This is a genomic window from Herbidospora daliensis (genome assembly GCF_001570585.1).
In the GTDB taxonomy this organism is placed as follows: Bacteria; Actinomycetota; Actinomycetes; order Streptosporangiales; family Streptosporangiaceae; genus Herbidospora; species Herbidospora daliensis.
Window position 1 is genome coordinate 1 of record NZ_BBXF01000001.1, and the last position, 115,343, is coordinate 115,343.

The window sequence follows — 115,343 nt, forward strand, 5'->3', positions numbered from 1 at the left end:
TCTGGGCCGTGTCTCAGTCCCAGTGTGGCCGGTCGCCCTCTCAGGCCGGCTACCCGTCGTCGCCTTGGTAGGCCACTACCCCACCAACAAGCTGATAGGCCGCGAGTCCATCCCTGACCGAAAAAACTTTCCACGTCCATCCGATGCCGGAAGACGTCACATCCGGTATTAGACCCAGTTTCCCAGGCTTATCCCAGAGTCAGGGGCAGGTTACTCACGTGTTACTCACCCGTTCGCCGCTCGAGTACCCCGAAGGGCCTTTCCGCTCGACTTGCATGTGTTAAGCACGCCGCCAGCGTTCGTCCTGAGCCAGGATCAAACTCTCCAAAAGATGTCTTCAGAGAATTTTCCCGGCTGACATAATGTCAACCAAAGGAATCCGTCTAATAGACGGGGTTGTGCATCATGCACTGGCTTTTAGCACACTGTTGAGTTCTCAAGAAACGCACACGTCTGCCCACAGATACTTGCTGGGCGGTGATCCAACTTTACCGCAGTTCCCGATCAGATCTGACCGGAGCGGACCGCGCCGTTTCTGGCGCAACCCTTCAAGCTTACTTCATCATCTCGCCCGTGTCCAATCGCCGTTTCCGGCGGGATGTTCTCGGTGGGATGTCCCTGGGTTCCGGCGCTGCCGTGTTCCCGGGGCGAAGAGAACATTAGGCAACCCGGAACCTCGCGTCAAATCAGCGTCCACACGGCGTTTCCCCAGGTCAGGGCGGTGATTTAAGGCTCCTATGACCGTGGGGTGCCAGGACTGTTACCCGCGTCACATTTCAGGCGGCCCGGAGTTCCGCGGCTTTGGCCAGGTCGGCGGAGGCGTCCCCCATGGCGTCGGCCGCCTGGTACGCCTCGGCGCGGACCTCGTACACCTCCGGAGAGCAAGGCGAGAGGTCGGCGGCGAGGAAGCAGTCGGTGAGGGCGGCGACCGGGTCGCCGAGCGCCAGGTGGGCGCGGGCGCGCAGCAGGTGCACGCGGTGCGGCTCGCCCTGGGGTGGCAGCCCGCCGAGCTCGTGGAAGGCGCCGGGGCCGGTGGCGATGATCTCGTCGCACGCGGCCGCCGCGCGGGCCGGCTCGCCCAGGATGAGCAGGCATTCGGCCCGGTCGACGCGGGCGTCGCCGTCGTAGGACTCGGCGACGGTGGACATGTCGAAGTCGGCCAGCGCGTCGGCCGGTCGGCCCATGGCGAGGAAGACCCGGCCGCGCACGGCGTGGGCGCTGACGTGGGTCGCGTCGAGCAGCAGCGCGCGTTCGGCGTCGGCCCACGCGCCTTCGAGGTCGCCGAGGAGGCAGCGGGGCATCGCGCGGGCCGTGTAACCGGCCGCGGTGAGGCGGGTCGCCAGGGATTCGGTGGCGGCGGCCTCGGCCTGGGCGTACTCGCCGAGGCGGCAGAGGAGGATCGCGCGGCGGCGGTGGGCGGTGGCCAGGTCGTCCTCGGAGAGGTCGCCCGCCACGCCCCACCGTCCGCCTTCGACGAGCCCGGTCGTGTCACGGTCGAACATGCGCTCACCTATCGTCGCTGGTGGGAGGGTGCGGCAACGATAGGACGGAGCACGGAGAAGTTCTGTGTACGAATTCACACAGAACTAGGCGATCTCGACGCCTCCCAGCGTCTTCTTGCCGCGCCGCAGCACCAGGAAGCGGCCGTGCAGGAGGTCGCCGGAGGTCGGGACGTACTCCTCGTCGGTGACCTTGACGTTGTTGAGGTAGGCCCCGCCCTCCTTGATGGCGCGCCGGGCCTCCGACTTCGACTTGGCCAGGCCGCTTTCGGCCAGCAGGTCGACGTAGGTCGTACCGAGAGAGGCGGTGGCCTTGGGGACCTCGGCCAGTGCGGCGGCGAGCGTCGCGGCGTCGAGGTCCTGGATCGAGCCCTGACCGAACAGGGCCTTGGACGCGTCGATGGCGCGGGTGACCTCGTCGGCTCCGTGGACCATCGTCGTCAGCTCCTCGGCCAGGGCGCGCTGCGCCTCGCGGGCGAACGGGCGCTCGGCGACGGCCGTCTCCAGCTCCTCGATGCGCTCGCGCTCCAGGAAGGTGAAGACCTTGAGGAAGCGGATCACGTCGCGGTCGTCGCTGTTCAGCCAGAACTGGTAGAACGCGTAGGGCGAGGTCAGCTCGGGGTCGAGCCAGATGGAGCCGCCCGCGGTCTTGCCGAACTTGGTGCCGTCGGCCTTGGTGATCAGCTTGCCGGTGTAGGCGTGGGTGTGCGCGCCCTCGACCCGGCGGATCAGGTCGACGCCGGCGGTGATGTTGCCCCACTGGTCGCTGCCGCCGACCTGGAGGGTGCAGCCGTGGCGGCGGTAGAGCTCGAGGTAGTCGTTGGCCTGCAGGATCTGGTAGCTGAACTCGGTGTAGCTGAGGCCCTCACCGGCGAGGCGCGCGGAGACCGACTCGCGGGCGAGCATGCGGTTCACCGGGAAGTGCTTGCCGATGTCGCGCAGGAACCCGATCGCCGACATCTCGGAGGTCCAGTCGAGGTTGGAGACCAGTTGGGCGGCGTGCGGCCCGTCGAACGACAGGAACTTCTCGACCTGGACGCGGATGCGCGACACCCAGTCGGCGACGATGTCCTCGCTGTTCAGTGACCGTTCGGTGCTGCGCCCGCTGGGGTCGCCGATGAGGCCGGTGGCGCCGCCGACGAGACCGATCGGCTTGTTCCCCGCCCGCTGGAACCGCGTGAGGATCAGCAGGGTGGCCAGGTTGCCCATGTGCAGCGACGGGGCGGTCGGGTCGAAACCCGCATAGACGGTGACCGGACCATCGGCGAACGCCTTGCGCAGCGCGTCGGCGTCGGTGGTCTGCGCGGTCACACCGCGCCATTCGAGCTCATCGAGGATGTCGGTCACAGTTCCTGGCTTTCGGTGAATATCCGATACGGAGTGCCGAGAAAGCCTATCGGCCGGGGCGGGGCGGCGTCGCCACGAAAACCCGCGTGCAGCCCGTCGATGCAGGTCAGCGACGCGGCATGTGGGCCCGGTAGGGCGAGACCGTGGGATCGCCGTCGATCCAGAACCGCCACGGCACGTCCTTGCCGCTGGACACGCCGGTGCGCGGGCCCTCCATCACCTTTTCCGGCGAGACCCGAGAGCCCTCGTGTACGCGGATCTCTCCGGAGACGACGTCTTCGCCGTTGTGGTCGCGGCCGAACGCCATGGCCACCGCCAGCCGGGCCGGGCCGCGGGCCAGGTCACGCGCTTTCACGGCGGGCCCGCGCCGTTCGGCCGCCACGTCGGCGCCGCCGACGATCTCGCCCGCCCGCAGCAGCACCCCCGAGCCCGTTCCCGGCGGCAGGCAGGTGACGTTGGCGCAGTAGTGCATCCCGTACGTGAAATAGACGTAGAGATGCCCCGGCGGACCGAACATGACCGCGTTGCGCGGGGTCATGCCCCGGTAGGTGTGCGAGGCGGGATCCTGACCGGGCAGGCCGTAGGCCTCCACCTCGGTGAGGCGGACCGCCACCGGCCCATGGACGACGACCTTCCCGAGCAGGGAGGGCGCCACCTCATGGGCCGGCCGGTCGAAGAACGACCGGTCGAGCGTCAGGCCCCAGTCGCCCATGCGGCCTGGGCGTCGACGAGTTCGCGGAGCGCCGCGAGCTGGTCGCGGACCCGGTCGGGCGCGGTGCCGCCGTGGGCCTTGCGGGCCGCCAGCGCGCCCGGGACGCTGAGCACGTCGCGGACGTCGGGCGTGAAGTGCGGCGAGACCTTCAGCAGCTCCTCGTCGGTCAGGTCGCCGAGGTCCTTGTCGTTGACCTGGCACCAGACGACGAGGTGGCCGACCGCCTCGTGGGCGTCGCGGAAGGCGACCCCCTTGCGGACCAGCAGCTCGGCCAGGTCGGTCGCCAGGGCGAAGCCGTCGGGCGCGCTCGATTCGAGCCGCGAGGTGTTGACCCGCATCGTGGAGACCAGGCCCGCCATCGCGGGCAGCACCAGGTTGAGGGTGTCGACCGCGTCGAACACGGGCTCCTTGTCCTCCTGGAGGTCCCGGTTGTAGGTGAGCGGCAGGCCCTTGAGCGTGGTCAGCATCGTCATCAGCGCGCCGATGAGGCGGCCGGACTTGCCGCGCGCCAGCTCGGCGACGTCGGGGTTCTTCTTCTGGGGCATGATCGACGAGCCGGTCGAGTAGGCGTCGTCCATCTCGATCCAGCGGAACTCCTGCGAGGCCCACAGGACGATCTCCTCGCCCAGCCGCGACAGGTGGATGCCGATCATCGCCGCGTCGAAGAGGAACTCGGCGGCGAAGTCGCGGTCGGCAACGGCGTCCATCGAGTTGGGGGCGGCGGAGTCGAAGCCGAGCTCGGCCGCGACCGCGACCGGGTCGAGCGGCAGCGACGAGCCGGCCAGCGCACCGGAACCCAGCGGCGAGACGGCGGCGCGCTTGTCCCAGTCGCGCAGCCGGTCGATGTCGCGGGTCAGCGGGTGGACGTGGGCCAGCAGCTGGTGGCCGAACGAGACCGGCTGGGCGTGCTGGAGGTGGGTCATGCCGGGGGCGGCCGTGTCGGCGTGCTCCTCGGCCTGGCTCATCAGCGCGGTCTCCAGCTCGACCACCCGCGACACGATGGTGCGCACGTGGTCGCGCAGGTAGAGGCGCAGGTCGGTGGCGATCTGGTCGTTGCGCGACCGGCCGGCCCGCAACTTGCCGCCGAGGGTGCCGAGGCGTTCGAGCAGACCGCGTTCGAGGGCCGTGTGGACGTCTTCGTCGGCGACCGTCGGCCGGAACTCGCCTGCCTTGCAGGCGGCCTCCAGGTCGTCGATCGCGGCCAGCATCCGGCCGAGTTCGTCGTTGGTGAGCAGACCGGCCCGGTTCAGCACGCGGGCGTGGGCGCGGGACGCCATCAGGTCATAGGGCACCAAGCGCCAGTCGAAGTGAACGCTCACCGACAGGCGGGTCAGCGCGTCGGCCGGCCCCCCTTCGAAACGGCCACCCCACAGCCGCATCGGCTTCCGTTCCGAGCTCACCGCAAACGCCCACCCTTCGAATACGTTCGTGTCCAATCGGCGACCTTAGCCGATGGGGAGTGTCACTGGTCTTTGTTGCGGGCGGTCAGGCGCAAGAACGCCGCCGCCAGGGCGTCGCCGCCCAGGGGATCCCGGCTGATCACCAGGATCGTGTCGTCTCCGGCGACCGTGCCGAGGATGGAGTGCCATCCGGCGTGGTCGATCGCGGAGGCGAGGAACTGCGCCGCGCCGGGCGGCGTGCGCAGGATGACCAGGTTGGCCGACGCCTCGGCCGACACCAGGAGTTCCTCGGCGTGGCGGCGCAGCCGGACCTCCGGCTGTTCGGCGGGGGTGGCGGTCCGGTAGATCGGGACCCGCTCCCCGCCTTCGCCGGGCACCGCGTAGACGAGCGTGCCGTCGTCGGTGCGGAGTTTAAGCGCGCCCATCTCGTCGAGGTCGCGCGAGAGGGTCGCCTGGGTCACCTCGACCCCGCTCTCGGCCAGCAGGCGAGCCAGTTCGGGCTGCGACCTGACCTTGTTGCGGGTCAGCAGCTCGACGATCTTGGCATGCCTGGCGGCCTTGGTGAGCGGGATCGTCATCGGTTCACCAGCCAGTGGAGCAGGGCCTTCTGGGCGTGCAGGCGGTTCTCGGCCTCGTCCCAGACGGCGCTTCGGGGGCCGTCGAGCACGTCGGCCGTGATCTCCAGGCCACGATACGCGGGCAGGCAGTGCAGCACGATCGCCTCGGGCGCGGCCAGCGCGAGCAGGCCGGCGTCGAGCCGGTAGGGCGACAGGGCGGCGACGCGGGCGTCCTTGCCGTCCTGGCCCATGCTGATCCAGGTGTCGGTGGCCAGCACGTCGGCTCCGGCGGCGGCCGCCCGGGGGTCGGACAGCACCTCGACCGAGCCGCCGGTCTGCGCCGCTATCTGCCGCGCCTCGGCGACCACCGCGTCCAGGGGGGTGTACGCCTCCGGCGTCGCGATCCGCACGTGCATCCCGGCCGTGGCCCCGCCCAGCAGGTAGGAGTGGGCCATGTTGTTGGCGCCGTCGCCGAAGTAGGCGAGGGTGACGCCGCGCAGGCCGCCCCGGCGCTCGCGCACGGTCAGCAGGTCGGCGAGCACCTGGCACGGGTGGAACTCGTCGGTCAGCGCGTTCACGACCGGGACCCGGCTGGCCGAGGCCATCGCCTCGACGCGCTCCTGGCCGGCGGTGCGCCACACGATGGCCGAGCACTGCCGGTCGAGCACCCGGGCGGTGTCCTCGATCGGTTCGCCCCGGCCCATCTGGGAGGTGCCCAGGTCCATGATGAGCGGGTTGCCGCCGAGTTCGGCGACGCCGACCGCGAAGGAGATGCGGGTGCGGGTCGACGGCTTGTCGAACAGGACCGCGACGGTCTGGGGCCCCTCGAAGGGGCGGTAGCCGTAGCGGTCCTTCTTCATCGCCTCGGCGAGGTCGAGGACCTCGGCCTGCTCGGCGGGCGACAGGTCGTCGTCGCGCAGGAAGTGTCTAGCCATCGGCGGCCTCATCAAGGATCGGCGGGAACGCGGTCAGGAAGCTCCGCACCTGCGCCGGGGTGATCACCAGCGGCGGTGCGAGGCGGATCGCGTCGGGCTGTACGGCGTTGACCAGGAAGCCGGCGCGCTGGGCGGCGGCCTGGACCTGGGCGGCGCGGTCTTCGGTGAGCACGGCGGCGAGCCAGAGGCCGCGGCCCCGCACCCCTTTCAGCAGGGGGTGGGAGATCGCCTCGAGGCCGTCGCGCAGTTCGGCGGCGACGGTCTGGACGTGGGCGAGGTCGACGTTGCCGAGCACGGCCAGCGCGGCCGCGCAGGACACCGGGTTGCCGCCGAAGGTGGAGCCGTGGTCGCCCTTCTCGAAGATGGTGGCGGCCGGGCCGAAGCCGACGCAGGCGCCGATCGGCAGGCCGCCGCCCAGGCCCTTGGCCAGGGTGAGGATGTCGGGCAGGTAGCCGTCGGCCTGGTGGGCGAACCAGTGGCCGGTCCGGCCGATGGCCGACTGGATCTCGTCGGCGACCAGCAGCGCGCCGGCGGCCGCGGTGATCTCGCGGGCGCGGGCCATGTATCCGTCGGGGGGCGGGACCACTCCGGCCTCGCCCTGGGTGGGCTCCAGGAAGACGGCCGCGCAGTCGCCGTCGACGGCGGCGGCCAGGGCGTCGGCGTCGCCGTACGGGACGAAGCGGACGTCGAGCGGGAAGGGCCCGAACTGGTCGCGGATCGACGGCTTGCCGGTCAGCGAGAGCGCGCCGAGGGTGCGGCCGTGGAAACCCATCTCGGCGGCCACGAAGTAGCTGCGGCCGGTCTGCCTGCCGTATTTGATGGCGAGCTTCAGCGCGGCCTCGTTGGCCTCGGTGCCCGAGTTGGCCAGGAAGACCTTCCCGGGGGCGCCCAGCAGTGACAGCAGCTTCTCGGCGAGTTCGACCTCGCGTTCGTGCAGGAGCAGGTTGGAGGTGTGGGCCAGGGTCGCGACCTGCGTCGACACGGCCTCGACGAGCGCGGGGTGGGCGTGGCCGAGCGAGCTGACCGCGATGCCGCCGAACATGTCGAGGTATTCGGCGCCGTCGACGCCCCAGACCACCGAGCCCTCGCCGCGCGCCAGGGCGACCGGCGGCACGCCGTAGTTCGGCATGAACGCCGCCTCGAAGCGGTCGAACAGGCTGGTCATGGAGTGGCTCCTTCGTCGGGCAGGACCATGGTGCCGATGCCCTCGTCGGTGAAGATCTCGCTCAGCAGGACGTGGGGCTGCCGGCCGTCGACCACGTGGGCCTGCGGCACCCCCCCTTGCACGGCGTGCAGGCAGGCCTCCATCTTCGGGACCATGCCGCTCGACAGCGTGGGCAGCATCGCCGCCAGGTCGGCCGCGGTGATGCGGCGGATGACCTTGTCGCTGGCGGGCCAGTCGGCGTACAGGCCCTCGACGTCGGTGAGGACCACGAGCTTGGCCGCGCCGAGAGCGGTCGCGAGCGCGGCGGCCGCGGTGTCGGCGTTGACGTTGTAGATCTGGCCGTCGTGGCCGCGGGCGATCGACGAGACGACCGGCACCCGCCCGTCGGCCAGCAGGGCGCGCACCGCGCCCGGGTTGACCTCGACGATCTCGCCGACCTGGCCGATGTCGACCGGGACGCCGTCGACGACCGCGTGCTTGCGGGCGGCGGTGAACAGGTGGGCGTCCTCGCCCGACAGGCCGACCGCGAACGGGCCGTGCCGGTTGACCAGCCCGACGACGTCGCGGTTGACCTGGCCGACCAGCACCATCCGGACCACCTTCATGGCCTCGGGCGTGGTGACGCGGAGCCCGGCGGTGAAGTGGGAGGCGATGCCGTGCAGGTCGAGGGCGGCGTTGATCTGCGGGCCGCCGCCGTGCACGATCACCGGTCGCAGCCCGGCGTAGCGCAGGAACACCACGTCGTCGGCGAACTTCTCCCGCAGGTGCTCCTCGGTCATCGCGTTGCCGCCGTACTTGATCACGACGACCGCGCCCTGGAAGCGGGCCAGCCACGGCAGCGCCTCGATCAGCGCCTCGGACTTCTCCAGCGGGGTCACGAGCTGTACGCCGAGTTCTCGTGCACGTACTCGGCCGTCAGGTCGGTCGTGTGGATGGTGGCCGAGTGGGGCCCGGCCGACAGGTCGGCGGTGACGTGGATGTCGCGCGGGCGCAGGTCGACCTTGGAGCGGTCGTCGCCGGCCGCGCCGCCCCGGCAGATCCAGATGCCGTTGATCGCGACGTTGAGCCGGTCGGGCTCGAACTCGGCCTGGGTGGTGCCGATGGCCGACAGGACGCGGCCCCAGTTGGGGTCTTCGCCGTGCATGGCGCACTTGAACAGGTTGCTGCGGGAGATCGCCCGGCCGACCTCGACCGCGTCGGCGACGGAGGCGGCCCCGACGACCTCGATCGCGATGGCCTTGGAGGCGCCCTCGGCGTCGACGAGGAGCTGGCGGGCCAGGTCGGCGCAGACCTCGGTGAGGCGTTTGGTGAACTCGGCCAGGTCGGGCTTGACGCCGGAGGCGCCGCTGGCCAGCAGCAGCACGGTGTCGTTGGTCGACATGCAGCCGTCGGCGTCGAGGCGGTCGAAGGTGACCTCGGTGGCGGCGCGCAGCGCGGTGTCGCACTCCTCGGAGGTCAGGTCGGCGTCGGTGGTCAGCACCGAGAGCATCGTGGCGAGGGCGGGGGCGAGCATTCCGGCGCCCTTGGCCATGCCGCCGACCATGTAGCCCTCGCCCCGGCGGAAGGAGATCTTGCTGACCGTGTCGGTGGTGCGGATCGCGTCGGCCGCGGCCACGCCGCCGTCGCGTGACAGCTGCTTGGCGGCGTCGGCGACGCCGTTCAGGAGTTCGTCCATGGGCAGGCGCTCGCCGATGAGGCCGGTCGAGCAGACCACGATCTCGCCCGCCGAGTCGCCGATGACCTCGGCGACCTTCTCGGCGGTGGCGTGGGTGTCCTGGAACCCGGCGGGGCCGGTGCAGGCGTTGGCGCCGCCGGAGTTGAGCACCACGGCCTTGACCCGGCCGCCGCTGACGACCTGCTGCGACCAGATCACCGGGGCGGCCTTCACGCGGTTGCGGGTGAAGACGGCGGCCGCCGCGCGCGAGGGGCCGTCGTTGACGACGAGGGCGAGGTCACGGTGCTCGCCGGGCTTGATCCCGGCGTTGATCCCGGTGGCCCGGAAGCCCAGGGGGGCGGTCACGCTCATGGCGAGGTCTCCTCATCTCCAGAACCGGACATCACGGGCTCACCCCGGCGACGGGGAGGCCGAGCTCTTCGGGCAGGCCGAGCGCGAGGTTGGCGCTCTGGATCGCGCCGCCCGCGGTGCCCTTCGTGAGGTTGTCGATCGCCGCCAGCGCCACGATCTTCCCGGCCCTCCGGTCGAGGGTGACCTGGAGGGCGGCGGTGTTGGCGCCCAGGGTCATCGCGGTGGAGGGCCAGACGCCCTCGGGCAGCAGCGTCAGGAACGGCTCGTCCTTCACCGCTTCCTCGTACGCCGCGCGCAGCGACTCGGGCGTGGTGCCGGGCGCGGCCGGGACGACGGAGGTCGCCAGGATGCCGCGCGGCATGGGCGCGAGGGTGGGCGTGAAGGAGACGGTCACCGGCTGCCCCGAGACGGCCGAGAGGTTCTGCTCGATCTCCGGGGTGTGCCGGTGGACGCCGCCGACGCCGTAGGCGCTGACCGCGCCCATGACCTCGCTGCCGAGCAGGTGGGACTTGGGCGACTTGCCGGCGCCGGAGGTGCCGCTGGCGGCGACCACGACGACGTCGGAGCCGGCGAGCCCGGCCGCGAAGGCGGGGAACAGGGCCAGCGTGGCGGTCGTCGGGTAGCAGCCGGGCACGGCGACCCGCTTGGTCTTGGCCAGCAGGTCGCGCTGCCCCGGCAGCTCGGGCAGGCCGTAGGGCCAGGTGCCCGCGTGGGCGCCGCCGTAGAATTCGGTCCAGGCCGCCGGGTCGGTGAGCCGGAAGTCGGCGCCGCAGTCGACGATCAGGGTGTCGTCGCCGAGCTGGGCCGCCAACGCGGCCGACTCGCCGTGGGGCAGGGCCAGGAAGACGACGTCGTGACCGGCCAGGGTCTCGCGGGTGGTCTGCTCGATGACGCGGTGGGCCAGCGGCATGAGGTGGGGCTGGTGGGCCCCCAGCCGGGTGCCCGCGCTCGACGCCGCGGTGACCGCGCCGATCTCGATCTCCGGATGCCCGAGCAGCAGCCGGAGCAGCTCGCCCCCGGCGTATCCGCTGGCACCGGCGATGGCCGCCTTCATCCCGCCCCCCGATGGTTTTGCATGTTCATGCAGTGGTTCACATTTTCTTGCTTCCTGAAGATTATGCATCGGCCGACATGATCATGCAAGCCGGGGTTCATTGTGCGAGATGACACCGAAGGGGTCCCAACGTTGTGAGGTGGTCGCTTGGATCCGTACCTACCGGTCGGTATCGTGACGTCTCGTGACGATCTCGCATGACCAGGCGCAGGCGGCGCTCACCGCCCCGGGGCAGCTGTTCGAGATGGCGGAGACGCCCGGCGGCGTGCGGATCTGGAAACACGCGCCGGCCACGTTCCGGGCCATGCTGGAGACCACGGCCTTCCACGGCGACAAGGTTTTCGTCGTGTACGAGGACGAGCGCCTCACCTACGCCGAGTTCTTCCGCGCCACCGCGACGCTCGCCCACGCCCTGCGCGACTCGGGGATCGAGAAGGGCGACCGGGTGGCGATCGCGATGCGCAACTACCCCGAGTGGATCGTCGCCTTCGCCGCCACGCTGGCCATCGGGGCCGTCGCGGTGCCGCTCAACGCGTGGTGGACCGCCGCCGAACTGGAGTACGCCCTCGCCGACTCCGGCGCCCGGCTCGCGATCACCGACGGCGAGCGCGCCGGGCGGATGGCCGGGGTCCCGCTGATCGTCACGCGGCGGGGCTCCTTCGAGGGCGGCCGCGACTGGGCCGACGTCCTGGCCGGCGAGAAGACCACCCTGCCCCCGGTCGAGCTCTCCCCCGACGACCCGGCGACCATCTTCTACACCTCCGGCACCACGGGCCGGTCGAAGGGCGCCCTCGGCAGCCACCGCAACCTCGGGCAGGCGCCGATGACGGTGGCGTACGCGATGATGCGCGGCGTCGCCATGGCCGGCAAGGACCCGGCCGAGAGCGCCGGCCAGCGCCGCAACACCCTGCTCACCGTGCCGCTGTTCCACGCGACCGGCTGCTTCGCGGTGCTGATGACCACGATGTTCACCGGCGGCGGGCTGGTGCTCATGTACAAGTGGGACCCCGGACGCGCCCTGGAACTCATCGAGCGCGAGCGCGCGACGGTGATGAGCGGGGTGCCGACCAACGCCTGGCAGCTCCTGTCGCACCCCGACCTGAACAAGCACGACATCTCGTCGCTGACGGCGATCTCCTACGGCGGCGCGCCCGCTCCCCCGAAGCTGCTGGAGCGCATCACCGCGCTGCTGCCCGACCGCACCCCGTCCAACGGCTACGGCCTGACCGAGACCACCGCCCTGGCGATCTACAACAGCGGCCGCGAGTACGCCGCCCACCCCGACAGCATCGGCCGCCCGCTGGCGGTCATGGACGTGCGGATCTGCGACCCCGGCGGCCGGGAACTGCCCCGGGGCGAGGTCGGCGAGTTGTGCATGCGCGGCCCCGTGGTGATCATGGGCTACTGGAACCGGCCCGACGCGACCGCCGAGACGATCGTCGACGGCTGGCTGCACACCGGCGACCTGGCGCGCGTCGACGAGGAGGGCTTCGTCTACATCGTCGACCGGGCCAAGGACATGGTCATCAGAGGCGGCGAGAACGTCTACTGCGCCGAGGTCGAGGCCGCCCTGTTCGAGCACCCGGCGATCGACGACGCGGCCGTGATCGGCATCCCCGACGAGGTGCTCGGCGAGCAGGTCGGCGCGGTGGTGCGCGTCACCAGCCCGGTGACGGCCGGGGACCTCCAGGCGTTCCTGCGCACCCGGCTGGCCGAGTTCAAGATCCCGGTACGGTTCTGGTTCCACGAGGAGGAACTGCCGCGCAACCCCGGCGGGAAGATCCTCAAGACGGTGCTGCGGCGGCAGGTCCTGACCGACTGAAAATCGAGTTGCGGATCACCCGCCGAATCGGCCAACCTGGCCGTTCGTGGTCAAAAGTTCTCTCGCTCTGCTGCGCCGTTTGAAGATGGACGTCAGCCCGCTCCGCGCGTCCCGCGACTTCCGGCTGCTGCTGGGGTCGGCCGCGATCACCATGTTCGGGTCGTTCATCACCCTGGTCGCGGTGCCCTACCAGATGAAGGAGCTCACCGGTTCCTACGTCGCGGTGGGCCTGGTGAGCGTGGCCGAGTTCGTCCCGATGGTGGTCTGCGGCCTGTGGGGCGGCGCCATCGCCGACTCGATGGACCGCCGCAAGATCATCATCACCACGGAGATCGGCCTGTGCCTGGCCGCCCTCATGCTGATGGTCAACGCCCTCCTCCCGAACCCCCAGATCTGGGTCCTGTACGTCGTGGGCGCCCTCACCGCCGGTCTCTACAGCGTGCGGGGCCCGAGCGAGCAGGCCGTGATCAACCAGGTGCTCAGGCTCGACCAGATGGGCGCCGCGTTCGCCATCCAGGGCCTGGTCAGAAGCGCCGGCGGGGTGGCCGGACCGGCGCTGGGCGGCCTGATCGTCGTCTCGTTCGGCGTCGCGCCCTCCTACGGCATCAACGTGCTGACGTTCCTGATCTCGCTGGTGCTGCTGTTCCGGGTGGCCCCGATGGCCCGCCGCGCGGCCGTCACCCAGCCGGCCTCGCTGGCCTCGCTGGTCGAGGGGGTCCGGTACGCCGTCCGCCGCCCCGACCTGATGGGCACCTACGTGGTCGACATCGCGGCCATGTTCTTCGCGATGTCGAACGCGCTCTACCCGTTCATGGCCGAGCAGTTCGGCGGCGAACACGAGCAGATCGCGCTCGGCCTGCTCTACGCGTCGGCGGGCATCGGCTCGGTCCTGGCCTCGGTGACCTCGGGGTGGACGGCCCACGTCCACCGGCACGGCCTGGCGGTCATCGTCGCGGCCCTGCTGTGGGGGGCGGCCGTCGCGGTGGCGTCGGTGATGCCGAACATCTGGCTGATGATCGTCTTCCTGACCCTGGCGGGCGGCGCCGACATGATCAGCGGCATCTTCCGCGGCACGATCTGGAACCAGACCATCCCCGACGAGTACCGGGGCCGCCTGGCCGGCATCGAGCTGCTGTCGTACTCGACCGGCCCGATGCTGGGCAACGCCCGCGCCAGCGCCATGGCCGAACTCGGCGGCACCCGCTTCTCGCTGGGCGCGGGCGGGCTCTTGTGCATGGGCGGCGTGCTGGCGATGGCGGCGATCCTGCCGAAGTTCCGCCGCTACGACGCCCGCACCGACGAACACGCCGAGGCGCAACGGGTCGCGCGGGCGACCGCGTGAGTTCTTCGCCAGGATGGACGGATGCCGGACTTCCTGAGCGAGCCGACCGTCGACGGCCTGGCCCGCGCCGTCCATGACCACTACGTGCGCGCCCGCCGCGCCGCCGGAGACGACGCGGCCGTCAACACGTCGCTGGTGACCTGGGACCGGCTGCCCCGGCTGCTGCGCCACGACAGCCGCGCCCACGCGCGCGACGTCCCGCGCAAACTCGCCGCCGTCGGCTGCCGCCTGAGCGGGCCGGGCGAGCGGCCCTCGGCCGTCCTGACGGGCGTCGAGGTCGAGCGGCTGGCCCGGATGGAGCACGTGCGCTGGATGTTGCCGAGGGTGGCGGCCGGGTGGCGGCCCGGCCCGGTCCACGACCCCCGGGCGCGGCGGCACCCCGACCTCGTGCCGTGGGCCGACCTCACCGAGGACGCCCGCGACAAGGACCGCTCGACGCTGCGCGCCCTCCCGGCGGTGCTGGCGACGGCGGGCCTGCGCATCGTGCGCGGCTGACCCTCACCGGGCCGACAGGCCGGCGGCCACTTCCGCCCGGAGCCCGTCGGCCAGCGGGTCGCCCGGCCAGCGGCGCAGCTCCTGCCCGAAGAGGCGCAACTCCGCGAGGGTGGACGCCGAGCCGCTGCGCCGAGCCATGGCCAGGCTGGCCCGCACGGCCGCCTCCGCCTCCTCCAGCTCGCCCAGGTCGAGATGGGCGCGGGCCAATCGTGCCCCCAGCAGACCGCGAGCGCGGTGGCCGTCGGGCGGCGAGCCGTCGATCGCGGCCCCGAGCCGGACCACCGCGTCGGCGGTGCGGCCCAGGTCGAACATGGTCCAGCCGCCCGCGGCGGCGGCCTCGTCGGCGAGCGTCGACGGCCCCACCGGGAACGGGCCGGGATCGCCGCCCGCCCGCGCCAGCAGGACGGCCCCCGCGTCGAGCGCGGCCTCCGCCGCACGCGCCGGGCCGATCAGCGCCAGCGCCTTCGCCTCGGTCAGCGCGGCCAGACCGCGCACGCGCAAGGCGATGCCCCGGTGCGCGCGGATCCCGGCGGCCAGTTCGGCCGACCGGCGCGGGTCGGTCAGCAGCAGTTCGGCCCGCCGCACCAGCGCGTACGCCTGGAGGTCGCGGGCGGCGCCCCGGCGGGCCAGCGCGGCGGTCGCCTTGATCAGGGTGACGGCCTCGGCCAGGTCGCCCGCCTCCTGGGCCATCCAGCTGGCGTACTCGGTGAGGTGGGCCGCCACGCGGTCGTCGTCGAGGTCGGCGACCATGCCGCGCACCATGTTCAGCACCATCCGGGCCGGATGGCGGCGGCCGAGCTCCCGCAACCGGAGCAGCGCGTCGCCGTAGGCGGCCTCGTCCACCCCCCGCCGGGCGACGACCCTGCGCTCGCGGTCGTCCAGGGCCGCGGCCTTCAGCGCGCCGCCCGCGTTCAGCAAGGCGTCGAGGTGGCGGGCGACCTCGGGACTGGGCCGCCGCTCCCCCGATTCCAGGCGGCTCAAATAGGACTTGGAGCAGCTCGACTCCCTCGCCAGGACGTTCAGCGATTTCCCCGCGCCGTTGCGGTAGCCGCGCAGTTTCTCGCCGAAGGTCATCGCGCCCCCTTGGAGGGTTGCCATTCTCCGGCAGTCAACCTGGCAACCCGGCCGCTTTCCTGACTGGCCCGGCAAACTCGGTTCAAGCCTGACAGAAAACGCCGAGGAGAGACCAGATGAATTTCCCGCCCGAGGTCGCCGTGGGCCGCGAAGGGGAGATCTTCACCGGGGACGCCCCCTTCGACCAGCCGATCTCCCGAGTCCAGGGGGATTTCCGGACGGCCGACGACGCCGGATACGCGGCCTCCCACATGCCGCGCAACACCGTCTTCGTCGAACGGGACCGGGCCAGGGGATGGATGTATTCATTTCAGACCGGCCGGGGGCGGGCGTACACGCTGTTCGCCTATTTCGACGGCCGCGATTATCAGGTGAACGTCATCGCACCGGAACTCACCGGAATTCACATCCTCCCCGGCGGCCGCATTCGCCTCGGCGATTCCGGCCCGGCGTCCCTGGAAGAGGCGTACGCGAAATCGGTGCTCTGGGCGGCCGGAATGGACGCGGCGCTGGCCGGCCGTTCCGCGCCTTTTGAAGCGCCTTTCTGAAGGATCAGGACAGGCGTTCGCGGACCTCGTCCATCGACGCCGCGAAGCCCTCCTCGAACGCTTGCTCGTACCCCTCGTCGCCCAGCACCACCCGGGCCCGTTCGGCCGTCGCGACCCGGGGGGCGGCGAGTTCGTCCGAGCCCATGGCCGTCAGGCCGAAGGTCAGCCACAACCGTTCCGCCGCGCCGTGCATCCAGGCCGCCGCGCGGGCGTCGCCCTTGGCCATCGAGACCGTCGCCAGGTGGTCGGCGCCCATCGCGATGCCGAGGACGTCGTTCAGGCGCCACTTCACCGCCAGTGACGCGCGGCCGGCCGCGTCGGCGTCGTGGACCTCCTCGCGGGCGAGCATGAGCTGGGAGCGGAACAGGTCGCCGAAGGCGCGCATCCAGATCTCGCCCCGCTGGCGCGACTTGGTGTGCATGTCCTGGAGGAGGGTCCAGGCGCGGTTGAGGTCGCCCAGGAAGATGTAGGCCATGGCCTGGCCGCCGTCCATCACCAGGTCGTCGATCGTGTCGGCGGCGCCCGCGGCGGCGAGGTGGGTGCGGGCCTCGTGCATGAGCTCCTCGACCTTCTGCGGGGCGCCGCTGAACAGGCGCACTCCGCCGAGGCGGACCAGCGCGTGGCCCATCGCCTCCACGTCGCCGATGCGGCGGGCCTCGGCGAGGGACTGCTGGGAGCTGCGTTCGGCCAGGCCCATGTCGCCCTGGAACAGGGTGATCCAGCCCAGCACCCACAACGCCCGCGCGTAGGAGGAGCCCTCGCGGGGGCCGACGGCCAGGGCGCGTTCGACGAAGTAGCGGCCCTCGCGCATCTGGCCGAGCGCGCCCCAGATGATCCAGCACGACGAGACGAGGTCGAGGCAGGCGGTGCCGCCGTGGCTGATGCCGTAGTCGAGCGCGAGCCGGATCTCGGCCAGGTCGGCTTCCGCCCAGTCGGCCCATTCGAGCTGGTCGGGGCCGTACCACTCGCGGTCGAGGCGGGCGGCCATCATGCGGTAGTGGGCCAGGTGGGCCGAGCGCATCATGCGCTCCTCGCCGAGTTCGCGCAGCCACTCGCGGCCGTATTCGCGGATGCCGTCGAGCAGCCGGTGGCGGTCGCCCTTGCGGACCACGATCGACTTGCGCACCAGCTCGGCCAGCACCCGCCCCACGTCGGGCAGCCGGTCGTCGGCGCAGACGGCCTGGGCGGTCGCCGCGTCGAACGCGCCGGCGAACACCGACAGGCGGGCCCAGAGCAGCCGTTCCTGCGGGGTGCACAGTTCGTGGCTCCACCCGACGGCGGTGCGGAAGCTGCGGTGGCGGGCCGGGCCGCCCCGGTATCCGGCGGTGAGCAGGTCGAAGGGGTCGGTGAGCCGGTCGGCCAGCTCCTCGGCCGACAGGGCGTGCAGGTGCCCGGCGGCCAGTTCGATGCCCAGCGGGATGCCGTCGAGGCGGCGGCACAACCGCCCGACGGCCATGAGCGCGCCGTCGCCCGCCTGCCAGCCGGGCACCCGGTCGGTGGCCCGCTCGACGAACAGCCGGACCGCGTCGTAGCCGAGCAGGTCGTCGGACTCGGGTTCGGGCCGCGCGAAGGGGGCGACCTCCAGGATCTTCTCTGACGGTACGTCCAGGGGAACCCTGCTGGTCGCCAGCACCTGCAGGCCCGGCGCCACGTCGAGCAGGCCGTCGACGAGGGCGGCGCAGGCGCCGACGAGGTGCTCGCAGGTGTCCAGAACGAGGAGCAGCCGCTTGCCGGCCAGGTATTCGGCGAGCACCTGCTCGTAGGGCCGGGTCGACTGCTCGCGCAGGCCCAGCGACCGGGCCACGACGCTGGCCAGCAGGTTGGCGTCCTGTTCGGGAGACAGCTCGGCGAACCAGGCCCCGTCGGGGTAGCCCTCGGCGCAGTCGGCGGCGGCGCGCAGCGCGATGCGGGTCTTGCCGACCCCGGGCGGCCCGGTGACCGTCACCAGGCGCGATTCGGTCATCAGGCCGGCCAGCCGGTCGAGTTCGTCCTTGCGCCCGATGAAGCTGCTGGTCTCAGCAGGCAGGTTGGCGGTCAACAGGCCTCCCATCCCGTCGGTTCGTCTGCGGTCAAGGCCAGGTCGACGGCGTCGTCGAGCCCGAGGGCGGGCGCGGCGGCGGCCGCCGGGGCGCGGTCTCTGATCTCGGCCAGGACGGGTGACCGGAGCCCGTCCATGCCGGCCCACGCCCGGTCGGCCGAGGCCAGCAGCGCGCCGTCGCGGGTGAGCACGCCGACCAGTTCGACCCCGGCCGCCGACGCGGGGGCGTCGCCGAACTGGCGGGCCAGCGTCAGGGCCTCGCGGGCCGATCTCAGCGCGGTCTGGACGTCGCCCCGCAGGAGCGCGGCCTGGGCGAGCAGGTGGTCGAGGTGGGAGCGGGTCCAGATCTCGCCGGTCGTCAGGCACAACTCGCGGCCCTCGCGGAGCACCCGGACCGCGCCGGGCAGGTCGCCCATGCGCAGCAGGGTGGTGGCGATGACCGTGTAGCTCGGCAGGAAGCCGGGGAACAGGTCGGCGTCTCGGCGGTGGCCCTCGCGGGCGTCTCTGATCAGCCGCAGCGCCTCGGGGTAGGCGCCGCGCTGGGCGGCCACCCACGCCGAGACCTGGGTCAGGCGGGGCGGGCCCTGGTTCGTACAGGCGAACAGGGCCTCTTCCGCGGCGTCGGCGTCGCCGAGCGCGGCGTGCAGCCAGGCGGCGGTCCAGAGCGCCTTGTCCTGTTCCGGGCCGGGTGATCCGCCCGCCCGGCGGACGCGGGCCAGCTGGTCGGCGCCCTCGCGCTGAAGCCCGCAGCAGGCCCACAGGAACCACAGGGTCCCGGCGAGGTCCTGCGCGTCGTCGGCGCCGCCGGGGTCGGTCAGGCGGGAGTCGAGGGCGGCGATCAGGTTGCCGCGTTCCAGCCGCATGCGCCGGTACCAGCGCAGCTGACCGCCCTGCCATTCGGCTTCGGCCCGCCGGGCGAGGGCGCGAAAGTGGCGGAAGTGGAGGTGTTCGGTGGCCGCGCGCTCACCTGCCCGGCCGAGCCACTCGGCGCCGAACGCGCGGACGGTCGCGGGCAGGTGGAACCGCACACCCTCGGTGCTCTCCGACCGCACCAGGATCGATTTGTCGACCAGCGCGGCCACGGCGGGGGTCACGTCGTCGTCGCCGCAGACGGCCTGGGCGGCCTCCAGGTCGAAGCCGCCGTCGAACACCGAGGCGCGGGCCCAGACCAGCCGCTCCTCGGGGGTGCAGCGCTCGTGGCTCCAGCCGATCGCGGTCCGCATGGCGGCGTGGCGCAGCGGGCCGTCGTGGCCGGGGTCCCAGAGCAGGTCGAGCAGCGCGCCCCCGGTCTCGCCCCGCCGCACCGCCGCCGCCAGCAGCACCAGCGTCAGCGGCAGCCCGTCGACTTGTTCGAGGAGTTCGCCGGGCGCGGTCACGCCCAGCCGGTCGAGCAGCTCGGCGCGGTGGCCCGGAGCCAGTTCGCGCAGCGCGATCACCCGCTCCCCCGGCAGCGCCAGCGACTCCCGGCACGTCGCCAGCACCGACAGGTCGGGATGCCGCTGCAGCATCACCCCGATGTACGGCACCAGCAGCTCCAGCGCCCGGTCGCAGCCGTCGACCACGACGAACCCGTCGGCCGCCGCGCCGATCTCGGCCAGCGCGGCCGGACCCGCGTCGGCGTCGACCCACCGCGCGCCCCGGCGGGCCGCGACGACCTTCGCGAGCGCGGTCTTTCCGGCACCGGGAGGCCCGGTCAGGGTGACCAGGCGGGTGTGCCGGAAGGCCTTCTCGATCCCGTTGACGTCGGCGTCTCTGCCGACGAGCCCGTCTCCGGACACGACAATCACCTGCCTCCCCTTGGCCGGGCAATCGTAGGCCGGTGACCTTCCGCCTACTTAGCGCTCCCTGCTATCCGAGGAGGACACCTCTTCCACCCGGGAGTCGTTTTCTCCATCCGGGTGGAAGACGACAAGAGAGGGGCGACGGGGGAATCCCCCGCCGCCCCTCTCGTCAGAACCGGGTTCACACCCCGCGCAGGCGTGCTCCCACCTGGGCGGCGGCCAGCTCGACCGCCGCGTCGCGGGCGGCCGCGATCTCGTCGGCCGTCAGGGTCCGGTCGGCGGCGCGGAAGCGCAGCGTGTAGGCCAGGGACTTGTTGCCCTCGCCCGCCTGCGCGCCCTCGTACACGTCGAAGAGACGGACCGACTCCAGCAGGTCGCCCGCGCCGTCGCGCAGCGCCGCCTCCACCGACGACACCGGGGTGTCGGCGGGCACGATCAGCGCGACGTCCTGGGTCGCCACCGGGTAGGCGGAGATCGACGGGGTCTGCGCCGGGGCCGGGGCGGCCAGGCGGGACAGTTCGAGCTCCATCGCCGCCGTGCGCTTGGGCAGGCCGTAGGCCTCCACCACGCGCGGGTGCAGCTCGCCGGCGTGGCCGACGAGCACCTCGCCGACGTAGAGCGCGGCGCAGCGGCCCGGGTGCCACGGCTCGTGCTGGTCAGCGCGGATATCCAACGAGACGCCCGCCTCGCGGGCCACCGCGCGGGCGGCCTCGATCGCGTCGGCCCAGGTCGCGGCGCGGCCCTGGCCCCACCACCCCGACCGCTCGAACTCCCCGGCCAGCACGGCCGCGACGCGGACAGGCTGCTCGGGCAGGGCGGCGGAGAACCGGGCCAGCTCCTCGTCGGTCGGACGGCGCTCGACCGTGAGGATCGGCGCGGTCTCCGGCGCGTCGGCGCCCGGCCGGTAGACCAGGCCCGTCTCGAACAGCGCGAGGTCGGTGAAACCACGGCCCACGTTGCGGACCAGCGTCTTCAGCAGGCCCGGCAGCAGCGTGGTCCGCATGAACGGCTCGTCTTCGCTGAGCGGGTTGACCAGCCGCGTCGCCCGGCGGCGGTCGTCGCCCTCGGGCAGCTGCAGGTGGTCGAGGTCGCGCGCGCCGATGAACGGGTAGGACAGCACCTCGACGTAGCCCGCCAGCGCCAGCGACCGGCCGACCCGGCGGCGCAGCCGCTGGGTCTCGGTCAGGCCCGCGCCCGCCGGGGCGCCCGGCAGGACCGAGGGCAGCGTGTCGTAGCCCTCCAGCCGGATGACCTCTTCGGCCAGGTCGTTGGGGTCGGTCAAGTCGGGACGCCAGCTCGGCGGGTAGACCGTGATCGGGTCGTCGCCGGTCACGGCCAGCTTCGCGGCCAGGTCGCCGCTGGTCACCACGCCCGTGGCGGCCACGCCGCGACCGCCCTCGGCGGCCTCGACGACGCCGTCGACGACGCGGCAGCCGATCTGCTCCAGGCGGGTGACCACGGTCTCGCGGGTGTAGGGCACGCCCGCGACCCGCGCCGGGTGGCCCGACGGGATGGTGATCGACACCGGCGCGACGTCGGCCTGCGCGTGGGTCACCCCGGGCTCGGCCACGCCGTCGCCCAGCTCGGTGAGCAGCTGGACCGCGCGCCACGACGCCGCGAGCGGCAGCTCGCGGTCGACGCCGCGCTCGAAGCGCTTGGACGCCTCGGACACCAGGTTGTGCCGCCGCGACATGCGGGCCACGCCGGTGGCCGAGAAGTGGGCCGCCTCGATGACGATGTCGGTCGTCGATCCGGAGATCTCGGTCGACAGGCCGCCCATGGTGCCGGCCAGCCCGATCGCGCCCGAGTCGTCGGTGATCAGGATGTCGTCTTCGGCCAGGTCACGGGTGACGTGGTCGAGGGTCTCCAGGCGCTCGCCGGGCAGCGCGCGGCGCACCACGATGCCGCCCTGGATAGTGTTCCTATCGAAGGCGTGCAGCGGCTGGCCGAGCTCCAGCATCACGTAGTTGGTGACGTCGACGGCCAGCGAGACCGGGCGCATGCCGGCCCGCGTGAGCCGCACCCGCATCCACAGCGGCGACTCGGCCGACGGGTCGAACCCCGACACCGCGCGCAGCACGAACCGGTCGCAGGCGGTCGGGTCGCCGATCTCCGCCGGGTGGGTGACGCCCTCGGTCGCCGGAAGCTCCAGCGCGGCCGGGTCGCGGAACGGCACGCCGAACGCGGTCGCCGCCTCGCGGGCCACGCCGCGGATCGACAACGCGTAGCCGCAGTCGGGGGTGATCTCCAGCTCCAGTACGTCGTCACGCAGCCCCAGCAGCTCGACGACGTCAGCCCCGAGGGGGGTGTCGGCGGGCAGCACCAGGATGCCGGGCGACGACTCGGCGATGCCGAGCTCCGCCTCGGAGCAGATCATGCCGTCGGACAACCGGCCGTAGGTCTTGCGGGAGGCGATCTCGAACCCGCCCGGCAGCACCGCGCCGGGCAGCGCGACCGGCACGACGTCGCCGATCGCGAAGTTGGTCGCGCCGCAGACGATCTCGCGCGGCTCGGCTTCGCCGACCTCGACCAGGCAGTGGCGGATCGGCTTCTTGAAGCCGGTGAGCTCCTCGATCTCGATGACCTGGCCCACGACCACGTTCTTCAGGTCGTGACCGTGGGAGGAGATGGCCTCCAGCTTGAGACCGGCGGCGGTCAGCCGGTCGGCGATCTCGTGAGCGGTGACGGGCGGGAGATCGACGTACTCCCGCAGCCACGAAAGCGGGACCTTCATCAGACCTCCATTCCGAACGGCAGGGTGAAGCGGATGTCGCCTTCGACCATGTCGCGCATGTCTTCTGCGTTGTGACGGAACATCAGGGTGCGCTCGATGCCCATGCCGAACGCGAACCCGGAGTAGACCGAGGGGTCGACGCCGCAGGCGATCAGCACCCGCGGGTTGACCATGCCGCAGCCGCCCCACTCGATCCAGCCCTCGGACTTGCAGGTCCGGCACGGCGGGTTGCCCGGCACCGACGACGCGCCGCGGCAGACGAAGCAGCGCAGGTCCATCTCGGCCGACGGCTCGGTGAACGGGAAGTAGTTGGGCCGGAACCGGGTCGAGATGCCCTCGCCGAACATGACCTCGGCGAACCGGTCGAGCGTGCCCTTCAGGTGGGCCATCGTCAGGCCCTTGTCGATCGCGAGGCCCTCGACCTGGTGGAACACCGGGGTGTGGGTGGCGTCGAGCTCGTCGGTGCGGAACACCTTGCCGGGCGAGATGACGTAGACCGGCAGCGGGCGCTCCAGCAGGGCGCGGATCTGCACCGGCGAGGTCTGGGTGCGCAGCACCTTGCCCGACTTGACCGACTCGACGAAGAAGGTGTCGTGGTCGGAGCGGGCCGGGTGGTCGGGCGCGATGTTCAGCGCGTCGAAGTTGAACCACTCGGCCTCCAGCTCGGGGCCCTCGGCGACCTCGTAGCCCATGGCCACGAAGCAGTCGGCGATGCGCTCCTGGAGCGTGGTCAGGGGGTGGCGGGCCCCGCGCGGCGCGCGGTCCCACGGGAGGGTGACGTCGACGGTCTCCTCGACCAGCACCCGCGCGTCACGCTCGGCCTCGAGCTCGGTCTGGCGGGTGGCGAGCGCCTCGCCGACGGCCTTGCGGGCCGCGCCGATCCGCTTGCCGGCCTCCGCGCGGGCGGCCGGCGGCAGCGCGCCGATCTCCCGGTTGGCCAGCGCGATCGGGGACCGGTCACCGGCGTGGGCCAGCCGGACCTGCTTCAGTTCGTCGAGATCCGCGGCCGAGGAGATGGCGGCGAGGGCATCGGCCTCCGCGCGCGCCAGCTCGTCGGCGTGCAGCGGTGTCACCTCGACCGGGTCGTAATCAGACAAGGGAACTCCGTATCCAGGGCCGGAATGGCGGCCCCTGATTCTATTAGCTAAAGGAAAGCCCTAAGGCCGACGGCAGGACCTGCGACGTCGGAAGCGGGCCGCTCGAAACCAGGTCGGTTCCCCAGACCCCACCTGCTCTCACCCGTGTGGCCTGACATGGGATGACCCCGCCAGACCTGGCAATGTGGCCAGACCTCCGGCCAAGCGCGCCGGTGGGCGAGGAGGAGCGGCAGGAGCGAAGCGACTAGAGCGACGAAGGAGCCCACCGGGTCCAGAGCGCTTGGCCCGCCGCGCCGGAGGCGCGGCCATCAAACACAGTCCGGGGCTCCGGTGGGCATGATAAATCGGAACTCCGCGCCGCCGCCGGGGGCGCGTTCGACGGTGATGGTGCCGCCGTGGGCCTCCACGAGGCCCTTCACGATGAAGAGGCCGAGGCCGGTGCCGCCGCGGCGGCGGTCGTTGCCGCGCCAGAACTGGCGGAAGACGCGCGAGGCCAGCTCGGGTTTGACACCCTCACCCTGGTCACGCACGGACACGGCCACTCCCCATTCGACGGGCTCTACGACGATTGTCACCTTTCCGCCGCCGTGCCGCACGGCGTTTTCGACCAGGTTGCCGAGGATTTGGTCCATCTTGTCCTGGTCGAGCCACATCTCCGGCAGGTCGCCGGTCACCGTGAGGGAGAAGCGGTCTTCGGACTCCCCGGCGGCCACGCGGCCGGCGATGACGCGCCTCGCGCGGGCGGGGACGTCGACGATCTGCCGCCGGATCTCCACCCGGCCCGACTCGATGCGGGAGACGTCGAGCAGGTCGGTGATCAGCCGGGTGACCCGGTCGGCGTCGGAGTTGACCGTCTGGAGCATGACGAGCTTCTGGGCGTCGTTGAACCGGTCCCACTTGGCGAGCAGCGTGGCGGTGAAGCCCTTCACGCTGGTCAGCGGCGAGCGCAGCTCGTGGGCCACGGTCGAGACGAGGTCGGCCCGGCTGCGCTCCAGGCGGCGGCGGGCGGCGGCGTCGCGCAGGGTGATCACCACCCGCATCACCCGGCCGGCCCGCGCGGGCATGCGCACGAACGCCGCCGTGACGAGCAGGTCGCGGCCGTCGAGCTGCAGCGGGAGCTCGACCTGGCGGGACCGGATGGACAGGCCGCCCCGGGGGTCGAGCCACTTCCACCAGTCGCGCCCCTCGGCGTCGCGCAACGGGAGCACGTCGGCCACGTGACGCCCGGGGGACCTCTTGCGGTGCAGCCCGGTCAGGCGTTCGGCCGCCTTGTTCACGGCCATCACCACGCCGTCGCCGTCGACCACGACGACGCCGTCGGGAAGGGCGTCGATGGCGATCACACTCGACGAGTCGGCGACCCGTCCATGGGTGTTCTCGCCGCGCAAAGGACCCCTCCAGCCGTGCTCCGCGAGCCGTCTCCGCCGACAATAGCGGGTTTCCGGAGCCCTTCGGCAGCCCGTCACCGCCCGGGTACGCACCTATTACACGGAATGTCAGATCTGCCGGAGAACTCGCGCGCTGGCGTACAGGCACACCGCGGCGGCCGTGGCCAGGTTCAGGCTCTCGGCGCGGCCGTAGATCGGTACCCGGACGACCTCGTCGGCCAGGGCCAGCACCTCGGGCGGCAGGCCCCACGCCTCGTTGCCGAACACCCAGGCCGTGGGGGCCGAGAGGTCGACGTCGTCGAGGGTGGCCTTGCCGGTGCCGTCGGCGGCCAGGACGCGCAGGCCGCGGTCCTTCAGCGCGGCGACGGCCGTGTCGACCGGCAGCCCGGTCACGACCGGCAGGTGGAAGAGGCTGCCCGCGCTGGCCCGTACACACTTGCCGTTGTAGGGGTCGACGGACGCGTCGGTGAACACCACCGCGTCGGCTCCGGCGGCGTCGGCCGTGCGCAGCACGGTGCCGGCGTTGCCGGGGTCGCGGACGTGCGCCAGCACCGCCACCAGCCGGGTCTCCTCGACCGACGACAGGGGCACGTGGACGAACTTGCACACCGCCATCAGCCCCTGCGGGGTGACCGTCTGGGCGAGCTCGGCCATCACCTCGCCGCTGGCCCGGAACACCGGCACCCCGGCGGTCAGGGCCGCCTCGACGATGTCGGCGTGCCGGGTCTCGGCCTCGGCGGTGGCGAACAGCTCCACGGTCACGCCGGGCAGCGCCAGCGCCTCGCGCACCGCCTGCGGCCCCTCGGCGAGGAAGGCCCGGTCGCGGTCGCGGAAGGCCCGCTTGGTCAGCCGCCGGGCTGCCTTGACCCTCGGCGACTTGGGGTTGGTCAGCTCGGTCACTCGGTCACGTTTCCCTCCGGAATGAGAAGAAGGGCCCACCAGAGACGGTGAGCCCTTCCAGAAAGCTGGTGATCGCTTAGGCGACCGGAGCGTTCACGTCGGACGGGAGCGCCTTCTTGGCGGCCTCGACCAGCGTGGCGAAGGTCTGCGAGTCGTTCACCGCGAGATCGGCGAGGATCTTGCGGTCGACCTCGATGCCGGCCAGGCGCAGACCCTGGATGAGCCGGTTGTAGGTCATGCCGTTCTGCCGCGCCGCGGCGTTGATCCGCTGGATCCAGAGGCGGCGGAACGCGCCCTTCTTGTCCTTGCGGTGGGCGTACGCATAGGTCATCGAGTGGAGCATCTGCTCCTTGGCCTTGCGGTACAGACGCGACCGCTGACCCCGGTAACCGCTCGCCCGCTCGAGGACGACCCTGCGCTTCTTCTTGGCGTTGAGCGCCCGCTTCACGCGTGCCATGTTGTTCTTCTCCCCGGGGGTCGTTACTTAGCGAGCAGCTTCTTGATCTTCTTGGTGTCCGCGTCGGACATGACCACGTCGTTCTCAAGCCTGCGCGTGCGGGTGGACGGCTTGTGCTCGAAAAGGTGCTTCCGGTTGGCCCGGCGGCGCACGATCTTGCCGGAGCCGGTGACCCGGAAGCGCTTCTTCGCACCACTGTGCGTCTTCATCTTCGGCATCTCAGCCGTCTCTCCCTCGTTGTTCCAAGCCGATCTCCCGGCCCCGCAAGGGGACCGGGTAACCGGCGTTCCTGACTCGCAAGAGCCGCGAAAAACGGGCTCCCAGTCTCTGCGTCCGCGCAGCGGCTTTTATTCCTCGGCGGCGACCGCGTCGGCCACCGAGTCCACTGAGTCGTCGTCGCGGGTCGCCCGGGCCGCCGCCTTTTCGGCCTTGGCCTCGGCTTTCTTCTTGTGCGGGCCGATCACCATGATCATGTTTCGGCCGTCCTGCTTGGGCTGAGACTCCACGAAGCCCAGCTCGGTGACATCCTCAGCGAGCCGCTGCAGGAGCCGGAAGCCCAGTTCGGGACGCGACTGCTCACGTCCACGGAACATGATCGTGACCTTGACCTTGTCCCCCGCCTTGAGGAAGCGCACGACGTGACCCTTCTTGGTCTCGTAGTCGTGCGGGTCGATCTTCGGCCGGAGCTTGATCTCCTTGATGATCGTGTGTGCCTGGTTGCGGCGGGCTTCGCGCGCCTTCATGGCCGACTCGTACTTGAACTTGCCGTAGTCCATGAGCTTGCAGACGGGCGGGCGTGCCGTCGCCGCGACCTCGACGAGGTCGAGGTCGGCCTCCTGGGCGAGCTTCAGCGCGTCGTGGATGGAGACGATGCCGACCTGCTCGCCGTTCGGGCCGACGAGGCGGACCTCGGGGACACGAATACGATCGTTGATGCGGGGCTCGGTGCTGATGGGACCTCCAAGGGACCTTCGCCTGGGTGCTCGACCGTGCCGGAAACACGAATAGACCCCGGCACGTCACGCATGCGGGGCCACTGAGTCCGAAAACTCGATTGTGATCCTTGAACCCGTCTGCCTCGCGGCTGATCAGGTGGGAGGAGGACCTCCGCTTGCGCGTCCGGCACGTGCCGGACCGATCGGTTCATTAGTTTAGCACGGTTACAACGCCGACTCACCCGCGGATCTCATGGCCTCCACCGGTGCGGGCGAACACCCGGTCATCAGCTCGACCTGCCGCACCGCCTGGTGCAGCAGCATCGAGAACCCGCCGACGACCGTCCCGCCCTCTTTCGCCACGGCCTGGGCCAGCATGGTGGGCCAGGGCGAGTAGACGACGTCGAAGACCGCCCGCGCCCGTGCGGCCTCGCCGGCGAACCCGTCGGCGGCGCCCGAGGGCAGTGTGGAGATCAGCAGATCCACGTCTGCGTCGAACTGGTCGAACGCCCGGGTGGCGACCGACATTCCCAGCCGGTCGGCCACCTCCAGGGTCTCGCCGGCGCGGCGCGGGTCGCGTACCACCAGGGTCGCCTCGCGCAGCCCGAGCTCGCGCAGCGCGGCCAGCGCGGAGGCGGCGGTCGCGCCGCCCCCGAGGACGACCGCGCTCGACGGCGCCGGCACCCCGGCCTCGGCCAGGGCGGCGACGATGCCGTGGACGTCGGTGTTGGCGCCGTGCCGGCCGCCGTCGCGCAAGACCACCGTGTTGGCCGCGCCGACCTCGACGGCCAGCGGCGTGACCGTGTCGAGCAGCGGGAACACCACCCGCTTGAGCGGCATGGTCAGCGACAGCCCGGCCCACTCGGGGCCGAGCCCGCCGACGAAGGCGGCCAGTTCCTCCTCGCGGCACTCGATCGCGTCGTAGCGCCAGCCGGTCAGCCCGAGCGCGGCATAGGCCGCGCGGTGCAGGTGGGGCGACAGCGAGTGGACGACCGGGAAGCCGAGGACGGCCGCTCTCTTGTTCACGGGGTTGGTCACGGGGTCAATTCTGGGTGGCGTTGAACTTCTGGCGCAGCCGCTCGAACTCGGTCGCGCTGGCGGTGAACTCGGTGATGCCCTTCTCGGGATCGGTGGTCACGAAGAACAGCCAGTCGCCCTTGGTCGGCTTGAGCGCGGCCTCGATGGCGTGGTCGCCGGGGTTGGCGATCGGGCCGGGCGGCAGTCCGTCGACGTAGTAGGTGTTGTACGGCGACTTGCTCTTGATCTCCTCGAAGGTGGCCGCGATGCCGTACTTGTTGAGGGCGTACATGGTCGTGGAGTCCATCTGCAGCTTCATCGGCGGGTTGAGCTTCAGCCGGTTGTAGATGACCCGGGCGACCTTGCCCATGTCGTCGGGGGTGCCCGACTCGGCCTGCACGATGCTCGCGATGGTCATGATCTCCATCGGGGTGAAGCCGAGCCGCCGGGCCTCGGCGTTCAGGTCGAACTTCTGCGCGGTCTCGTTGAAGCGGTCGGTCATCCGGGTGAGGATCTCGCTCGCGGTGATCTTCGGCGGCAGCTCGTAGGTGGCCGGGAACAGGAAGCCCTCGGCCTTGCCCTTGGCGTAGGACGGCAGGCCGATGTCGCCCTTGGCCGCGTCGGCGAACTCCTTGGCGGGGATGCCGGTCGCGTCGGCGAGGGTGTCGTAGACCCGGGTGGCGCGGTAGCCCTCGGGGATGGTCAGGCTGTCGCGCAGGCGCTTTTCGGGGTCGAGCAGCCCGACGGCGGCGGCGGCCGACATCTGCTTCTTCATCGCGTAGTGGCCGGGCTGGAGCGAGCCGCCCTTGCCGGCCGCGTCGACGGCCTGGATGAAGGCACGGGCGCTGGCCACGACGTCCTCCTTCTCCAGTTCGGCGGCGACGTCGCCGGCGGAGGCGCCCTCTTCGATCACGATGACCACTTCACCACTGCCGGCGCCGGTGTAGTCGTCGGCCGTCACGGCGTCGCTGATCCACCGGTAGCCCAGATAACCGCCGCCGCCCAGGATGCCGACGATGATCACGATCGCGATCACGGACGCGGCGGCGCCCTTGCGCCTGGTGCGCCGCCTGCGGCGCCGGCTGCGGCTCTGCTGTTTGCGGGAACGCCGCGACCCCCCCTCGTCGGAGGCGCCGAGCAAAGAGTCCATGTCGAGGTCGTTCATAGTGCGCTGGCCAATCTCTCGGTAGGACTGGCCTCGCGTCAAGCGATGCGCCAAACCGAGGGGGGATCAAGCTTCGGTATGGATCTCGGCCCGACACGCGGACCGTCGGTCATCGTTCGGCCTAGTTCGTCCCGAGGTACCTGTTCAGCTCTTCCCGATATTTCACGAACTCGCCTTCGTTGTCAGTGAATTTGGTGATTCTACGGCCTGGATCCGTAGTGACAAACCAGTACCAATCACCCTTCGCTGGCTTCAGGGCGGCGCGAAGTGCCTGCTCACCGGGGTTTCCGATCGGGCCGGGCGGTAGACCATCGATCCGATAGGTGTTGTACGGGGAGCGCACCTGCGTGTCCTTCTCGGAGACGTTCAGCGTCCGGCGGTTCTGCGCGTACAGCACCGTGGTGTCCATCTCCAGGCGCCCGCCCTTTTTGAGGCGGTTGTAGATCACTCTAGCGATCTTGGGATAGTCGTCGTCACGCCCGCCTTCGGCCTGCACGATGCTGGCCGTGGTCACCACGTCGAGGGGCGTCATCCCCTCCAGCGAGTCCAGTTCGAGGCGGTCGGCGACCCGGCCGAACTGGGCGGTCATGTCGCGCAGCAGGCTCCTGGCGGTGCTCGACGGCTCGACCTCGTAGGTCGCCGGGAACAGGAAGCCCTCGACCGACTTGGCGTAGGCCGGCAGCCCGAGCGCGGCCGGCTGCGCCGCCGCCTTCTCGAACTCGGCGACCGGGAAACCGGAGGCGGCCGAGAGGCGGACGTACACCTCCTTGGCGCGCAGCCCCTCGGGGATGGTCACCCGCCGGGACACCCGCGAGTCGCGGTCGAGCAGCCGGTCGAGCGCGACCGAGGCGGCCATGCCCTTGTTCAGCCGGTAGTCGCCCGGCCGGAGGCTGCCCGACTTGGCGCGGGCCTCCACCTCGCGGACGAACGCGTTGGAACTGGCCACCACGCCCGCCTTGGCGAGCGTCTCGGCGATCTGGACGGCGCTCTCGCCGGCGCTGATGCGCACCACGACCGGGCCGGTCCCGGCGCCCTCGAAGTCGTCGGGCGCCAGGAACGGGCGGGCCAGCGTGTAGAAGCCGACGATCCCGGCGGTCGCCACCGCGGCCAGCCCGGCGTAGACGATCTTCCGGGTGCGGTCGCGGCGGACCTCGTGGTCGACCGGTTCGGCCTCGTCCGCAAGCAGGAACGTGTCCCACTCCTGCGGGCTCACCGGTCGGTCCCGGGACTCGTTTCTCCACCGGGGGGTGGGTCGAGGGGATGACCTGGTGGTTTGCCGGACGCGCGCTCGCCGTCGAGGGCGGCCTGGAGCAGCACCACGGCCGCCGCCTGGTCGATGACGTCGCGCTGGTTCTTGGCCTTGCGGCCGCTCTGGCGCAGGTTGGCCTGCGCGGTCACGGTGGTCAGGCGCTCGTCGTAGAGGCGGACCGGGACCGGCGCGACCCGGGCGGCCAGCGCCGCCGCGAACTCGCGGGCGGCTCCGGCCGCGTGGGACTCCCGGCCCGACAGGGAGGTGGGGAGGCCGACGACGACCTCGACGACCTCGTGTTCGGCGACGAGCGCGGCGAGGCGGTCGAGGTCGCCCCTGCCGCGCTTCACCGTCTCGACCGGCGTGGCCAGCAGCCCCGAAGGGTCGCTGCGGGCCACGCCGATGCGGACCGACCCGGCGTCGACGCCGAGTCGTGTGCCCCGTCTCATGACGTCACAGGCTGGAGTTGATCGCCTCGGTGACCGCACGCAGCGCGTCGTCGACAGCGCCCGCGTTCGTCCCGCCGCCCTGCGCGACATCGTCCTTGCCGCCACCGCCACCCCCAAGTGCCTTGGCGGCGACTCCTACCAGACGGCCCGCCTTCAGCCCTCGGTCGCGTCCCGCCTCGTTGACAGCGGCGACCACGACGGGACGGTCCGAGGGGACACCGGCGACGACGACCACCGCGGCGCGATCACCGGGGAACCGGCCGCGCACATCGAGAGCGAGTTTACGCAGGTCATCGGGGGTGGTTCCAGCAGGCGCGCGGTGCGTTACGACGGAAACGCCCTGGATGTCCGAGGCCCCGGACGCGAGCTCCCCGGCCACCGCGAGCACCTGCGCCGAGCGCAGCTTCTCCAGCTCCTTCTCGGCGTTGCGCAGCCGGGTGACGATGCCGTCGACCCGCTCGGGCAGCTCCTCGGGACGCGCCTTGAGCGCCCCGCTGAGCTGGGAGACCAGCACGCTCTCGCGGGCCAGGTGGCGGAACGCGTCGAGACCCACGAGGGCCTCCACGCGGCGCACCCCGGCGCCGATCGACGACTCGCCGAGCACCTTGATCAGGCCGAGCTGGCCCGAGCTGGCGACGTGGGTGCCGCCGCAGAGCTCGCGGGAGTAGTCGCCGACCTCGACGATGCGCACGACGTCGCCGTACTTCTCGCCGAACAGGGCCAGCGCGCCCATCTTGCGCGCCTCGGCCTGCGAGGTGTGCACGACGTTGACCTTGAGGTCGTCGATCAGGGTCGCGTTGACCTCGTCTTCGACGTCGCGCAGCACGCTGACGGGCACCGCGCCGGCCGAGGTGAAGTCGAACCGGAAGCGGCCCGGCGAGTTCTCCGAACCGGCCTGCGCGGCGGTCTCGCCGAGCGCGTTGCGGAAGCCCCGGTGGACCAGGTGGGTCGCGGTGTGGCTGCGCGAGATCGACCGGCGGCGGTCGATGTCGATCGCCGCGTGCGCGGCGTCGCCGACGGTGACCTCGCCGGAGGTGACCTTGCCCCGGTGGACGACCAGGCCCGCGATCGGCGACTGCACGTCGACGACCTCGATCTCGCCGTTCTCGACCCTGATGACGCCCTGGTCGGCGAGCTGGCCGCCGCCCTCGGCGTAGAACGGGGTGCGCAGCAGCACGACCTCGACGGTGGTGCCCGCGCCCGCGGTGGGGACCGGCGCGCCGTCGACGATGATGCCGGCGATCTCGGTGTCGGTGGTCAGGTGGTCGTAGCCGAGGAACTCGACCTTGCCCGCCTTCTCGAGGATCTGGCCGAAGACCGAGATGTCGGCGTTGCCGGTCTTCTTGAGCTTCGAGTCGGCCTTCGCGCGGTCGCGCTGCTCGGCCATGAGGCGGCGGAAGCCCTCTTCGTCGACCTTCAGGCCCTGCTCGGCCGCCATTTCGAGGGTCAGGTCGATCGGGAAGCCGTAGGTGTCGTGGAGCTGGAACGCCTTGTCGCCCGACAACACGCTCGTGTGGCTCTTCTTGCTCTCGGCCACCGCCGTGTCGAAGATCGTCGTGCCGGTGCGCAGGGTGCCCAGGAACGACGCCTCCTCGGCGTCGATGACGCCGTGGATCTGCGCCGCGTCGGCGATCAGGTCGTGGTACTGCTCGCCCATCGTGCCGATGGTGGTGGCGGTGAGCTCGTGCATGTAGCGCTCCTCGCCCGAGCCCAGCAGGCGCAGGTTGCGGATCGCGCGGCGCAGCATGCGGCGCAGCACGTAGCCCCGGCCCTCGTTGGAGGGCAGCACGCCGTCGCCGACGAGCATGACGCCCGCCCGCAGGTGGTCGGCGATGACGCGCAGCGACACGTCGTTGCGGCCGTCGGCCCCGTAGCGGGTGCCGGTCAGCTCGGCCGCGCGGCTGAGGATCTTGAAGGTGGTGTCGATCTCGTAGATGTTGTCGACGCCCTGCAGGATCGCCGCCATGCGCTCCAGACCCATGCCGGTGTCGACGCTCTTGGCGGGCAGCTCGCCGACCACGTCGAAGTCGATCTTCGACCGGACCGTGCCGAGCGTGTACTGCATGAAGACGTTGTTCCACACCTCGAGATAGCGCGTCTCGTCGGCGACGGGCCCGCCCTCGCGGCCGTATTCGGGACCCCGGTCGAAGTAGATCTCCGAACAGGGGCCGCCGGGGCCCGGAACGCCCATGTGCCAGTAGTTGTCGGCCAGGTCGCGGCGCTGGATGCGCTCGGCGGGCACGCCGGCGCGCTTCCAGATCTCGATCGCCTCGTCGTCGTCGAGGTAGACCGTGACCCACATCTTCTCTTCGGGGAACCCGAAGCCGCCCGCGGCGACCGGGTTGGTGAGCAGCTCCCACGCGAAGGGGATCGCCTGCTCCTTGAAGTAGTCGCCGAACGAGAAGTTGCCGAGCATCTGGAAGAAGCTGGCGTGCCGCGTGGTCTTGCCGACCTCGTCGATGTCGAGGGTTCGGATGACCTTCTGCGCGCTGGCGGCCCTCTTGTAGGGCGGCTTCTGCTGCCCGAGGAAGTAGGGCTTGAACGGGACCATGCCCGCGTTGACCAGCAGCAGCGTCGGGTCCTCCGCGACCAGGCTGGCCGAGGGCACGACGGTGTGCCCGCGCTCTTCGAAGAAGCGCAGGAAGCGGCGTACGATCTCTGCCGACTCCATTTCAGCGGCCGTCCTTTACGTCGTTGGTGATATGTCCGACTGTTCCGAGCCCGTGCTGGGCCCGCAACTCGTTTTCCCTGTTCGCCGCCATGGCGCGCACGTCGTCGGCGAAGTCGCGCACCTGGTGGGCGGTGCGCCGGGCGACGTGCTCGGGCTTCAGGGCTTCCAGCTTTCGCATGACCCAGACCGCCAGCGAGGCGCCCAAGGTCATGTAGAAGAGGCGGCGGATCACGGCCGTGGCTCCAGCGACTTCCTGCGCCGGCCGCGCCGCGACAGGGCGCTGCGGATGCCGTGGGCGAACGAGGAGACCTTGATGATCGGCCCGGTCACGACCGTCGACGCCAGCCCGGTGATCTTGGCGACGTCGTCGCTGACCTCCTTCACGTTGGAGGCTATCGCCTCCACCGCGACGAGCTGGCGGTTGGTCTCGCTGACCGTGTAGCTGACCTCGTTGAGCAGGGGCACCACCTTGTCACCGAGCTCGTTGACGACCTTGGTGGTGGCGGTGAGCAGCCGGGCCAGCTTGATCAGCACGTAGGCCAGGAAGCAGACGAGGATCGCCCAGAACATGGCGACGATCAGGCCCGCGACCTCTCCGGCGGTGAGCATGGGCGACCTCCTCCTTGAGGCAGATTCACCACGCGAGCCACGGCCTGCCTTCGGCAGCCGCGTCTCGCTTTGGCGGGGCCCCTGCGTTGAATGGCAGAAACCCTATCGCGTATTCCAGGTCCGCCTTCTGCCACGGCGACCGCCGGGCATGCGTGTTCGGGCGGCCGCGGGTCAGCGTTCGCCGCGCAGGAAGGCGCGCAGCTTCGCCCAGCGCTCGGCCACCGGGGCCTCGGCCCCGTGGGTGGTCGGCTCGTAGTAGCGCCGGTCGCGCACCTCCTCGGGCGCGTAGTCCTGGCGCACCACGCCGTGGTCGAAGTCGTGGGGGTAGCGGTACGCCTCCCCGTGCCCCAGCTTCTTCGCGCCCGGGTAGTGGGCGTCGCGCAGGTGGGGCGGGACCTGGCCGATGAGCCCGGCCCGCACGTCGGCCTGGGCCGCGCCGATGGCCTTGACGACGGCGTTGGACTTGGGGGCCAGCGCGCAGTGGATGACCGCCTGGGCCAGGTTGATGCGCCCCTCGGGCAGGCCGATGAACTCGACGGCCTGGGCGGCGGCCACGGCCACCTGGAGGGCGGTCGGGTCGGCCATGCCGACGTCCTCGGAGGCGAAGATCACGATGCGGCGGGCGATGAAGCGGGGGTCCTCCCCCGCCTCGACCATGCGGGCCAGGTAGTGGAGGGCGGCGTCGGCGTCGGAGCCGCGCATGCTCTTGATGAAGGCGCTGATGACGTCGTAGTGCTGGTCGCCCTGCCGGTCGTAGCGGACCGCGGCCTTGTCGACGGCCCTCTCGACCACCTCGACGGTGACGTCGTCGGCCAGCAGGGCGGCGGCCTCGAGGTAGGTGAGGGAGCGCCGGGCGTCTCCCCCGGCCAGCCGGACGAGCTGCTCCCTGGCCTCGGGCCGGAGGGTGACCGCGCCGTCGAGGCCGCGTTCGTCGGTCACGGCGCGGTCGAGCACGGCCCCGACGTCGTCGTCGGTGAGCGATTCGAGGGTGAGCAGCAGGGAGCGCGACAGCAGCGGCGAGATGACGGAGAAGAACGGGTTCTCGGTGGTGGCCCCGATGAAGGTGACCCAGCGGTTCTCCACCGCCGGGAGCAGCGCGTCCTGCTGGGCCTTGTTGAAGCGGTGGACCTCGTCGACGAACAGGACGGTCTGCCGCCCGCTCATGCCCAGCTCGCGGCGGGCGTTCTCGATGGCCGCGCGCACGTCCTTGACCCCCGCCGAGACGGCCGAGACCTCGACGAACCGCCGTTTGGTGACGTTGGACACGACGTAGGCCAGCGTGGTCTTGCCGGTGCCGGGCGGCCCCCACAGGAACAGCGACATGGGGGCCTCGCTCTCGACCAGCCGCCGCAGCGGGGTGCCGGAGCCGAGCAGGTGGCGCTGGCCGATGACCTCGTCGAGGGTGCGCGGGCGCATGCGCACGGCGAGGGGTTCGGGCGTGTTGTCGCGCGCGGCCGAATCGAACAGGCTCTCCACGAACCCCTAGCCTAGGCCCCACACGGCGGTGGCCCCGGTGTGCCCGGCGCGCACGACGTAGAAGGTGACGGCGAGCGCGCCCACCACGGCCAGCACCGACAGGACCGTGGTCAGGGCCCCGCTCCGGCCCTTGGAGACCGCCCAGACCAGCACCAGCGCGACCGCCGCCAGGGCGATCGTGGTCAGCAGCAGCGGGACGGCGAACGACTCGTGCTCGGCGACCGGGGCGGGCGCCTGGGCGCCGTACCGCGACTCCTTGAGCGCCTCGCCGCTCATCCGGGCGACCACGACGCTGACCGGCGCCGCCACGGCCAGCAGCACCACGGCCCAGTCGAGCCGGGCGCGGAACCGGGGCAGCACGGCGTACGCGACGGCGACGACGGCCAGCAGCGGGGTGAAGACCACGGCGGCGTGCACGACCAGCGGATGCAGGGGAAGGCCGAAAACGGAATCGAACATACGGGGGACATCTCCTTCGTCATCCACTCATACCCGAGCGATCATCCGCAGGTTCCCAGACGGATCTGAGAGCGGGATGAGAGCGGTCAGCTCCTGACCCGGCCCCGGAAGGGACGGGTGCCCGGGTCGGGCGGCGCGCTGACCGGGCGGCCCTCCATCGCCCGCAGGGCGTGCCGCACCCCGGCGTCGAGCTGCGGGTCGGCCCCCCGGGCCCAGTCGGCCGGGGTGATGAGCACCTCCTCGTCGGGGGTCGCGCCCCGGTTCTCCAGCTCCCAGCCGTAGTTCTCGCTCCAGTGGGCGAAGCCGGGCACCCGCATCCGGGTGCCGTCGGCCAGCCGGTAGACGCCCCGGATCCCGATGACCCCGCCCCAGGTGCGGGTCCCGATGACCGGGCCGAGGTCGAGGGCCTGGACGGCGGCGGTGATGATGTCGCCGTCGGAGGAGGTCTCCTCGTCGCACAGCACCACGACGGGGCCGCGCGGCGCGTCCATGGGATAGCTCCTCGGCTCCTCCCTGCGGGACAACTTCCAGCCGACGATGCGGCGGGAGAGCTTCTCCACCACCAGCTGCGAGGTGTTGCCGCCCTGGTTGGCCCGCACGTCGACGATCACCGCCTCCTTGGCCAGCTCGTGGGACAGGTCGCGGTGCAGCTGCGCCCAGCCCGCCCGGTCCATGTCGGGCACGTGCAGGTAGCCGACCCGCCCGCCCGACAGGCGGCGGACCAGCCGGCGCCGGTCGGACACCCAGGAGTGGTAGCGCAGCCGCCGGTCGTTGACCAGCGGGACCACGGCCACCCGGAAGACCCGCGCGCCCGACTCGACGGTCAGCTCGACGGGGTGCCCGTACGCCGCCCAGAGCAGCGGCGCGGGCCCGGTCACCGGGTCGACCGGCACGCCGTCGACGGCCAGGATCGCGTCGCCGGCCCGGACGCCCGACCCCTGGAGCGGCGAACGGGCGGCGGTGTCGGAGAGCTCGGAGGGGAACACGCGCCGGACCCGCCACAGGCCGTCGGTGTCGGGCCCGATGTCGGCGCCCAGGCGGCCGGTGGGGCTGCGCCAGTGGTGGCGGGCGGCGTACACGTAGGCGTGGGAGGCGCCGAGCTCGCCGACGACCTCGCCGATGAGGTCGGCGAAGTCGTCGGGGCCGCCGACCCGGTCGAGCCAGGGCCGGTAGGTCTCCAGCACCTCCGGCCAGTCGACGCCCGCCATGTCGGCGACCCAGAAGTGGTCGCGCATGACGCGCCCGGCCTCGGCGTAGGCCTGCCGCCAGCGCCGGCCCGGGTCGATGCGCACCCGGACGCGTTCGAGGTCGACGGTCACGCCGTCGCCGTTCTTGCTCGTCGCGGAGATCACCCGCAGCTCGGCGGCGTCGCGCACCACGATGCGGGAGCCGTCGCCGCTGACGGAGAAGAAGTGCACGTCGCTCGCGAGCTCCTCGGTCTTGCGCTTGTCGAGGTCGAAGCGTTCGAGCACGGTCGGCTCGCCGCTCGCGCCGCGCAACCACACCAGCCCGCCCTTGACCGGCCGCAGCGCCCAGTAGTGGGCCTCGGGCACCGGCAGCGGCACGATCCGCCCGTCGAGCCCGGCCAGGTCGACGGCGACCGGCCCGTCGCCGGAGTCGCCGCCGTCGGCCGACTTGCCCTCGACCGAGGGGGCGAACGGCGAGGGCGCGCCCGCCGCGAGCGGCACCAGGTAGGGGCGGGTGCCGTGGGTGATCACCAGGTCGAAGCTGTGGGAGTCGCGGATCATCTCGAAGCCGCGCAGCGACAGGAAGACCAGGTTGCGGCCGTCGCCGGTGAAGGCGGGCGACATGTCGGTGAACCGGCCGTCGGTGACGTGCACGATCTCGCTCGCCGGGGTCTCCGGGGCGGGGGTCTCGGTGACCTCGGCGCCCGAGTCGGGGTCGTCGTCCTTCGTTCCTGGACGCTGGAGGCGGGCCATCCGGATGGCGTAGCCGCGGGAGACCGGATGGCACCACACCAGCCACTGGGAGCGCGGGTCGAACCCGAGGTCGCTGATCACGCCGTGGTCGGTCCGGGTGAGCTCGGTGACCGTGCCGGTCTCCGGGTCGACCAGCAGCAGGCGGCCGTCGTGGGAGGCGACCGCGATCACCGAGCCGTCGGGGGCGGCCTCCATCTCCTCGACCTGGCCCAGCTCTCCGGCGGCGACGGTCCGGGTGGGGCTGCCGGGCGCGCCGAGCTCGATGGCGTCCTCGCCGGCGGCGTCGGTCACCCAGGCGGCCGGGCCGTTGACGCGTTTGCCCAGGTCGTCGGGTTCGGCGTCGTCGGCGCGTTCGAACCGGCCGAGCACGATGGGCAACCGGGCCCGGCCGCGCCCTGACAGCAGCCGGACCGGGCCGTCCTCGTGGGTCACCCAGTGGACGGCGCCGCCCACCTCGACGGCGCTGGCCCGGCCGGTGGTGTCGCAGGCGGCGTCCTCGGGGTTCGGGTTGGCCCAGAAGGGCTGGCGGCCCCGGCCTGCGCCGCCGAGGCGCACCTCCAGGGGTTCGGGCTCGGCGTCGAGGCCGGGCAGCAACCACAGGCTGCCCGCGCGGGCGTAGACGATCCGGGTTCCGTCGGTGGCCGCCTGGCGGGCGTAGAAGTCCTCGTGGCTCGTGTGCCTCCTGAGGTCGCCTCCGTCGTACCGGACCGAATAGAGGTTTCCGGTCCCCTCATGGTCGGAGAGGAACACGATCCGGCCGCCGACGAGCATCGGCGCGGCGAGCTGGCCCTCGTGGCCGGGCAGCAGGCGGCGCCCGTCGAGCCACAGGCGGCCCATGCCGCCGCCCCGGTAGCGCTTCCAGTGGGCGGGGTCGTGACCGGCCGAGGCGGTCAGCAGCAGGGTGCGGCCGTCGCGCAGGTCGAGGTCGCTGACCGGGCCGTAGGGCAGCCGCTCCCCCGGGCCGCCGTCGAGCGGCACGGTGCGCGCCCACGTCCAGTGGGCGAAGGGCTGGTCGTGGGAGCTGCCGGCGATCACGGTCGTGGCGTCGAGCCAGCCGTGCACCCGCGCGCCGTTGCCGCCCCAGTGGGTGAGCTGCTCGATCCCGCCGCCGTCGACCGGCGCGACGTGGACCTCGGCGGGGATGCGCCCGCCCTGCCAGGCCACCATGGCGCCGTCGGGCGACAGGCGCGGATGGGCGGCGCCCACCTGCTCGACCGTGAGACGCCAGGCCCGCCCGCCGTCGAGCGGAGCGATCCAAACGTCGTCCTCCGCGACGAACGTCAGGAGATCGCGACGGATGTGCGGAAACCGGAGGTATGACCTGCTAGGCACCCCCACAATGCTAATCCCAGCCCTGCTGAAGGCAAGATCGTTACGCATGGGGCCCCTGGGACGGGTCTTACGCGAAGCGAACACGATCACGGATAGAGTGACGCGAAACTTCAGCAATGGACGAATAAAGGGAAGGCAACGCAGTGACCCACACGAATCGGCAGAAACCCCTGGCCCTGGGCCAGGCCCGTCGCGTCCGGTTGGGGGTCGGTGCAGTGATCCTCTCGCTCTTCGCGGTGACGGGCTGCAGCAGCGCTGATGGCAACACCGCGGCCCCCGGGGAGGAGACCCCTCCGGCGTCGGCCGCGCCGTCGATCACCTCGATCCCCTCCAAGCTGCCCGACCAGCCGACCGCTCCCCCGACGCCGGTCGACCCCAAGAACGTCAAGTGCGAGTACCGCAAGGACGACACCGGCGTGCCGAGCAAGTTCGTGGGCATGCCCCCGGCCAAGCCGATGAAGGCCGCGCTGGCCGCCAAGAACATGACGCTCAAGACCAACCAGGGCGACATCGTCATCGAGCTGGTGCCCGAGTCGACGCCGTGCACGGTCAACTCGTTCTACTTCCTGGCGAAGAAGAACTACTTCGACAACACCCTGTGCCATCGGCTCACCACGGCCGACAGCAACGGCCTCGACCTGCTCCAGTGCGGTGACCCGCAGGCCAAGGGCGACGGCAAGAACAAGACCGACGGCACCGGCGGCCCCGGCTACCTGTTCCCCGACGAGAACCTCGGCCCGCAGTACACGCGCGGCGTGGTCTTCATGGCCCAGGGCGGCGACGCGGCCAACTCCAACGGCAGCCAGTTCGCCATCTCCTACAGCGACGAGGCGGCCCAGCTCCCGGCTGCGTACACGCCGTTCGGCGTGGTGACCAAGGGCATCGAGATCGTCGACAAGATCGCCGCGGGCGGCGTCATCAAGAACGAGGACGACATCCTGTCGGAGGACGGCGGCTCCAACGCGCCGAAGATGCGCGTGGAGATCAAGGACGTCATCGTCAAATAGGCGTTTCCCACCGAAGGGCGGGTCCGAAAGGACTCGCCCTTCGGTGTTTCGGGCGACACGAAACCCATCAGAACCCCTAGAATCTCGCGAAAGGCGAATTCCAGAGCGAATGCCACCCCCCTGACCGGAGGCCATACGTTGTCCGAGCACGAGCCGGCACCGTCGTGGGTCATCGACCCGCACAAGCCCAGCGTCGCCCGGATGTACGACTACTACCTGGGCGGCAAGGACAACTTCGCCGCCGACCGGGAAGCCGCCGACGAGATCCTCGCCCGCATGCCGTACGTCCGCGACTTCACCCGGGAGAACCGCGCGTTCCTGTCGCGGGTCGTCCGCCTGCTGACCGCGCAGGGCATCCGGCAGTTCCTCGACATCGGTTCGGGGTTGCCGACACGGGAGAACACCCACCAGGTCGCCCAGGCCGTCGCCCCCGACGCGCGTGTCGTCTACGTCGACAACGACCCCATCGTGCTGGCCCACGGGCGGGCCCTGCTGGCCAAGAACCACAACACCGCGGTCGTCCGGGCCGACCTGCACGACCCCAAGGGCATCCTCGACCACCCCGAGGTGCGGGCCCTCATCGACTTCTCCCAGCCGGTGGCGATCATGCTGCTGGCGATAGTGCACTTCGTGCCCGACGACGACGAGGCGTCCCGGATCGTGCGGGAACTGCGGGTGCCGATGGTGCCGGGCAGCTACCTGGTCATGTCCCACGGCCACATGGGCGAGGTCGACGACGACCTGCAGGAGGTCGTGTACAAGACGTACCGGCAGACCACCAGCGGGAACATCACGGCCCGCAAGGCGTCGCAGGTCGCGGCCTACTTCGAGGGCATGGAACTGCTGGAGCCAGGAATCGTGCAAGTGGGGGTCTGGCGGCCGGAGATCAAGGGCCTGGCCGACGCCGACCCCCGCAAGGCCGGCTTCTTCGGGGCCGTGGGGCTGGTGAAGTAAAACAAAAAAGGCCGGTCCTGTTCGGACCGGCCTTTTCCGTTGCTAGGCCTTGGGCGTGGCGTCGACGCCGGCTTCCTTGCGCTGCGCCGGGGTGATCGGCGTGGGCGCGGCGGTCAGCGGGTCGAAGCCGGAGGCCGTCTTCGGGAACGCGATCACGTCGCGGATCGAGTCGCCGCCGGCCAGCAGCATGCAGACCCGGTCCCAGCCGTAGGCGATGCCGCCGTGCGGCGGCGGGCCGTACTTGAACGCCTCCAGCAGGAAGCCGAACTTGCTCTCGGCCTCCTCCTTGGAGATGCCCAGCACGTCGAAGACGCGCTGCTGCATCTCGGCGCGGTGGATTCGGATCGAGCCGCCGCCGATCTCCATGCCGTTGCAGACCATGTCGTAGGCGTAGGCCAGGGCCTCGCCGGGGTGGTCCTGGAAGTTGTCGTTCCACTCGGGCTTGGGACCGGTGAACGGGTGGTGCACGGCCGTCCAGCCGCCCTCGCCGTCGTCTTCGAACATGGGCGCGTCGACGACCCACAGGAACGACCACTGCGACTCGTCGATCAGCTCCTTGCGGCGGCCGATCTCGAGCCGGGCCGCGCCGAGCAGCTCACGCGAGGCGTGCCGGGCCCCGGCCGCGAAGAAGATCGCGTCGCCGATCTCGGCGCCGGTCGCCGCGCGCAGCCCGGCGGTCTCGGCCTCGGACAGGTTCTTGGCGACCGGGCCGCCGAACCCGTCTTCCTGGACGAGCACGTAGGCGAGGCCGCGCGCGCCGCGCGACTTGGCCCACTCCTGCCAGCCGTCGAGCTCCTTGCGGGTCTGCGACGCGCCGCCGGGCATGACGACCGCGCCGACGTACTCGTTCTGGAACACCCGGAAGGTGGTGTCCTTGAAGTAGTCGGTCAGGTCGACCAGCTCGACGCCGAACCGCAGGTCGGGCTTGTCGGAGCCGAACCGGGCCATCGCGTCGGCGTAGGTCATGCGGGGCAGCGGGGAGGGCAGTTCGTAGCCGATCGTCTCCTTCCACACTCGCCCGATGACGGCCTCGCCGAGCTCCATGACGTCGTCCTGGTCGACGAACGACATCTCGATGTCGATCTGGGTGAACTCCGGCTGCCGGTCGGCCCGCAGGTCTTCGTCGCGGAAGCACTTGGTCAGCTGGTAGTAGCGCTCCAGGCCGGCCACCATGAGCAGCTGCTTGAACAGCTGCGGCGACTGCGGCAGGGCGTACCAGTTGCCCGGCTGGAGCCGGACCGGCACCAGGAAGTCGCGGGCGCCCTCGGGGGTCGAACGGGTCAGGTTCGGCGTCTCGACGTAGACGAACCCGCGCTCGTTCATCACCTCGTTGACCAGGTAGGTCGCCTTCGACCGGATGCGCAGCGCGTCGCCGAGCTGCTGGCGGCGGATGTCCAGGTAGCGGTACTTGAGCCGGGCCTCCTCGGAGACGCCCGAGACGCCCTCGATCGGGAACGGCAGCGGGGCCGCCTCGCTCAGCACCTCGACCTGGGTGGCGACGACCTCGATGCCGCCCGTGGGGAGCTCGGGATTCTCGTTGCCCTCGGGCCGCACCCGGACCTCTCCGACGACCTTCACGCAGTATTCGGAGCGCAGGCCGTGGGCGTCGTCCTCCTCGCGGAAGACGACCTGGGCGGAGCCGGAGGAGTCGCGCAGGTCGATGAAGACCACGCCGCCGTGGTCACGACGGCGGGCGACCCATCCGGCCAGCGTCACCTGTTGGCCGGCGTGCTCGGGGCGCAACGTCCCGGCCTGGTGGGTGCGGATCACAAGAGTTTCCCTTTCAGGGTTTCGGTGATCGAGGCGAGGGACACCTCGGTCTGTTCGGCGGTTTCAAGATCCTTCAGCTGTACGGCCCCCGCCTCCAGGTCGCGCTCACCGATGATGATCGCGTATCTGGCCCCCGACTTCGACGCCGCCTTCATCGACCCCTTGAGCCCGCGCGAGCCGTAGGCCATGTCGGCCGCGAGCCCCGCGCGGCGCAACTCGGCGAGCAGCCCGAACGCGCGGCGGCGGGCCTCCTCGCCCAGGGGCACGGCGTAGACGTCGACCGTCGAGACGGCGGCCGCGGCGACCTCTTCCGCCTCCATGGCCAGCACGGTGCGGTCGAGGCCGAGCCCGAAGCCGATGCCGGGCAGCGGCGGCCCGCCGATGGACTCGGAGAGCCCGTCGTAGCGGCCGCCCCCGCCGACGGCCGACTGCGCGCCCAGGAGCGGGTGGTCGAACTCGAAGGTGGTGCGGGTGTAGTAGTCGAGGCCGCGCACCAGGCGCGGGTTGTCGGTCCACGGGATCGACAGGTCGGCCAGGGCGGTGCGCACCTGGTCGTGGTGGGCCTTGCAGGAGGCACACAGGTGGTCGGTGACCAGCGGCGCCCCTTCGAGCTGGGCCTTGACCTCGGGCCGCTTGTCGTCGAGGACACGCAGCGGGTTGATCTCGACGCGGGCGCGGGTGGCCTCGTCGAGGTCGAGGGCGCGCAGGAAGTCCTGCAGCGCGGCCCGGTAGATCGGGCGGCACTCGGCGCAGCCCAGCGTGTTCAGCAGCAGCGTCAGCCGCTTGAGGCCGAGCTCCTGGTACCAGTCCCACGCGATGGCGATGGTCTCGGCGTCGACGAGCGGGTCGTCGCTGCCGATCGCCTCCAGGTCGACCTGGTAGAACTGCCGGTAACGCCCGGCCTGGGGCCGCTCGTAGCGGAAGGCTGGGCCGACGGCCCACACCTTCGCGGGCAGCTGGCCGTTGTGGAGGCCGTTCTCCAGCACCGACCGCAGCACGCCGGCGGTGAACTCGGGCCGCAGGGTGAGCGATCGGCCGCCCCGGTCCTGGAAGGTGTACATCTCCTTGGTCACGACGTCGGTCGACTCGCCGACGCCGCGCGCGTAGAGCTGGGTGTCCTCGAACACCGGGAGTTCGAGGTAGCCGTAACCGGCCCTGGTCACCGCGGCGGCGAAGGTGTCGATCGCCCGCCGGAAGGCCGCCGAGCGGGGCGGCACGTATTCACTAACGCCCTTGGGCGCCTGGAAGGTCATCACAGTCCTCGTGTCGGGCCGGGCGCCGCGTCCTTCAAGAAGGGGTTCGAGGCGCGCTCGCGGCCGATGGTCGTCTGGGGTCCGTGACCGGGGAGAACCACCGTTTCGTCCGGCAGCGTCAACGTCTTGGCGAGGCTGCTGAGCATCGCGGAGTGGTCGCCGCCCGGCAGATCGGTGCGGCCGATGGAGTCGCGGAACAACAGGTCGCCGCTGAACAGCACGTGTTCGTCGTCGAGCCTGAAGGTCACCGACCCCCCGGTATGGCCCGGCCGGTGGTCGACGACCAGCTCGAGGCCGGCCAGCTCCAGGACGGCGCCGTCGGCGAGCTCCCGGACGTCGTCGGGCTCGCTGAACTCCAGCCCTCCGAACAACTGTTTGCTCATCGCGCCGAATCCACGGCCCGGATCGCTCAGCAGAACCCGATCATCGGGATGAATCCAGGCAGGAATTTCACGAGCTCCGCAAACCGGACCGACCGACCATATGTGGTCGATGTGCCCGTGGGTCAGGACCACCGCGACCGGCTTCAGCCGGTGCTCGCGGATCAGCTCCTCAAGGCCGTCTTCAGCGTCCTGACCTGGGTCGACGACCACGCACTCCTCGCCCGCGGCGGGCGCGACGACGTAGCAGTTGGTCTGGAAAGACCCGGCTGGGAACCCTGCGATCAACAACGGAGCGGCCTCGATGTCTCAAAGGATTGAGCGAGCGAATGTAACCGAAGGGTACCGGTGCGGGTCGGCGGGCTGCGAACCAATACCCGTGTGCCGATACGATTCGCCCACCTCAATAGTCATTCTTGGACAGTCGGGAGGACGAAGTGGTCACCGGGAAGGACCGGCAGAAGCAACTCGCGCGCGAACACCACGAGCGCCAGCAGGCCGCACGCGTCCAACGTGAGCGCACCGCGAAGCGCAACGCCGCGATCGGGACCACCGCCGGTGTCGTGGTCGTCATCGCGGGCATCGTGGCGGCGGCGATCTTCCTGACGGGCGGCGCCGACGACGCCGACCCGGCCACGGCGGCGGCGTCGGCCTCGGCCAATCCGGCCGAGAGCGCGGCGGCGGCCCCCGCGGAGCCCCTGCCCTTCGACAAGGGCACCGGCCGGTGCGACTACGTGAGCGACCCGGCGGGCGGGGCCAAGGACGTCGGCAAGCCCGATCCCAAGGTCGCGGCGGCGCCGGCGGTCATGAAGATCGACACCAACCTGGGCGTCATCGAGGCCGACCTCGACGGTGCCAAGGCGCCGTGCACGGTCGGCTCGTTCACCCACCTGGCGAGCAAGGGCTACTTCGCCAACACGAAGTGCCACCGCCTCACCACCGAGGGCATCAAGGTGCTCCAGTGCGGCGACCCGACCGCCACGGGCAGCGGCGGCCCCGGCTACCGCTTCGTCGACGAGAACCTCGAGGGCGCCAGCTACAAGCGGGGCGTGCTGGCCATGGCCAACAGCGGCCCGAACACCAACGGCAGCCAGTTCTTCATCGTCTACGGCGACGAGACCGACACCCTGCCCGACTCGTACACGCCCTTCGGCACGATCACCAAGGGCCTGGACCTCGTCGACAAGGTGGCCAAGGCGGGCGTCGAGGGCGGCGGCGGCGACGGTACGCCGAAGCAGGCTGTCGAAATCAAAGACGTGACAATTACCGGCAAGAGCTGACGTAATACAACCAAGGGCTAAACGCCCTGGAGGCTGATTCGAGTGCGGGAGGACACGGTGACCACCGACCCGTGGGGCCGGGTAGACGACGACGGCACCGTCTACGTGCGTACGGCTGAGGGAGAACGGGCCGTCGGGTCCTGGCAGGCCGGGGAACCGGAAGAGGCGCTGGCCTACTTCCACCGCAAGTTCGACGAGCTGGCCGGACAGGTCCAGCTGCTCGAACAGCGGGTGAAGGGCACCGACCTGCCGCCCGCTCAGGCGGAGGCCGGCATCCTGAAGCTGCGCGAGGCGATCACCGGTGCGAACGCGGTCGGTGACCTCGACTCGCTGAACAACCGGCTCCAGGCCCTCTCCGAGATGGTGGGCAAGCGCCGCGAGGAAGTGAAGGCGGCCCGCGAGGTCGCCCGCGGCCAGGCCAAGGAGATCAAGGAGCGGATCGTCGGCGAGGCCGAGCGCATCGCCGAGGACGCCACTCACTGGAAGTCCGGCGGCGAGCGGCTGCGCCAGCTCGTCGAGGAGTGGAAGGCCGCCGAGCGGATCGACCGCGCGACCGAGGCGGCGCTGTGGAAGCGCCTGTCCACGGCCCGCACGGCGTTCGCCAAGCGCCGCAAGGCCTACTTCTCCTCGCTCGACGAGCAGCGCGACCAGGTGCGTTCCTCCAAGGAGCGCATCGTGACCGAGGCCGAGGAGCTGTCCTCCTCGACCGACTGGAACGCCACGGCCGCGGCCTACCGCGAGCTGATGCGCCGCTGGAAGGCGGCCGGCCGGGCGTCCCGCGAGGCCGAAGACGAGCTCTGGAACCGCTTCAAGGCCGCCCAGGACCAGTTCTTCCAGGCCCGCTCGACCGTGTTCGCCGAGCGCGACGCGTCGTTCGCGGCCAACGCCGACGCCAAGGAGCTGCTGCTCGTCGAGGCGGAGAAGATCCTCCCGGTGACCGACGTCCGCGCGGCGCGCGGTCAGCTCCGGGCGCTGGTCGAGCGGTGGGAGGCCGTCGGCCCGGTGCCGCGCGAGCAGCGCGACCGGCTCGAGGGCGGCCTGCGGAAGATCGACGACGCGGTCCGCAAGGCCGAGGAAGCGGAGTGGAAACGCTCCAACCCCGAGGCCCGCGCGCGGGCGCAGGACACGGTCAACCAGCTCCGCCGCTCGATCGAGCAGCTGGAGACCCGGCTGGCCAAGGCCCAGCCGGGCAGCAAGCAGGCCAAGGAGGCCGAGGAGGGCATCGCCGCCCGCCGCTCCTGGCTCGAAGAGGCCGAGCGTACGCTCGCCGAGTTCTCCTGAGGTCGCGCCGGCGGCGCCTGACCCCTCGCGGGGTCAGGCGCCGCTGGTCACCCGGTAGACGTCGTAGACGCCCGGGATGTTGCGCACCGCCTTGAGCACGTGGCCCAGGTGCTTGGGGTCGCCCATCTCGAAGGTGAACTTGCTGACCGCGACCCGGTCGCGTGAGGTCGTCACCGACGCCGACAGGATGTTGACGTGGTGGTCGGACAGGGTCCGGGTCACGTCGGACAGCAGCCTCGGCCGGTCGAGCGCCTCGACCTGGATCGCCACCAGGAACACCGAGTCGTCGCCCGCCGACCAGGCCACCTCGACGAGCCGCTCGGGCTGCTCCTGGAGCTGCCCCACGTTGGCGCAGTCGACCCGGTGCACCGAGACGCCGTGGCCGCGGGTCACGAAGCCGGTGATGTCGTCGCCCGGGACGGGCGTGCAGCACCGCGACAGCCGCACCCACACGTCGGGGTCGCCCGCCACCATGACGCCGGCGTTGGTCCCGGCCCTGGGACGCCCCTTGAGCTGCGTGGGCAGCGCCGCCTCGGCGATGTCCTCCTCGGCCCCCTCGACCCCTCCCAGGGCCTGTACGAGCTTCTGGACGACCGCCTGGGCCGCGATGTGGCCTTCGCCCACCGCCGCGTAGAGCGCCGAAACGTCGGGATAGTGCAGATCGCGGGCCAGGGCGAGCAGCGCCTCCCCCGACATGAGCCGCTGGAGCGGCAGGCCCTGCTTGCGCATCGCCCGCCCGATGGCCTCCTTGCCGGCCTCGATCGCGGTCTCGCGGCGCTCCTTGGAGAACCACTGGCGGATCTTGTTACGGGCCCGGCCCGACTTGACGAACTTCAGCCAGTCGCGCGAGGGCCCGGCGTCGGGCGACTTCGAGGTGAAGATCTCGACCGTGTCGCCGTTGCCCAGCCGCGACTCCAGCGGCACCAGCCGCCCGTTGACCCGGGCCCCGATGCAGCGGTGGCCGACCTCGGTGTGCACCGCGTAGGCGAAGTCGACCGGGGTCGCGCCGTCGGGCAGCGCGATGACCTGGCCGCGCGGGGTGAAGACGAACACCTCGGAGACCGACAGGTCGAAGCGCAGCGACTCGAGGAACTCGCCCGGGTCGGAGGTCTCCTTCTGCCAGTCGAGCAGCTGGCGCAGCCACGCCATGTCGTTGACGTCCTTGACCTTGCTGCCCGGGTTGGAGGCGACCATCTCCTCCTTGTACTTCCAGTGGGCGGCGACGCCGTATTCGGCGCGGTGGTGCATCGCGCGGGTGCGGATCTGCAGCTCGACCGGCTTGCCCTCGGGCCCGATGACCGTCGTGTGCAGCGACTGGTACATGTTGAACTTGGGCATCGCTATGTAGTCTTTGAACCGGCCGGGCACCGGGTTCCACCGAGCGTGGATCGTTCCGAGCGCGGCGTAGCAGTCGCGGACCGTGTCGACCAGCACCCGGATGCCCACCAGGTCGTAGATGTCGTCGAAGGCGACGCCCTTGGCGATCATCTTCTGGTAGATCGAGTAGTAGTGCTTCGGGCGGCCCTTCACGGTCGCCCGGATCTTCTGCTCGCGCAGGTCGGAGTGGACGTTCTCGATCACTTCCTGCAGGAACAGGTCGCGCCGGGGGGCCCGCTCGGAGACCATGCGGGCGATCTCGTCGTAGCGCTTGGGGAAGAGCATGGTGAACGCGAGGTCCTCCAGCTCCCACTTGATCGTGTTCATGCCCAGGCGGTGGGCCAGCGGCGCGAAGATCTCCAGCGTCTCGCGGGACTTCTGCTGCCGCTTGTGCTCGGGCATGTAGCGCATGGTGCGCATGTTGTGGAGCCGGTCGGCCAGCTTGATGACCAGCACCCGGATGTCGCGGCTCATCGCCACGACCATCTTGCGCACCGTCTCGGCCTGCGCGGCGTCGCCGAACTTGACCTTGTCGAGCTTGGTCACGCCGTCGACCAGCAGGGCGATGTTCTCGCCGAAGTCGGCGCGCAGTTCGTCGAGCCCGTAGGCGGTGTCCTCCACGGTGTCGTGGAGGAGCGCCGCGCACAGGGTCTCGTCGTCGGTGCCGAGCTCGGCCAGGATCGTCGCCACGGCCAGCGGATGGGTGATGTAGGGGTCGCCGCTCTTCCGCTTCTGGTCGCGGTGGTGATAGGCCGCCGTCTCGTAGGCACGCTCGATCAGCCGCAGATCGGCCTTCGGGTGAGTGGCCCGGACCGTCTTGAACAGGGGCTCGAGGACGGGGTTCATCGCACCCCACTGCCCCCCGAACCGGCCCAGCCTGCGCCGGACGGCCGTCCCCTTCTCCGGGGGCGCCGCCTCGGCGGGCACATCGGGAACCGGCGCGCCGGGCGATTCGACGGGCGCGTTGCCGGGGGCCACTTCACGGGGCACTCAGACTCCTCACATTCGAGTCCAGATCACTCAGTGTAGGTCAAACGGTAACCAAGGCTCTGACGTCGAGACCGGGCAGCCTCTCCCTACCGGGGAGGAAGGACAGCTCCATCAGGAAGGTCACGGCCACCACTTCGGCGCCCGCGCGCCGCACCAGGTCGACCGCGGCGGCCGCGGTGCCGCCGGTGGCCAGGACGTCGTCGACCACCAGGACCCGCTCGCCGGGGGCGAACGCGTCGGCGTGGACCTCGATCGTCGCAGAGCCGTATTCCAGATCGTAGGACGCCTCAAGCGTCTCGGCGGGCAATTTGCCCTTCTTGCGTACCGGAACGAAACCCGCGCCCCTTCTGAGGGCCACGGGAGCGGCCAGGATGAAGCCCCTGGCCTCGATGCCGACCACCTTGTCGAAGGAGAACCCCTCAGCCAGGTCGTCGACGACCGTCGTGAACGCGGCCGGATCGGCCAGCAGGGGGGTGATGTCCTTGAACAGGATGCCAGGCTGCGGATAGTCGGGAATATCCCTGATCAGCGAGATCCACTCGGTCACCTGCCAACAGTAGTGGCTACTCAAAAGCGAACGCCCCACGGGCTCCCGATCTTCCCGGGCGCCCGCAGGGCTTTCGTATGTCTATCGGGTGGATTCCCGACGCGAACCACGGCCGGCCACCAGCCGGCCGCGGCTCGCTTTGCTACTTCTTGACGTGCTCCTTCTTCTCCTTCGCGGAGGCCTGCTTGGCCTCGGAGGCCTCGCGCTGGGCCACTCGCTTGGCGAGGGCGATCCACTGGGGCTCGCGCTCCTTGAGCGACACCAGGATCGGCGTCGCCACGCAGAGGGAGGAGTAGGTGCCGACGAGCATGCCGACGAAGAGGGCCAGCGAGAGGTCCTTCAGCACACCGGCGCCGAGCAGGGTGGTCCCGATGAACAGGATCGCCGCGACCGGCAGGATCGCCACCAGCGAGGTGTTGAGCGACCGGATCAGGGTGTGGCTGAGGGCGTTGTTGGCCGCCTGGGTGTAGGTCATCTTGGCCGACGTCTTCAGCGGGGTCGTGACCTCCTTGATCATGTCGAACACGACGACCGCGTCGTAGAGCGAATAACCGAGGATGGTCAGGAAGCCCAGCATGGTCGCCGGGGTGACCTCGAAGCCCGACCAGGAGTAGATGCCGGCCGTGATCACGAGGTCGTGGATGAGCGCGACGATCGCCGCCAGCGCCATCCGCCACTCGAACGCCATGCTCAGGTAGGCCATGATCGCGATCATGAAGACGATCAGGCCGATCCAGGCCTTGGTCGAGACCTCACCGCCCCACGTCGCCCCGATGACCTGGGTGCTGACGTCGTTGGGCTGGATCTTGTACTCGCTCGCGACGGTCTGCTGGACCTTGGTGACCTCGGCGCCTTCGAGGCTCTCGGTGGTCACCCGCCAGTTCGGACCGGCCTCCTGGACGATCACCTGGTGGGGACCGGCCGAGCCGACCACCTCACGCACCTGCTCGATCGACGAGCCGGGCGTGCGGGTGAAGTCGAAGACCGAGCCGCCGGTGAACTCGACGCCCAGGTTGAGCGGCTTGATGAACAGACCGGCGATCGAGATGATCAGCAGCGTGAGCGACAGGCCGTACCAGAGCTTGCGCTTACCGACGAAGTCGATGTCGATGTCGCCGCGGTAGAGGCGGCGCGCGAGGCCGGCGGCCATCACGCCTCCTGGAGGGTGGTCGAGGTGGACGACGAATCGGTGCGCGCCATGCGCTCGGCGTCGAGTCCGGACAGCGGGTGGCCCTTGGCGAAGAACGCCATGCGCGCCACCAGCGACATGAGCGGCTTGGTGAAGAGGAACACCACCACGATGTCGATGACGGTCGTCAGGCCCATCGCGAAGGCGAAGCCGGCGACGTCGCCGACGGCCAGGAAGTAGAGCACCAGGGCCGCGATGAACATGACCGCGTCGGCCACGAGGATCGTGCGGCGGGCGCGCTTCCAGGCCACTTCGACGGCCGTGCGCAGGCTGCGCCGGCCCTCCTTCATCTCGTCTCGGATTCGCTCGAAGTAGACGATGAAGGAGTCGGCGGTGATGCCGATCGAGACCACCAGGCCGATGATGTGCGGCAGCGACAGGCGGAAGCCCGCGTTGGCGCTGAGCACCACGACCGACAGGTAGGTGACGACCGTCGCGACCAGGAGGCTGGCGATGCCGACCACGCCGAGGCCGCGGTAGTAGAGCAGCAGGTAGAGCATGACGATCACGAGGCCGATGCCGCCCGCGATCAGACCGCCGCGCAGCTGGTCGGCGCCGAGGGTCGAGGAGACCGACACGGTCGAGCTGACCTTGAACTTCAGCGGCAGCGCGCCGTACTTGAGCTGGTCGGCCAGTTCGGTCGCGGTCTGCGAGGTGAAGCTGCCCGAGATCTCGGTCTTGCCGCCGGTGATGCGGCCGTTGGAGACCGGGGCCGTCACGACCACGCCGTCGAGCACCGCGCCGATCTGGTTGCGCGGCGGCTGGCTGTTGAAGGTCTTGTTGGTCAGCTCGGACCACTTCGTGGCGCCCGCGCTCTTGAAGTCGAGGTTGACGACCCACTCGCCGGTGTCCTGGCGCACGCCGGACGAGGCGGTGCTGATCTCCGAACCCTGGACCGCGGCCACGTCGAGGATGTACTTCGCGGTGCCGCTCTCGTCACAGGCCGCGAACTGCTTGGTCGGGTCGTCGAGGACGCCCGCGCCCTTGTTGTTGGCCGTGCACTTGAGGTCCTTGAACTGCTGCAGGACGGCCGGGTCGATGCCGGACAGGTCCTGGCCCGCCAGCGGGTCGGCGGCGGCGTTCGGGTCGGCCGAGGGCTGCGTCGTCACGAGCGGCGAGGCGGCCGGGCTGGGCTCGGCGTTCTTCTTCTTGCCGTTGCCCTGCTGGTTGTCGCCCTGCTGCTTGTTCCCCTGGCCCGCTTCGGCGCTCGCGGTCGGCGAGGGCGCCTGGAGGGCCTTGGAGACCGCCCGGCCCGCCGGGCTGGCGGCTGGAGAGGCGGCGGCCGACGGCGTCACGGCCGGGAGCGAGCCCGACGGGGCCGGCGAGGCCGCGTCGCTGGGCAGCGCGGCCGGCTGAGCCTGCGCCGGGCCGACGGCGAGCACCTGGCGGAAGCGGAGCTCGGCGGTCGTGGCCACCAGCTTCAACGCCTCTTCCTGACCCGCGCCCGGGATCTGGATCAGGATGTTGTCACTGGCCCTCGCGACCTGGGCGTCGGAGATGCCCTGCCCGTTGACGCGGTCACGGATGATGTTGACGGCCCGATCGAGGCTCTCTTGCGAGGGCGCCTTGTTGTCGAGGGTCTCGGGCGAGAGCGTGACAGTCGTGCCGCCCGCCAGGTCGAGACCGAACTTCGGGATGTACGCGTTCTGCAGGACCACGGCCGCGCCCATGGCGGCGATGATCGCCAGAAGAAGCAGGAGCGTGCGTCCCGGCTTGATCTGGCTGCTGGTCGGTGGGGCCACTGGTGGTCAGTCTTTCGTCAAGGGGTCTTCAATGAGGGTACTCAGGACTTGCGGGTGCTGGAGTCTCCAGTCTCCGGGCTTTCCGCGACGTTGTCGTCGTCGGACTTCTCATCGGTCTCGGTCGAGTCGATCCCGTCGCCGGGCTCCTCGGTGAGGACCCGGCCGATCGCGGCCTTGACCCAGCGGGTCTCGATCCCGGGCGCGACCTCGAGGATGACGTCTTCGTCGGCGAAGCCGACCACGGTGCCGAACAGGCCCGTTGTGGTCATCACGCGGGAACCCACGCTGAGCGAGTTCTGCATCGCGACCTGCTCCTGCTGCCGCTTCCGCTGCGGGCGGATGAGCAGGAAGTAGAAGACCACGAAGAGCAGGACGATCGGGAGTAGCTGCGCAAGCCCTTCCACGGGGCTCTCCTTCGTTGAAGAGATGACCGGCCATTCGCCGGAGGTCACACGAGGTTTGACGCCGGTCCGGGCCACACGCTCGGCACGTCACCTTACATAGCGAGCCTAGCCACCCAGCCAAGCCACGCAGTGTAGGCGAGCTGTCAGAACCCCGGCAACGAGGCCACGATCCGCCGCGCGGGAAAGTTCCGTTTTCACGCCTATTGCAACCATTCCGTGATCCCCAAGGCCCTTTCCGGCATCACTGTGGGTTATCAGGAGGGTCGTCGAAGACCACGCCGGCCCCGAACGCGTCGGGCGGCGGGACCAGGCCCAGATGGACCCAGGCGGCGGCCGTGGCCACCCGTCCGCGCGGGGTGCGGGCGAGCAGCCCCTGCCGGACGAGGAACGGCTCGGCGACCACCTCGACGGTCTCGGGCTCCTCCCCCACGGCTACGGCGAGTGTCGACAGCCCGACGGGCCCGCCGCCGAACTTGCGCAGCAGCGCGCCCAGGACGGCCCGGTCGAGCCGGTCGAGGCCCTCGGCGTCGACTTCGTAAAGATTGAGTGCGGCCGCGGCGATCTCCCGGGTGATCAGCCCGTCGGCGCGCACCTCGGCGAAGTCGCGCACCCGCCGCAGCAGCCGGTTGGCGATGCGGGGGGTGCCCCTTGAGCGGCCGGCGATCTCGGCGGCTCCTTCTTCCGGCAGGTCGACGCCGAGCAGCCGGGCCGAGCGGTTGAGCACGGTCTCGAGCTCGGCCTCGTCGTAGAACTCCATGTGGGCGGTGAACCCGAACCGGTCGCGCAGCGGCGCCGGCAGCAGGCCCGCCCGGGTGGTGGCCCCGACGAGGGTGAACGGCGCGACCTCCAGCGGGATCGCGGTCGCCCCCGGGCCCTTGCCGACGACGATGTCGACCCGGAAGTCCTCCATCGCCAGGTAGAGCATCTCTTCGGCGGGCCGGGCCATGCGGTGGATCTCGTCGATGAAGAGCACTTCGCCGTCGGTCAGCGTCGACAGGATCGCGGCCAGGTCGCCGGCCCGCTCCAGCGCCGGGCCCGAGGTCACCCGCAGCGGGGCCCCCAGCTCGGCCGCGATGATCATGGCGAGGGTGGTCTTGCCGAGGCCGGGCGGCCCGCTCATCAGCACGTGGTCGGGCGGCCGGTTGCGCCGCAGCGCCCCTTCGAGCACCAGGGAGAGCTGCTCCCTGACCCTCGGCTGCCCGATGAACTCGGCCAGCCGCTTGGGCCGCAGCGCCGCCTCGATCAGCCGCTCGTCGCCCTGGACGTCGGCCGAGACCAGCTCGCGTTCGAAGGAGCCGGCGATCTCGACCTCGTAGGACCCGTCGCCCGGCTCGTGGATCGACCCTTCGCGGAACCCGCCGGCCGACCCGGGCAGCAGGCCGTCACGTTCGCGGGACGGCTCGGCCGGGACGCCGGGAAGTGAATCTTTCATCGCACGCTCAGCGCCCGGAGGGCGGCCTTCAGCAGCGGCGCGATCTGGGGCTGGCGCCCAGCAGCCAGTTCGGCCTCGGCGTCGGGGGTCACCACGGCGAGGGCGTCGTCGGCGTCGCGGGCGGAGTAGCCGAGCCCGACGAGGCCCGAATGCACCTGCTCGCGCCACAGGGCCTCGCGGGCGGGCCCGTTGATCGCGGCGTTCACGACCTCTTCGGGGGTGCCCAGCTTGCCCTTGAGCTCCAGCACGAGCCGCTGCGCGCCCTTCTGCCCGATGCCCGGCACCATCTGCAGCGCCTTGAGGTCGCCGGAGGCCACCGCGACGCGCAGCGCGTTGGGCGAGTGGACGGCCAGCATCGCCAGCGCGAGCCGGGGACCGATGCCGCTGGCGGTCTGCAGCATCTCGAACACCACCCGCTCGTCGTCGGAGGCGAACCCGTAGAGGGTCAGCGACTCCTCCCGGACGACCAGCGAGGTCGACAACCGGCCGGTCTCCCCCACACGCAGCAGCCCGAGGGTGCCGGGCGTGCAGTGGACCAGCACGCCCACCCCGCCGACCTCGACCACGGCGGCGTCAGGGGCGATGGCGGTGACCAGACCGGACACCGAGGCGATCATCAGGTGCTCCCGGGATTGCGGACGAGGACCGGAGAGGAACCCCGGCCCGAAAGGACGGACGACCAGAACGGGGGGCGCGCTCCACGGACGGCGGCGATCACCGGGGGGCAGGGCCTCACTGAGGGGCAGGGTCTCACCGGGGGCTCCGGGACCGGCCGGGCTGGTGGTCGCCCTGCTCGCGGCCCCCCGCACCACCCCCGGGCGGCCCGCCCGGCCGGCCTGGCGCGAGCCCGCCCGCCCGGGCGGTCGCCACGGCGCCCGCCAGGCGGTTCTGCACTCCCCCGCGCCACACGTGGCAGATGGCCAGCGCCAGCGCGTCGGCGGCGTCGGCGGGCTTGGGCATGGCGTCGAGGCGGAGGATGCGGGTGACCATGGTGCCGACCTGCTTCTTGTCGGCGGTGCCGCTGCCGGTGACGGCGGCCTTGACCTCGGAGGGGGTGTGGAGCGCGACGGGCAGCCCGCGGCGCGACGCGCACAGGATGGCCACGGCGGCCGACTGGGCGGTGCCCATGACGGTGCGGACGTTGTGCTGCGCGAACACCCGCTCGACGGCCACCGCGTCGGGCGCGGTCTCGTCGAGCCACTTCTCGAGGCCCCGCTCGATCGCGACCAGGCGGGCGCCGATCTCGTCGTCGGCCGGGGTGCGGATCACGCCGACGGCCACCAGGCGGGCGGGCGATCCGGGGCGGCCGTCGACGACGCCGACGCCGCAGCGGGTGAGCCCGGGGTCGACACCCAGCACGCGCACCGGCGGCCCCCTTCCGCTCCGAACATGTGTTCGGCGATCTTACACTAGAAGTAGTCGAGCAGGTACGCCTTCGCGGCGAACACGGCGTCGAGGGTGTCGTCGAAGAGGGCGGGGCCGGTCAGCCCGCCCGACATGCGCAGAGTGGCGGCGGGCACGCCGGCGTACAGGGCCGAGAGGGCGTTGATCGTGAGGGCCGGGCCCGGCCCGGCGCCCTTCGACAGGGCGCCCGTGCCGTCGGCGACCTCCAGGAGCCAGGTGCCGTCGTTGGCGGGGCGGGCCGGGTCGGTGAGCTCGAACGTGACGGCGGCGGTGACCGCCGCCGGGTAGCCGCGCCGGGCGATCGCGTCGGCGGGGTCGACGAGGCGGAACATCCAGCGGGTGGACGCCACGACGTCGGTGGAGCGTTCGCGCAGCAGCCACAGGACCGGGTCGTCGGGCGCGATCGTGGCGGTGACCCGCTTGGCGACCGACGAGGAGGTGCCGACGAGGGCCCACAGGGCCCGTGCGGTGGCCTCGGAGGCGGCGAGGAGGCCGTCGACCTCGATGTCGCCGCCCGACCAGCGGTAGATCACGTAGCCGTCGTCGGCGAGGTAGCAGAAGTCGTCGTCGTCTTCGAGCCAGACCCGCCAGGTCTCCGGCGTGTAGGTCAGCGGGCCCGAGGCCCGGGTGGCGGCGTGGACGCGGCCGATCAGCGCCACCAGCTCGTCGGTGTCGCCGGGGCCCATGCGGCGCAGCCCGGCCGGCGCGCCGGGGGCGATCGTGCGCAGCGCTTCGGTGGGCAGGGTCGCGATCAGGCGGCCGCCGGCGTGCTCGAAGCCCGCGTTCCGGTAGACCGGGGTGGTCGCCGGATAGAGCGCCGAGACCGCCGATCCGAGTTCGGAGCAGCGGTCGAGCACGGCACTCATCAGCATCCGGCCGACGCCCCTGCCCCGGTCTTCGGGCGCCACGGTGACGCCGGCCACGCCGCCCATGGACTGCGGGCGGCCGTGCCACCACTGCGTGAAGGGGTTGAGCCGGGCCGTGGCGACCAGCCGGGCGCCGTCGAAGACGCCCAGGCAGCGGCCCTGGGACAACAACGGCGTGACCATGCGGCGCCAGATCGCGGCGTCGGACGCCGAGAGTGGCCCGAAGGCCCGCTTGCGGTTGTCGAGCACCGCGTCGAGATCGTCTTCGCCGAGATCACGGATATCCACGGAACCACAACCTACGCAGGCCTCACGGAACCGCGCAATCCAGCCGGTTTCAGGCGTCGAGCTTGGCCAGGATCTCGTCGGAGACGTCGGCGTTGGCGTAGACGTTCTGCACGTCGTCGCTGTCTTCGAGCGCGTCGATCAGCTTGAAGACCTTGCGGGCCGTGTCTTCGTCGACCGGGACGTTGATCGACGGCAGGAAGCTGCTGTCGGCCGAGTCGTAGTCGATGCCGGCGTCCTGGAGGGCCTTGCGGACCGGCACGAGGTCGCTGGCCTCGGTCACGATCTCGAACGACTCGCCCAGGTCGTTGACCTCTTCGGCGCCCGCTTCGAGCACCACTTCGAGGACCTGGTCTTCGGTGAGCTCGACGCGGCCGGCCTTGGTCTCCGACACCAGCTTGGGCACCAGGATGACGCCCTTGCGGTTGAACATGTAGGAGACCGAGTTGGGGTCGGCCAGCGAGCCGCCGTTGCGGGTCAGCGCGACCCGGACCTCGGACGCCGCGCGGTTGCGGTTGTCGGTGAGGCACTCGATGAGCATGGCGACGCCGCTGGGGCCGTAGCCCTCGTACATGATCGTCTGCCAGTCGGCGCCGCCGGCTTCGAGGCCGCCGCCGCGCTTGCGGGCGCGCTCGATGTTGTCGACCGGCACCGAGCTCTTGCGCGCCTTGGTGATGGCGTCGTAGAGGGTCGGGTTGCCTTCAGGATCGGGGCCACCGGTCCTGGCCGCCACTTCGATGTTCTTGATGAGCTTGGCGAACAGCTTCCCGCGCTTGGCGTCGAGCGCGGCCTTCTTGTGCTTCGTCGTCGCCCATTTGGAGTGGCCGGACATCGGCTAGAGCTCCCTTACCATCTCAACGAAATACGAATGGACCCGCGCGTCGCCGGTCAGTTCCGGGTGGAACGAGGTGGCGAGCAAGGGGCCCTGGCGGACCGCGACGATCCTATCCCCGGCGCGGGCCAGCACTTCGACATCGTTTCCGACGGACTCGACCCAGGGCGCCCGGATGAAGATCGCCCGGAAGCCCTGAATCCCCGGGAGGTCCAGATCGTACTCGAAGGAGTCGACCTGGCGCCCGAAGGCGTTGCGGCGCACGACCATGTCGAGGCCGCCGAGGGTCTGCTGGCCCTCGATGCCGCCCTCGATGCGGTCGGCCAGCATGATCATGCCGGCGCAGGAGCCGTAGGCGGGCATGCCCGCCTTGACCCGCTGCTGGATGGGGTCGAACATCTCGAACGCCACCGCGAGCTTCCACATCGTGGTCGACTCGCCGCCCGGGATGACCAGGGCGTCGACCTGGTCGAGCTCCTCGGGGCGGCGGACCGCCACCGCGACGGCGCCCGACTCCACCAAGGCGCGGGCGTGCTCGCGGACGTCGCCCTGGAGCGCGAGCACGCCGATCGTGGGTGTGCTCACCAGCCGCGCTCGGCCAGGCGGTGGGGCACCGGGATGTCGTCGACGTTGATGCCGACCATGGCCTCGCCGAGGCCGCGCGAGACCTTGGCGATCACGTCGGGGTCGTCGAAGAACGTGGTGGCCTTGACGATCGCGGCGGCCCGCTGGGCGGGGTTGCCCGACTTGAAGATGCCGGAGCCGACGAACACGCCTTCGGCGCCGAGCTGCATCATCATCGCGGCGTCGGCCGGGGTGGCGATGCCGCCCGCGGTGAACAGCACGACCGGCAGCTTGCCCTCGCGGGCGACCTCGGCGACCAGCTCGTAGGGGGCCTGCAGCTCCTTGGCGGCGACGTAGAGCTCGTCTTCCGGAAGGGACGAGAGGCGCTTGAGCTCGGCGCGGATGGTGCGCATGTGGGTGACGGCGTTGGAGACGTCGCCGGTGCCGGCCTCGCCCTTGGAGCGGATCATGGCCGCGCCCTCGGTGATGCGGCGCAGGGCCTCGCCCAGGTTGGTGGCGCCGCACACGAAGGGCACCGTGAAGCGCCACTTGTCGATGTGGTTGGCGTAGTCGGCCGGGGTGAGCACCTCCGACTCGTCGACGTAGTCGACGCCGAGCGACTGCAGGACCTGGGCCTCGGCGAAGTGGCCGATGCGGGCCTTGGCCATGACCGGGATCGAGACGGCGGCGATGATGCCGTCGATCATGTCGGGGTCGCTCATGCGCGACACGCCGCCCTGCGCGCGGATGTCGGCGGGCACCCGCTCCAGGGCCATGACCGCGACCGCGCCGGCGTCTTCGGCGATCTTGGCCTGGTCGGGCGTGACGACGTCCATGATCACGCCGCCCTTGAGCATCTCGGCCATGCCGCGCTTCACGCGCGCGGTGCCGACGGACGGGGTCGTTTCGGGGCTGGACACGGCGCTACCTCACTCGAGGGGACAAGGTGAATTGGTTCTATATTAGGCGCCCGAGCGAACCAAAACGACAGTCCATTTCGTACCGAAAGACTGGCGGAACCGGACAGTCCGGCTACGGCGCGATCGGCGTCCGGGAGGCGAGCACGACCCAGACCTGGCCTCGGGCGAACGGCATCGGGGTGCCGTCGGCCAGCGTGAACGTGGTGCCGTCCTCCTCAGTCGGCCGCTTCCACCTGACCTTGTACGCCTGCCCGTCGCGCAGCACGACGCCGGTGCCCCTGCCGGTCGAGTGGACCAGCGGCGTGTAGCTGCCGGTGAAGTCGTGGAACTGCGACCGCTCGGTCTTGGTGTACTGCACGACCACGGTGGCGGGGGCGATCTGGCCGCCCTCGGCGGCCATGTCCTTCTCGCCGTCCTGGATGACGGCCCACTTCTTCGTGCCCGCGTTCCACTGGAAGGTGAAGGTCGCGGCGGGGTACTTCACCGTGTACGACCGCCTCGGCGTGCCGCCTTCGGGCGCCTCGTCGGAGAAGGTGAACCCGATGTCCTTGGCCTTGGTCGCCTTGGCCTGCTTCAGCAGCTGGGCGGGCCGGCCGACCAGGTTGTAGGGGGCGACCCGGCCCGGGTAGCGGAAGTAGGCGCCGGGGGCCGAGCTGTCCGACACGTCGACCAGCGACGCCTGCTGCACGAACGGGATCATCTTGGTCTGCACGCCCGAGTAGGCCAGGGCGGGCTTGCCGAACATCGGCAGGATGTGCAGGTCGGAGATGCGGGCCGAGCGGACCGGGCCGACCTCCTTGGGCAGCTTCGAGGAGAAGATCGCCATCAGCCGGGTCAGGCCGCCCTCGACCTGCTCGACGTAGACGATGTCGGCCGACTTCACGCCGATCTGCGGCTTGCCCGAGTGGGTGTTCTCGATCTTGACGGCCAGGACCGGCTTGCGGGCGGCGACCGGCATGCCGGTGAACGGGTGCTCCGGGGGCTTGGTCGGCGAGGGCGACGCGGCGGCGCCGGCGGCCTGCGGCGTCGTGCCGGGGTTGCCGCTCTCGCCCCCCGAGGAGCACGCGGTCAGCAGGGTCGCCGCCGCGAGCATGAGAACGCCCAACCGATGTGCCCGCACGGACAACTCCTCCCGAGTCCCGAAAAATCCGCGCCAGCTTACCGGCGTCAGCTGGTAATTCGGTCAGAGTCCGTCAAGTCGGTCAGGCGCCCGCCATGGCCTTCGGGGGGTCGTCGTCGATGTCGAAGAACTCGGGGTAGGGCGTGTGCCCCGCCAGCCGCAGGATCCGGGCCAGGAAACGGCGCTGGGCGACCCGGGTGACGTCGACGGCGTTGTTGTAGAACCGCCGCGAGTAGACGACCTTGGCGACCGAGGCGTCGAGCTCGGCCAGCAGCTCGGGGGCCTGCACCTTCTCGGCGAAGGTCTCCTGGTCGACGACCGCCCGCAGGGTGCGCGACAGGTCGCTCTCGGCGTGCTCGCGCTCGTCGGGCCCGGCGGTGCGGGCCTCGTGCGCCGCCGCCGCCAGCACCAGGGAGGTGGCCGGGTCGAGCAGCCGCGAGCCGGCCAGCTCCAGGCTCACCGCGGCCCGCCGCAGGAGGGCGGCGTCGAGGGCGGCGTGGGCGGTCTCCAGCCGGATGTGCAGGCGGTCGAGCCGCCCGGCCCGCCAGGAGATGTAGACGGCCGTCAGCACGATCACCACGCCGACGACCAGGATGACCGTGGTGTTCACTACTCGTCCTCCACGCCGACCGGGGCGCCGGTGACGGTCTCGTAGACCCGCAGGACGTCGCGGGCGACGGTCGACCAGTCGTATTTGCGGACCGCGAGGCGGGCCTCGTCGGAGTATTTGGCCCGGCGCTGCGGGTCGTCGAGCAGCGCGGCGGCCTCACGCGCCAGCGCGGCGGCGTCGCCGGTGGCGAACAGGGCCCCGGCCTGGCCGTCGCCCAGCACCTTGCGGAAGGCCGGGATGTCGCTGGCCAGGATGGTCGCGCCCGCCGACATGGCCTCGGTCAGCACGATGCCGAAGCTCTCGCCGCCCAGGTTGGGGGCGACGAAGACGTCGACGGAGTGGAGGGCGCGGATCTTGTCGGCCTCGCTGACCATGCCGAGCAGCTCGACGCGGTCGTGCAGGTTCTTCGGCAGCTTGGCGTAGACGTCGTCGGCGTCGCCGGGCCCGGCGACCAGCAGGCGCACCCCCGGCCGCTCCCCCGCCAGCTTCGCGAACGCCTCCAGCAGCACGGCCAGGCCCTTGCGGGGTTCGTCCATCCGCCCCAGGAAGCCGAGCACGGTCCCGTCGGGGCCCCAGCCCGGCAGGGGCTCGGCCTCGGCGTAGCGGTCGACGGTGACCCCGTTGGGGATCAGCACGGCGTCGCCGCCCATGTGCTCGACCAGGGTCTTGCGGGCGGCGTCGGAGACGGCGATCCGGCCGGTGATCTTCTCCAGGGCGGTGTGGAGCACGGGCGCGGTCACCGACACGGCCCGCGAACGCTCGTAGGAGGCGTGGAAGGTCGCCACGATCGGCCCGCGCGCCACCCAGCAGGCCAGCAGCCCCACCGACGGCACGGCCGGCTCGTGGACGTGGAGCACGTCGAAGCGGCCCTCGCGGATCCACTTGCGGACCCGGTTGGCCGACAGGAACCCGAAGGTCAGCCGGGCCACCGACCCGTTGTAGGGCACCGGGACGGCCCGCCCGGCCGACACCACGTAGGCCGGGAGCGGCGCGTCGTCGCCGGCGGGCGCCATGACCGAGACCCGGTGCCCGTCGTCGATCAGCGCCTCGGCCAGGTCGCGCACGTGGGCCTGGACACCGCCCGGGACGTCCCACATGTACGGGCAGACGATCCCGATCCTCACGGCCGGGGCTCCCGGGGCTCCAGGTCGTCGAGCCACAACCGCTGGAGCATGTGCCAGTCGTCAGGGTGTTCCGCGATGCCCTTCTCGAAGGCCGCCGCCATGCCCTGCGTGAGCGCGGCCGCCTTCTCCTGCCGGGTCCCCTCGGCCGGCACGGGCACTTCCGGATGGACGTCTAAACCCCAGTCGGCGCCGTCGAAGTAGACGATCACCGGCAGCAGCGCCGCCCCGGTCTGGAGCGCCAGCAGGGCGGGCCCGGCGGCCATGCGGGTGCGGGCGCCGAAGAAGTCGACCTCGACCCCGCTCTCGGTCAGGTCGCGATCGGCCGGCAGGCAGACCACGCCCCCGGCGCGGGTGCGCTGGGCCAGCGTGCCGAAGGCGTGGGCGGTGCCGCCCCCCTTGGCGGTCAGCGGCAGCACCTCCATCCCGATGGCGGTCCGGAAGGCGACGAACTTCTCGAAGAGCGACTCGGGCTTGAGGCGCTCCATCACGGTCGTGAACGGGTGGCCGCTCTGCACCAGCCAGACCCCGGCGGCGTCCCAGTTGCCCATGTGGGGCAGCGCGATCACGACCCCGCGCCCGGAGGCGACGGTGTCGAAGATCAGGTGCTCGTCGTGGGAGTGGGTGCGGGCGTGGATCTGCTTCGGATCCATGTCGGGCAGCCGGAAGATCTCCATCCAGTAGCGCATGTAGGACCGCAGGCCCCTCTTGGACAGCGCGCGGAGCGAGGCCTGGTCGCCGCCGGTCACCCGGGCCAGGTTGGACTCCAGGCGCTTCACCGACTTGCCCTGACGCCACCACATGACGTCGGCGATGCGCCGGAACACGAAGGCGGCCGCCTTCTCCGGGACGAACCGGACGATGGCCCAGCCGGCCGTGTAGGCCGACGCGACGATCCGGTCAGTGAGCGTCATGGTCCACCGCCTGCTTGTAGACGACGTGCATGCGCTGCCCCACAGTGATCACGCTGGCGACGGCCAGCCCCCAAAGACCCACAGCCAGAACGTACGGCACGCCCAATCCGTCGAGGAAGGCCACCACGAGCACGACGAGCAATCGCTCTCCGCGTTCGGCGATGCCGACGTTGGCGGTCATGCCGAGACCCTCGGCCCGCGCCTTGGCGTAGGAGACGACCGCGCCGCCGACCAGGCAGAGCAGGCCGCCCAGGGCCAGCACCCGCTGGCCGTCGAGGACCAGGTAGATGATCAGGCCGGAGAAGACGCCCGCGTCGGCGACCCGGTCGAGGGTCGAGTCGAGGAAGGCGCCCCAGGTCGAGCCCTTGGTCATCCGGGCCAGGATGCCGTCGAGCAGGTCGGCGAGCACGAAGAAGGTGATCACGAGGCTGCCCGCGACGAGCTGCCCATGTGGGTAGAACCACAGGGACGAGGCGACCGTGCCGAGCGTGCCGGCCGCGGTGATCATGTTGGGAGTGACGCCATGGCGCGCGAGGAACCGGCCCAAGGGGCTCATGAGCCTGGTCATGGCGGGACGCAGAACGTTCAGCATGGCGGTCCGATCGTAGGGCATGCACCACCGCGCACATTCCCTGTCCAGGTCTTGTGATCTGGACCACAACGGTTAAGGGTGGGTTACACGCGCCTTTCCGATCGGGGTGCGGGGCGCGTCACAGCAGGCGGCCGGGCGGCCGCCGGTCGTTCACGCGGCCTGCGGCCTCCCCTCCAATCCAGGAGGCGAAAGTGGCGGAGAAGGCTAACGGAGGGACATCGGGAGCCGCGGGCAGGGCACCATCGGCCGACCAGCCGGACATGGTGCGCAACGTCGTGCTCGTCGGCCACTCCGGATCGGGGAAGACGACCTTGGTGGAGGCGCTGCTCGCGGCGACCGGCACCATCCCGCGCACGGGCCGGGTCGAAGACGGCACCACCATCAGCGACTTCGACGAGGTCGAGGTCCGCCAGCAGCGGTCGGTGAACCTGGCCCTCGCGCCGCTGACGTACAACGGGATAAAGATCAACCTGCTCGACACGCCCGGGTACGCCGACTTCGTCGGGGACCTGCGGGCCGGCCTGCGGGCCGCCGACGCGGCGCTGTTCGTGGTCGCCGCCACCGACGGGGTCGACGGGCTGACCCGGCAGATCTGGGACGAGTGCGCGAGCGTGGGCATGCCGCGCGCGGTCGTCATCACCAAGATCGACCACCAGCGGGCCGACTTCGACGAGGTCCTCACCGCCTGCCAGGACGCCTTCGGCGAGGGGGTCGCGCCGCTCTACCTGCCGGTGGGCGGCGACGCGCTCGTGGGCCTGCTGTCGCAGCGCGTGTTCGACTACTCCGGCGGGTCGCGTACCGAAAGAGAGCCCGACGCCGACCAGGTCGAGCTGATCGAGATGTACCGCGGGTCGCTCATCGAGGGGATCATCCAGGAGAGCGAGGACGAATCGCTCATGGACCGCTACCTCGAAGGCGAGGAGATCGACACCAAGGTCCTCATCGACGACCTGGAGAAGGCGGTCGCGCGGGCCAGTTTCCACCCGGTGCTGGTGAGCGCGCCGGGCGTGGGCATGCCCGAGCTGCTCGAAGTGATCACCCAGGGGTTCCCGTGCCCGCCCGAGCACCGGCTGCCCGACGTCACGACCATAGACGGCAAGAGCGTCAGGGTCTGCCGGTGCGACCCCGACGGGCCGCTGGTGGCCGAGGTGGTCAAGACGACCAGCGACCCCTACGTGGGCCGCATCAGCCTGGTCCGCGTCTTCTCGGGCACCCTGCGGCCCGACATGACCGTGCACGTCTCCGGGCACGTGCCCCAGCACGAGCACGACGTCGACGAGCGCGTCGGCGCGTTGTCCTCGCCGCTCGGCAAGACCCAGCGCCCGGTGGGCAAATGCGTGGCCGGCGACGTGGTCGCGGTGGCCAAGCTCGGCCACGCCGAGACCGGCGACACCCTGTCGGAGAAGGAGAACCCGCTGGTCATGGAGCCGTGGCAGATGCCCGAGCCGCTGCTCCCCGTCGCGATCAGGGCCAAGTCGAAGGCCGACGAGGACAAGCTCTCCCAGGCGCTGAACCGCCTGGTGGCCGAAGACCCGACGCTGCGCCTGGAGAACAACGCCGAGACCCGGCAGCTGGTGCTGTGGTGCATGGGCGAGGCCCACGCCGACGTGCTGCTCGACCGGCTCTCGCGCCGCCACGGCGTCGAGGTGGAGAAGATCGACCTGCGGGTGCCGCTGCGCGAGACCTTCGGCGGCAAGGCGCAGGGCATGGGCCGCAACGTCAAGCAGACCGGCGGCCACGGCCAGTACGCCATCTGCCACCTGGAGATCGAGCCGCTGCCCTCGGGGTCGGGGTTCGAGTTCGTCGACAAGATCGTCGGCGGCGTGGTGCCGCGCCAGTTCATCCCGTCGGTCGAGAAGGGCGTGCGCAGCCAGATGGAGCGCGGCGTGGTGGCCGGCTACCCGATGGTCGACATAAGGGTCACGCTCTACGACGGCAAGGCCCACTCGGTCGACTCCAGCGACATGGCGTTCCAGATCGCGGGCGGGCTGGCCCTGCGCGAGGCCGCCGCGAAGGTCCCGGCGCTGCTGCTCGAACCGGTCGACGAGGTGTCGGTCCTCGTCGACGACGACTACGTCGGCAACGTCATGAGCGACCTGTCGTCGCGGCGCGGACGGGTGCTGGGCACCGAGCCCGTGGGGGTCGGCCGGACGCTGGTCCGGGCCGAGGTGCCGGAACTGGAAATCACCCGATACGCAATAGATCTACGGTCGATGTCACACGGAACCGGAACGTTCACCCGCGCTTTCCTGCGTTATGAACCATTGCCGTCGCACCTCGCCGGAAAGGTCGCGACCCCCGCTGATTAGCGGGTTCCCGGCGCCGTTCGTTTCACCTGAACGGCGCCGGGGCATTTCCTCGCGCGTTGTGTGGAGTCACATCCGCCTCGTATGACGAATTTCGCTATACGGGCGAAGCATTGCCAATGCGATGCCAGACTGTGACAGCCATCGCGTTCGGGGAGGGCAAGTGAAACGACAGTTGATCGCCGGCGTCGCCGTGGCCGCGACCGCTTCCGCGGGGGCCTACCTGCTCGTCCCGGAGGCGTCCAGCCCCGGATTGGAGCGTGCCAGCTACGTGACCACCGCGGCCAAGAAGGACGTCTGCCCGGCGGCCAAGCGCCAGATGCGCGGCATGTGGATCGCGACGACGCAGAACATCGACTGGCCGTCGAAGGCCGGCCTGTCGCCCGCCACGCAGCGGGCCGAATACGTCAAGATGCTCGACACCGCCGCCGCGCGCGGCATCAACGCGGTGTTCGTGCAGGTCAGACCGGCTTCCGACGCCATCTACAAGTCGTCGCTGGAGCCCTGGTCGCAGTACCTGACCGGCAAGGCGGGCAAGAACCCGGGCTGGGACCCGCTGCCGTTCCTGATCAGCGAGGCCCACAAGCGGGGCATGGAGTTCCACGCCTGGTTCAACCCCTACCGGGCCGCCTACAGCGACAACGTCGCGGCGCTGCCCGCGAACCACCCGGCCCGGCAGCACCCCGGCTGGGTGGTCAAGCACGAGGGGCGCCTCTACTACAACCCGGGGCTTCCGTCGGTCCGTGACCACGTCACCAAGGTGATCATGGACGTGGTCAACCGCTACGACATCGACGGCGTGCACTTCGACGACTACTTCTACCCCTATCCGGGCCAGGGCACGAAGTTCAACGACACCGCCGCCTACGACAAGTACGGCGCGGGCAAGTCGCTGGCCAACTGGCGGCGGGCCAACGTCAACCAGCTCGTGGCGCAGGTCGACAAGGCCGTCCACCGGGCCAAGCCCTACCTGAAGTTCGGCATCAGCCCGTTCGGGATCTGGCGCAACAAGAGCAACGACCCGACCGGCTCCAAGACCACCGGCATGTCGGCGTACGACGCGATCTACGCCGACCCGAAGGCGTGGATCAAGGCGGGCACGGTCGACTACCTGACCCCGCAGCTCTACTGGAACCGGGGCTTCGCGGCGGCCGACTACGACGTGCTGGCGCCCTGGTGGGCGAACGCGGTCAAGGGCAGCGGCGTCGACCTCTACATCGGCCAGGGGCTCTACCAGATCGGCACCGGCGGGGCCTGGAACCGGCCCAACGAGATCCCGTCGCACCTGGCGGTCAACAAGCGCTATCCCGAGATCGAGGGCGACGTCTACTTCAGCGCCAAGCAGGTCGTGCAGAACCCGCTGAAGGTGATGACCCGGATCAAGGAGCAGTACTACCAGCGCCCGGCGCTGCTGCCGCTGATCAAGGGCCTGCCCACCAAGCCGCTCGGCCCGGTCAAGAACCTGCGCAACGCGGGCGGCACGCTGACCTGGACGGGCGTGCCGGGGGCCCGCGCCTACGCGGTCTACCGGGGCACGGGCAACTCGTGCGAGCTGGTCGCGGTCACGACGCGCTCCTCGTTCCAGACCCGGGCCAACGGCGCCTACCAGGTCACCTCGCTCGACCGCCTCTACAACGAGAGCACCCCTGTAGCAGCACGCGTGGGGTGACAAGCGAGTCGCGGACGGCCGAAGGCCGGCCGTGACTCGCGCCCGGAATCTGCCTCCATAGAAGTTGCAAGTTTTTGCTCAGTTATTGCGTCCGATGATCCGATCCTGTCAGGATGAGGGCACCCCCCTCACCGGGTAGCGTCCGCCCGGTGCCTGCCAGAAAGGATCATCGGACGTGGCTGTCTCGCGCCGTAGTTTCCTCGCCTCGGCCATCTCGGCGTCCGCCATCGCGGCGACCTCGACCCATCTGACCAGCGGCCCGGCGTACGCGGCCAGTCCACCCGGCGACGTGGTGGGCAAGATCACCGTCGGCTACCAGGGCTGGTTCGCCTGCCGGGGCGACGGCTCGCCGATCGACCGGTGGTGGCACTGGAGCGGCCACGACAACACCGTCCCGCCCTCGCCGTCGAACACCACGATCGTGTCGTGGCCGGACAACCGCGACTACACGCGCACCTACCCGACGCTCTACCAGAACCTGAACAACGGCCAGACGGCCAACCTGTTCTCCTCCTGGGACCAGCAGACGGTCGACACCCACTTCCGCTGGATGCGCGACAACGGCTGCGACACCGCCGCCCTGCAGCGCTTCAACCCCAACGGCGCCGAGGGCCCGATCCGCGACGGCATGACCGCCAAGGTGCGCCAGGCCGCCGAGGCCTTCGGCCGCAAGTTCTACATCATGTACGACGTCACCGACTGGCTCGCCTTCCAATCGGAGATCAAGACCGACTGGACGAGCAAGATGTCGGCGTACACCCAGAGCCCGATGTACGCCCGCCAGAACGGCAAGCCCGTCGTGTGCATCTGGGGTTTCGGCTTCAGCGAGCCCAGCCGGCCGTTCACCCCGGCGCCCTGCCTCGAAGTGATCAACTGGTTCAAGGCGCAGGGCTGCTACGTCATCGGCGGCGTGCCCACCTGGTGGCGGCAGGGCATCAACGACTCGCGTCCCGGCTTCGAGAACGTCTACCGGGCGTTCAACATGATCTCCCCGTGGATGGTCGGCCGGGCCCGGACCATCGCGGAGCTCGACAGCTACTACGCCAACGCCACCCTCGGCGACGTCGCCGAGTGCAACGCCCTGGGCATCGACTACCAGCCGTGCGTGATGCCCGGCGATCTCCAGTCGCGGGCCCGCGTCCACGGCGACTTCATGTGGCGCATGTTCTACAACACCATCCGCGCGGGCTCCCACGGCATCTACATCTCGATGTTCGACGAGTACAACGAGGGCAACCAGATCGCCAAGACCGCCGAGACGCAGGCGTGGGTGCCCGCGGGTTCGGGCATCCTGGCGCTCGACGAGGACGGCACGTTCTGCTCCTCCGACTACTACCTGCGCATCACCGCCGACGGCGGGCGCATGCTGAAGGGCCAGATCGCGCTGACGGCGACCCGGCCGACCCAGCCGACGACCGGCGGCCCGCCGCCCGGCGGCGACACGAACCTCGCGCTGAACAAGGCGGCCAGCGCCAGCAGCACCAACAACGGCTTCGTGCCCGCCAACGCCGTCGACGGGAACGCCGCCACCTACTGGGAGAGCTCCGGCGCGCTGCCGCAGTGGTTCCAGGTCGACCTGGGAGCCGCGTCGGTCCTGGGCCGGGCCGTGCTCAAGCTGCCGCCGAACGCGGCGTGGGGCTCACGGGTGCAGACGCTCACCCTCGCGGTGAGCGCCAACGGCAGCTCGTGGACGACGGTCACCGGCCCGATCGGCGTCACCTTCAACGCCGCGACCGGCAACCAGGCGACCATCACCATCCCGGCGCTGAGCGCCCGCTACGTGCGGGTGACGATCAGCGCCAACACCGGCTGGCCCGCCGCGCAGTTGTCGGAGCTGGAGGTCTACGCGACCGGCGCGGTGGAGAACACGCCCCCCACCGCCCCGGGCAACCTGACCGTCACCGGCAAGACCACCACCAGCGTGTCGCTCTCGTGGACGGCCTCGACCGACGACGTCGCGGTCACCGGCTACCAGGTGCTGCAGAACGGCGAGCCCGTGGCCTCGCCTACCGGGCTGACCCACACGGTCACCGGCCTGGCCCCGAACACCGCCTACACGTTCACGGTCCGGGCCCGCGACGGGCAGAACTCCCTGTCGCAGCCCTCGAACGCGGTGACCGCGACGACCGACCCGGCCGCGAACGTGAACCTGGCGGCCGGGAAGGCGACCGCCGAGAGCGGCCACGTGCAGAACTACGGGTCGGGCAACATCGTCGACGGCAACGCGGGCTCCTACTGGGAGTCGCCGAACAACGCGTTCCCGCAGTGGGTCCAGGTCGACCTCGGGGCGGCCACGTCGGTCTCCCGGGTGGTGCTGAAGCTGCCGCCGGCCTCGGCGTGGCAGACCCGGACCCAGACCATCGAGGTCCAGGGCAGCGTCAACGGCTCGACCTTCTCGACGCTGTCGGCGGCGTCGGGGCGCACCTTCAACCCCGCCACCGGCAACACCGTGACGGTCTCCTTCACCGCCTCGTCGCAGCGGTACGTGCGGCTGCGGTTCACCGGGAACACCGGCTGGCCGGCCGGGCAACTCTCGGAACTGGAGGTCTACGCCTCCTGACGGTCAGGCGAAGAGCGTGCGGCCCCAGTAGTCGCCCGCGTCGGCGACGCCGGGCGGGCAGGCGAACAGGCCGCTCGACACGTGCCTGATGTACTCGTTCAGCGGGTCCGACTTGGCCAGGGTCTCCTGGATCGGCACGAACTGGGTGCGCGGGTCGCGCTGGTAGGCGATGAAGAACAAGCCGGCGTCGAGGCGGCCCAGGCCGTCGGAGCCGTCGACGAAGTTGTAGCCGCGCCGCAGCAGGTGGGCGTTGCCGTGGGCGGAGGGGTGGGCCAGGCGGACGTGCGCGTCGGGACGCATGGCCGCCAGGTCGACCGGGTCGAACTCGTGCCGCTTGCCCGCCGGGGCGCCCTCGCCCTTGTCCCGGCCGAAGATCTCCTCCTGTTCGCGCAGCGAGGTGCGGTCCCAGGTCTCGACGGTCATCCGGATCTTGCGGGTGACCAGGTAGCTGCCGCCGGCCATCCAGGCCGCGCCGTCGTCGGGGTGGGCCCAGAGCTGGTCGCGCAGCAGGTCGGCGTCCTCCAGCTTGAGGTTGTTGGTGCCGTCCTTGAAGCCCATCAGGTTGCGGGCGGTCGCCTGGGTGCGGGAGGTCGAGGAGGTGCGGCCGAAGCCGAGTTGCGAGTAGCGCACCGAGACCCGGCCGAAGCCGATCCGGGCCAGGTTGCGGATGGCGTGCACGGCCACCTGCGGGTCGTGGGCGCACGCCTGGACGCAGATGTCGCCGCCCGAGATCTCCGGGATCAGCGTCTCGCCGGAGAACTTGGGCAGGTCGGCGAGCGGGGCCGGGCGTCTGGCGGCCAGGCCGAAGCGGTCGTCGAACAACGACGGGCCGAAGCCGATCGTCAGGGTCAGGCCCGAGGGCGGCAGGCCGAGCGCCTCGCCGGTGTCGTCGGGCGCGGCCTCGCGGGAGCCGCCGGTCGCGCCGAACGCGCCCGCCTCCTTGCCCTGGGTGAGGCGGGCGGCGGCGGCCGTCCACTCCTGGAGCAGTTCGGCCAGTTCGGCGCGGTCGGTCGTGGTGACGTCGAAGGCGACGAAGTGGAGCCGGTCCTGCGCGGGGGTGACGATGCCCGACTGGTGCTCGCCGTAGAAGGGGAAGACCTCCTCGACGTGCGCCTTGGCCGGGGGCTCCTCGGGGAGGGCGCGGGCGGCGAGGGCCCCCGCGCCCGCCGCCACGGCCCCGGCCGCGCCCAGTCCGAAGACCTGCCGACGACTGATCATCTAGTGGGCCACCAGGGGCGCGATCTTGCTGATCGGCTCGGCCAGCGCGTTGATCACGTCGGAGAGCCGCTTGAGCTCGTCCTTGGACAGCTCGTCGTGCAGCCGCCAGCCGTCGCCCTTCTGGTGGGCGCCCAGCTCGGTCTCGGCGGCGGCGAACTTCTCGTCGAGCGTCGCGACCAGGGCGGCGTCGCGCTCCTCCAGCACCGGGCGCAGCGACTGGACCGCCGCCTTCGACCCGGCCAGGTTGGCGGCGAAGTCCCACAGGTCGGTGTGGGACCAGATGTCCTCCTCACCGGTGATCTTGCCGGTGGCGACCTCGTCGAGCAGCTCCTTGGCGCCGTTGGCGAGGTTGAGCGGGGTCAGCTCGGCCGCGTTGGACTTCTCGACGATGGTCTTCACGTCGGTGATCAGCTTGTCGGCGATCGGGCCGTCGGCGCTGATGTCCTTGGTGATCCAGAGGTCTTTCTCGATCTTGTGGAAGCCGGTCCACTCCTCGCCCTCGGCGAGGTCGGCCTCGCGGGCGTCGATGGCCGGGTCGAGGTCGCCGAAGATCTCGGCGACCGGCTCGATGCGCTCCCAGTAGGTGCGCGCGACCGGGAACAGCGCCTTCGCCTCGTCGATCTTTCCCGCCTTGACGGCGTCGACGAACTCCTGCGTCTTGACCAGCAGGGTGTCGCTCTGGGTCTTCACGTAGCGCTTGTAGCTCGCGGTCGCCTCGGCGAGCGCGGCGTCGGCGGTCAGCGGCTTGTGCTCGCCGGCGACGGTCAGCGCGTTGCGGATGCCCTTGCCGACCATGCCGGGCTTGCAGGCGGTCTCGTACGTGCCGGCGGGCAGTTCGGCGATCAGCTCGCGGGTCAGGCCGGGCACGATGTTCTCGACCTCGGCCATGACGCGGTCGCCGGGGGCGTAGACGTAGAACTCGGTGACCTTGCTGCCGGCGTTGGTGATGGCGAACGTGCTGGTGCCCGCGGCGAGCTCCGTGACGCCGACCTCGCAGGCGGTGTCGCTGGCGGCGACCGTGACCTTGCCCGGCGCGGACGCCGCGGCGTCGCCGCCCGGCGCTGCGGTCTCGGCCGAGCAGGCGGCCAGGGCCGTGAGGGCGAGCGCGCCGAGGGCGAGACGGGTGATGGCGGACATGGTGCTCCTGTTCAGGCCACGCGGGCGGGGGCGAGCTGCGGCCGGGACGGCCGGAGGAAGAAGAAGAGGGTCGGCAGCAGGTAGACCAGCCACGCGAGGGTCTCCAGGACGCTCGGCTGCGGGGTGATGTTGAGCATCCCGGCGAGCAGCGCGCCGTACCAGGAGTCGGGCGGCAGCGCGCTCGTCACGTCGAAGGCGTAGGAGCTCAGGCCGGGCAGGATGTTCGCCTCCTGCAGGTCGTGGACGCCGTACTTGAAGATCCCCGCGGCGACCAGGATCAGCAGCAGGCCGGTCCAGGTGAAGAACGTCGTCAGGTTGATCCGCACGGCCGACTTGTAGAGGGCGTAGCCGAGCACGACCGAGGTGAGCAGGCCCAGCGTGATGCCGATCAGCGGCTGCGCCGAGGCGGTCGCGCCCTGGACGGAGGCGAAGAACAACAACGCCGTCTCCAGCCCCTCACGGGCCACGGCCAGGAACGCCATGACGACGACGGCCAGGGAGCCCAGCTCCAGCGCCTCCGACAACTTGCCGCGCAGCTCGCCGGAGAGCATGCGGGCGGCCCGGCGCATCCAGAAGATCATCCAGGTGACGAAGACGACGGCCAGCAGCGAGGTGACCGCGTCGAAGAGCTCCTGGCCGGTGTGGCCGAGGTGGGCGGCGGTGAAGGTCAGCACCGCGCCGAAGCCGACCGACAGGGCCACGGCCGCGAAGACGCCGGCCCAGACGTGCGGCAACCGGTCGGTGCGGTCGCTCTTGACCAGGAAGGCGACCAGCACGGAGACGACGAGGGTCGCCTCCAGTCCCTCACGCAGGCCGATCAGATAACTCGCGAACACATGCCACTCCCACCGCTCAGCTACACGCGGTAGAAGTTAACATAGGCTCACCTAACCAAGCCAGCCGGCCGCCTGTTCCAGCAGTTCCCGCAGGTCCTCGACGGCCTCGCCGGTCCACACGACCGTGCCGGCGGCCACCAGAATCGGCAGCAGAGCCGGCAGCGCAGACGTCCGCCGCTCCGGCGCCAGCAGCGCCGCGACCCGCCGGGGCACCGCCCCCGCCGCCGCGTGCAGCACGCTCGGCACCCGTCCCAGCCCGGGGCGGCCCGCCGCCAGCAGCGCCGCCTGGCCGACCGCCCGCGCCACCAGCCGCCGGTCGCCCACCTCGGCCGCCGCGCGCTCGTCGGCCGCCCGTTCCACCAGGAAGCCGACCTGCGCGCTCACCCAGCGCAGCGCCGGATGGGCGGCCCCGGCCAGCTCCGCGAGCCGCACCAGGCGGTGGTGCGCGCCGTCGAGGTGGGCCCGTTCGTGCGCGAGCAGGGCGGTGTACTGCCGGTCGGTCAGCGCCGCGCGCATGCCGCTGGTGACCACCACCCAGCCCGGCCGTCCGGGCACCGCGAAGGCCGTCACGGCGTCGTCGTCGACGAGCAGGACGTCGCCGTCGGGACGTGGGAACAGCCGGCCCGCGCGCAGGTCGCGGCGGTGCCGCCGGTGCGTCCAGGCCATCGAGGCGGCGGCCGCGGCCAGCAGCGGCACGCAGAGCCACGGCACCCACGGCACCCCGGCGACGTCGGCCGCGACGACGCGGTCGGACCAGCCCATCAGGTGCGCCACGGCCGGGACCTCGGCGACGGCGTGCAGGACGAACACCAGCAGGTTCGCGATCCCGGCCACCGCGACCACGATCGCCGACCAGGCCAGCACCCGCGCGGCCAGCGCCGGGGCGAGCCGCCCCGCGACCAGCGCGGCGACGAGCACGGCCAGCGGCGGCACGACCACCACCGAGACCACGAAGTGATCGAACATTCCCGCACCTCCCGGCCCTCAGCCTCCCACTTGATCCGGAAAGTCCCGATATAGGGTGGTGCTCCGATGAACACGGACCCGAGTGACGCCCGCCGCCCGCCCGGCGGCCTCGAAGCGGCGATCCTGACGGCCCTGCGCGAGGCGGGCCGGTCGCTCACCCCGGGCCAGGTCAGGGATCTGGTCGCCCCCGACGGCGATCTGTCGTACAGCGCCGTGGTCACCACGCTCACCCGGCTGCACAGGAAGCAGGCGGTCACCCGGCGGCGCGAGGGCCGCTCCCACCGCTACGGCGCCCTGGTCGACCCGGCCGACCTGGTGGCCCAGCGCATGACCGCCCTGCTCCAGGGCGAATCGGACCGCTCGGGCGTGCTCCGCAGGTTCGTCGGCGACCTGGCCGTCGAAGACGAGGAACTCCTGCGCCGCCTCCTGGACGAGAACCCGCCGGGCGGCTGATCCCGGCACGTCATGGTGGACGCCGGCCTCCCGGCTGCTCAGCCGCCTGCGGCCTGCCACAGGTTCGCCGCCCGCTCCATCCGCTCGACGAAGCCCTCCTCCGTGAGGGTGGCGTCGTCCAGGACGAAGTCGAGGAACACCTCGTCGATCCCGGCGTCCCGGAACGCCGCCAGGTCACCCTCGATCTGCTCCCACGTGCCCTGGAAGGGCCGCCGCCGGGTCGCGGTGAAACGCACGTTGGCCCGCACCACCACCTCCGGCTCCGGCCGCCCCGCCTTCGCGGCCGCCGCGAACAGGGTCTCCCGCAGGGACAGCAGCATCTCCAGCGGCAACCCGCCCGGCAGCCACCCGTCGGCCACCCGGCCGGCCCGTTCGACGGCGCGGGGGGCGTACACCCCCAGATAGATGGGTGGGGAGGAGGCCGGCGTCGGCTCGAAGGCCGTCTCGGGAACCGTGAAGAACTCCCCCGTGTACGCCGTCCTCCCGACGCTCCACAATCCCCGGAGCACCGCGACGAACTCCTCGCCGCGCCGCCCCTGGCCGACCGGGGTGTTCCCGGCCGCCTCGATCTCGTCGAGCGACCAGCCCTGGCCCAGGCCCGCCCGCATCCGGCCGCCGCTCAGCGCGTCGAGCGTGGCCAGCTGCTTGGCCAGCACGACGGGGTTGTGCAGCAGCATGCACAGGACGCTCGTGCCGAGCGTGATCCGGGAGGTGACGGCGGCGGCGAACGCCAGCGTCGCGAGCGGGTCGTAGGCGATCTTCATGCTCTCCGGGAGGCCGCCGTCACGCGTCCCGGGATAGCGGCTGCGCGGCTTGACCGGGTCGAGCAGCCGTTCGCCCACCCACAACGAGTGGTAGCCGAGCGCCTCGGCGCTCCGGGCGACCGACGAGATGAAGCCGGGTGAGGCGAGGTGGCCGATGGACGGCAGGCCGAGTCCGAGTCGCATACCGAGAACCTTCCACGATCACCCGCCGTTGACGCTGGACGCGGCGCACGCCGACCCCCTACGGTGCCGTGTGCCTGGTGGCGTCGACAGAGGGGGACACCGTGCGGCGGTGGGCTGCGGGGATGGTCACGGCCATGCTGGTCGCGATCGTGTGGGGGGCGCCGGCGGCGGCCCGCGCCGAGGGCCCCGGGCAGGTGGCGCTCATCGGGGTGCCCGGCCTGATGTGGACCGACGTCACCGAGAGTGACACCCCCAACCTGTGGCGGCTGGCCGGCGAGAGCGCCGTCGGGTCGTTGTCGGTCAAGGCGGTCGGCACCATCACCTGCCCCTACGACGGATGGCTGACGGTGTCGGCCGGGGTCCGGTCGGCCGTGGGCCAGCGCTGCGGGCTGCCGCCCGCGCCGGTCGAGGGCACCACCCGGCTGCACGAGTTCGGCTGGTTCGCCTCGGTCGCCGGCGTGCCCACCGCGGGCTCGGTCGGCCGGTTGACCGGCACGATGGCGGTCGGCCCCGGCGGGGTGCTGGCGCTGTCGGACGCCCAGGGCGCGGTCGGCCGCTACCACGCCACGGTCGAGGAGGTCGCCGACTGGTCGGCGCCGGTGATCGCGGTCGACGTCGACACGCTGATCAAGCCCTACATCGCCGCCGACGGCAAGGTCTCGCGGGAGCCCGAGCCGCTCGCCGCGGCCGACCGGGCGGCGGCGGTCCGGCAGGCCGACGCCCAGGTGGGCGCGGTGCTGGCCCAGCTGCCCGCCACGGCGACCGTGCTGGTCGCGGGGCTGGCCGACCACGGCTCGGTCCCCCACCTGCGGGTGGCGATGATGCGGGCGCCCGGCACGACCGGCACCAGCCTGCTCGGGTCGGGCTCGACCCACCGCGACGACATGATCATCCTGCCCGACCTGACGGCGACGCTGTTCGGCGCGGTCGGCCAGGAGGCCGCCATCCCGCCGACCGTCATCGGCCAGCCGCTGAAGGCGGGCGACCCGATCCCGCTCGACGAGGCGGTCGACCGGCTCAGGAACGCCGACACCGCCGGGCAGACCATCCGCAACATGGGCGGGATCTTCTTCACCACGCTGGCCGTGCTCCAGGTGCTCTTCTACGGCGCGGCGTTCCTGCTGCTGCGCCGGCGCTCGGCGCTGGGCCTGGTCAGGGTGGCCGCCGTGGCGCTGGCGTCGATCCCGGTGTCGACCTACCTGGTCAACCTCACGCCGTGGGAGACCGGCCCCGCGCCGACGCTGACCCTGGTCGGCGGGCTGCTCGCCTGCGACGTCGTGCTGACCGTGCTCGCCCTGCGGGCGGCCCGGCTCACCCGGCCGGAGAACATCCTCGCGCCGCTCATCGTCGTCGCGGGCGTCACCGCCGCCGTCCTGCTCGGCGACCTTCTTTCCGGTACGCACCTGCAGCTCAACAGCGTCATGGGCTACACCGGCGTGGTCGGGGCCCGCTACTACGGCCTGGGCAACATCCCGTTCGCGCTGCTGGCCACGGCGGTGCTGCTGGTCGCCACGGCCGTCGCCGACACGCTGGTCCGGCACGGCCGCCGACCCCTCGCGGTCGGCCTGATCGCCGGGCTGGGGGTGTTCGCGATGATCCTCGGCGGCTGGCCCGGCGTCGGCAGCGACTTCGGCGGCGTCATCGCGTTCGTGCCCGGCATCGCGGTCGCCGCGCTCATCGTCGCCGGGCGCAGGGTGTCGATCTGGAAACTCGGCCTGTTCTGCGTCGCCGGCGGCGTGACCGTGCTGGCCATCGCCTACCTCGACTACCGGCGTCCGCCCGGCTCGCGCACCCACCTCGGGCGGTTCGTCGGGCAGATCTTCGACGGCACGTTCTGGCCGGTCATCGCGCGCAAGCTCGACGCCATGCTGGGCACCCTGCTCAGCCCCAACCTGATGCCCGTCGTCATCGCCGCCGTGGCGTTCCTGGTGTTCGCCGTGCTGCGGCCGGGCGCGGCGACGGCCGGGGTGCTGCCGGTGGCGTTCGAACGCGCGCCCATGCTGAAGGCGGGCCTGCTCGGCGCGCTGGTCAGCGGCGGCGTCGGCATGCTGGTGAACGACTCGGGCGCGGCCGTGTTGTCGATGGCGCTGGCGCTGGCGGTGCCGCTGGTGCTGAGCGCCGGGATCAGGGCCATCCAGCTCGACGGGCCCTCACCCGGCGATGGCGGCCGCACGCAGGGCGCGGTAAAGCAGACGCGCGTCGCCTAGCCGGTGGCGCAGCAGCTTCTCCAGCCCGCCGATCGGCACCAGGTTCTGCGGCGCCCTCGGGTCTTTGTAGTCGACCCCCGCCATCGGCGGCAGCGCCAGCGTGACCCGGTCGGCGAGCTCGGCGGCGTCCTCGGCCGACAGGTCGGCGCCCGCTTCGCAGCGCGCGATCCCGGCCCACGGGGCCGTCGAGATCGTGGGCAGCCGCAGATACCAGGCGTAGCGGCTCCAGTTCGTGCCCATGAAGAAGACCGGGGTGCGCTGCCCCGGCTTCAGCTCCGACACCACGGCCGACTGGGCCGGCGGCAGATACGACGTGTGGTGCGTCTTCACGTAGCCGACCGCGTTGGGCAGATGGGTGCGCCCCCGCAGCGGCCCGTCGACGACCAGCAGCTCCTCGTGCCCCGACTGCGCGCGGTACTTCAGGGCCAGGTCGACTTCGAGCTCGGTCAGTTTCTGCTGGAGCGCCAGTGACCCGTCGTCGTCGCCGGTCACCTCATAAGAGGTGTACGTCACCGGCCCGGCGACCAGGTCGGCCACCCCCTTGGCCGGGCTGAACACCCCCCTCTTCACCTCGACCGCGACGGGCTCGGCCCCCTCGCCGCACCGGACGATCCCGGCCGCGTAGGAGGCCGCGATGCCCGGCGCGGGGAAGCCGCCCTCGGGGTCGTCGACCCAGACCCGGGCGTCGATCCGCCGCACGCCGTCGGCGATCAGCAGCGTCTCGGGCGCCTTCGCCGTCGAGCCGGGCGTGATCGGCCGCCACTGGAGGACGGGGATCTCGACGTCGAGCGTGAGGGCGGCGCTGCTGCCCTCCATCTCGGCCTCGAAGGCCAGGCTCGCGCCGTAGCCGGGGTCCCAGGGATCGACGCTGAACCCGGGCGCGTGGTACGTGGTGGTCACCGAACCACCTTTCTGACGTGGGAGCCGGAGGCGTCGCGGGAGACCTCGAACCGGACCGGAACCCGGTCGGCCAGGGCCGGAACGTGGGTGACGACGCCGATCATGCGTTCATGGCCGGAGGCCAGCTTCTCGAGGGTCGCGGCCACGGTGTCGAGCGTGGCCGGGTCGAGGGTGCCGAAGCCCTCGTCCAGGAAGATCGAGTCGAGGCTCCGGGCGGCGGCCGCCGCGAGCCCCGCGACCTGGTCGGACAGCGCCAGCGCCAGCGCCAGGGAGGCCTGGAAGGTCTCCCCGCCCGACAGGGTCCGGGCGCTGCGCCGCAATCCGGCCTCGGCGTAGTCGACGACCTCGATGTCGCCCCGGGCGCCGAGCACGAGCTCGTATTGACCGTCGGACAGATCCTTGAGCGTCTCGGACGCCGCCGCGACCAGCAGTTCGAGCGCCTCGGCGCAGAGCCACCGCTCGAACTGGTTGGCCCGCAGCAGCAGCGCCAGCTCATGGGCGACCCTGGCCTCCCCCTCATGCGCGGCGACGCGCTTGGCCAGATCGGCGGCGCGCTCCCGCGCCTCCCTGACCCGGGCGAGCCTCTCGTCGGCCTGCGCAGCGGCACGGGCGACCTGCTCGGCGATCCGATCGCCGGCGTTGACCACGACGCCGTGCTCCTGGACCCGCTCGGCCAGGGCACGACGGGCCTCCTGGGCGTTGCCTCTGGCCTGGTCGAACCGGGCTTCGGCCGCCTCGGCCTCCTTCTTGCGGAGGGCTGCGGCGTCATCACGCCAGGCCAGCAGGGTGGTCCAGGCGGCGTGGACGTCACCGGGGTCGAGCGGCGGCGGGCCGAACTGGGCGACGGTGTCACGGGCGGCGTTCAGATCGCGCCACGCCTGCTCGGCCTTGCGCCGGGCCTCGTCGACCGCGCGCGCTGTCTGAGTGGCGTGACGCCGGGCCTCGCGGGCGTCACGGCGGATGTTCCCGACTTTTCCGGCGGCCTGGTCGATCGCGGCGAGAAGCTTCTCGATCGCGGCGACCCGGTCGGGGTCGGGCGGGAGGGTCGTGGCCAGCTCTTTCGCGCGAGCGGTGAGGAGCTCGGCCTTGGCCGCGAGGCCGTCGTGACGGGTGCGGGCCTGCTGCCCCTTCTCCCGGATCGCCGCCAACCGACGCTCGGCCGCGGCAAGCTCCTCAGCCGGGGAGATGCCGTGGCTGACCCCGGAACGCTGACCAGCAGACGGTGCATGCGCATCGGACCCGCGTGAGCCATCCCCGCCCCGCCGGCCGGCAGACAGAGCCTGCGCGTCGGACATGTCAGAGCCGTCGGCCGACCGATCGGCGCGCGGGTTGGAGCTGTGCGGCGCGGGATCGTCGAGACGCGCGCTGACCCCATGAGCGCTCCTCGCACGCGCGGGCACGTCGTTCGGGCTGCTGGGAAGGGCCGTGATGAGCTGGTGGCAGACGGGGCAAGGTTCGCCTGGTTTGAGGGTGCGGGCCAGGTCGGCGGCCGTGTGGGCGATCCTGGTCTTCGTGAGGTGGCGGTCGGCCTCCTCGTAGTCGCGGAAGGCCGCTGCCAGGGATTCGGCGGCCTCGGCCAGCTGCCTGGTGACCGTGTCGGCCTCGGCGCGGGCCGCTTCGGCTTCCGTTGTGCGGCGGGTGCGGTCGGCGAGGTCGGCGAGCTCCTGCCGGAGGGCGGTCTGGTCGCCCAGGGCCTCCAGGTCGGTTTCGGCCTGTTCTTCCCGTGCGTCGAGGCGGGACTGCTCGCGGGCCGCCGTCTCGGCGCGGTCGGCGGCGTGGCGGGCCGATTCGGCCAGGCCGGGCACCTCTCCGGGCAGCGTGAGGGCGCCCAGCTGGGCGAGCGCGCGGAGCACCGTCACCCGTTCGGCGTCGGCCGCCTTGGCCGCCTCGTCGAGGACCCGCAGTTCCTCCAGGTCGGCGCCGACGCGCTCGGACAGCGCCCGGAGAGCGGTCGCGCGGTCGCGGGCCGCTTCCTCTGCCTGCTCGTCGGCGTCGTGCAGGCGGGCGAGCTCGCCTTTCGCGAACTCGGCGGCCTGGCTCTGTTTGCTCTCCTCGGCGACGGCGGCCTTGCGGACCTGCTCGTAGACGTCGGCGTCAAGGAGCTGCACGAGCAGGTCTTGACGGTCGCTCGGGGTGGCGTGCAGGAACTCGGCGAAGCGGCCCTGGGGCAGCACCACGCACTGGGTGAAGAACTTGTATTCGAGGCCGGTGACCTGGGCGACCTCAGCGGCGACCTGTTCGCCTTCGGCCACCGGCCGGGAGGTGGCGGTCAGCTCGATCAGGTCGGCGTCGGCGGGGATCGACGGGTCGAGCAGGTCGAGCCGGGCCTCCTTGGTGCGGACCGTCCCCTTGGCGTCGCGCAGCAGGGTGCGGACCGCGGCGTAGCGACGGCCGGAGACCTCGAAGACCAGGGCGACCTTGCCGGCGGCGGCCGAGGGGGCCAGCGCGTAGGCGACGACGTTCTCCTTGCCCCACCGTGGCACGCTGCCGTAGAGCGCGAAGCAGATGGCGTCGATGACGGTGCTCTTGCCCGCGCCGGTCGCGCCGACCAGCGCGAAGTAGTCGACCTCGGCGAAGTCGACGTCGGTGGCGGCCCGGAAGCTGCCGAAGTTCTCCATGTGCAGCCGGATGGGACGCATCAGCCGGTCACCTCGTCGTGGAGGCGGTCGAAGAGGGCGCCGAGGGCCTCGACGTCCTTGCCCGACGCCGTCAGGTATTCGCGGACCAGGTCGCGGGGGCCCCTGCCCGCGCCGGTCGCCTGGCGTTTGCGGACGCTCGCCGGGCGGAAGTCGGGATGCAGGTCGACCTGGAGGGCGCCCGGGAGGAGTTCTCTGACCGTGTCGGCCAGGCCCGCCCTGGGCTTCTCCGCCACGACCACGCGGAGCCAGGCGTCGCCGAGGTCGGCGGCCATCGCCTCCAGGCGGTCGAGGCTGCCGGTGACGGTGGTCAGGGTCTTCGGCTTCTCCAGGGCGACCTCGCGCACCTTCGCCGGGACGCCTGGTTCGACCTCGACGATCAGGACGCCGGGCTGGTTCTTCTCCTCGCCGAAGTCGACGGCGATGGGTGAGCCGCTGTACCAGATCGGGCACGGCCCCGGCATCTGCTGACGCCGGTGGAGGTGGCCGAGGGCGGCGTACTGGGCGGTGGGCGGGAACGCGGTCGACTCGAAGTAGTAGGAGAAGATCGTCTGAGCTTGGCGTTCGCCGCCGCCCATCTTGCCGCCGGGGAGGGTGCCGTGGGTGGTCACCAGGTTGATCGTGTCGCCGGTGAAGCCGGAGGTGAGCGCCTCGGCGAGGCGGCCGAAGCGGTCGGCGTAGCTGCGGTTGTGCTCGGCGGTGGTCTCGGTGATCAGTTCGGCGGCGCGGACGACGTGGCGGTGGGACAGGAACGGGAGCACGGCGCACTTCACCGGTTCGCCGGTCCGGGCGGTGAACTCGATCAGGCCGCCCTGGTCGGGGCGGCGGAACAGGCCCGACACGTGGATGCCCAGCGCGCCCAGGACCGGGCGGTAGACCTCCAGGAGCTGCGCGTTGTCGTGGTTCCCGGCCAGCACGACCACCTCGCGGCCGCCCTCGCGGAGCTGCATCAGCGCGTTGACGACCAGGCCCTGCGACTCGGGCGTGGGGGCCGAGGTGTCGAACAGGTCGCCGGCGACCAGCACCAGGTCGACGTCTTCGCGGCGGGCCACCCCGACCAGTTCCCAGAGCACCGCGCGGTGCTCGTCGTGGCGGCCCCGGCCCTTGAGGACCTTGCCGACGTGCCAGTCGGCCGTGTGCAGGATCTTCATCGCGAATTCCTCAGAACGGGGGGATGTCGTCTTCGGGCGCGGGCAGCCCCGCGAACGGGTCGTGGACGACCGCCGCGGTCGCGGGGGCCGCTCCTGCTTCCGACGGGCGGGTGGCCCAGGCGGGGAACGGGAAGTTCACGGCCAGCGGTACGGGGATCTCCGGCTGGACGGCGAACATGGTGCCCGGTTTGGCGATGGTGGCGCGGTCGCGGGCGGTGCCGGTCAGCCAGCCGTACTCCGAGCGGGTGGCCTCGGCCGGGTCGAGCCGCCCGGCGATGCGGACGGCGCAGTTGGCGACGATACGCCGTTCGACCTCCGAGGCGGTCTGCTGGGCCCCGATGAGGATGACGCCGAGCGAGCGGCCGCGTTCGGCGACGTCGAGCAGGATCTCCTTGATGGGCGAGTCGCCGTCGCGGGGGGCGTACTTGTTGAGCTCGTCCAAGACCACGAAGAGGAGAGGGCGGGCCGAACCTGACAGCTCCTTGCGGGCGAACTCGCCGCGCAGGACCACGCCGACGACGAACCGCTGGGCGCGTTCGGGCAGGTTGTGCAGGTCGACGATGGTGACCTGGGCGTCGGAGACGCCGATCGAGTGGGGACGCCCGGCCGGGAGGTCGCCGCGCACGATCGGGGTGAGCGACCTGATCGAGCTGCGCAGCCGCCGCAGGAACGCGTTGACGGTGCCGAGCGAGGCCGGGAAGCCGGTCCAGGCGGCGCGGGTCGACTCGTCGGCCAGCCGTTCGTCGATCAGGTCGACGAGCTGGGGGTAGGTGCGGCACTCGACGTCGTCGACCTTGACCGCGCCCGAGTCGCCCAGCGGCTCGGCCAGGATCTTCAGGCGGGCCGCGATCTGGCCGATCAGCAGGCTGTACTGGGCCTTCTCGTCGTCGGCGTCGGCGAACACGTAGCGGAGGAGCTCGGCGTCGCAGAACTCGGCCAGCGTCCAGTAGAAGGAGCTGACGCCCTTGGTGCGGGCGGTGACGTGGGGAACGCCGTGGACGTCGCCGGGACGCGGCGGCGCGAACACGTGGACGCTCCTGAACGGCTGGGCGGGCAGCCCGAGCGTGGCGTAGGCGGCGCGGGCGCTGTCGTCGATGCGGGTGTTGGCGTGGTCGAGGAAGAGCAGGTCTTCGCCCTTGACGGAGAAGATCAGCGCCTTGGTGTTGGCCGCCTCGGGGCCGAGCACCCCGGAGTTGAACACCGAGTAGAGCAGGAACGTCGCGAACGAGGTCTTGGTCGCCACGCCCGACACCCCGGAGATCGACACGTGGGCGCCGCGGGTGCCGTCGAGGAAGTCGAAGTTCAGGAAGGCCGGTTCGCCGTCGCGGCCGAGGCCCATCGGCACCCGGCGCTCCATCACGTCGAAGTAGAGCGCCTGGTCGCGGTCGGCGCCCTTGGCCCGGTAGGCCGGGGCGCCCGGCAGCGGCGGCACGAACACCTCGGGCTCGACGCGGGTGACCCGCACCTCGGCGACCTCGACGACGGCCGCCGGCAGCGAGCCCTCGGAGATCAGGAACACGTCGGAGTCGTAGGCGGCGCCCTCGTGGCGGGCCTCGACGTGGGTGACCACCCCCGCGACCAGCACCGGCCCGTGGCCCGGCACCTCGCGCCGCGTCACCACCACCTCGTCGAGCTGCACGACCTTCCCCGGCTCCAGGCCGATCCAGAACGACAGGGGCGAGGCAGACTGCGTGCCCAGCACACGGCCTACGGCGTCACCAGAGAACCCATCCGTCACCCGAGGCAGGGTAGTGCAGCCTTACGACGTTTTCTCGGGCCATGCCCGCGCGAGCAAGTCCCGGGTGTCCCGGAGCAGCTGTGGTAGAACGCGCGTGTGCCCGACGATCGGCATGAAGTTGGTGTCGCCGCCCCATCGGGGCACGACGTGCTGGTGGAGATGGGCGGCGATGCCGGCGCCCGCGACGTGGCCCAGGTTCATGCCGACGTTGAACCCCTGCGCCCCGCTCGCCTCGCGCAGCGCGACGAGCGCCTTCTGGGTGAACTCGGCCAGCTCGGCCGTCTCGGCGGCGTCGAGGTCGGTGTAGTCGGGCACGTGCCGGTAGGGGCAGACCATCAGGTGGCCGGAGTTGTAGGGGTAGAGGTTCAGGACGGCGTACACGACCTCGCCCCGGGCCACGATGAGCCCGTCGGCGTCGTCCATCTTCGGGATCTCGCAGAACGGGCACCCGTCACCGGCGCCCGGACCGGTCGGCTTGTTCTCCCCCTTGATGTACGCCATGCGGTGCGGCGTCCAGAGCCGTCCGAAGGCGTCGGGCACGTCTGTCATGTCGGCCAGCATAGGGGGACCAGGTCATGCGACCCCCGCCGACCGGGTCTAACGCCGGACAAACCCTTCGATCTTCCGGCAGAATCCTGCTGACCTGAGGAGATGATCGTGTGACCGACGTCGCGTACGAGCACCAGAACGAGACCCCCTCCGAGGAAGAAGCCCCCGTCGCCGAGGAGGGCGTTGCCGCCCCCCAGATCTCCGTCGCGGGCCTGAAAGGCAAGATCACCGTCGCCGACGAGGTCGTCGAGAAGGTGACCGCCCTGGCCGCCATGCAGGTCCCCGGCGTCGCCGACCTGGGCGGCGACCTGGCCCGCGCGTTCGAGTCGGTCCGCGACCGCATCGGGTTCGGCTCCAAGCGCGCCAACCAGGGCGTGCGGGCCGAGATCCAAGACGGCATGGTCGCCATCGACATCACGATCGTCATCCTCTACGGCCACGTCGTGATGGAGGTCGCCGCCGAGGTCCAGTCGAGCGTGGCCACGTCGGTGGCCCAGATGCTCGGCATGGAGGTCGTCGAGGTCAACGTCACGGTCGACGACGTCCGGCTGCCCGGCGAGGGCAAGGCCGACGAAGCCGCCGCCTGAGCGGAAGACCCACCTGGACCGGGCTCCCCGCGGGGCCCGGTCTCGCATGTCCGCGGTCACCAGGCGCGGAAGGCCGGCGGACTGGGCGACCCGCCGCCCGGCCTCGCTCCGCCGATCAGTTCCGGAGCTTCAGGCGGGCAGGTCGCCGTCGCCGCCCAGGTTGGCAACCACCCGCCGCAGCACGTTGATGGTCGTCACGTAGTCGTCCGGGTCGATGCCCGCGCGGGTCTTCTCCAGGACCGGCCCGAGCCGCTCCCAGGCTCGCCGACGCCCGGTCTCTCCCCCGTCGGTCAGGGTCAGGCGGCCGTCGTCCTCGGTGAGCCAGCCCCAGTGGATCAGCTCGTCGTAGATCTGGTCGAAGTCGAGGCCGAGGTCCTCCCACGCCGACAGCCGTTCGGTCAGTTCGGCGCGGGTCCAGCGGCCGGGTGAGCCGGCCGCGTGGTTGATCGTCCACCAGTGGGGCTGGGTCAGGCCCTCGGCCGCCAGCTCGGCGCGGATCGCGCCGACCACGCGCCGGTAGGCCTCGCCCGTCCAGGCCCCGAGGGGCTGGGCGTTCAGGACCTCCGGCGCATACTCCTTGATCGTCGTCATGGCGACGACGCTAGGACCTCAAGCCGACTTGACGTCAACTACGCGAGGCGGCGCTCCACGGCGTCGACGATCTCGGCGACGGCCTGGTCGACGGAGACGCCGTTCTTCTGCTCGCCGTTGCGGTAGCGGAACGAGACCGCGCCGGCCGCGACGTCGTCGTCGCCCGCGAGCAGCATGTAGGGCACCTTCGACTTCTGGGCGTTGCGGATCTTCTTCTGCATGCGGTCGGAGGAGGAGTCGACCTCGATGCGGATGCCGTGGGCCTTGAGCTTCTTGGCGACGTCCTGGAGGTAGGCCACGTGGTCGTCGGAGATCGGGATGCCGATCACCTGCACGGGGGCCAGCCAGGCCGGGAACGCGCCCGCGTAGTGCTCGGTCAGCACGCCGAAGAAGCGCTCGATCGAGCCGAACAGGGCGCGGTGGATCATGACCGGGCGCTGGCGGGAGCCGTCGGCGGCGGTGTATTCGAGCTCGAAGCGCTCGGGCAGGTTGAAGTCGAGCTGGATGGTCGACATCTGCCAGGTGCGGCCGATGGCGTCGCGGGCCTGGACGGAGATCTTGGGGCCGTAGAAGGCCGCGCCGCCCGGGTCGAGGACCAGTTCGAGGTTCTCGCCCTCGGCGACCTCGCGCAGGACCGTGGTCGCCTCCTCCCAGGTGGCGTCGTCGCCGACGAACTTCACCGGGTCCTTGGTCGACAGCTCCAGGTAGAAGTCGTTGAGGCCGTAGTCGCGCAGCAGGTCGAGCACGAAGCGCAGCAGCGAGACGAGCTCGCCGCGCATCTGCTCGCGTGTGCAGTAGATGTGCGCGTCGTCCTGCGTGAGGCCGCGCACGCGGGTCAGGCCGTGGACGACGCCCGACTTCTCGTAGCGGTAGACGGTGCCGAACTCGAACGTGCGCAGCGGCAGCTCGCGGTAGGACCGGCCCCGGGCCCGGAAGATCAGGTTGTGCATCGGGCAGTTCATCGGCTTGAGGTAGTAGCGCGCGCCCTCGAGCTCCATGGGCGGGAACATGCCGTCGGCGTACCAGTCGAGGTGGCCGGAGACCTTGTAGAGGTTGTCCTTGGTGATGTGGGGCGTGTTCACGAAGGAGTAGCCGGCCTCCTCGTGCTTCTTGCGCGAGTAGTCCTCCATCACCTTGCGGATCACGCCGCCCTTGGGGTGGAAGACCGGCAGGCCGGAGCCCAGTTCGTCGGGGAAGGAGAACAGGTCGAGCTCGGCGCCCAGCTTGCGGTGGTCGCGCTTCTCGGCCTCTTCGAGGAAGGCGAGGTACTCATCTTGCTTCTCGCGCGACTCCCAGGCGGTGCCGTAGATGCGCTGGAGCTGCGGGTTCTTCTCGCTGCCGCGCCAGTAGGCGCCGCCCGACCGCATCAGCTTGAAGGCGGGGATCACGCGGGTGGTGGGCAGGTGGGGACCGCGGCAGAGGTCCTTCCACTTGAGGTCGCCGGTCTTGGGGTCGTGGTTGTCGTAGATCGTCAGCTCGGCGCCGCCGACCTCGACGCTCTCGCCGGCGTCGCCGTCGGCCGCGCCGCCCTTGAGGCCGATCAGCTCCAGCTTGTACGGCTCCGCCGCCAGTTCCTCACGGGCCGCGTCGTCGGAGACGGCCCGGCGGGCGAAGGTCTGCCCCTGCTTGACGATCTCGCGCATGCGCTTCTCGATGCGCTTGAGGTCGTCGGGGGTGAACGGCGCCTTGACGTCGAAGTCGTAGTAGAAGCCGTTCTCCACGGGCGGCCCGATGCCGAGCTTGGCCTCGGGGAACAGCTCCTGGACGGCCTGGGCCATCACGTGGGCGGTGGAGTGGCGCATGATCGCGCGGCCGTCGTCGCTGCCGATCTCGACCGGCTCGACGACGTCGCCGTCGGCGGCCGGGGCGGCGAGGTCTTTCAGACCGTCGGGCACCCGGGCCGCGATCACGGTGCGGCCGTCGGCCTCCAGCAGCTCGCCGTACGTCGTGCCCTCCGTTACCGAACGCTCGACCCCTGCGACGGTGACGGTGATAGCGGACACGATGGTTCTCCTAAAACGAACGAGCGCTGGATGACAGGCCGACTCTACCGGGATTCCCGATTCCCTATTTCCCGCGACGGTCCGGTGCGCCCAGGGCGAGCAGCTGGGCCACGGTGCCCGCGAAGACGTCGAGATCGAGCGGGCTGGCGGCGTACTGCTGGATGGCCCATGCCGACCAGGGGGCGGGCACCCTGGGCTCCCCGATGGGGCGGCCGGGGTCGGCGATCCAGAGCGGGTAGTCGGCCAGGCCCTCGCAGTTGCCCTCGGCGGCGAAGTGGAGGTGCGTCCAGACGAACGGGAGCAGCCCGCAGCGGCGGGTGACCTCGGCGCACCAGCGGCGGCCGAACTCGGCGACCTCGGCGGCGGGCAGGCCGTCGGTGGCCTTGAACTCCAGCGCGGCCAGGTCGCCGGGGGCCAGCCGGGCGGTTTCGAGGAAGTGCTTGGCCTGGGCGCGGGCGTCGCCGAGCGGCCGGGCCACGTGGTAGGCGCCGCGGACGAACCCCGCGCGGCCCATGGCCGTCCAGTTCTCGGCGAAACGGGTGTCGGTGAGCCGGTCGCTCTCGGTGGCGCGCGCGAAGGCGAACACCGCGTCGGTCTCGGCCTGGGCCGACCAGTCGACGGGGCCCTGCCAGTCGGACACGTCGATGCCGTGGATCACCGCTGAAGGGTAATACCGGCGTCATCGGGTCGCGACCGGTTCACATATTTGACCGCTCGTTCCAGATTGGCGTACCGTCGGCGCATGGCACGGATCAGGGAGTTCGACACCGAGGCCGCCGTCGAGGCGGCCATGTGGGCCTTCCGGCGCACCGGTTTCGAGGGCACCTCGATCCAGGACCTGGTCGAGGCCACCGGCGTCGGCCGGGGTTCGCTGTACGCCGCCTTCGGCAACAAGGAGGGCCTCTACCTGGCGGCCGTCGACCGCTACCGCGACAAGTACGCCCTCCCCCTGATCGAGGAGCTGCGCTACGGCCTGCCGGCCCGCGAGCTGATCCACGGGATCCTGCTCGACGTGGTCGACGAGATCGTCGCCGACGGCAGCCGCCACGCGTGCCTGATGGTCAGCGCGGCGGTCGAGCGCGCCCCCCACGACCCCGAGGTTCGGGTGCGCATCAGGGCCACCACCGCCTCCCTGGAGGACGCGTTCGCCGACCTGATCGGCGAGCAGGGCCTCGCGCGCGGCCGCGACCCGCGCGACGTGGCCCGGTTCCTGATGACCACCATCCACGGCATGCGCGTCACGGCCGCGATCACCCCCGACCGGGCGGCGCTCACGGCGATCGCGGAGGTCGCCCTGGGCTGCCTGGCCTAGTTTTTTGCTGCCCTAATTCTGTAACGAACAGTCAAGAAAAGGAGCCGTCGATGGACACGATCGGCGTAGGCATCATCGGAGCCAGCCCGGACGGCTGGGCCTCCTTCAGCCACGTCCCCGCCCTGAAGGCGCTGCCCGGCTACGAACTCCGGGCGGTCGGCACGTCCCGGCGGGCCTCCGCCGAGGCGGCGGCGGCGCGGTTCGGGGTCGCGGCGGCCTTCGACCACCACGAGGCGCTCATCGCCCACCCGGGCGTCGACCTCGTGGTGGTGGCCTCCACGGTGACCCGCCACCACGAGCACGCGGCCGCCGCGCTGGCGGCGGGCAAGATGGTCTACTGCGAGTGGCCGCTGGCCCCCTCGCTCGCCGACGCCGAAGACCTGGCCGCGCGGGCGGCCGGCCTGCGTACCGTGATCGGGCTCCAGGCCCGTTACGCCCCGGCGGTCCGGCACGCCCGCGACCTGGTCGCCGGCGGCTACGTCGGCGAGGTGCTCGGCACCACGCTCGTCGGGTCGAGCATGTCGTGGGGCGGCCAGACCGACCGCGCCCACGTCCACCTCTTCGACGCGGCCACCGGCCTGTCCCCGCTGACGGTCTCGACGCTGCACGCGCTGGAGGCGGTCGACCACGTGCTCGGCGGCTTCGCCACCGTGTCGGGCAACCTGGTCACCGCCCGGACGCGGACGCGGGTCGCCGACGACGGCACGACGATCCCGGTCACCGTCGCCGACCAGGTGTCGGTCACCGGCCGCCTGGCGGGCGGCGCGGCGGTCTCGGTCTTCTACCGGGGCGGCTTCTCCCGGGGCGAGAACCTGCGCTGGGAGATCAACGGCACCGAGGGCGACCTGGTGCTGCGCGCGGACGGCCCCAACGGCAACCTCCAGACGCGCGACCTGGTGCTCGAAGGCGGCCGGGGCGACGACGACTCGGTCCACGAGATCGCCGTGCCCGGCTCCTACTTCGACCCGGTGCCGCGCGCCCTGGAGGGCCCGGCGCAGAACGTCGCCCAGGTCTACGCGGCGCTCGCCCGCGACCTGCGCGAGGCCACCCGGACCGTGCCCGGCTTCGACCACGCCCTGGAGCGCCACCGCCTGGTGGCCCACCTGGAGCGGCAGCAGGTCAGCGGCGTTCCAGCAGCTCGGTGAACAGGGCCTCCCAGCGCGGCATGATCGAGTCGGCCGTGTAGTTGCGGGCCGTCTCCAGCGCCGCCGCGCCGAGCCGCTTGCGCAGCGTGTCGTCCTCGATGAGCCGGGTGATGCCCTCGGCCAGCGCGGTGACGTCCTTGGGCGGCACCAGCAGGCCGTTGACGTTGTCGACGATCACGTCGCCGGGGCCCGTCGGGCAGTCGAAGCTGACCACGGCCAGGCCGTGGGCCATGGCCTCCAGCATCACCATGGGCAGCCCCTCGAACCGGGAGCTCAGCACGTAGATGGAGGAGTCGGCCAGCTCGTCCCAGAGCCTCTCGGTGCGGCCCCGGAACCGGACGCGCTCCGCCTCGGTGATCTTGTTGAGCAGCTTGGGGAGCGAGGAGCCCTCCCCGTACACGTCGAGGGTCCAGTCTTTGTGCGGGACCTGCTCGAAGGCGGGGATCAGCAGGTCGAAGCCCTTCTGGGTCTTCAACCGGCCGGCCGCGATGACCCGGCGGTTGGTCAGCTGCGACTGGCGGCGGCCGGCGATGTGCACCGAGTTGGGCATCAGCCGGGTCTTCACGCCGGGGGCGAGGCGTTCGTACTCGTTCTTGTCGGTCCGGGTCAGCACGGTGACCAGGTCGAGCCTGCTGTAGTGGCGGGCGATGTCCTGGCGCACCGGCTCCTTGTGGGTGCGCAGGTTCATGTGCTCCTGGCCGACCCGCACCACGCTCTTGCGGCCGTGGCGGGCGGCGATCAGGTTCAGCGCCGGCCGGGTGGTGACCAGGATGCCGTCGTCGAGCGCCGCGACGTACTCGGTGACGGCCTTCTCGACGTGGGCGGTGAACCAGTGGGCGGCGAACTCGCCCTCGGGCACCGCCTTGCCGCGCAGCCGCCGCATCACGCGGTCGGTGAAGGTGACGGGCTCGATGCCGCCGCGCTCGTCGACGATGGAGGTGATCTTGACGCGCGGGTCGACCTCGAACTGGGGGCGGTCGCGGCGCTGGACGGTGCTGACGATCTCGACCTCGTGGCCGCGCTGGGCCATCGCGTTCGCCTGGGTGATGACGGTCCGAATTGTTCCACCCATGCCGTACGCGTGGAGGAGCATATAGCGGATCTTCACTTGGACAGGTACCCCCAGCTAACGCTCATCGGGCGGAGCACGTCGGGAATCTCGGACTCGTCGGGCAGGTCGCGCCCCTTCTGGACCTCGCCGGAGCGGATCTTGTCCTTCCAGTCGCCCAGGCCCTTCTGCACGACCGTCTGCGACGAGCCGTAGCGCAGCATGCCGGGCTCGAAGGGGATGCCGAGGAAGTCGCAGACCGCGCGGATCTCGCCCTCGGGGTCGGCGGTCAGCTCCTCGTAGTGGATCGTGTGGCCCTTGAGGCCCTTGCGGGCGCGTTCCACCGCCTTCATGTACCGCAGCGCGTCGGCGGCCGCCTCGGCGAAGTCGCGCTTCTCCGGGTCGGCCTCGTGCCACGACCGCGCGATCGAGACGGGGTGGCGCAGCAGGAAGACGAACCGGGCGTCGGGCCAGCAGGCCGCCAGGCGCTCGAAGGCGAAGGCGTTGGCCGGGGTCTTGTCGACGATGTGGCTCTTGCCGCTGCGCAGCAGCTCGCGGTGCAGGACCCGGTCCCACAGCAGGTGCTCCAAGTCGGCCTGGTTGTGGCCGAGGGCGTGCATCGCCCGTTCGGCCAGCCCGGTGCCGAAGCCGACGGTGAGCCGCCGGACGTGCAGTTCGTGCGGGGCGTGCAGCAGCGAGTGGGCGTTCAGGATCGAGCGCAGGAGGGTCGATCCCGACCGGACCGGCGACATCACGAAGATGGGTGCGCGCAGCAGCCGGTCGGTCCGGGCGTCGGCCGGCGGCCGCACCTCCGAGGCGGGCGCGGCGGCGGGCTTGGCCGCCTTCGGCTTGCCCGCCTTGGGCGAGTTCGCCGGTGCGGACTCGCCCGTCTTCGTCAGATGAAACCCGGTGAACTCGCCCAGCGCAACGTTCACTCGTTGTTTCCAGTTCATGTGTGGACCTTACGGACTTTCCCTGAGAATTACCTGGAACTGCCCGTAGGTTGGCACATCAATGCCGGTGCGTGTGATCAGGATGGCTGATGTCACCCGGATGCTCGTAACCGGGCGTTAATACCGCGGCGGCGCAGCGGGCGTCCGCCCAGAGCGCGAACCGCCGCCGCCGGGCGGCGTCGAGAAGCGTCGCGCGGATACGCGGCGCCGCCTCGGCCAGGCTCAGATCCCTTCTCGTGTACGCCCCCACGACGAACACCTCGTCGCCGTGGGCCACGTGCTCGCCCTCGGCCGCTTGGAACACCGCCTCGGGCACCAGTTCGGCGCGGGTCACCTCGTATTCGGCCGCCACCCCGTCGCGCCAGTGGGTGACGGCCCGCGCCGGCCCCGGCCGGTAGCGGTCGGGGTTGGCGGCGTAGTAGCGGCGCACGTCCTCCTCGGCGACCGTGACCCCGGCCGTAAGGTCGCGGTAGACCGCCTGGGCCAGCCGGTCGCCCGAGAGCACGGCGGCCATGACGCTGCCGAGCTCCAGCCGGGCGGTGGCCGACAGTTCCATCGGCGGGCCGGCCCAGGGCCGCAGCCCCCGGCGGGCGGCCTCGGCGGCGACGACCCGTTCGGCGACCAGCAGCTGCACCACCCAGCGGCGCAGCTGGCGGCCCTCGGTGGTGCCGTCGGCCGGGAGCAGGTCGCCGCGGGGACCGCGGCGCAGTGCGGCCATCCGGCCGGCGACCTGCTCCAGCGTGACGGGGGTGCCCTCGACGAGAGCGGCGATCACCGGTCCCCCCTCACCCTCAGCGGCACGGCGGGCGAGTAGCTCACCCGGCCGAACCACATGGCCTTGACCAGCACCCACCAGTCGCCCGGCCGCATGCCGAGCGGCACGTCGGCGACCACGTCGAGCACGACCTGCCCGCCCGGCGCGATCTCCAGCGGGTGGATGAGCGGCCCGGTGACCCCCCAGGTGCCCCACGGGCCGAGCACCTGCGCCTCTCCCCTGATGGCGAAGCCGGCGCGGTTGGTCAACGTGACCGGCAGCCGGGACCGCCCGCCGGGGACGGTCTCGATGCCCTCTTCGGGCACGTCCACCGCGAGCAGCGACGCCGGGCCGGGGCTGACCGGCCTCCCCGACCCGTCGAGGAACACGACGTCCTCGTGGGTCTGGCCGCCGTGCGCCAGCGTGACCGCCACGGGCCAGGGGCCCGGTCCCGTGTCGGGGGGCGGGGTCACCGCGACGTCGAAGGCGGTCCAGCCGCGCGGCGGGAGCCGTACCGGACGATGGGACGGCGCGGCGGCCCAGCCGGGCGGCACGACCACGCGGACCTCGCCCTCGGCGGCGGCGTCGACGAGGTCGGAGGCCAGCGAGACCCGGACCCCGCCCGCGACGGCCCGCGCGTGCACGCTCAGCGGCTGGTAGCCGAGCGGCGCCGAGCCCCGGTTGTGCAGCCAGTAGCGCGAGAACACCGGCTGGGCCGGTTCGGCGGCCCGCCCGAGGCGGTCGCCCGGCCCTTCGGGGTCGCGGGCGCCGGTCTTCAGCACGAACGTGGCGATCTCGCTCGGCCCGAGGTCGGCGACCAGCACGCCGTCGCGCACCTTGGCCTCGCTCGCGGCGGTCTCCAGCAGGTCGGCCACCGCCGCCTCGACCAGCGGGAACGGCGAGCTCACCCGCAGCGGCACGGCCCGGCCGTGCGGTTCGTAGAACCGGGCGGCCACCCCGGCGCGCGGATCGGCCGGGACCGCCCGGCCGCCCGCCGTCGGGTTCCCGGCGGCCTTGAAGGCGGCCAGCACGGCCGCACCGGCGGGTTCGACGGTCACCAGCGACGCGGTCGCGGGCAGCGGGCCCGGGTGGGCCGGTTCGACGACCGCGCGCAGCGGGTGGCCGTAGTCGTGCGCCTTGGCGACGATGCCGGCGTCTCTCCAGTCGCCGCCGCCGGAGGCGAGGGCGTAGTCGAAGGTGTGGCTCCAGTGCTGGAGGCCGAATCCGGTCCCGTCGGGGGCGGTGCGGCGCGGCGGGTCGATCCACATGCCCGACGGCCAGCCGGTCGACGACCGCATGAGCGACAGGTGCAGCCGCCCCTGGAGGTCGACGGCGAACCCGGGCACGCCCCGGTTGAGCACCGCGACGGTCCGGCGCTCCTCGGCGTGGTCGGCGTGCTGGCCGACCGCGATCACGTGATCGTCGATAACGTTGTCCGGCGACCCGGCGAGCACCACGACCGGGATGTCGAGCACGCCGCGCAGGTCCGACTCCGGATGGAACGCCTGCTCGCGGGTGTAGCGGGCGGGCAGCCAGACGACCGCCGACCCCTTCTCCGCGAGCTGCCGCTCCAGTTCTTCGGTGTACGCGGGCCCGGCGGCAGCCAGCGCCTCGGCGGTGAACGTGTTCTCCTCCGGGCCGCCGACCGCGAACCGCACGTCGGGCAGGTTCGAGTCGAACGAGAGCAGGCCGTATCGGGTGCCGCCCGCGTAGGCGGTCGTCGAGGTGACCCCCGACTGGGCCAGCCTGACCGCCAGGTCGCGCGCGTCGGCGGTGTCCTCCTCGTGCGGCACGACGATCTCGGCGACCGCGATCGGCACGCCGGTCCCGTTGGCGAAGGAGATCCGCGCCGGGGCGCTCAGCCCGAACCACTGGTAGGCAGGGTTGTCCAGCGTCCACGGGTGGTCGGCCGCGTCGACGTCGGGGTGCGCGAACGGCCGCCCGACCACGGCGTGGCCGACCTCGGAGACCGGCACCGCGCCCGGCACCGCGCACGGCCAGCGGAGCCGCACCAGCTGGTCGGCGCCGTCGAAGCCGTCGACGTGGGTGGCGCAGTCCACCCGCGCGAGGCCGTACCACAGAGTGACCGTCTGCGTGTACGTGACGGAACCGAGGACGCCGGTGACGGTGATCCGCCGGCCGAGCCGCGACCGCTCGGTCGTCACCGAGGTCGCGGGGGATGCGGCGCTCCCCGTGGAGACGCCCGTCGGCAGCAGGTGCCACGGGCCCTCACGGAAGACCGGGTGTTCGTGGTACTCCTCGTACACCACCAGCTCGTTGCCGACCTCGCCGGGCGTGATCAGCTCGTCTCCCGTGGTCAGGTCGACCAGCGAGACCACGCCGCCGCCCCGCGCCGGGTCGACGGTGAGCCGGTGGAACTCGTTCTCGATCGTGTACGCGGCCTCCGGCGCCCATTCCTCGACGGCGCCCGATGCGGCGAGGCGGTAGGAGCGGTAGCCGACCGACGGCACGTCCTCGGCCAGGAAGACGATCTCGGCGCGGGTGTCGTCGGCGTGCTCGACCAGACAGGGGACGCCGGCGATCGTGAGGCCCGCCGGCACGGTGACCCGCACGACGTCGGTGCGCGGCCAGGCGTTGGCGTTGTAGACGATCACGCTGTCGCCGGCGGTCTCGGTCCGGGCCGCCAGGTGCCCCAGCGCCGCCGCGTGCACCTCGGCCGCCAGGTCGTACGCCTCCCGCCACCCCGCCAGCAGGTCGAGGTAGACCTGGTCGGACTCGGTGCCGGTGATGGCGTCGTGGTGGGCGCCGAACACCAGCTGCCGCCACGCCTTGTCGAGCGCCGCCTCGGGATACTCCGCTCCCCCGGCCAGGCAGGCCAGCGCGGCGAACCGTTCGGCGTCGAGCAGTTCGTTCTCGGCCGCCCGCTGGGCCTGCTTGGTGTCGATGTACGACACGTCCTTGCCGGTGTAGATCGGGTTCATGTCCCGGGTCTGCGGCGACAGGCGGCGGCCCTCGGCGGCCAGTTCGGCGGTGACCGCGGCGAAGAACTCGCGCGGGATCGCGCAGTGGAACCTCGGCCAGGCGTAGCGGGCGTTCCAGTCGCGGTGGATGTCGGTCAGCCACTTGTTCGGCGGGCTGTAGTCGGTGCCGACCGGGATCAGCACGTTCCGGGTCGCGGCGACCTTCTTCAGGTCGAGGAACAGGCCGTACACCGACTCCTCGGCGGCCGCCAGCGTCTGCGCGGAGTCCATCGACCAGCCCGCGCCGTAGTGGGCCGCCATGTAGTGGGTAAGCAGGCCGCGCCCCGACGGGGAGATCCACTCGAACTCGGTGCGGAACTGCATGTCGGAGGGGTCGCCATGGGGGGTGTCGTAGGTGCCGACCTCCAGGATCGGCCCCCACTGGTGGAAGGGCCCGCGCGCCCACGCCGAGGAGGTGAGCCCGGCGTCGGCCATCATGCCGGGGAACTGCGGGTCGTGCCCGAACGCGTCGAGCTGCCAGGCCGTCGCGGGCTCCCCGCCCAGGACGTCGCGCTGGAAGCCGACCCCGTAGACGGCGTTGCGGATCGTCGTCTCGGCGCCGGTGAGGTTGGTGTTGGGCTCGTTGTACGTCCCGCCCATGATCTCCAGACGCCCCTGGTCCACCAGGTCGAGGATGATCGCGCGCTGCTCCGGGAAGACGTCCCAATAGGGCTTGAGGTAGTCGACCTCGGCCAGCACGAACTTGTAGTCGGGGTCGCGGCGGGCCAGCTCCAGGTGGGCGTCGATCAGCTGGAACGCGGTGAACTGGAAGCTCATCCGGATCTCTTGGGCGTCCGGCTGGTCCTCCCACTCGCTGGCGTAGCCGGCCTGGGTGTTCCACCAGACGGGGTCGTAGTGGAAGTGGGAGACGAGGTGGACGGTCCAGCCGGGCTCGGCGACCGTGATCTCGGCGCTCCCCGAGGCGTCTCCGGCCCTCACCTCGACCGTGATCTGCTCCCCCGGGCGGGCGCCGGTCGTGAAGGGGACCTCGTGGGTCCCCGTACCGGCGACACCCCGCAGTTCCCCTTCGGCGCCGCCCGTGACCACGATGTCGATTCGGCCGGGCTCCGACGTCGTGACGCGCAGGATCTGGCGTGGTGCGTCGGCCGGGCCGGCGAACAGCTCGGTCGACTCGATCGTCAGATTCATCCTTTGACCGCTCCGCCGGTAAGGCCCTTCACGAAGTTCTTCTGCAGGGCGAGGTAGAAGACGAGGATCGGCAGCGTCGCCAGGAACATGAACGCGAAGACCGATCCGAAGTCCGACTGGTACTGGCCGATGGCCCGGTAGACGCCGACCGTCACCGTCGTGCCGCTGTCGGGGCCGAGCACGATGAGCGGGGTCAGGAAGTCGTTCCAGATCCACACGCCCAGGAAGATCATCACGCTGGCCGAGGCGGGCCGCAGCAGCGGGAAGACCACCTGCCAGAACACCCGGAACCGGTTCGCGCCGTCGAGCGCGGCGGCCTCTTCGAGCTCCAGCGGCACGCCGCGTACGAACCCCATGAAGAGCAGCACCCCGAACGGCACGTAGTAGCCGACGTTCACCAGCACGAGCCCCTGCAGGGTCGTCATCAGGTCGAACCACTTCAGCACGGTCGTGATTGGGGCCATGATGACCGGCACCGGGATCATCAGCCCGCACAGCAGCGTGCCCATGACGACCTTGGCGGCCCAGTGCCGCGACCGGGCCAGGTAGTGGCCGAGCATCGCCGAGAAGACGGTCAGCACGGTCACCGACAGGGCGGTCACCGCGATCGAGTTGATCAGGCCGAAGGTGAACAGGTGGTCGGGCCGGTTCAGCACCGCCGCCAGGTTGTCGAGGGTGGGCGGGAACGGCAGCCCGGCCGGGTCGGCCACCACGGCCGCGCTCGGCTTGAAGATGTTCACCAGCACCAGGTAAAGGGGCAGGAAGAACACCACGCCCACGAACGTGGCGACGATCGGCCGCGCGTTCACTGGGACACCTCTCTCTTCTGCAGGAACCGCAGCACGACCACCGAGATGAACGCGACGATCGCGAGCATCACCGCGGCCAGCGCCGAGGAGTAGCCGATCCGGTTGCTCACGAAGGCCGTCTGCACGACCTGGAAGGCCATCGTCACCGTGGTCCCGTTGCCGGGCCCGCCGTTGGTGATGACGCGCACCTGGTCGTAGGCCTTGAAGCCGGTGATCAGCAGCATGACCACGTTGATGGTCAGCGCCGGGGCGAGCATCGGCCAGGTGACGTTGCGGAAGCGCTGGAGCGGGCCCGCGCCGTCGATCGAGGCGGCCTCGTTGAGCTCGCGCGGCACGCCCTGCAGCCCGGCCAGGTAGACCACGACGCAGAAGCCGAGCATCTGCCAGGCCATGATCCAGGCGATCGAGTAGATCGCCAGGTCGGGGTCGGACAACCAGCCGGGCGGCTCGTCCATCCCGAGGCCGCGCAGCGCCGAGTTGAGCAGCCCGTCGTCGGTGAGGATCGCCTGCCAGATGACGCTGATGACGACCGAGCTGAGCACGACCGGGGTGAAGAACACCCCGCGCAGCAGGACGTACAGCTTGGTCGGCCGGTCGAGCAGCATCGCGATCAGCAGGCCGCCGACGTTGGCCAGCACCGTGATGATGGCCGTGATGATCACCGTGTTGAGCAGCGCCTGGTGGAACTCGGCGTCGCTCAGCAGGTTGACGTAGTTGCGCAGGCCCACGAACTGGGTGGGCGGATTGAACGGGTTGAGGTTCGTCAGGCTGTTGTAGCCGGTCATCCCGATCGGGACGAGCACGAACAGCGTGTACGCCAGCAGTCCGGGCAGGGCGAACAGCGAGAACCGGCCCAGGGCCGGCAGGAACCTGCCGGGTTTCCGGGGACGGCGCGCGGTGCGGGCCCTGCCGCGGGCCGGATTGGGGCTCGGGAGGGCGCGGGGCGCGTCTGCACGCGCCCCGCGGGTCCGGTTCTGGGTCATCGGGGTTACTGGGTCGCCTTGGCGTACTCGTCGTCGAGGAACTCGGCGAACTGCTGGGCGTTCTTCTTGCCGGTGATCAGGTCCTGCACGCCGAGGGCGGCCTTGTCGGCCAGGCCCGGGGGCAGCGCGCCGTCGCCGGCCTCCTGCGAGAAGGCGTCGAAGATCGAGCCGTCCTGCATGCCCTTCTGGTAGATCGCGACGGTCGCGTTGTAGACCGGGCCCATGTCGGCGGGCGGGGTGTAGCCCTTGATCGCCGGGATCGAGCCGTCGGCCTTCACGAACGCGTCGTTGTTCTCCTTGTCCTCGTCGAACGCCAGCGCCCACTTCTTGGCCAGTTCGACGTTCTTGGCCGTGGCGCTCACCAGGGTGCCGCCGCCGGTGAAGGTCGGGGTGACCGGGGAGCCGTCGTCGGTCGGCCACGGGAAGGCGCCGACCTCGAACGACGGCTTGTTGGCGTCGGCCGAGGTGGCGAACCAGGAGCCCATGGGGTACATGGCGCCCTTGCCGTCGCGGAAGGCCTGCTCGGTGTCGGCGTAGGACCGGCTCAGGCCGGCCGGGTCGATGTACTCGTTCTTCGCCAGGTCCTCGATCTTCTTGGCGGCGGCCACGAAGTCGGGGTCGGTGAACTTGACCTTGCCCTGGGCGCGCTGGAGCAGCCAGTCGGGCGTCTTCTTGTAGACGTCGGTGGCCACGGTGCCGGTCAGCGGGTACATGTCCGCCCACGTGTCGGCGCCGCCGCCGCCCACGATGAACGGGGTGGTGCCGCCGTCCTTCAGCTTCTTGGAGATGTCCAGAAGCTCCTGGTACGTCGTCGGCGTCGCAGTGATGCCCGCTTTGGCGAACATGTCCTTGTTGTAGTAGACAACCGGGATGACCTGCGTGTTGTACGGGAGCTGGTAGACCTTGCCCCCGATGGCCCCCGCCTTGGGCGCGATGAAGTTCGCCAGCTCCGCGTCGGTGAACGGCGCCAGCTTGCCCGCCTGGGCGAACCCGGCGGGGTTGACCGACTGCAGGATGTCGGGCAGGTTGCCCGCCGCGTCGAGCTGCTTGGCGTACGCCGTTCGGTCGATGTTGGGCGTCACCAGCTTCTTGATGGTCACCTCGGGGACCTTCGCCGAGGCCCGCGCGATGGCGGCGTCCCAGAACGCCGCGTCGAGATTGGGCGTCTCGAAGACCAGGAAGCTCAGCTCCACCTTGCCGCCGGCCGACGCGCTCGCGCCGCCCTCCGGCTGGGGGGTCTCGCCCACGCCACAACCGGCCGCCGCCAGCACCGCGGCCAGGCCGAATATCAAAGTTCTGCGCATCAGCACAGCCCTCCTCGTTGCCGATCCGGCTCCCCGAAGCCGATTGAGATAACGTTATCCCGATACCGTAGAGTGTTGCGCGGAGGTTTCAAGAGCGAGGCGGGCAACGAATTGGTCACGGGCCGAATGGCGTCAACGGGCGATCATGCGGATGATAGGCGGATGCAGGAGAAGCCGAGGGCGCGGAAGGGCCGCAGGCCGACGATGGTCGACGTCGCCCGCGAGGCGGGCGTGGCGCTGCGGACGGTCAGCCGGGTCGTCAACGACGACGCGACCGTCGGGGCCGAACTGGTCGAACGGGTCAGGAGCGCCATCGCGGCCCTCGACTACCGCCCCGACGAACGCGCCCGCCACCTGCGCCTGGGCGTGACCGGCACCCTCGGGGCCGCGGTGCGGCAGCTCTCCCACGTCAACCCGGTGCTGCGCGCGGTCGAACGCGCCGCCCGCGCCGCCGGCCTCATGGTGCTCGCCGCCTCCACCGAAGACGACGAGAAGCTCGAACGCCACGTGGTCGAGTCGATGTGCCGCCGCCGCTTCGACGGCATCCTGCTCGAACCGATCGGCGCCGACCACGGCTACCTGGTGCCCGAACTGGCGGCCGGCCTGTCGCTGGTCGCCGTCGACCGCCCGGTGCTGGGCCTGGAGGTCGACTGCGTGTTGTCCGACAACGTCGCCGGCATCGAGACCGCCTTCGCCCACCTGGTCGCCCACGGCCACCGCCGCATCGCCTACATCGGCGACGACGAGCGCATCTACACCGCCCAGGAACGCGCCACCGCCTTCCGCGCCTGCCTGCGCGCCCAGGGAGGCCCGGCCGACGCCATGATCCACACCGGCCCGATAGAGCGTGACCGCATCCACCGCGCCCTCGAGAGCGCCCTGTCGGGCCCCTCCCCCGCGACCGCCGTCATCACCGGGAACGCGACACTCAGCGTCGAGACGGTCCGCTGGTTCCGCGACCACCACGACGACGTGGCGATCGTCGGCTTCGACGACTCCGAACTCGCCACCCTGCTGCGCCCCGACCTGACGGTCGTCGCCCAGGACGACGCGGCCATCGGCGACACCGCCATCACGATGCTCCGCACCCGCATCGCCGAACCCGCGACCCCGGTGCGCAAGGTCACCGTCCCGGTGACACTCCAGGCGCGGGGCTCGGGCGAGACCCCGCCGAAGCGGCCCTGACCCGCAGCGCCGCGACCGCGCAGGCGAGCACGACCAGCAGGCAGCCGTCCACGACCAGGTTGACCGGCGCGGGCACCAGCTCCTGGACGGCGCCGTCGGCGTAGTGGCACTCGTGGCTGAGCGGGAGCCAGGTCCAGCTGGTGGCGGGGAAGCCGAGCGGCCCGCCGGTGCAGTATTCGCCGGTGGGCCGCATCTCCAGGAACGCGCCGGCCCAGACCCCGTAGACCCAGGCCGCGAGGGCGACCGCCGAGGCGAACAGCGCGCCGAGACCATACCTGACCATGCGCCCCATCATGGCCTCGTCAGGGGACCTCCCCTTCCACTTGCGCCAGAAGGGTCGCGGTGAATCCGGCCACGAAGGCGTCGAGCATGGCGGCGGGCAGCGCGAAGGGCGGGATCGTCGGCACCCCTCCGGTCGTCTCGATCAGGTAGGCGCGCCCGAGCGAGGTCACCAGGTCGACCTCGTTGGTGAGGACGCGGCGGGCCAGGGTCGCCACCGTCTGCGGCTCGCCCCGGAACCGGTTGGCGTAGAACTGCCCGAACCGGGTCACGTGGCCGCCGTGCAGGTAGTAGGAGTCGGCCGCCTGCGCGATCGTCTCGCCCGACCGCACCCGCACCGCCAGGTTGTAGGCGTCGGCGTCCTCGACCAGGTCGCGGAGCTTGAAGGTGCCCTCGCCGTCGAGCTTGGCCAGCCGGTCGGCGCAGTAGGCGTACCCCGAGGCGTGGCTCGCGCTGTCGCGCCGCCACTCGCCGTAGAAGGTCATCAGGTCGCCGCCCCAGCCCGCCACGTCGGAGGCGTTCTCCCCGACGACGGGCAGCGGCGGCGGCGCGACGTGCACGGCGTTGCAGGTGGCGGCGAGGTGGGAGACCTTCAGGCCGATGCCGTGGAAGGGATCGGTGAACTCCCTGAGCGGGCCGAGCCCCGCGTCCTTCACGAAGTGCACGAACCCCGCGTCGACCCCGCCGATGAGCTGCCGCCACATGAGGTCGTCGTAGTCCTCGTGCCGGAGGAACTCCAGCACCAGCCGGTTCGGGTCGCCGCCGCCGTAGGCGAGCGCCAGGTCGTGGAGCGCGGCGACGTGGGCGACGAAGTCGGCCGCCGGGCGGACGGGGTTCCCGACGGAGGCGACGCCGGGGTCGGCCGACGCTCTGTGGACGTTCTTGTCGATCTCGATCCGCCCGGCGCCGGCCCCCACCCACCGGGTCTGGATCTGGTTGAACGCCCAGTTCTCCGGCAGCGCGAACCCCATGTTGCCGGAGAAGCCGCTCGACATGCCCGACACGAACGACCAGCGTGCGAACGTCTCCCGGGTCACCCGGGCGCACACGTTCCGCGAACCGTAGACGCCGTGGACGTACCTCTTGCCCTGGCGGGCCAGGCCGCCGACGACGCCCTTGAAGTAGGGGACGACGTTCGACTCGATCTCGGGCTGGGTGGCGTCGAAGTCGACCGCGAAGTAGATGACGGTCCCGGCGTCGAAGCCGTAGCCCACGGCGGCGGCGTGCGCGCCGAGCGCGTCGAGGTACCCCTGGGCGTGGGTGAAGTAGGCGGCGGTCCGGCCGGAGTACTGGGAGATCGGGAAGACCCGCAGGCCGCCGGCGAAGATCGCGGCCAGTTCGCCGGGCTGGATCTGCTTGTGCAGCGGGCTGCTGCTCGGCCGCTCGTCGAGGTAGCGGCCCACGATCCGGTAGCCCGCGTCCCACAACGCCCGCGCCCGCTCGGCCGTCACGGTCGTGACGCAGTCGGCGGCGGTGCCCGGACGGTCGGGGTCGCCGGTCGAGACGAGCAGCTGGCACCAGGTGGCGTAGTCGGCCGTCCCGGTCACGGGGAGTGCGGCGAACTCCTGGAACGCCCGGATGTAGCCGGCCAGCCCGGCGTCGAAGGCGTCGGTGAACTCCGCCTCGCCGTGGCCCGGCGCCCTCCCGTTGAACACGCACGCCGCGCTCAGGAGCCGCACCCAGATCCCGGTGCCGCCGGTCGTGAGCGGGTGGGCGCGCAGCCCGTCGCGGGTGCCGGGGCCGAAGTTCCCCCCGGCCTGCGCATCGGACATGCCCAGCTCGAATTGCACGGCGAGGTAGAGGGCTCGCTGCACGTCGCGCGAGAATATCCCGTCACACGGGATGACGAAGAAATTCGGCCGTTGCGTGTAGCGCGAATTGAGCCACTGCTGCGCCGCCCGGACTTTTCCCATCCCCCCGGCGACGACGACATAGGCGTCCATCGTGAGAATGGCCTTGAACACCTTCGGCCCCACGTCGCCGTCGGACGCGTCGAGCCCCGCGTCGGCCTTGAGCTCGCGCACCGAGGTGTCGGTCGTGGAGTCGAAGACGCCGGGCTGGTCGCCGCCCCAGTAGCCCTTGCAGAACAGGCCGTGCTGGAGGATCTGCACGACGTTCATGCGGGTCGAGCCGGTGCCGACGACCCCGACCGAGGCCAGCGTGCCGGCCCCGAACACGCCGTCGACCTCGGGCAACCCCAGTTCGATCTGCAGCGCGCGGGTCAGGGAGCCCATCGTGGCCCACCCGGTGACGCCGTCCTCCCGGCACCGGACGTACCCTTTCGCGTCGGCGTAGGTGGCGTTGACCCAGCGTTGCGCCGCCAGCACTTTGTGATCCATCGTCCCCCCGTTTCGGCAACAGCCGGCCGGATTGCGATCGTCACCTGTGCATTCGGGCCCCGCAAGGCGATCCCCTGCTTACCCGCGCACGCCGGACCGGCCATTTCGAGAAGCCCGGTCGGGGAAAAGCCTGCCGGGGCGAATTCCGTCTCCTCCGCCCCGGGCAGATTCGTTTTTCCCCGGCCGCTATTCCGCTGGGAGCGTGTCCCGGAGGGCCGCGACGGCCGCGGTCTCCGCGCGGTGGATCTCGGCGAGCCGCTCGCTCAGCGCCGGGAAGAAGTCCGGCTCCGGCGGCGTCGCCTCCGCCTTCAGCGCCCACAGTTCCGCGGCCGCCGCCTCCGCGTCAGCCGCGCCGGCCGAGCCCTCGGCCACCGCCGCGCGGACGGCCGCGGTGAGTTCCCGCACGCGCCGATGCTCCGCCTCCGGCAGGGCCGTCTCGGCGAACGCGTGCCAGAGCCCGTGGATGCGGCGGAACTCGGCCGCCAGGCCGGTCAGGGGCAGGCCGAGCAGGCCGGCCGCCTCCTCCAGTCCGTCGGCGAACAGGTCGCGGTGGTTGCCGCCGTCGGTGCCGACCGGTTCGACGGCCTCCCAGATCGACAACATGGCCCCGGCCAGGCCGCCCCGGCCGTCGGCGAACACCTTCGGCCAGCCCTTCGCCGCCGAGGCGTCGACGACGGTCCGGCTCCACTTGCGCCAGGCCGGCAGCGAGAACGAGTCGGAGGTCCCGCTCAGGTGGGCGGCGCAGTCGCGCAGGCCGGCCAGCACCGCCTCCTCCAGCCGGGGCTGCGCCGGGGTGACGGCGTGCAGCATGTTCTTGTACGACCCCACCCGCGCCCGCGCCGCGTCGAGCCTGGCCCGGTCGACGCGCAGCGGCGCGAGGTTCCGGTCGTCGACCCAGACCCCGTCGCCGTCCTCCCGGTAGACCACGACCGGATGCCCGCCACGACCGTCGAGGACGGCCGGGACGTGCCAGTAGCCGACGTGGAAGAGGTCGGGCAGCACCACGCACGCCCGGCCCGAAGCCAGCTCGGCCGACAACCGGGCCGAGGCGCCCTTGGCCCCGCCGGTCGTGTGCACGTCGAACGGCACCCCGAGGCGGGTCAGCGTGGTGTCCATCCACCGCTGCGGGTACTGCCAGCGGTTGCGGAAGCCCAGCACGACGGTGCACGACTCGTGGGCCTTGAACTCCCACAGGATGTAGCCTGCGCCGAGCCCACCCCCGGCGAGGTAGACGAGCGGCTCGCTGACGGGGAACCCGCCGTTGGTCAGGAGGTTGGCCACCGCCGCCGAGGCGGAGTGGCGGCCGCCGTGGAGAGTCCAGCCGTGGTCGGTCTGCGGCCCGGTCGCGCCCGCGACGTGGAGGCGGGCGGTGGTGTAGCTCTCGCCCGTCTTGGCCATGCGCGCCCGGATGCGCGCCTTCAGCTGCTTCTTGCCGGTCATGACGATCCCAACGCGGCGCGCGCGAACACCCGGTCCACGCCCGCCGTGTTCGCTTCGGCCGCTCGGTGGTCGCCGTGCACGGATCCGCCGCGCTCCAGAGGCGATGAGGTCCCCTTTGCCTCCGCGTGCGGCGGGCCGCGTGGAGACCCGCTGAAGGAGGTTGGGCGGTGGAGCCCGCCACGCCCGAACCTACACCTTCGGGATGTCGACCGCGATCTCGTCGCCGAGCCGGTAGCCCGTCGCCAGGTCGAGCCGGTCGCCGCTCCAGAAGCGGCCCGGGTCGTACCAGTTGGCGGCCTTGCGGTCGGTCAGCAGGCCCATCGCCTCGTAGGTGACCGCCACGACCTCGGCACAGTAGGCGGACTCCAGGGCCATGTCGCGGGAGCGGCGGGAGGGCAGCCGGCCGCGCAGCCAGCGGCCGGCCAGGTGGGCGGTCGAGGGGAACGGGGTGCCGTCGAGGCGGGCGATCGTCTTGAGGACGGCGTCCTCCATCTCGCGGGTCACGTCGGGCTGGAGCTGGCGCAGCCAGCCGCGCTGGCCGTAGCGGTTCGACCAGGTGACCACGGCCTCGCGCAGGTCGTGGAGCTGCACGCCGCGCTGGCGGGTGCCGGTCCACATGTCGGTGAGGGAACGGCCGAGCTCGGCGTGCCACATCAGCGGCGGCAGGTCTTCGATGACGACCGACATGCCCACGTGGTTCACGGGGCTGTTGGTCGTCATCTGGATCGCCCTGTCGGGGACCGAACGGCCGCGGAACACCCAGACGTCACCGGTCCGGGTCTGGGTCAGCGCTTCGTCGAGGGTGATGCCGCTCATATCGGTAACCTAAGCACATGCGCTGGTGGAAAATCCTGGGCCTGGCCGCGTTCGCGGGCGTCGCGGCGACCGGAGTGGTCGCGGTCCGCGCCGAACGGCGGCGCCGGGCCTACACCCCCGAGGAGATCCGCGACCGGCTCCGCGAACGGACGGCCGAGATCTCCTCGCAGGGCTCGGTTCCTAACCCCTGACCGAGCGCGGCGGCACGGTGTTGCCGGTCAGCGCCGCGTCGTCGATCGAGACGGGGCGGTAGGGCAGGCGGGCCAGCCGTTCGCGCATGAACCCGACCGGGTCGGCCAGGGTGTCGGCGCGGGCGCTGACGAACGCCCACTCGTGCTCGTCGGAGCCGTAGTAGACGACGGTCGGGAACGCCGTGGTGAAGCGGTCCCACGAGCGGCGCAGCGTGTCGTTGCGCCACATGGTCATGCAGCCGGCCTGGGTCGACACGACCCCGCCGGGGGCCAGCGCCTTGCGGCACATCGTCAGGAACTCGGCGCCGTAGAGGCGGTCGTGCTGGGCGTCGCCCTCGGGGCTCTCGTCGGGCAGGTCGACGACGATGACGTCGTAGCCGGCGGCCGACTCGAGGAAGGCGTAACCGTCTTCGTAGCGGACCCGGATCGGGCCGGTCCCGCGCTCGGCGGCGGCGAGCTCGGCGACGGTGTAGCCGTAGGGCAGGTGGTCGGCGCAGATCCGGACCGCCCGCCGGTCGATGTCGACGTGGTCGACGACCTGGGCGCCCGCCTCGGCGAGGATCTGGCAGGCCACCCCCTCGCTCGACCCGATGACCAGGCACCGGTCGAGCCGGTCGGCGAGCAGCGCCGGGGGGACGACCAGGGCCTCGTGGTAGACGAGCTGGCTGAACTCGGTCGACTGGCGCTCGCCGCCGCAGAACAGGCTCGCGCCCTGCTCTGTGACGGCGACCAGGACGTCTTGGAACGGGGTCGTCTCCTCGTGGAGCACGGCGTCGACCCGCCACAGGCGGCGCATGCCCCGGGTCGTCGGCTCGTCGATCCACTGGTGCCCGTCGTGTTCGATCACAGGGTCGCCTCCACTCGCTGACCGCCTCTGCCGATGATCCTCGTCGTCACGCGGCCCGGTGTCAGCTCGGCGGCGAGCACGCTCACGGCCTTGCGGGGGTCGGCCCGGTCGCCGCAGGTGAAGACGTCGACGAACGCGGCGCGGTGCTGGGGGTAGGTGTGCAGGGAGGCGTGCGACTCGGCCAGCAGGGTCAGCACGGTGACCCCCTGGGGGACGAACCGGTGGGAGACGACCTCCATGACGGTCGCCCCCGCTTCCTTCATGGCCCTGGGCAGCAGGGTGCGCAGCAGGGACTCGTCGTCGAGGAGCGCCGGGTCGGCGTCCTCGAACTCGACGATGACGTGGATGCCGCTGAACCGGCCGATCTGCGCGGTCATCAGCCCGGCACGCAGAAGGTCGGCAGCGCCGGCAGGCCGTTGACCGCCGCGCAGGAGTAGCTGGAGGTGTACGCCCCGGCGTCCATGATCTCGACGGGGTCGCCGGGGGCGAGCGAGAGCGGCATGCCGTAGTCGGTGTGCTTGTAGAGCACGTCGTCGCCGTCGCTGGTCGGCCCGGCCAGCACGACCGGACCGTCGGGGCCGAACCCGGCGGGGGCGTGGATGCGGTAGGCGATGGTGTCGTTCTCGGTCTCGACCAGGCCGTTGTAGCGGCCGACGTCGAGGAACACCCAGCGGCGCGGGTCGGCGGGCACGCCGCCGCGCACCGCCACGACCTCGGCGCGGATCATGCCCGACGGGCCGACGAGGGATCGGCCCGGCTCGATGACCAGTCGCGGACGGTCGCGGGGTTCGAAGTGGCGGGCGAGCGACAGGTCGACCGCGCGGGCGAACTCCTCGGGGGCGGCCGCCTGCTCGCGGTAGGAGATCGGGAACCCGCCGCCGATGTCGATGACCGGCAGCCGCACGCCCTCGGGTTCGAGCATCTGGGCGATCTTCGCGGCGGCGGCGATGCCGGCGTCCCAGGCGGCCAGGTTGCGCTGCTGGGAGCCGACGTGGAACGTGACACCCTGGGGCCGCAGGCCGCGGTCGGCGGCCTCGGCGAGCATCTCCGGGGCGGCCTCCTCGGGGCAGCCGAACTTGGCCCCGAACGGCATCGCGGCGGCCGGCGGCGTCACCTGGATGCGGCAGAAGACCTTCGAGCCGGGCGCCTCCACGATGATGTTGCGCAGGTCGCCCGGGTTGTCGAAGGCGAAGGTGCGCACTCCGCGCTCGTAGGCGGCGGCCACGTCGGAGCGCTTCTTCACCGGGTTGCTGAACGACAGCCGGGACGCGGGCACCCCGCGCGCCAGGCAGAGCTCGATCTCGGCGAGGCTGGCGACGTCGAAGCCGGCCCCTAACCGGGCGAGGGTGGTGATGACGCCGGGCGCGGCGTTGGCCTTGACCGCGTAGAGGATCTCGGCGCCGATGAACGCGAGGCTCATCGTCCGGTAGGTCGACTCGAGGGTCGGCAGATCGATGAGCAGGCAGGGACTGGGCGTCTCGTGACGGTCGGCGAAGGCGCGCAGCCGCACTGCGGCCCCCTCCATCGCGCCCTCGACACGTCGCGTGAGAGTCAGGTCTGGCACGGCTCCCCCTTACTTTCCGTGGTATATCGCCCACCGAAAGTAGTCACAGAGGAACCCTAATGACCATAACCTGAAGGTGACACGGACCTTACTTAGCGAATTGATAGAGCCCAGCGGTTTTAACTGTGTGACGGGAAGGGCAGAAGAGAAGATTCCCGTCCACCCAAATGCCGAAATTTCACCAATCGTGGCACGTTGTTCTCGGGGCGTAACTACAGGTCCAAAACGACGTCCTCCCGGACCGGCACCGAGCAGCAGATGAGCGCGTCGCCGGCGGCGGGCGGCTCCAGCGGCTCGGTCCGGTAGCGGACGTCGCCGGCCAGCAGCCCGGTCACGCACGTGTGGCACACCCCCGTCCGGCACGACCACCGCACCGGCACGTCGCACGCCTCGGCGAGTTCGAGGAGACTGCCGTACTCCTCGCCCCACCGGACGGTCAGCCCGCTGCGCGCGAAGGTGACCTCCGGGCCGGTCCCCTGGGAAGCCGGCGGATGCGGCCGGACGTGCCGCGCGTCCACCACACCGGGGTTGACAGCGGCCAGCGTGCCGAACAGTTCGGTGTGCACCCGCCCGGCCGGGAGCCCCGCGCCGGCCAGCGCGTCGGACATGGCGCTCATGAAGCCGGCGGGCCCGCATATATAGGCGTCGGTATCGGGCGGGAGACCGAGTCGGGCCAGGCCGGCGGCGGTCGGGCGGCCGATCTCGGCGTGCGGCGGCAGCGGCTGCCCCGCTTCGTGGGCGGTCAGGAACACCTTCTCCCGGGCTCCGGGGATGCGGTCGAGCAGCGCGCGGACCTCGTCGGCGAAGACCTGCGTCCTGACAGTACGTGTAACGTGCAGCCACCAGACGCCCCGCTGCGCGCCCGTCTCGGCCAGCGCGTGGAGCATCGCCAGCACCGGCGTGATGCCGATCCCGGCCGAGATCAACGCGACCGGCGAGGAGGCGTCGGCCATCGTGAAGTCGCCCCGGGGCGCGGCCGCCTCCAGGGTGTCCCCCTCGGCGACCCGGGCGTGCAGCCATCCGCTGACCTCGCCGCCCGGTTCGTGCTTGACGGTGATGCGGTAGCCCGACGACCCCAGTGACAACGAGTAGCTGCGCACCGACCCGTCGGGCACCCGTACCGTCAGGTACTGGCCGGGCAGCGCCACGGGCAGGGCCGAGCCGTCGGCGGGCGCGAGATAGAAGGAGACGGTGTCCTCACTCTCGCGCCGCACCTGCGTCACGGCGAGCGGCCGGAACCCCGGCCACGCGGGCCGCGCGGGGGGCTCGGCGGCGAGCAGATCGCGGAACGACCCCTGCCAGCCGGGGCTCAGCGCCGGGTTGCCCAGCGCGGCGCGCAGCCGGGCGGGGTCGCGCGGGCCGGGCAGATAGAGCAGCGCGTCGGCCTCGGTGACCGAGACCTCCCCCGCGCCGATCGACAGCCGCTCGATGTCGTCTCCGGCCGCCACGACGCCCTCGGTGATCACCCGCAGGTAGAACCCGGGCCGCCGGTGCCCGACGAGGAGTGAGGCCATCTCCGGGACGCCCAGCCGCAGGCCCACCCGGAAACAGGTGACGCGGGGCTGGGTGACCTCGAAGACGGCGGTGCCGATCCGGTACCGGTCGCCGATGCAGACCTCGTCGTCGGGCAGCCCGTCGACGGTGAAGTTCTCGCCGAACTGCCCGTGGACGAAGTCGTCGCGGCCGAGGTGGCGGCTCCAGTGGGCGTAGGAGTCGATCTGGTAGACGAGCACGGCGCGCATCTCGCCGCCGTGCCCGGCCAGGTCGCCCTGCCCGTCGCCGTCGATGTTGAGCCGCCGCACCTGCCGCGGCCCCTCCACACTGCTCTTCCAGATGCCCGTGTGGACGGTGCGGCCCTCCCAGGGCACGTCCTTGGGCAGGCCCACGTTGACCGACAGCAGCTTTCCGACGATCTCCCCCATACGGGGACATCTACCCAGCTCAGCGCACGCGGCCCCGCGGCTTCAGCCGGAGCGAGGGCAGCTCGGGGGCGCGGAGGGGGTCGCCGTCGTAGCCGGGCACCGGGCCGAGCGCGCCCTCGCCCCAGGAGCGGCGGAACTCGACGATCTCGTCGTGGGAGCGGCCGACGAAGTTCCACCACATGACGATCCGCTCCTCGAAGGGCTCGCCGCCGAGCAGCAGCAGCCGGGCGTCGCCGCCCAGCTCCACCGACGAACGCCCCGCGCCCAGGTAGAGCAGCGGTCCGGGCTCCAGCGTGGTCCCGGCGACCTCGGCGGTGCCCGACAACACCAGAGCGGCGTACTCCCAGGCGGGCTTCAGCGGCAGCCGCGCGGGCGCGGACACCCGGATCTCGGCCCCGGCGATGGGCGTGTGGGCGGTGGCGGGCGAGGTCAGCCCGGCCACCTCGCCCAGCAGCACGGTCACCGAGCAGCCGGGCTCGGTCAGCTCGGGCAGGTCGGGGTGGTGCTCGAAGGCGGGGGCGGTGTGCCGGGCGCTCTCGGGCAGCGCGACCCACAGTTGCGCGCCGTGCAGCCGACCGAAGGCCGACTCCTCCGAGTGGGCGATGCCGCGCCCGGCGGTCATCAGGTTGAGCTGCCCCGGCTTGATCACCTGCTCGCTGCCGAGCGTGTCGCGGTGCAGCACCTCGCCCTCGACGAGCCAACTGACCGTCTGCAGCCCCGTGTGGGGGTGCGGCGGCACCGTCATCGCGGCCGGTTCGGGCCCGTAGGCGTCGGCGAAGCACCACGCCCCGACCATCCGGCGGCCGGCGGTGGGCAGCGTGCGGGTCACCGTCATCCCGCGCGTGCCGCCCAGCACGACGTCGCGGCCGGGCAGCAGTTCGGGTTCCCCCGCGCCCTCGCCGCCGCAGACGGCCTCCCGGGGGTCGCTCTCGAGGTTGCTCATAACCCGGAATCTATGCCGAAGGCCCCGTTCGCGACGAACGGGGCCTTCGAGAGGACGATCAGCCGGCGTGAGCGCCGTTCACCGACAACACGCGCTCGGCCGGGATGGCCGGGAACTGGCCGGTGTCGACGATGCCGTGCTCCAGGTAGGCCGCCTCGATCAGCGCGTGGGCCTTGGCCTCGAGCTTCCAGAGGGAGCGGAACTCCTTGGCCATGTCGAGCGGGACGCCGGTCTCGCGGGCGATGTCGGCCGCGCGCGGCACGAAGCGCTCCTCGATGGCCTGGTCCCAGTAGGCGCGGGCGGCCTTGATCCACGACGAGCGCTGCATGATGTCGACCGGCGAGGCGGCGGGCTGGCGGCGCAGCTCGTCTTCCTCGTCGGCGGGGGCCATCAGGGCGCGCATCGCGATGCCGGGCTGCTCGGGCTCGGGCTCCCACGGCACCGGCGGGTGGAGGTCGAGCAGGGCGCTGGTGTTGAACAGCGCGCCGATCTGCGACAGCAGCGCCTCCTGGCGCTCGGCGTCGTTGGCCAGGCCGGTGTGCTCGACGGCCTGGTCCATGGCGCGGTCGAGGCGGGCCAGCGCGGCGCGCATGCGGCGGTCGGAGGCGCCGGTCTCGCGCAGGTGGCGGGCGCGCTTGGCGGCCAGGGCGACGCGGGTGAGGCGGCGGTGGGCGTCGACGTCGCTGGCGGTGCGGTCGCTCGACTCGGCCAGGCCGAGGCGGACCATCGCGCGCTCGGGCGTGAGCCGCCAGTGGATGCGGTGGCGGCCGGTGAGCTTGACCCGCTCGATGGCCATGCCGCGCTCCCAGAGCCAGGCGGCGACCAGCGGGGCGGCGAGGCGGAAGATCGCCTCGGCGACGCTGGCGGCGTCCATGGCCGACAACACGGCCGACAGGCCGGTGAGCACCCACACGGCCAGGCCGTCGATGCCGGCGGAGTAGTTCTCGCGCATGTTCCGGCGGGCGCGCACGGCCGAGGTGATGACCGCGACCTCGATGAACGCGAAGAGCAGCAGCCGCAGCGGGCCGTCGAAGCCGAGGACGTCACCGGCGAACTGCCACATGCCCTGGGCGGACACACCGGTCGCGATGCTGGCCGCGACGATGGTCAGGATGTCTTCGGTGGGCCGCGGGGCGATGTACTTGGTGAAGACGCGGCCGGCTCCGCGCCAGACGGCGCGCAGGACATAGAGCAGGATGACGAGCGCCACCAGGGCGAAGACGGCGATGATCGCCGCGCCGACCGGGTTCGCGGAGACCCAGGCGGAAATCTCTTCGAATTCAGGCATACGAACCATCAATCTCGACGTCCGACGGTATAACGACGCGATCATTCCAGAATGTCGCGTGCCACGCGCACGAAACCCCTGTGACAGCGGGGAAATCGGTGATTCCAGCCTCCTGTGGCGGGGAGGCTTATCGGGTACCGAACCGGCCCGAATCGTTGTTAGATGGCCCTCGGCGGAGGAGGACACCATGGACGTCGCCGACCTCGTCAAAGGGGCCGCCGGTGGAGACGAGGCCTCTTGGAACGCTCTCGTGGCCCGGTTCACCGGGCTGCTGTGGGCGGTGACCGCCGGGTTCGGGCTCGGCGACGACGACCGGCGCGACGTCGTCCAGGAGGCGTGGTTGCGCCTGGCCGAGCGGCTCGACCGCATCGAGCAGCCCGACAAGGTCGGCGGCTGGCTGGCCACGACCGCGCGGCGCGAGGCGCTGCGGCTGGCGAAGGCGGCCGGCCGGGTGACCCCGGCGGGCGAGGGCTTCCTCGCCGACGTGCGCTCCCCCGACCGCACCCCCGAGCAGGTGCTCCTCGACGCCGAGCAGGCGGCCATCGACGCCGCGCGGGCGACCCGGCTGCTGGCGGCGTTCGAGCAGCTCGGGCAGCGCTGCCGCGACCTGCTGCGGATCCTGTCGGCGACGCCGCCGCCCAGCTACCTGGAGATCGCGGCCACCCTCGACATGCCGGTCGGCAGCATCGGGCCGACCCGCGCCCGCTGCCTGAAGTCGCTGCGCGCGAAAGTCGGCGGCCCCGACTAGGTATCAGGACCGGGTGGTCCCCCTCCTACCTTCCGTGACAATCGTGTCTGAGCTGAGGGCCGCCTTCGTCGGACGTGACCGCGAACGGGCCGTCCTGGAGGCGTGCGCCGCCCGCGCCCGATCGGGCCGCCCAGCGGTGGTGCTGGTCGACGGCCCGCCGGGCGTGGGCAAGACCGCGCTGGTCCGGAGCGCGCTGGAGGGCTTCCGGGTGCTCGCCGCGAGCGGCGATCCCCTCGAAAGCTCCTTCGGTTACGGCTTCGCCCAGCAGTGGCTCCACGACGCCTGCGGCGACCCGGCAGAGGTCGGAGCACGTCTGCTGGGCGTGCTCACGACGGCGGCGGAGCCGGTGGCCCTGGTGGCCGACGACGCCCAGTGGGCCGAC

At 71.4% G+C, this 115,343-nt stretch carries 100 protein-coding genes and 1 rRNA gene (1 of these 101 running past the window's edge); 20 read left to right on the forward strand and 81 right to left on the reverse strand.

Features of this window, described 5'->3' with window-relative positions:
• The 11 genes from AW274_RS00005 to argC all read right to left on the reverse strand — a co-directional run.
• Positions 1–331, reverse strand: a 16S ribosomal RNA gene (locus AW274_RS00005); the annotation flags it as partial.
• Between the two features lie 445 nt (positions 332–776).
• Entirely contained in the window at positions 777–1,502 is a 726-nt protein-coding gene (locus tag AW274_RS00010; protein ID WP_062428195.1) for a tetratricopeptide repeat protein, read from the reverse strand.
• Positions 1,503–1,586: 84 nt separating this feature from the next.
• Positions 1,587–2,846 carry a tyrosine--tRNA ligase gene (gene tyrS / locus AW274_RS00015; RefSeq protein WP_062428196.1) on the reverse strand — a complete coding sequence of 420 codons (1,260 nt, stop codon included), beginning with the start codon at positions 2,844–2,846 and terminating at the stop codon, positions 1,587–1,589.
• 106 nt (positions 2,847–2,952) lie between these two features.
• On the reverse strand, positions 2,953–3,558 hold the full coding sequence (locus AW274_RS00020) for a DNA-3-methyladenine glycosylase (protein WP_062428197.1): 606 nt from the start codon (positions 3,556–3,558) through the stop codon (positions 2,953–2,955).
• Complete coding sequence (gene argH / locus AW274_RS00025; protein WP_062339895.1) at positions 3,540–4,937, reverse strand: argininosuccinate lyase; 1,398 nt, start codon at positions 4,935–4,937, stop codon at positions 3,540–3,542. The genes AW274_RS00020 and argH overlap by 19 nt, the downstream gene beginning before the upstream one ends.
• An 83-nt stretch (positions 4,938–5,020) precedes the next feature.
• The gene (locus AW274_RS00030; RefSeq protein ID WP_083973744.1) at positions 5,021–5,536 is read right to left on the reverse strand and encodes an arginine repressor; all 516 of its coding nucleotides are present in this window, start codon (positions 5,534–5,536) and stop codon (positions 5,021–5,023) included.
• The gene (argF, locus tag AW274_RS00035) at positions 5,533–6,450 is read right to left on the reverse strand and encodes an ornithine carbamoyltransferase (RefSeq protein ID WP_062428198.1); all 918 of its coding nucleotides are present in this window, start codon (positions 6,448–6,450) and stop codon (positions 5,533–5,535) included. The genes AW274_RS00030 and argF overlap by 4 nt, the downstream gene beginning before the upstream one ends.
• The gene (locus tag AW274_RS00040; protein ID WP_062428199.1) at positions 6,443–7,615 is read right to left on the reverse strand and encodes an acetylornithine transaminase; all 1,173 of its coding nucleotides are present in this window, start codon (positions 7,613–7,615) and stop codon (positions 6,443–6,445) included. Before AW274_RS00040 ends, argF begins: the two co-directional genes overlap by 8 nt.
• The gene (gene argB / locus AW274_RS00045; protein WP_062428200.1) at positions 7,612–8,493 is read right to left on the reverse strand and encodes an acetylglutamate kinase; all 882 of its coding nucleotides are present in this window, start codon (positions 8,491–8,493) and stop codon (positions 7,612–7,614) included. The genes AW274_RS00040 and argB overlap by 4 nt, the downstream gene beginning before the upstream one ends.
• Positions 8,490–9,641 (reverse strand): bifunctional glutamate N-acetyltransferase/amino-acid acetyltransferase ArgJ, encoded by a 1,152-nt coding sequence (argJ, locus tag AW274_RS00050; RefSeq protein WP_062428201.1) that lies wholly within the window; start codon positions 9,639–9,641, stop codon positions 8,490–8,492. The genes argB and argJ overlap by 4 nt, the downstream gene beginning before the upstream one ends.
• A 31-nt stretch (positions 9,642–9,672) precedes the next feature.
• Positions 9,673–10,695, reverse strand: coding sequence for an N-acetyl-gamma-glutamyl-phosphate reductase (argC, locus tag AW274_RS00055; protein WP_062428202.1), 1,023 nt, complete (start codon positions 10,693–10,695; stop codon positions 9,673–9,675).
• Between the two features lie 184 nt (positions 10,696–10,879).
• Here argC and AW274_RS00060 point away from each other — a divergent pair, with 184 nt between their 5' ends.
• The 3 genes from AW274_RS00060 (at position 10,880) to AW274_RS00070 (ending at position 14,354) form a co-directional block, all read left to right on the forward strand.
• Entirely contained in the window at positions 10,880–12,517 is a 1,638-nt protein-coding gene (locus AW274_RS00060; protein ID WP_062428203.1) for a class I adenylate-forming enzyme family protein, read from the forward strand.
• 85 nt (positions 12,518–12,602) lie between these two features.
• The gene (locus AW274_RS00065) at positions 12,603–13,859 is read left to right on the forward strand and encodes an MFS transporter (RefSeq protein WP_062428204.1); all 1,257 of its coding nucleotides are present in this window, start codon (positions 12,603–12,605) and stop codon (positions 13,857–13,859) included.
• 21 nt (positions 13,860–13,880) lie between these two features.
• On the forward strand, positions 13,881–14,354 hold the full coding sequence (locus AW274_RS00070; protein ID WP_062428205.1) for a RyR domain-containing protein: 474 nt from the start codon (positions 13,881–13,883) through the stop codon (positions 14,352–14,354).
• Between the two features lie 3 nt (positions 14,355–14,357).
• Here AW274_RS00070 and AW274_RS42510 read toward each other — a convergent pair whose 3' ends face one another.
• Positions 14,358–15,428: a helix-turn-helix domain-containing protein gene (locus tag AW274_RS42510; protein WP_062428206.1), complete on the reverse strand. Its 1,071-nt coding sequence runs from the start codon at positions 15,426–15,428 to the stop codon at positions 14,358–14,360.
• A gap of 140 nt (positions 15,429–15,568) precedes the next feature.
• Here AW274_RS42510 and AW274_RS00080 point away from each other — a divergent pair, with 140 nt between their 5' ends.
• Positions 15,569–15,976 carry a hypothetical protein gene (locus AW274_RS00080; RefSeq protein WP_157519685.1) on the forward strand — a complete coding sequence of 136 codons (408 nt, stop codon included), beginning with the start codon at positions 15,569–15,571 and terminating at the stop codon, positions 15,974–15,976.
• Positions 15,977–15,980: 4 nt separating this feature from the next.
• On the opposite strand, the gene AW274_RS00085 is transcribed toward AW274_RS00080, so the two are convergent.
• The 19 genes from AW274_RS00085 to AW274_RS00175 all read right to left on the reverse strand — a co-directional run bounded on the left by AW274_RS00085 (position 15,981) and on the right by AW274_RS00175 (position 39,673).
• Positions 15,981–18,014, reverse strand: a complete 2,034-nt coding sequence (locus AW274_RS00085) for an ATP-binding protein (protein WP_063813083.1) — start codon at positions 18,012–18,014, stop codon at positions 15,981–15,983.
• Positions 18,011–19,801 carry an ATP-binding protein gene (locus AW274_RS00090; protein ID WP_157519686.1) on the reverse strand — a complete coding sequence of 597 codons (1,791 nt, stop codon included), beginning with the start codon at positions 19,799–19,801 and terminating at the stop codon, positions 18,011–18,013. The genes AW274_RS00085 and AW274_RS00090 overlap by 4 nt, the downstream gene beginning before the upstream one ends.
• 175 nt (positions 19,802–19,976) lie before the next feature.
• Positions 19,977–22,529 carry a phenylalanine--tRNA ligase subunit beta gene (locus AW274_RS00095; RefSeq protein WP_062428210.1) on the reverse strand — a complete coding sequence of 851 codons (2,553 nt, stop codon included), beginning with the start codon at positions 22,527–22,529 and terminating at the stop codon, positions 19,977–19,979.
• Complete coding sequence (pheS, locus tag AW274_RS00100) at positions 22,529–23,665, reverse strand: phenylalanine--tRNA ligase subunit alpha (protein WP_439648746.1); 1,137 nt, start codon at positions 23,663–23,665, stop codon at positions 22,529–22,531. The genes AW274_RS00095 and pheS overlap by 1 nt, the downstream gene beginning before the upstream one ends.
• Before the next feature lie 269 nt (positions 23,666–23,934).
• Positions 23,935–25,014 (reverse strand): PAS domain-containing sensor histidine kinase, encoded by a 1,080-nt coding sequence (locus AW274_RS00105; protein ID WP_062428212.1) that lies wholly within the window; start codon positions 25,012–25,014, stop codon positions 23,935–23,937.
• 108 nt (positions 25,015–25,122) lie between these two features.
• On the reverse strand, positions 25,123–25,914 hold the full coding sequence (locus AW274_RS00110) for a TrmH family RNA methyltransferase (protein WP_062428213.1): 792 nt from the start codon (positions 25,912–25,914) through the stop codon (positions 25,123–25,125).
• A gap of 76 nt (positions 25,915–25,990) precedes the next feature.
• The gene (gene rplT, locus AW274_RS00115) at positions 25,991–26,371 is read right to left on the reverse strand and encodes a 50S ribosomal protein L20 (RefSeq protein ID WP_030456929.1); all 381 of its coding nucleotides are present in this window, start codon (positions 26,369–26,371) and stop codon (positions 25,991–25,993) included.
• Positions 26,372–26,394: 23 nt separating this feature from the next.
• On the reverse strand, positions 26,395–26,589 hold the full coding sequence (gene rpmI / locus AW274_RS00120; RefSeq protein WP_030456928.1) for a 50S ribosomal protein L35: 195 nt from the start codon (positions 26,587–26,589) through the stop codon (positions 26,395–26,397).
• Positions 26,590–26,718: 129 nt separating this feature from the next.
• Positions 26,719–27,324 (reverse strand): translation initiation factor IF-3, encoded by a 606-nt coding sequence (gene infC / locus AW274_RS00125; protein ID WP_062428214.1) that lies wholly within the window; start codon positions 27,322–27,324, stop codon positions 26,719–26,721.
• 207 nt (positions 27,325–27,531) lie between these two features.
• Positions 27,532–28,344: a shikimate dehydrogenase gene (locus AW274_RS00130; protein WP_232319910.1), complete on the reverse strand. Its 813-nt coding sequence runs from the start codon at positions 28,342–28,344 to the stop codon at positions 27,532–27,534.
• A gap of 4 nt (positions 28,345–28,348) precedes the next feature.
• Entirely contained in the window at positions 28,349–29,473 is a 1,125-nt protein-coding gene (gene mltG / locus AW274_RS00135) for an endolytic transglycosylase MltG (RefSeq protein WP_232319911.1), read from the reverse strand.
• A 136-nt stretch (positions 29,474–29,609) separates the two neighbouring features.
• On the reverse strand, positions 29,610–30,701 hold the full coding sequence (gene mltG, locus AW274_RS00140; RefSeq protein ID WP_062428216.1) for an endolytic transglycosylase MltG: 1,092 nt from the start codon (positions 30,699–30,701) through the stop codon (positions 29,610–29,612).
• Complete coding sequence (gene ruvX / locus AW274_RS00145; RefSeq protein WP_062428217.1) at positions 30,698–31,186, reverse strand: Holliday junction resolvase RuvX; 489 nt, start codon at positions 31,184–31,186, stop codon at positions 30,698–30,700. The genes mltG (AW274_RS00140) and ruvX overlap by 4 nt, the downstream gene beginning before the upstream one ends.
• Positions 31,187–31,190: 4 nt before the next feature.
• Entirely contained in the window at positions 31,191–33,857 is a 2,667-nt protein-coding gene (gene alaS / locus AW274_RS00150; RefSeq protein WP_062428218.1) for an alanine--tRNA ligase, read from the reverse strand.
• Between the two features lies 1 nt (position 33,858).
• Entirely contained in the window at positions 33,859–34,089 is a 231-nt protein-coding gene (locus AW274_RS00155) for a hypothetical protein (RefSeq protein WP_062428219.1), read from the reverse strand.
• The gene (locus AW274_RS00160) at positions 34,086–34,466 is read right to left on the reverse strand and encodes a DUF948 domain-containing protein (protein WP_062428220.1); all 381 of its coding nucleotides are present in this window, start codon (positions 34,464–34,466) and stop codon (positions 34,086–34,088) included. The genes AW274_RS00155 and AW274_RS00160 overlap by 4 nt, the downstream gene beginning before the upstream one ends.
• 171 nt (positions 34,467–34,637) lie before the next feature.
• Positions 34,638–35,882, reverse strand: coding sequence for a replication-associated recombination protein A (locus AW274_RS00165; protein ID WP_083973859.1), 1,245 nt, complete (start codon positions 35,880–35,882; stop codon positions 34,638–34,640).
• Positions 35,883–35,948: 66 nt separating this feature from the next.
• On the reverse strand, positions 35,949–36,401 hold the full coding sequence (locus AW274_RS00170; protein ID WP_062428222.1) for a DUF2231 domain-containing protein: 453 nt from the start codon (positions 36,399–36,401) through the stop codon (positions 35,949–35,951).
• Between the two features lie 86 nt (positions 36,402–36,487).
• On the reverse strand, positions 36,488–39,673 hold the full coding sequence (locus AW274_RS00175) for a S41 family peptidase (protein WP_198168955.1): 3,186 nt from the start codon (positions 39,671–39,673) through the stop codon (positions 36,488–36,490).
• A 215-nt stretch (positions 39,674–39,888) separates the two neighbouring features.
• Here AW274_RS00175 and AW274_RS00180 point away from each other — a divergent pair, with 215 nt between their 5' ends.
• Positions 39,889–40,680, forward strand: coding sequence for a peptidylprolyl isomerase (locus tag AW274_RS00180; protein ID WP_062428224.1), 792 nt, complete (start codon positions 39,889–39,891; stop codon positions 40,678–40,680).
• 138 nt (positions 40,681–40,818) lie between these two features.
• Complete coding sequence (locus tag AW274_RS00185; RefSeq protein ID WP_062428225.1) at positions 40,819–41,634, forward strand: SAM-dependent methyltransferase; 816 nt, start codon at positions 40,819–40,821, stop codon at positions 41,632–41,634.
• A 42-nt stretch (positions 41,635–41,676) separates the two neighbouring features.
• On the opposite strand, the gene aspS is transcribed toward AW274_RS00185, so the two are convergent.
• Genes aspS through AW274_RS00200 form a run of 3 tightly spaced genes read right to left on the reverse strand, consistent with a single transcriptional unit; the run spans position 41,677 to position 45,328 of the window.
• Entirely contained in the window at positions 41,677–43,404 is a 1,728-nt protein-coding gene (aspS, locus tag AW274_RS00190; protein WP_062428226.1) for an aspartate--tRNA ligase, read from the reverse strand.
• Positions 43,401–44,657 (reverse strand): histidine--tRNA ligase, encoded by a 1,257-nt coding sequence (gene hisS, locus AW274_RS00195; RefSeq protein WP_062428227.1) that lies wholly within the window; start codon positions 44,655–44,657, stop codon positions 43,401–43,403. Before hisS ends, aspS begins: the two co-directional genes overlap by 4 nt.
• The gene (locus tag AW274_RS00200; protein ID WP_062428228.1) at positions 44,657–45,328 is read right to left on the reverse strand and encodes an MBL fold metallo-hydrolase; all 672 of its coding nucleotides are present in this window, start codon (positions 45,326–45,328) and stop codon (positions 44,657–44,659) included. The genes hisS and AW274_RS00200 overlap by 1 nt, the downstream gene beginning before the upstream one ends.
• Positions 45,329–45,474: 146 nt before the next feature.
• Here AW274_RS00200 and AW274_RS00205 point away from each other — a divergent pair, with 146 nt between their 5' ends.
• Together AW274_RS00205 and AW274_RS00210 are read left to right on the forward strand one after the other, a co-directional pair.
• Entirely contained in the window at positions 45,475–46,317 is an 843-nt protein-coding gene (locus tag AW274_RS00205; protein WP_062428229.1) for a peptidylprolyl isomerase, read from the forward strand.
• 42 nt (positions 46,318–46,359) lie between these two features.
• Positions 46,360–47,598 carry a DUF349 domain-containing protein gene (locus tag AW274_RS00210; protein WP_232319912.1) on the forward strand — a complete coding sequence of 413 codons (1,239 nt, stop codon included), beginning with the start codon at positions 46,360–46,362 and terminating at the stop codon, positions 47,596–47,598.
• Positions 47,599–47,631: 33 nt separating this feature from the next.
• On the opposite strand, the gene AW274_RS00215 is transcribed toward AW274_RS00210, so the two are convergent.
• The 17 genes from AW274_RS00215 to pgsA all read right to left on the reverse strand — a co-directional run bounded on the left by AW274_RS00215 (position 47,632) and on the right by pgsA (position 64,507).
• A complete protein-coding gene (locus AW274_RS00215) occupies positions 47,632–49,821 on the reverse strand; it encodes a RelA/SpoT family protein (protein ID WP_157519803.1) in 2,190 nt (729 codons plus the stop codon).
• Positions 49,822–50,005: 184 nt separating this feature from the next.
• Positions 50,006–50,512 (reverse strand): adenine phosphoribosyltransferase, encoded by a 507-nt coding sequence (locus AW274_RS00220; RefSeq protein WP_062428231.1) that lies wholly within the window; start codon positions 50,510–50,512, stop codon positions 50,006–50,008.
• Between the two features lie 142 nt (positions 50,513–50,654).
• On the reverse strand, positions 50,655–51,662 hold the full coding sequence (secF, locus tag AW274_RS00225; protein ID WP_062428232.1) for a protein translocase subunit SecF: 1,008 nt from the start codon (positions 51,660–51,662) through the stop codon (positions 50,655–50,657).
• Entirely contained in the window at positions 51,662–53,443 is a 1,782-nt protein-coding gene (gene secD, locus AW274_RS00230; RefSeq protein WP_369408597.1) for a protein translocase subunit SecD, read from the reverse strand. Before secD ends, secF begins: the two co-directional genes overlap by 1 nt.
• A 41-nt stretch (positions 53,444–53,484) precedes the next feature.
• Positions 53,485–53,847, reverse strand: a complete 363-nt coding sequence (gene yajC / locus AW274_RS00235) for a preprotein translocase subunit YajC (RefSeq protein WP_063813041.1) — start codon at positions 53,845–53,847, stop codon at positions 53,485–53,487.
• Positions 53,848–54,088: 241 nt separating this feature from the next.
• Positions 54,089–55,186 carry a Holliday junction branch migration DNA helicase RuvB gene (ruvB, locus tag AW274_RS00240; protein WP_439648747.1) on the reverse strand — a complete coding sequence of 366 codons (1,098 nt, stop codon included), beginning with the start codon at positions 55,184–55,186 and terminating at the stop codon, positions 54,089–54,091.
• A gap of 89 nt (positions 55,187–55,275) precedes the next feature.
• The gene (gene ruvA, locus AW274_RS00245; protein ID WP_062428233.1) at positions 55,276–55,896 is read right to left on the reverse strand and encodes a Holliday junction branch migration protein RuvA; all 621 of its coding nucleotides are present in this window, start codon (positions 55,894–55,896) and stop codon (positions 55,276–55,278) included.
• A 133-nt stretch (positions 55,897–56,029) separates the two neighbouring features.
• On the reverse strand, positions 56,030–56,644 hold the full coding sequence (gene ruvC, locus AW274_RS00250) for a crossover junction endodeoxyribonuclease RuvC (protein ID WP_062428234.1): 615 nt from the start codon (positions 56,642–56,644) through the stop codon (positions 56,030–56,032).
• 44 nt (positions 56,645–56,688) lie between these two features.
• Entirely contained in the window at positions 56,689–57,837 is a 1,149-nt protein-coding gene (locus AW274_RS00255) for a GNAT family N-acetyltransferase (RefSeq protein ID WP_062428235.1), read from the reverse strand.
• Positions 57,838–57,886: 49 nt separating this feature from the next.
• Positions 57,887–58,666, reverse strand: a complete 780-nt coding sequence (locus AW274_RS00260; protein ID WP_062428236.1) for a YebC/PmpR family DNA-binding transcriptional regulator — start codon at positions 58,664–58,666, stop codon at positions 57,887–57,889.
• Between the two features lie 3 nt (positions 58,667–58,669).
• Complete coding sequence (gene pdxT, locus AW274_RS00265) at positions 58,670–59,254, reverse strand: pyridoxal 5'-phosphate synthase glutaminase subunit PdxT (protein WP_062339891.1); 585 nt, start codon at positions 59,252–59,254, stop codon at positions 58,670–58,672.
• Positions 59,248–60,150 carry a pyridoxal 5'-phosphate synthase lyase subunit PdxS gene (gene pdxS / locus AW274_RS00270; RefSeq protein ID WP_062428237.1) on the reverse strand — a complete coding sequence of 301 codons (903 nt, stop codon included), beginning with the start codon at positions 60,148–60,150 and terminating at the stop codon, positions 59,248–59,250. Before pdxS ends, pdxT begins: the two co-directional genes overlap by 7 nt.
• Positions 60,151–60,262: 112 nt before the next feature.
• Positions 60,263–61,270 carry a DUF3048 domain-containing protein gene (locus AW274_RS00275; RefSeq protein WP_062428238.1) on the reverse strand — a complete coding sequence of 336 codons (1,008 nt, stop codon included), beginning with the start codon at positions 61,268–61,270 and terminating at the stop codon, positions 60,263–60,265.
• A gap of 82 nt (positions 61,271–61,352) precedes the next feature.
• The gene (locus tag AW274_RS00280; RefSeq protein ID WP_062428239.1) at positions 61,353–61,880 is read right to left on the reverse strand and encodes a LemA family protein; all 528 of its coding nucleotides are present in this window, start codon (positions 61,878–61,880) and stop codon (positions 61,353–61,355) included.
• Positions 61,880–63,004 carry a glycosyltransferase family 4 protein gene (locus AW274_RS00285; RefSeq protein ID WP_062428240.1) on the reverse strand — a complete coding sequence of 375 codons (1,125 nt, stop codon included), beginning with the start codon at positions 63,002–63,004 and terminating at the stop codon, positions 61,880–61,882. Before AW274_RS00285 ends, AW274_RS00280 begins: the two co-directional genes overlap by 1 nt.
• Complete coding sequence (locus AW274_RS00290; RefSeq protein ID WP_062428241.1) at positions 63,001–63,915, reverse strand: phosphatidylinositol mannoside acyltransferase; 915 nt, start codon at positions 63,913–63,915, stop codon at positions 63,001–63,003. Before AW274_RS00290 ends, AW274_RS00285 begins: the two co-directional genes overlap by 4 nt.
• Positions 63,902–64,507: a phosphatidylinositol phosphate synthase gene (pgsA, locus tag AW274_RS00295; protein ID WP_062430048.1), complete on the reverse strand. Its 606-nt coding sequence runs from the start codon at positions 64,505–64,507 to the stop codon at positions 63,902–63,904. The genes AW274_RS00290 and pgsA overlap by 14 nt, the downstream gene beginning before the upstream one ends.
• A 191-nt stretch (positions 64,508–64,698) precedes the next feature.
• Here pgsA and AW274_RS00300 point away from each other — a divergent pair, with 191 nt between their 5' ends.
• The 3 genes from AW274_RS00300 (at position 64,699) to AW274_RS00310 (ending at position 71,042) form a co-directional block, all read left to right on the forward strand.
• Positions 64,699–66,816: an elongation factor G-like protein EF-G2 gene (locus tag AW274_RS00300; RefSeq protein ID WP_062428242.1), complete on the forward strand. Its 2,118-nt coding sequence runs from the start codon at positions 64,699–64,701 to the stop codon at positions 66,814–66,816.
• Positions 66,817–66,976: 160 nt separating this feature from the next.
• Entirely contained in the window at positions 66,977–68,482 is a 1,506-nt protein-coding gene (locus AW274_RS00305; RefSeq protein WP_232319913.1) for a glycoside hydrolase family 10-like protein, read from the forward strand.
• A 175-nt stretch (positions 68,483–68,657) separates the two neighbouring features.
• Complete coding sequence (locus tag AW274_RS00310; protein WP_062428243.1) at positions 68,658–71,042, forward strand: galactose-binding domain-containing protein; 2,385 nt, start codon at positions 68,658–68,660, stop codon at positions 71,040–71,042.
• A 3-nt stretch (positions 71,043–71,045) separates the two neighbouring features.
• Here the strand turns inward: AW274_RS00310 and efeB are convergent, their stop codons facing one another.
• The 4 genes from efeB to AW274_RS00330 are packed head-to-tail and all read right to left on the reverse strand — an operon-like array spanning position 71,046 to position 75,199.
• Positions 71,046–72,260 carry an iron uptake transporter deferrochelatase/peroxidase subunit gene (gene efeB, locus AW274_RS00315; protein ID WP_062428244.1) on the reverse strand — a complete coding sequence of 405 codons (1,215 nt, stop codon included), beginning with the start codon at positions 72,258–72,260 and terminating at the stop codon, positions 71,046–71,048.
• Complete coding sequence (efeO, locus tag AW274_RS00320) at positions 72,261–73,397, reverse strand: iron uptake system protein EfeO (protein WP_062428245.1); 1,137 nt, start codon at positions 73,395–73,397, stop codon at positions 72,261–72,263.
• Positions 73,398–73,408: 11 nt separating this feature from the next.
• Positions 73,409–74,233 carry an iron uptake transporter permease EfeU gene (gene efeU, locus AW274_RS00325; protein ID WP_062428246.1) on the reverse strand — a complete coding sequence of 275 codons (825 nt, stop codon included), beginning with the start codon at positions 74,231–74,233 and terminating at the stop codon, positions 73,409–73,411.
• Positions 74,234–74,284: 51 nt separating this feature from the next.
• Positions 74,285–75,199 carry a M48 family metalloprotease gene (locus tag AW274_RS00330; protein WP_062428247.1) on the reverse strand — a complete coding sequence of 305 codons (915 nt, stop codon included), beginning with the start codon at positions 75,197–75,199 and terminating at the stop codon, positions 74,285–74,287.
• A 66-nt stretch (positions 75,200–75,265) separates the two neighbouring features.
• On the opposite strand from AW274_RS00330, the gene AW274_RS00335 reads away from it, so the two are divergent.
• Positions 75,266–75,652: a BlaI/MecI/CopY family transcriptional regulator gene (locus AW274_RS00335; protein ID WP_062428248.1), complete on the forward strand. Its 387-nt coding sequence runs from the start codon at positions 75,266–75,268 to the stop codon at positions 75,650–75,652.
• A 38-nt stretch (positions 75,653–75,690) separates the two neighbouring features.
• Here the strand turns inward: AW274_RS00335 and AW274_RS00340 are convergent, their stop codons facing one another.
• Positions 75,691–76,599, reverse strand: coding sequence for a TIGR03619 family F420-dependent LLM class oxidoreductase (locus AW274_RS00340; RefSeq protein WP_062428249.1), 909 nt, complete (start codon positions 76,597–76,599; stop codon positions 75,691–75,693).
• Positions 76,600–76,700: 101 nt separating this feature from the next.
• On the opposite strand from AW274_RS00340, the gene AW274_RS00345 reads away from it, so the two are divergent.
• Positions 76,701–78,806: a hypothetical protein gene (locus AW274_RS00345; protein WP_157519687.1), complete on the forward strand. Its 2,106-nt coding sequence runs from the start codon at positions 76,701–76,703 to the stop codon at positions 78,804–78,806.
• On the opposite strand, the gene AW274_RS00350 is transcribed toward AW274_RS00345, so the two are convergent.
• The 5 genes from AW274_RS00350 to AW274_RS00370 are packed head-to-tail and all read right to left on the reverse strand — an operon-like array spanning position 78,750 to position 85,780.
• On the reverse strand, positions 78,750–79,706 hold the full coding sequence (locus AW274_RS00350) for a hypothetical protein (RefSeq protein WP_062428251.1): 957 nt from the start codon (positions 79,704–79,706) through the stop codon (positions 78,750–78,752). The genes AW274_RS00345 and AW274_RS00350 overlap by 57 nt on opposite strands.
• A complete protein-coding gene (locus AW274_RS00355) occupies positions 79,703–82,345 on the reverse strand; it encodes an AAA family ATPase (RefSeq protein WP_062428252.1) in 2,643 nt (880 codons plus the stop codon). The genes AW274_RS00350 and AW274_RS00355 overlap by 4 nt, the downstream gene beginning before the upstream one ends.
• Positions 82,345–83,493, reverse strand: coding sequence for a metallophosphoesterase family protein (locus AW274_RS00360; RefSeq protein ID WP_062428253.1), 1,149 nt, complete (start codon positions 83,491–83,493; stop codon positions 82,345–82,347). The genes AW274_RS00355 and AW274_RS00360 overlap by 1 nt, the downstream gene beginning before the upstream one ends.
• A gap of 10 nt (positions 83,494–83,503) precedes the next feature.
• Positions 83,504–85,231, reverse strand: coding sequence for an ATP-binding protein (locus AW274_RS00365; RefSeq protein WP_062428254.1), 1,728 nt, complete (start codon positions 85,229–85,231; stop codon positions 83,504–83,506).
• A gap of 21 nt (positions 85,232–85,252) precedes the next feature.
• On the reverse strand, positions 85,253–85,780 hold the full coding sequence (locus AW274_RS00370) for an HIT family protein (RefSeq protein WP_232319914.1): 528 nt from the start codon (positions 85,778–85,780) through the stop codon (positions 85,253–85,255).
• A 110-nt stretch (positions 85,781–85,890) separates the two neighbouring features.
• Here AW274_RS00370 and AW274_RS00375 point away from each other — a divergent pair, with 110 nt between their 5' ends.
• Positions 85,891–86,367, forward strand: a complete 477-nt coding sequence (locus AW274_RS00375) for an Asp23/Gls24 family envelope stress response protein (protein WP_062428256.1) — start codon at positions 85,891–85,893, stop codon at positions 86,365–86,367.
• Between the two features lie 129 nt (positions 86,368–86,496).
• Here AW274_RS00375 and AW274_RS00380 read toward each other — a convergent pair whose 3' ends face one another.
• The 3 genes from AW274_RS00380 to AW274_RS00390 all read right to left on the reverse strand — a co-directional run bounded on the left by AW274_RS00380 (position 86,497) and on the right by AW274_RS00390 (position 89,619).
• Positions 86,497–86,958 (reverse strand): winged helix DNA-binding protein, encoded by a 462-nt coding sequence (locus tag AW274_RS00380; RefSeq protein WP_062428257.1) that lies wholly within the window; start codon positions 86,956–86,958, stop codon positions 86,497–86,499.
• Between the two features lie 38 nt (positions 86,959–86,996).
• A complete protein-coding gene (gene thrS / locus AW274_RS00385) occupies positions 86,997–88,961 on the reverse strand; it encodes a threonine--tRNA ligase (RefSeq protein ID WP_083973750.1) in 1,965 nt (654 codons plus the stop codon).
• Positions 88,962–89,025: 64 nt separating this feature from the next.
• Positions 89,026–89,619 carry a glycoside hydrolase family 25 protein gene (locus AW274_RS00390; RefSeq protein ID WP_062428259.1) on the reverse strand — a complete coding sequence of 198 codons (594 nt, stop codon included), beginning with the start codon at positions 89,617–89,619 and terminating at the stop codon, positions 89,026–89,028.
• A gap of 84 nt (positions 89,620–89,703) precedes the next feature.
• Here AW274_RS00390 and AW274_RS00395 point away from each other — a divergent pair, with 84 nt between their 5' ends.
• Both AW274_RS00395 and AW274_RS00400 read left to right on the forward strand, forming a co-directional pair.
• The gene (locus AW274_RS00395; protein WP_062428260.1) at positions 89,704–90,273 is read left to right on the forward strand and encodes a TetR/AcrR family transcriptional regulator; all 570 of its coding nucleotides are present in this window, start codon (positions 89,704–89,706) and stop codon (positions 90,271–90,273) included.
• A 50-nt stretch (positions 90,274–90,323) separates the two neighbouring features.
• Entirely contained in the window at positions 90,324–91,418 is a 1,095-nt protein-coding gene (locus AW274_RS00400) for a Gfo/Idh/MocA family protein (protein WP_063813042.1), read from the forward strand.
• Here the strand turns inward: AW274_RS00400 and AW274_RS00405 are convergent.
• The 7 genes from AW274_RS00405 to AW274_RS00435 form a co-directional block, all read right to left on the reverse strand.
• Positions 91,393–92,511, reverse strand: a complete 1,119-nt coding sequence (locus AW274_RS00405; protein WP_232319915.1) for a glycosyltransferase family 4 protein — start codon at positions 92,509–92,511, stop codon at positions 91,393–91,395. The two genes, AW274_RS00400 and AW274_RS00405, sit on opposite strands and share 26 nt — an antisense overlap.
• A gap of 11 nt (positions 92,512–92,522) precedes the next feature.
• Complete coding sequence (locus AW274_RS00410) at positions 92,523–93,401, reverse strand: sulfotransferase family protein (RefSeq protein ID WP_232319916.1); 879 nt, start codon at positions 93,399–93,401, stop codon at positions 92,523–92,525.
• Positions 93,402–93,477: 76 nt separating this feature from the next.
• A complete protein-coding gene (locus AW274_RS40950; RefSeq protein WP_062428263.1) occupies positions 93,478–94,194 on the reverse strand; it encodes a DUF7158 domain-containing protein in 717 nt (238 codons plus the stop codon).
• A complete protein-coding gene (locus AW274_RS00420) occupies positions 94,191–98,303 on the reverse strand; it encodes a glycoside hydrolase family 38 N-terminal domain-containing protein (protein ID WP_062428264.1) in 4,113 nt (1,370 codons plus the stop codon). The genes AW274_RS40950 and AW274_RS00420 overlap by 4 nt, the downstream gene beginning before the upstream one ends.
• Positions 98,300–99,112, reverse strand: a complete 813-nt coding sequence (locus AW274_RS00425; RefSeq protein ID WP_062428265.1) for a carbohydrate ABC transporter permease — start codon at positions 99,110–99,112, stop codon at positions 98,300–98,302. Before AW274_RS00425 ends, AW274_RS00420 begins: the two co-directional genes overlap by 4 nt.
• Complete coding sequence (locus AW274_RS00430; RefSeq protein WP_062428266.1) at positions 99,109–100,095, reverse strand: carbohydrate ABC transporter permease; 987 nt, start codon at positions 100,093–100,095, stop codon at positions 99,109–99,111. The genes AW274_RS00425 and AW274_RS00430 overlap by 4 nt, the downstream gene beginning before the upstream one ends.
• Before the next feature lie 5 nt (positions 100,096–100,100).
• Positions 100,101–101,399, reverse strand: a complete 1,299-nt coding sequence (locus tag AW274_RS00435; protein ID WP_062430051.1) for an ABC transporter substrate-binding protein — start codon at positions 101,397–101,399, stop codon at positions 100,101–100,103.
• Positions 101,400–101,561: 162 nt separating this feature from the next.
• On the opposite strand from AW274_RS00435, the gene AW274_RS00440 reads away from it, so the two are divergent.
• Entirely contained in the window at positions 101,562–102,584 is a 1,023-nt protein-coding gene (locus AW274_RS00440; RefSeq protein ID WP_063813043.1) for a LacI family DNA-binding transcriptional regulator, read from the forward strand.
• Here AW274_RS00440 and AW274_RS00445 read toward each other — a convergent pair.
• The 4 genes from AW274_RS00445 to AW274_RS00460 form a co-directional block, all read right to left on the reverse strand.
• Positions 102,523–102,867 carry a hypothetical protein gene (locus AW274_RS00445; RefSeq protein ID WP_062428267.1) on the reverse strand — a complete coding sequence of 115 codons (345 nt, stop codon included), beginning with the start codon at positions 102,865–102,867 and terminating at the stop codon, positions 102,523–102,525. The genes AW274_RS00440 and AW274_RS00445 overlap by 62 nt on opposite strands.
• A gap of 19 nt (positions 102,868–102,886) precedes the next feature.
• Positions 102,887–105,202, reverse strand: coding sequence for a glycoside hydrolase domain-containing protein (locus tag AW274_RS00450; protein ID WP_062428268.1), 2,316 nt, complete (start codon positions 105,200–105,202; stop codon positions 102,887–102,889).
• Positions 105,203–105,388: 186 nt separating this feature from the next.
• Complete coding sequence (locus AW274_RS00455; protein WP_062428269.1) at positions 105,389–106,642, reverse strand: BtrH N-terminal domain-containing protein; 1,254 nt, start codon at positions 106,640–106,642, stop codon at positions 105,389–105,391.
• 189 nt (positions 106,643–106,831) lie between these two features.
• Complete coding sequence (locus tag AW274_RS00460; protein WP_062428270.1) at positions 106,832–107,458, reverse strand: hypothetical protein; 627 nt, start codon at positions 107,456–107,458, stop codon at positions 106,832–106,834.
• A 17-nt stretch (positions 107,459–107,475) separates the two neighbouring features.
• On the opposite strand from AW274_RS00460, the gene AW274_RS40955 reads away from it, so the two are divergent.
• Positions 107,476–107,649: a hypothetical protein gene (locus AW274_RS40955; protein WP_198168956.1), complete on the forward strand. Its 174-nt coding sequence runs from the start codon at positions 107,476–107,478 to the stop codon at positions 107,647–107,649.
• On the opposite strand, the gene AW274_RS00465 is transcribed toward AW274_RS40955, so the two are convergent.
• The 6 genes from AW274_RS00465 to AW274_RS00490 all read right to left on the reverse strand — a co-directional run bounded on the left by AW274_RS00465 (position 107,639) and on the right by AW274_RS00490 (position 114,213).
• On the reverse strand, positions 107,639–108,496 hold the full coding sequence (locus AW274_RS00465; RefSeq protein WP_232319917.1) for a spermine/spermidine synthase domain-containing protein: 858 nt from the start codon (positions 108,494–108,496) through the stop codon (positions 107,639–107,641). The two genes, AW274_RS40955 and AW274_RS00465, sit on opposite strands and share 11 nt — an antisense overlap.
• Entirely contained in the window at positions 108,493–108,873 is a 381-nt protein-coding gene (gene speD / locus AW274_RS00470; RefSeq protein ID WP_062428271.1) for an adenosylmethionine decarboxylase, read from the reverse strand. Before speD ends, AW274_RS00465 begins: the two co-directional genes overlap by 4 nt.
• A complete protein-coding gene (locus AW274_RS00475) occupies positions 108,873–110,060 on the reverse strand; it encodes a type III PLP-dependent enzyme (protein ID WP_198168957.1) in 1,188 nt (395 codons plus the stop codon). The genes speD and AW274_RS00475 overlap by 1 nt, the downstream gene beginning before the upstream one ends.
• A 212-nt stretch (positions 110,061–110,272) precedes the next feature.
• A complete protein-coding gene (locus AW274_RS00480; RefSeq protein WP_062428273.1) occupies positions 110,273–111,982 on the reverse strand; it encodes an MOSC and FAD-binding oxidoreductase domain-containing protein in 1,710 nt (569 codons plus the stop codon).
• A 19-nt stretch (positions 111,983–112,001) separates the two neighbouring features.
• Positions 112,002–112,925 carry a pirin family protein gene (locus AW274_RS00485; RefSeq protein ID WP_062428274.1) on the reverse strand — a complete coding sequence of 308 codons (924 nt, stop codon included), beginning with the start codon at positions 112,923–112,925 and terminating at the stop codon, positions 112,002–112,004.
• 58 nt (positions 112,926–112,983) lie between these two features.
• The gene (locus AW274_RS00490) at positions 112,984–114,213 is read right to left on the reverse strand and encodes a hypothetical protein (RefSeq protein WP_062428275.1); all 1,230 of its coding nucleotides are present in this window, start codon (positions 114,211–114,213) and stop codon (positions 112,984–112,986) included.
• Between the two features lie 187 nt (positions 114,214–114,400).
• Between AW274_RS00490 and AW274_RS00495 the strand changes: the two genes are divergently transcribed.
• Both AW274_RS00495 and AW274_RS00500 read left to right on the forward strand, forming a co-directional pair.
• Complete coding sequence (locus AW274_RS00495) at positions 114,401–114,961, forward strand: RNA polymerase sigma factor (protein ID WP_062428276.1); 561 nt, start codon at positions 114,401–114,403, stop codon at positions 114,959–114,961.
• 43 nt (positions 114,962–115,004) lie between these two features.
• A protein-coding gene (locus AW274_RS00500) for a LuxR C-terminal-related transcriptional regulator (RefSeq protein ID WP_062428277.1) crosses the window boundary here: on the forward strand, positions 115,005–115,343 show its start. 2,049 nt of this gene lie beyond the right edge of the window; only the first 339 of its 2,388 coding nucleotides appear in the window; its start codon is at positions 115,005–115,007; its stop codon lies beyond the right edge, outside the window.

Excerpts from the sequence above, each read along its gene's own strand:
- speD (WP_062428271.1), bottom strand. The coding sequence starts at position 108,873 with ATGACCGCGCAGATCGGCCGGTTCAGCGGCATCCACGTCATCGTCGAG.
- AW274_RS00480 (WP_062428273.1), bottom strand. The coding sequence starts at position 111,982 with ATGGGGGAGATCGTCGGAAAGCTGCTGTCGGTCAACGTGGGCCTGCCC.
- secF (WP_062428232.1), bottom strand. The coding sequence starts at position 51,662 with ATGGCCGCCGGCCTCGCGCGCCGCCTCTACCGCGGCGACATCGACATC.
- argF (WP_062428198.1), bottom strand. The coding sequence starts at position 6,450 with ATGGCTAGACACTTCCTGCGCGACGACGACCTGTCGCCCGCCGAGCAG.
- argJ (WP_062428201.1), bottom strand. The coding sequence starts at position 9,641 with ATGAGCGTGACCGCCCCCCTGGGCTTCCGGGCCACCGGGATCAACGCC.
- AW274_RS00095 (WP_062428210.1), bottom strand. The coding sequence starts at position 22,529 with ATGAAGGTCCCGCTTTCGTGGCTGCGGGAGTACGTCGATCTCCCGCCC.
- pgsA (WP_062430048.1), bottom strand. The coding sequence starts at position 64,507 with ATGCTGAACGTTCTGCGTCCCGCCATGACCAGGCTCATGAGCCCCTTG.
- AW274_RS00340 (WP_062428249.1), bottom strand. The coding sequence starts at position 76,599 with ATGCGACTCGGACTCGGCCTGCCGTCCATCGGCCACCTCGCCTCACCC.
- AW274_RS00400 (WP_063813042.1), top strand. The coding sequence starts at position 90,324 with ATGGACACGATCGGCGTAGGCATCATCGGAGCCAGCCCGGACGGCTGG.
- argH (WP_062339895.1), bottom strand. The coding sequence starts at position 4,937 with ATGCGGCTGTGGGGTGGCCGTTTCGAAGGGGGGCCGGCCGACGCGCTG.
- AW274_RS00485 (WP_062428274.1), bottom strand. The coding sequence starts at position 112,925 with ATGAGCAACCTCGAGAGCGACCCCCGGGAGGCCGTCTGCGGCGGCGAG.
- AW274_RS00170 (WP_062428222.1), bottom strand. The coding sequence starts at position 36,401 with ATGTTCGATTCCGTTTTCGGCCTTCCCCTGCATCCGCTGGTCGTGCAC.
- AW274_RS00370 (WP_232319914.1), bottom strand. The coding sequence starts at position 85,780 with ATGACAGACGTGCCCGACGCCTTCGGACGGCTCTGGACGCCGCACCGC.
- mltG (WP_232319911.1), bottom strand. The coding sequence starts at position 29,473 with ATGGACTCTTTGCTCGGCGCCTCCGACGAGGGGGGGTCGCGGCGTTCC.
- AW274_RS00405 (WP_232319915.1), bottom strand. The coding sequence starts at position 92,511 with ATGCTCCTCCACGCGTACGGCATGGGTGGAACAATTCGGACCGTCATC.
- ruvA (WP_062428233.1), bottom strand. The coding sequence starts at position 55,896 with ATGATCGCCTCGGTGTCCGGTCTGGTCACCGCCATCGCCCCTGACGCC.
- AW274_RS00330 (WP_062428247.1), bottom strand. The coding sequence starts at position 75,199 with ATGTTCGATCACTTCGTGGTCTCGGTGGTGGTCGTGCCGCCGCTGGCC.
- AW274_RS00380 (WP_062428257.1), bottom strand. The coding sequence starts at position 86,958 with ATGACGACGATCAAGGAGTATGCGCCGGAGGTCCTGAACGCCCAGCCC.
- AW274_RS00290 (WP_062428241.1), bottom strand. The coding sequence starts at position 63,915 with ATGACGCTCACTGACCGGATCGTCGCGTCGGCCTACACGGCCGGCTGG.
- AW274_RS00360 (WP_062428253.1), bottom strand. The coding sequence starts at position 83,493 with ATGAAGATCCTGCACACGGCCGACTGGCACGTCGGCAAGGTCCTCAAG.
- AW274_RS00030 (WP_083973744.1), bottom strand. The coding sequence starts at position 5,536 with ATGACGATCCCGCTCACCAAGGCCGCCAGGCATGCCAAGATCGTCGAG.
- AW274_RS00165 (WP_083973859.1), bottom strand. The coding sequence starts at position 35,882 with ATGCGCCCGCGCACCCTCGACGAGGTCATCGGCCAGCGCCACCTGCTC.
- AW274_RS00435 (WP_062430051.1), bottom strand. The coding sequence starts at position 101,399 with ATGCGCAGAACTTTGATATTCGGCCTGGCCGCGGTGCTGGCGGCGGCC.
- AW274_RS42510 (WP_062428206.1), bottom strand. The coding sequence starts at position 15,428 with ATGACCTTCGGCGAGAAACTGCGCGGCTACCGCAACGGCGCGGGGAAA.
- AW274_RS00215 (WP_157519803.1), bottom strand. The coding sequence starts at position 49,821 with ATGAACCCCGTCCTCGAGCCCCTGTTCAAGACGGTCCGGGCCACTCAC.
- AW274_RS00495 (WP_062428276.1), top strand. The coding sequence starts at position 114,401 with ATGGACGTCGCCGACCTCGTCAAAGGGGCCGCCGGTGGAGACGAGGCC.
- AW274_RS00040 (WP_062428199.1), bottom strand. The coding sequence starts at position 7,615 with ATGACCAGCCTGTTCGACCGCTTCGAGGCGGCGTTCATGCCGAACTAC.
- AW274_RS00160 (WP_062428220.1), bottom strand. The coding sequence starts at position 34,466 with ATGCTCACCGCCGGAGAGGTCGCGGGCCTGATCGTCGCCATGTTCTGG.
- AW274_RS00395 (WP_062428260.1), top strand. The coding sequence starts at position 89,704 with ATGGCACGGATCAGGGAGTTCGACACCGAGGCCGCCGTCGAGGCGGCC.
- AW274_RS00020 (WP_062428197.1), bottom strand. The coding sequence starts at position 3,558 with ATGGGCGACTGGGGCCTGACGCTCGACCGGTCGTTCTTCGACCGGCCG.
- efeB (WP_062428244.1), bottom strand. The coding sequence starts at position 72,260 with ATGATCAGTCGTCGGCAGGTCTTCGGACTGGGCGCGGCCGGGGCCGTG.
- AW274_RS00455 (WP_062428269.1), bottom strand. The coding sequence starts at position 106,642 with ATGACCGGCAAGAAGCAGCTGAAGGCGCGCATCCGGGCGCGCATGGCC.
- AW274_RS00335 (WP_062428248.1), top strand. The coding sequence starts at position 75,266 with ATGAACACGGACCCGAGTGACGCCCGCCGCCCGCCCGGCGGCCTCGAA.
- AW274_RS00010 (WP_062428195.1), bottom strand. The coding sequence starts at position 1,502 with ATGTTCGACCGTGACACGACCGGGCTCGTCGAAGGCGGACGGTGGGGC.
- AW274_RS00430 (WP_062428266.1), bottom strand. The coding sequence starts at position 100,095 with ATGACCCAGAACCGGACCCGCGGGGCGCGTGCAGACGCGCCCCGCGCC.
- hisS (WP_062428227.1), bottom strand. The coding sequence starts at position 44,657 with ATGACCTTCCAGGCGCCCAAGGGCGTTAGTGAATACGTGCCGCCCCGC.
- AW274_RS00490 (WP_062428275.1), bottom strand. The coding sequence starts at position 114,213 with ATGCCTGAATTCGAAGAGATTTCCGCCTGGGTCTCCGCGAACCCGGTC.
- AW274_RS00460 (WP_062428270.1), bottom strand. The coding sequence starts at position 107,458 with ATGAGCGGCATCACCCTCGACGAAGCGCTGACCCAGACCCGGACCGGT.
- AW274_RS00440 (WP_063813043.1), top strand. The coding sequence starts at position 101,562 with ATGCAGGAGAAGCCGAGGGCGCGGAAGGGCCGCAGGCCGACGATGGTC.
- AW274_RS00445 (WP_062428267.1), bottom strand. The coding sequence starts at position 102,867 with ATGGTCAGGTATGGTCTCGGCGCGCTGTTCGCCTCGGCGGTCGCCCTC.
- argC (WP_062428202.1), bottom strand. The coding sequence starts at position 10,695 with ATGAAGGCGGCCATCGCCGGTGCCAGCGGATACGCCGGGGGCGAGCTG.
- AW274_RS00260 (WP_062428236.1), bottom strand. The coding sequence starts at position 58,666 with ATGTCCGGCCACTCCAAATGGGCGACGACGAAGCACAAGAAGGCCGCG.
- efeO (WP_062428245.1), bottom strand. The coding sequence starts at position 73,397 with ATGTCCGCCATCACCCGTCTCGCCCTCGGCGCGCTCGCCCTCACGGCC.
- AW274_RS00450 (WP_062428268.1), bottom strand. The coding sequence starts at position 105,202 with ATGGATCACAAAGTGCTGGCGGCGCAACGCTGGGTCAACGCCACCTAC.
- AW274_RS40955 (WP_198168956.1), top strand. The coding sequence starts at position 107,476 with ATGCGCTGGTGGAAAATCCTGGGCCTGGCCGCGTTCGCGGGCGTCGCG.
- alaS (WP_062428218.1), bottom strand. The coding sequence starts at position 33,857 with ATGGAGTCGGCAGAGATCGTACGCCGCTTCCTGCGCTTCTTCGAAGAG.
- AW274_RS00355 (WP_062428252.1), bottom strand. The coding sequence starts at position 82,345 with ATGCGTCCCATCCGGCTGCACATGGAGAACTTCGGCAGCTTCCGGGCC.
- AW274_RS00070 (WP_062428205.1), top strand. The coding sequence starts at position 13,881 with ATGCCGGACTTCCTGAGCGAGCCGACCGTCGACGGCCTGGCCCGCGCC.
- rplT (WP_030456929.1), bottom strand. The coding sequence starts at position 26,371 with ATGGCACGCGTGAAGCGGGCGCTCAACGCCAAGAAGAAGCGCAGGGTC.
- AW274_RS00065 (WP_062428204.1), top strand. The coding sequence starts at position 12,603 with ATGGACGTCAGCCCGCTCCGCGCGTCCCGCGACTTCCGGCTGCTGCTG.
- rpmI (WP_030456928.1), bottom strand. The coding sequence starts at position 26,589 with ATGCCGAAGATGAAGACGCACAGTGGTGCGAAGAAGCGCTTCCGGGTC.
- AW274_RS00420 (WP_062428264.1), bottom strand. The coding sequence starts at position 98,303 with ATGAATCTGACGATCGAGTCGACCGAGCTGTTCGCCGGCCCGGCCGAC.
- ruvX (WP_062428217.1), bottom strand. The coding sequence starts at position 31,186 with ATGAGACGGGGCACACGACTCGGCGTCGACGCCGGGTCGGTCCGCATC.